This is a genomic window from Aliiglaciecola sp. (assembly GCF_039982535.1).
Classification (GTDB): Bacteria; Pseudomonadota; Gammaproteobacteria; order Enterobacterales; family Alteromonadaceae; genus Aliiglaciecola.
This window is the reverse complement of record NZ_JBDWYG010000031.1, coordinates 57,672-142,146: the sequence shown is the minus strand read 5'-3', so window position 1 is coordinate 142,146 and position 84,475 is coordinate 57,672. Positions and strand designations below refer to the sequence as shown.

At 40.4% G+C, this 84,475-nt stretch carries 77 protein-coding genes and 4 tRNA genes (1 of these 81 running past the window's edge); 43 read left to right on the top strand and 38 right to left on the bottom strand.

Annotation, left to right across the window (positions count from 1 at the left end; translation table 11 throughout):
* From ABJV04_RS07275 to ABJV04_RS07255, 5 genes are all read left to right on the top strand, one after another.
* Nucleotides 1-1,181 (top strand): YdbH domain-containing protein (locus ABJV04_RS07275; RefSeq protein WP_348490698.1); only part of this gene is annotated, 1,181 nt, incomplete at its 5' end.
* A gap of 14 nt (nucleotides 1,182-1,195) precedes the next feature.
* Complete coding sequence (locus tag ABJV04_RS07270) at nucleotides 1,196-1,357, top strand: YnbE family lipoprotein (protein ID WP_348490706.1); 162 nt, start codon at nucleotides 1,196-1,198, stop codon at nucleotides 1,355-1,357.
* A gap of 9 nt (nucleotides 1,358-1,366) precedes the next feature.
* The gene (locus tag ABJV04_RS07265) at nucleotides 1,367-1,684 is read left to right on the top strand and encodes a YdbL family protein (RefSeq protein ID WP_348490697.1); all 318 of its coding nucleotides are present in this window, start codon (nucleotides 1,367-1,369) and stop codon (nucleotides 1,682-1,684) included.
* Between the two features lie 100 nt (nucleotides 1,685-1,784).
* On the top strand, nucleotides 1,785-2,375 hold the full coding sequence (locus ABJV04_RS07260) for a hypothetical protein (RefSeq protein ID WP_348490695.1): 591 nt from the start codon (nucleotides 1,785-1,787) through the stop codon (nucleotides 2,373-2,375).
* 215 nt (nucleotides 2,376-2,590) lie between these two features.
* Nucleotides 2,591-5,308 (top strand): cation-transporting P-type ATPase, encoded by a 2,718-nt coding sequence (locus ABJV04_RS07255; protein WP_348490694.1) that lies wholly within the window; start codon nucleotides 2,591-2,593, stop codon nucleotides 5,306-5,308.
* A 99-nt stretch (nucleotides 5,309-5,407) separates the two neighbouring features.
* Here the strand turns inward: ABJV04_RS07255 and ABJV04_RS07250 are convergent, their stop codons facing one another.
* The 6 genes from ABJV04_RS07250 to ABJV04_RS07225 all read right to left on the bottom strand — a co-directional run bounded on the left by ABJV04_RS07250 (nucleotide 5,408) and on the right by ABJV04_RS07225 (nucleotide 15,164).
* On the bottom strand, nucleotides 5,408-6,361 hold the full coding sequence (locus ABJV04_RS07250; RefSeq protein ID WP_348490692.1) for a universal stress protein: 954 nt from the start codon (nucleotides 6,359-6,361) through the stop codon (nucleotides 5,408-5,410).
* The gene (locus ABJV04_RS07245) at nucleotides 6,348-8,066 is read right to left on the bottom strand and encodes a cation:proton antiporter (protein ID WP_348490690.1); all 1,719 of its coding nucleotides are present in this window, start codon (nucleotides 8,064-8,066) and stop codon (nucleotides 6,348-6,350) included. Before ABJV04_RS07245 ends, ABJV04_RS07250 begins: the two co-directional genes overlap by 14 nt.
* A 278-nt stretch (nucleotides 8,067-8,344) precedes the next feature.
* Nucleotides 8,345-10,087 (bottom strand): potassium/proton antiporter, encoded by a 1,743-nt coding sequence (locus ABJV04_RS07240; RefSeq protein ID WP_348490689.1) that lies wholly within the window; start codon nucleotides 10,085-10,087, stop codon nucleotides 8,345-8,347.
* Nucleotides 10,088-10,239: 152 nt separating this feature from the next.
* Nucleotides 10,240-11,364 carry an ABC transporter permease gene (locus ABJV04_RS07235; protein ID WP_348490687.1) on the bottom strand — a complete coding sequence of 375 codons (1,125 nt, stop codon included), beginning with the start codon at nucleotides 11,362-11,364 and terminating at the stop codon, nucleotides 10,240-10,242.
* Nucleotides 11,365-11,367: 3 nt separating this feature from the next.
* Nucleotides 11,368-14,139, bottom strand: a complete 2,772-nt coding sequence (rbbA, locus tag ABJV04_RS07230; RefSeq protein WP_348490685.1) for a ribosome-associated ATPase/putative transporter RbbA — start codon at nucleotides 14,137-14,139, stop codon at nucleotides 11,368-11,370.
* A complete protein-coding gene (locus ABJV04_RS07225; protein ID WP_348490683.1) occupies nucleotides 14,139-15,164 on the bottom strand; it encodes an HlyD family efflux transporter periplasmic adaptor subunit in 1,026 nt (341 codons plus the stop codon). The genes rbbA and ABJV04_RS07225 overlap by 1 nt, the downstream gene beginning before the upstream one ends.
* A 611-nt stretch (nucleotides 15,165-15,775) precedes the next feature.
* Between ABJV04_RS07225 and ABJV04_RS07220 the strand changes: the two genes are divergently transcribed.
* Nucleotides 15,776-16,303, top strand: coding sequence for a GNAT family N-acetyltransferase (locus ABJV04_RS07220; protein WP_348490681.1), 528 nt, complete (start codon nucleotides 15,776-15,778; stop codon nucleotides 16,301-16,303).
* Between the two features lie 141 nt (nucleotides 16,304-16,444).
* Here the strand turns inward: ABJV04_RS07220 and glgC are convergent, their stop codons facing one another.
* The 4 genes from glgC to ABJV04_RS07200 form a co-directional block, all read right to left on the bottom strand.
* Nucleotides 16,445-17,752 carry a glucose-1-phosphate adenylyltransferase gene (gene glgC, locus ABJV04_RS07215; protein ID WP_348490680.1) on the bottom strand — a complete coding sequence of 436 codons (1,308 nt, stop codon included), beginning with the start codon at nucleotides 17,750-17,752 and terminating at the stop codon, nucleotides 16,445-16,447.
* Nucleotides 17,753-18,361: 609 nt separating this feature from the next.
* Nucleotides 18,362-18,970 carry a response regulator gene (locus tag ABJV04_RS07210; RefSeq protein WP_348490678.1) on the bottom strand — a complete coding sequence of 203 codons (609 nt, stop codon included), beginning with the start codon at nucleotides 18,968-18,970 and terminating at the stop codon, nucleotides 18,362-18,364.
* Nucleotides 18,963-21,377 (bottom strand): PAS domain S-box protein, encoded by a 2,415-nt coding sequence (locus ABJV04_RS07205; RefSeq protein ID WP_348490676.1) that lies wholly within the window; start codon nucleotides 21,375-21,377, stop codon nucleotides 18,963-18,965. Before ABJV04_RS07205 ends, ABJV04_RS07210 begins: the two co-directional genes overlap by 8 nt.
* Before the next feature lie 244 nt (nucleotides 21,378-21,621).
* Complete coding sequence (locus ABJV04_RS07200) at nucleotides 21,622-22,035, bottom strand: hypothetical protein (protein ID WP_348490675.1); 414 nt, start codon at nucleotides 22,033-22,035, stop codon at nucleotides 21,622-21,624.
* Nucleotides 22,036-22,326: 291 nt separating this feature from the next.
* Between ABJV04_RS07200 and ABJV04_RS07195 the strand changes: the two genes are divergently transcribed.
* The 3 genes from ABJV04_RS07195 (at nucleotide 22,327) to bfr (ABJV04_RS07185) (ending at nucleotide 24,986) form a co-directional block, all read left to right on the top strand.
* Entirely contained in the window at nucleotides 22,327-23,901 is a 1,575-nt protein-coding gene (locus ABJV04_RS07195; protein WP_348490674.1) for a cation:proton antiporter family protein, read from the top strand.
* Between the two features lie 137 nt (nucleotides 23,902-24,038).
* A complete protein-coding gene (gene bfr / locus ABJV04_RS07190) occupies nucleotides 24,039-24,515 on the top strand; it encodes a bacterioferritin (RefSeq protein ID WP_348490672.1) in 477 nt (158 codons plus the stop codon).
* Between the two features lie 3 nt (nucleotides 24,516-24,518).
* Nucleotides 24,519-24,986 (top strand): bacterioferritin, encoded by a 468-nt coding sequence (gene bfr, locus ABJV04_RS07185; protein WP_348490671.1) that lies wholly within the window; start codon nucleotides 24,519-24,521, stop codon nucleotides 24,984-24,986.
* An 11-nt stretch (nucleotides 24,987-24,997) separates the two neighbouring features.
* Here the strand turns inward: bfr (ABJV04_RS07185) and ABJV04_RS07180 are convergent, their stop codons facing one another.
* Entirely contained in the window at nucleotides 24,998-25,321 is a 324-nt protein-coding gene (locus tag ABJV04_RS07180) for a hypothetical protein (protein ID WP_348490669.1), read from the bottom strand.
* A 434-nt stretch (nucleotides 25,322-25,755) separates the two neighbouring features.
* Between ABJV04_RS07180 and ccoN the strand changes: the two genes are divergently transcribed.
* From ccoN to ABJV04_RS07120, 12 genes are all read left to right on the top strand, one after another.
* Nucleotides 25,756-27,201, top strand: a complete 1,446-nt coding sequence (gene ccoN, locus ABJV04_RS07175; RefSeq protein WP_348490668.1) for a cytochrome-c oxidase, cbb3-type subunit I — start codon at nucleotides 25,756-25,758, stop codon at nucleotides 27,199-27,201.
* An 11-nt stretch (nucleotides 27,202-27,212) separates the two neighbouring features.
* Nucleotides 27,213-27,818 carry a cytochrome-c oxidase, cbb3-type subunit II gene (ccoO, locus tag ABJV04_RS07170; RefSeq protein ID WP_348490666.1) on the top strand — a complete coding sequence of 202 codons (606 nt, stop codon included), beginning with the start codon at nucleotides 27,213-27,215 and terminating at the stop codon, nucleotides 27,816-27,818.
* Between the two features lies 1 nt (nucleotide 27,819).
* Complete coding sequence (locus ABJV04_RS07165; protein ID WP_348490664.1) at nucleotides 27,820-28,005, top strand: CcoQ/FixQ family Cbb3-type cytochrome c oxidase assembly chaperone; 186 nt, start codon at nucleotides 27,820-27,822, stop codon at nucleotides 28,003-28,005.
* Nucleotides 27,998-28,978, top strand: coding sequence for a cytochrome-c oxidase, cbb3-type subunit III (ccoP, locus tag ABJV04_RS07160; RefSeq protein ID WP_348490663.1), 981 nt, complete (start codon nucleotides 27,998-28,000; stop codon nucleotides 28,976-28,978). The genes ABJV04_RS07165 and ccoP overlap by 8 nt, the downstream gene beginning before the upstream one ends.
* A gap of 70 nt (nucleotides 28,979-29,048) precedes the next feature.
* The gene (locus ABJV04_RS07155; RefSeq protein WP_348490661.1) at nucleotides 29,049-29,540 is read left to right on the top strand and encodes a FixH family protein; all 492 of its coding nucleotides are present in this window, start codon (nucleotides 29,049-29,051) and stop codon (nucleotides 29,538-29,540) included.
* Entirely contained in the window at nucleotides 29,540-31,927 is a 2,388-nt protein-coding gene (locus ABJV04_RS07150) for a heavy metal translocating P-type ATPase (protein ID WP_348490660.1), read from the top strand. Before ABJV04_RS07155 ends, ABJV04_RS07150 begins: the two co-directional genes overlap by 1 nt.
* Nucleotides 31,928-31,939: 12 nt before the next feature.
* The gene (gene ccoS, locus ABJV04_RS07145; RefSeq protein ID WP_348490658.1) at nucleotides 31,940-32,125 is read left to right on the top strand and encodes a cbb3-type cytochrome oxidase assembly protein CcoS; all 186 of its coding nucleotides are present in this window, start codon (nucleotides 31,940-31,942) and stop codon (nucleotides 32,123-32,125) included.
* Entirely contained in the window at nucleotides 32,122-32,787 is a 666-nt protein-coding gene (locus tag ABJV04_RS07140) for a sulfite exporter TauE/SafE family protein (RefSeq protein WP_348490657.1), read from the top strand. Before ccoS ends, ABJV04_RS07140 begins: the two co-directional genes overlap by 4 nt.
* A 25-nt stretch (nucleotides 32,788-32,812) precedes the next feature.
* Entirely contained in the window at nucleotides 32,813-33,550 is a 738-nt protein-coding gene (gene fnr / locus ABJV04_RS07135; RefSeq protein WP_348490655.1) for a fumarate/nitrate reduction transcriptional regulator Fnr, read from the top strand.
* Between the two features lie 113 nt (nucleotides 33,551-33,663).
* On the top strand, nucleotides 33,664-34,596 hold the full coding sequence (gene uspE, locus ABJV04_RS07130; protein WP_348490653.1) for a universal stress protein UspE: 933 nt from the start codon (nucleotides 33,664-33,666) through the stop codon (nucleotides 34,594-34,596).
* Nucleotides 34,597-34,731: 135 nt separating this feature from the next.
* A complete protein-coding gene (gene ttcA, locus ABJV04_RS07125) occupies nucleotides 34,732-35,619 on the top strand; it encodes a tRNA 2-thiocytidine(32) synthetase TtcA (protein ID WP_348490704.1) in 888 nt (295 codons plus the stop codon).
* Between the two features lie 15 nt (nucleotides 35,620-35,634).
* Entirely contained in the window at nucleotides 35,635-36,696 is a 1,062-nt protein-coding gene (locus ABJV04_RS07120) for a patatin-like phospholipase family protein (RefSeq protein WP_348490651.1), read from the top strand.
* 10 nt (nucleotides 36,697-36,706) lie between these two features.
* Here ABJV04_RS07120 and ABJV04_RS07115 read toward each other — a convergent pair whose 3' ends face one another.
* From ABJV04_RS07115 to cobB, 5 genes are read right to left on the bottom strand one after another with little or no spacing between them, the layout of a single operon-like run.
* Nucleotides 36,707-37,336 carry a DUF2987 domain-containing protein gene (locus tag ABJV04_RS07115; protein WP_348490649.1) on the bottom strand — a complete coding sequence of 210 codons (630 nt, stop codon included), beginning with the start codon at nucleotides 37,334-37,336 and terminating at the stop codon, nucleotides 36,707-36,709.
* Nucleotides 37,333-38,142, bottom strand: coding sequence for a glucosaminidase domain-containing protein (locus ABJV04_RS07110; RefSeq protein WP_348490647.1), 810 nt, complete (start codon nucleotides 38,140-38,142; stop codon nucleotides 37,333-37,335). The genes ABJV04_RS07115 and ABJV04_RS07110 overlap by 4 nt, the downstream gene beginning before the upstream one ends.
* Nucleotides 38,135-38,893: a hypothetical protein gene (locus tag ABJV04_RS07105; RefSeq protein ID WP_348490646.1), complete on the bottom strand. Its 759-nt coding sequence runs from the start codon at nucleotides 38,891-38,893 to the stop codon at nucleotides 38,135-38,137. The genes ABJV04_RS07110 and ABJV04_RS07105 overlap by 8 nt, the downstream gene beginning before the upstream one ends.
* Before the next feature lie 19 nt (nucleotides 38,894-38,912).
* Nucleotides 38,913-39,569 carry a LysE family translocator gene (locus ABJV04_RS07100; protein ID WP_348490644.1) on the bottom strand — a complete coding sequence of 219 codons (657 nt, stop codon included), beginning with the start codon at nucleotides 39,567-39,569 and terminating at the stop codon, nucleotides 38,913-38,915.
* Nucleotides 39,569-40,288 carry a Sir2 family NAD+-dependent deacetylase gene (cobB, locus tag ABJV04_RS07095; RefSeq protein ID WP_348490643.1) on the bottom strand — a complete coding sequence of 240 codons (720 nt, stop codon included), beginning with the start codon at nucleotides 40,286-40,288 and terminating at the stop codon, nucleotides 39,569-39,571. The genes ABJV04_RS07100 and cobB overlap by 1 nt, the downstream gene beginning before the upstream one ends.
* A gap of 23 nt (nucleotides 40,289-40,311) precedes the next feature.
* On the opposite strand from cobB, the gene ABJV04_RS07090 reads away from it, so the two are divergent.
* The 6 genes from ABJV04_RS07090 to ABJV04_RS07065 all read left to right on the top strand — a co-directional run bounded on the left by ABJV04_RS07090 (nucleotide 40,312) and on the right by ABJV04_RS07065 (nucleotide 47,393).
* Nucleotides 40,312-41,202 (top strand): MurR/RpiR family transcriptional regulator, encoded by an 891-nt coding sequence (locus tag ABJV04_RS07090; RefSeq protein ID WP_348490641.1) that lies wholly within the window; start codon nucleotides 40,312-40,314, stop codon nucleotides 41,200-41,202.
* Nucleotides 41,203-41,285: 83 nt separating this feature from the next.
* Nucleotides 41,286-42,470, top strand: a complete 1,185-nt coding sequence (locus ABJV04_RS07085) for an amidase (protein WP_348490639.1) — start codon at nucleotides 41,286-41,288, stop codon at nucleotides 42,468-42,470.
* Entirely contained in the window at nucleotides 42,470-44,065 is a 1,596-nt protein-coding gene (locus ABJV04_RS07080; protein ID WP_348490638.1) for a gamma-glutamyltransferase, read from the top strand. The genes ABJV04_RS07085 and ABJV04_RS07080 overlap by 1 nt, the downstream gene beginning before the upstream one ends.
* A 19-nt stretch (nucleotides 44,066-44,084) precedes the next feature.
* The gene (locus ABJV04_RS07075; protein WP_348490636.1) at nucleotides 44,085-44,906 is read left to right on the top strand and encodes a sulfite exporter TauE/SafE family protein; all 822 of its coding nucleotides are present in this window, start codon (nucleotides 44,085-44,087) and stop codon (nucleotides 44,904-44,906) included.
* A gap of 8 nt (nucleotides 44,907-44,914) precedes the next feature.
* Nucleotides 44,915-46,138, top strand: coding sequence for an alanine--glyoxylate aminotransferase family protein (locus ABJV04_RS07070; protein ID WP_348490634.1), 1,224 nt, complete (start codon nucleotides 44,915-44,917; stop codon nucleotides 46,136-46,138).
* 1 nt (nucleotide 46,139) lies between these two features.
* Entirely contained in the window at nucleotides 46,140-47,393 is a 1,254-nt protein-coding gene (locus ABJV04_RS07065; protein WP_348490633.1) for an allantoate amidohydrolase, read from the top strand.
* Nucleotides 47,394-47,425: 32 nt separating this feature from the next.
* Here ABJV04_RS07065 and ABJV04_RS07060 read toward each other — a convergent pair whose 3' ends face one another.
* Nucleotides 47,426-48,286, bottom strand: a complete 861-nt coding sequence (locus ABJV04_RS07060) for a sulfurtransferase (RefSeq protein ID WP_348490631.1) — start codon at nucleotides 48,284-48,286, stop codon at nucleotides 47,426-47,428.
* Nucleotides 48,276-48,593: an antibiotic biosynthesis monooxygenase gene (locus ABJV04_RS07055; protein ID WP_348490630.1), complete on the bottom strand. Its 318-nt coding sequence runs from the start codon at nucleotides 48,591-48,593 to the stop codon at nucleotides 48,276-48,278. Before ABJV04_RS07055 ends, ABJV04_RS07060 begins: the two co-directional genes overlap by 11 nt.
* A 142-nt stretch (nucleotides 48,594-48,735) precedes the next feature.
* On the opposite strand from ABJV04_RS07055, the gene ABJV04_RS07050 reads away from it, so the two are divergent.
* Nucleotides 48,736-49,251: a cupin domain-containing protein gene (locus ABJV04_RS07050; RefSeq protein ID WP_348490628.1), complete on the top strand. Its 516-nt coding sequence runs from the start codon at nucleotides 48,736-48,738 to the stop codon at nucleotides 49,249-49,251.
* Between the two features lie 86 nt (nucleotides 49,252-49,337).
* Here the strand turns inward: ABJV04_RS07050 and ABJV04_RS07045 are convergent, their stop codons facing one another.
* From ABJV04_RS07045 to ABJV04_RS07035, 3 genes are read right to left on the bottom strand one after another with little or no spacing between them, the layout of a single operon-like run.
* Nucleotides 49,338-50,333 (bottom strand): adenosine deaminase, encoded by a 996-nt coding sequence (locus ABJV04_RS07045; protein WP_348490627.1) that lies wholly within the window; start codon nucleotides 50,331-50,333, stop codon nucleotides 49,338-49,340.
* A 20-nt stretch (nucleotides 50,334-50,353) separates the two neighbouring features.
* Nucleotides 50,354-51,259: an allantoinase PuuE gene (gene puuE / locus ABJV04_RS07040; RefSeq protein ID WP_348490625.1), complete on the bottom strand. Its 906-nt coding sequence runs from the start codon at nucleotides 51,257-51,259 to the stop codon at nucleotides 50,354-50,356.
* Nucleotides 51,260-51,272: 13 nt separating this feature from the next.
* The gene (locus ABJV04_RS07035; RefSeq protein ID WP_348490623.1) at nucleotides 51,273-51,917 is read right to left on the bottom strand and encodes a TetR family transcriptional regulator C-terminal domain-containing protein; all 645 of its coding nucleotides are present in this window, start codon (nucleotides 51,915-51,917) and stop codon (nucleotides 51,273-51,275) included.
* A 284-nt stretch (nucleotides 51,918-52,201) separates the two neighbouring features.
* On the opposite strand from ABJV04_RS07035, the gene xdhA reads away from it, so the two are divergent.
* Genes xdhA through ABJV04_RS07000 form a run of 7 tightly spaced genes read left to right on the top strand, consistent with a single transcriptional unit; the run spans nucleotide 52,202 to nucleotide 60,252 of the window.
* Entirely contained in the window at nucleotides 52,202-53,641 is a 1,440-nt protein-coding gene (gene xdhA / locus ABJV04_RS07030) for a xanthine dehydrogenase small subunit (RefSeq protein WP_348490622.1), read from the top strand.
* A complete protein-coding gene (xdhB, locus tag ABJV04_RS07025; protein WP_348490620.1) occupies nucleotides 53,634-56,018 on the top strand; it encodes a xanthine dehydrogenase molybdopterin binding subunit in 2,385 nt (794 codons plus the stop codon). Before xdhA ends, xdhB begins: the two co-directional genes overlap by 8 nt.
* Entirely contained in the window at nucleotides 56,012-56,866 is an 855-nt protein-coding gene (xdhC, locus tag ABJV04_RS07020) for a xanthine dehydrogenase accessory protein XdhC (protein ID WP_348490619.1), read from the top strand. The genes xdhB and xdhC overlap by 7 nt, the downstream gene beginning before the upstream one ends.
* The gene (gene uraD, locus ABJV04_RS07015) at nucleotides 56,863-57,369 is read left to right on the top strand and encodes a 2-oxo-4-hydroxy-4-carboxy-5-ureidoimidazoline decarboxylase (protein ID WP_348490617.1); all 507 of its coding nucleotides are present in this window, start codon (nucleotides 56,863-56,865) and stop codon (nucleotides 57,367-57,369) included. Before xdhC ends, uraD begins: the two co-directional genes overlap by 4 nt.
* 15 nt (nucleotides 57,370-57,384) lie before the next feature.
* Entirely contained in the window at nucleotides 57,385-57,708 is a 324-nt protein-coding gene (uraH, locus tag ABJV04_RS07010; protein ID WP_348490615.1) for a hydroxyisourate hydrolase, read from the top strand.
* Nucleotides 57,709-57,714: 6 nt separating this feature from the next.
* On the top strand, nucleotides 57,715-59,043 hold the full coding sequence (gene guaD, locus ABJV04_RS07005) for a guanine deaminase (RefSeq protein WP_348490614.1): 1,329 nt from the start codon (nucleotides 57,715-57,717) through the stop codon (nucleotides 59,041-59,043).
* Nucleotides 59,044-60,252, top strand: a complete 1,209-nt coding sequence (locus tag ABJV04_RS07000; protein ID WP_348490612.1) for a urate hydroxylase PuuD — start codon at nucleotides 59,044-59,046, stop codon at nucleotides 60,250-60,252.
* Between the two features lie 9 nt (nucleotides 60,253-60,261).
* Here ABJV04_RS07000 and hutG read toward each other — a convergent pair whose 3' ends face one another.
* Both hutG and hutI read right to left on the bottom strand, forming a co-directional pair.
* Nucleotides 60,262-61,242 (bottom strand): formimidoylglutamase, encoded by a 981-nt coding sequence (gene hutG, locus ABJV04_RS06995; protein ID WP_348490611.1) that lies wholly within the window; start codon nucleotides 61,240-61,242, stop codon nucleotides 60,262-60,264.
* Entirely contained in the window at nucleotides 61,235-62,446 is a 1,212-nt protein-coding gene (gene hutI, locus ABJV04_RS06990) for an imidazolonepropionase (protein ID WP_348490609.1), read from the bottom strand. The genes hutG and hutI overlap by 8 nt, the downstream gene beginning before the upstream one ends.
* Nucleotides 62,447-62,544: 98 nt before the next feature.
* Between hutI and hutC the strand changes: the two genes are divergently transcribed.
* Genes hutC through hutH form a run of 3 tightly spaced genes read left to right on the top strand, consistent with a single transcriptional unit; the run spans nucleotide 62,545 to nucleotide 66,476 of the window.
* The gene (gene hutC / locus ABJV04_RS06985) at nucleotides 62,545-63,255 is read left to right on the top strand and encodes a histidine utilization repressor (RefSeq protein WP_348490608.1); all 711 of its coding nucleotides are present in this window, start codon (nucleotides 62,545-62,547) and stop codon (nucleotides 63,253-63,255) included.
* Nucleotides 63,256-63,283: 28 nt separating this feature from the next.
* The gene (gene hutU / locus ABJV04_RS06980) at nucleotides 63,284-64,963 is read left to right on the top strand and encodes a urocanate hydratase (protein ID WP_348490606.1); all 1,680 of its coding nucleotides are present in this window, start codon (nucleotides 63,284-63,286) and stop codon (nucleotides 64,961-64,963) included.
* Nucleotides 64,956-66,476 carry a histidine ammonia-lyase gene (hutH, locus tag ABJV04_RS06975; RefSeq protein ID WP_348490604.1) on the top strand — a complete coding sequence of 507 codons (1,521 nt, stop codon included), beginning with the start codon at nucleotides 64,956-64,958 and terminating at the stop codon, nucleotides 66,474-66,476. The genes hutU and hutH overlap by 8 nt, the downstream gene beginning before the upstream one ends.
* Before the next feature lie 116 nt (nucleotides 66,477-66,592).
* Here hutH and ABJV04_RS06970 read toward each other — a convergent pair whose 3' ends face one another.
* The 11 genes from ABJV04_RS06970 to ABJV04_RS06920 form a co-directional block, all read right to left on the bottom strand.
* Entirely contained in the window at nucleotides 66,593-67,507 is a 915-nt protein-coding gene (locus ABJV04_RS06970) for a choice-of-anchor L domain-containing protein (RefSeq protein WP_348490602.1), read from the bottom strand.
* A gap of 288 nt (nucleotides 67,508-67,795) precedes the next feature.
* Entirely contained in the window at nucleotides 67,796-68,176 is a 381-nt protein-coding gene (locus tag ABJV04_RS06965; RefSeq protein ID WP_348490601.1) for a VOC family protein, read from the bottom strand.
* A 115-nt stretch (nucleotides 68,177-68,291) separates the two neighbouring features.
* On the bottom strand, nucleotides 68,292-71,552 hold the full coding sequence (locus tag ABJV04_RS06960; protein ID WP_348490599.1) for a glycoside hydrolase family 15 protein: 3,261 nt from the start codon (nucleotides 71,550-71,552) through the stop codon (nucleotides 68,292-68,294).
* Nucleotides 71,553-71,991: 439 nt separating this feature from the next.
* The gene (locus ABJV04_RS06955; protein ID WP_348490597.1) at nucleotides 71,992-72,888 is read right to left on the bottom strand and encodes a YihY/virulence factor BrkB family protein; all 897 of its coding nucleotides are present in this window, start codon (nucleotides 72,886-72,888) and stop codon (nucleotides 71,992-71,994) included.
* 576 nt (nucleotides 72,889-73,464) lie between these two features.
* Nucleotides 73,465-73,551 (bottom strand) — tRNA-Leu (locus tag ABJV04_RS06950).
* Nucleotides 73,552-73,618: 67 nt separating this feature from the next.
* Nucleotides 73,619-73,692: transfer RNA gene (locus tag ABJV04_RS06945), tRNA-Cys, on the bottom strand.
* Between the two features lie 4 nt (nucleotides 73,693-73,696).
* A tRNA-Gly gene (locus ABJV04_RS06940) sits at nucleotides 73,697-73,772 on the bottom strand.
* Nucleotides 73,773-73,934: 162 nt separating this feature from the next.
* Nucleotides 73,935-74,516 carry a CDP-diacylglycerol--glycerol-3-phosphate 3-phosphatidyltransferase gene (pgsA, locus tag ABJV04_RS06935; protein ID WP_348490595.1) on the bottom strand — a complete coding sequence of 194 codons (582 nt, stop codon included), beginning with the start codon at nucleotides 74,514-74,516 and terminating at the stop codon, nucleotides 73,935-73,937.
* Nucleotides 74,517-74,594: 78 nt separating this feature from the next.
* Complete coding sequence (gene uvrC / locus ABJV04_RS06930; RefSeq protein ID WP_348490594.1) at nucleotides 74,595-76,424, bottom strand: excinuclease ABC subunit UvrC; 1,830 nt, start codon at nucleotides 76,422-76,424, stop codon at nucleotides 74,595-74,597.
* A gap of 9 nt (nucleotides 76,425-76,433) precedes the next feature.
* Nucleotides 76,434-77,078 (bottom strand): UvrY/SirA/GacA family response regulator transcription factor, encoded by a 645-nt coding sequence (gene uvrY / locus ABJV04_RS06925; protein ID WP_348490592.1) that lies wholly within the window; start codon nucleotides 77,076-77,078, stop codon nucleotides 76,434-76,436.
* Nucleotides 77,079-77,523: 445 nt separating this feature from the next.
* A tRNA-Ser gene (locus ABJV04_RS06920) sits at nucleotides 77,524-77,615 on the bottom strand.
* Between the two features lie 306 nt (nucleotides 77,616-77,921).
* On the opposite strand from ABJV04_RS06920, the gene ABJV04_RS06915 reads away from it, so the two are divergent.
* From ABJV04_RS06915 to ABJV04_RS06895, 5 genes are all read left to right on the top strand, one after another.
* Entirely contained in the window at nucleotides 77,922-78,599 is a 678-nt protein-coding gene (locus ABJV04_RS06915) for a Bax inhibitor-1/YccA family protein (protein WP_348490590.1), read from the top strand.
* 89 nt (nucleotides 78,600-78,688) lie between these two features.
* Nucleotides 78,689-79,081 carry a sulfurtransferase complex subunit TusD gene (tusD, locus tag ABJV04_RS06910; RefSeq protein ID WP_348490588.1) on the top strand — a complete coding sequence of 131 codons (393 nt, stop codon included), beginning with the start codon at nucleotides 78,689-78,691 and terminating at the stop codon, nucleotides 79,079-79,081.
* Entirely contained in the window at nucleotides 79,078-79,437 is a 360-nt protein-coding gene (gene tusC / locus ABJV04_RS06905; protein WP_348490587.1) for a sulfurtransferase complex subunit TusC, read from the top strand. The genes tusD and tusC overlap by 4 nt, the downstream gene beginning before the upstream one ends.
* Entirely contained in the window at nucleotides 79,434-79,721 is a 288-nt protein-coding gene (gene tusB, locus ABJV04_RS06900) for a sulfurtransferase complex subunit TusB (RefSeq protein ID WP_348490585.1), read from the top strand. Before tusC ends, tusB begins: the two co-directional genes overlap by 4 nt.
* An 8-nt stretch (nucleotides 79,722-79,729) precedes the next feature.
* Entirely contained in the window at nucleotides 79,730-80,068 is a 339-nt protein-coding gene (locus tag ABJV04_RS06895; RefSeq protein WP_348490583.1) for a TusE/DsrC/DsvC family sulfur relay protein, read from the top strand.
* Between the two features lie 29 nt (nucleotides 80,069-80,097).
* Here ABJV04_RS06895 and ABJV04_RS06890 read toward each other — a convergent pair whose 3' ends face one another.
* The 4 genes from ABJV04_RS06890 to ABJV04_RS06875 all read right to left on the bottom strand — a co-directional run.
* Nucleotides 80,098-82,113, bottom strand: coding sequence for a DUF4157 domain-containing protein (locus tag ABJV04_RS06890; RefSeq protein WP_348490581.1), 2,016 nt, complete (start codon nucleotides 82,111-82,113; stop codon nucleotides 80,098-80,100).
* 308 nt (nucleotides 82,114-82,421) lie between these two features.
* On the bottom strand, nucleotides 82,422-83,717 hold the full coding sequence (serS, locus tag ABJV04_RS06885; protein ID WP_348490579.1) for a serine--tRNA ligase: 1,296 nt from the start codon (nucleotides 83,715-83,717) through the stop codon (nucleotides 82,422-82,424).
* A 10-nt stretch (nucleotides 83,718-83,727) separates the two neighbouring features.
* Nucleotides 83,728-84,111: a fluoride efflux transporter CrcB gene (gene crcB / locus ABJV04_RS06880; RefSeq protein ID WP_348490577.1), complete on the bottom strand. Its 384-nt coding sequence runs from the start codon at nucleotides 84,109-84,111 to the stop codon at nucleotides 83,728-83,730.
* A gap of 12 nt (nucleotides 84,112-84,123) precedes the next feature.
* Nucleotides 84,124-84,475: the end of a replication-associated recombination protein A gene (locus ABJV04_RS06875; RefSeq protein WP_348490576.1), read on the bottom strand. Its footprint extends 956 nt past the window's final position; the window shows 352 of its 1,308 coding nt (coding positions 957-1,308); its start codon lies off the right edge, out of view; the stop codon is at nucleotides 84,124-84,126.

The window sequence follows — 84,475 nt, the reverse complement described above, 5'->3', positions numbered from 1 at the left end:
GTGACACTATCGAGCAATTAAGGGTGAATTTTACAACTGCTCTGCAAGATATCAAATATGATGACTTTGCAGCAAAATCATTGGCGAGCAATTTCACTGTTTTGCTGGACGACAAGCAAACAATCAGTGGCACTGGCAAGTCAAAACTTCTGGGCATCAGCAGTGATATAATTAACCTCAACAATATCGATGTCAAACACGATATAAATGGCCAAATAGAGCCTTACCAACTCACCGGAAACCACGAAATTACCCTGCCCTCAGGTTTGTTAGCCAATCTATTTCATGATGCCCAAAGCCTATCGCTATTGGTGCCCGAACAGTCTGTCACTTACCTTAATTCTTTGCTGCAACAAATTCTTCCTGAGTTAAATTTACTCACTGGCGATTTGACGCTAGATTTCGATAAAAATGATAGTAACAACGACTTCAACGGTGACTTAACTATTACCGGTTTAAGTGGAGAATACCAAGATTATCAAATCATTAATGCTCAAATGGGTGCTCCCTTTATACTTGATTCATCTGGAATTCAGCTTGACCATGGCAAGATTACGGTTGAAGAAATTAATGTAGGTGTGCCGATGACACAAATTGAAGCAAACATATCTATGCTAGATAGTGTGCCTAAATTGGACTTTGCTGAAGCTCGAATTATCGGCGGACGGGTAACCCTTGCTGATTTTTGGTTAGATAATCGCAAACAACTACTCAAACTTGATATTAACGATTTGGATTTAAAGCAACTTGTTGAGTTGCAAAACCAAGAAGGAATAGAGGTTAGCGGCGAGATATCCGGCGATCTACCCATTTATTGGGATTCAGGCTTTAGTAATATTGAACAAGGCACACTGCTCAATGATGGCCCAGGTACACTCTTAATCAGCAATAACCAAGCATTCAATGCCATTAAAGAACAGCAGGATCAATTGGCCTTTTTAGAGAACGTCGAATTTAGTAAACTTTCCAGTGAAGTTTCTTTATCAGATGATGGTTGGTTGGATTTAAAAATTGGTATAAACGGGATTAATCCTGACAAACAACAGGAAATAAACTTTAATTATAGCCATAAAGAAAACATCTTCACTTTGTTTAAGTCAATGAGGATAACCAACTCAGTACAAAATTCCATAGAAAAACGTATTCAACAAAGATTATCAAATAAGGATAAGAATCTGTGAAAAAACTGCTCATAATGGTTCCTGCAATGTTTATTGTTGCTTGTACACACACAGTGCAAGTAGAAACCAAGGAACCCATAACCATCAATATCAACGTGAAAGTGGACCATGAAATACGGGTCAAAGTTGATAAAGAATTAGACGATATATTCAGTGACGACAGTGACTTATTTTAAGGAGTAAGAATGAAAATTTTACGTATAACAATGTTAAGTGCCCTGCTCTTTTGTAGCGCTGTATTTGCTCTTGAGCTAGGCGACGCGAAAAAAAGTGGTTTAGTTGGCGAACAAGACAATGGTTATTTAGGTGCGGTAGTAAAGCGCTCTGACGTTTTAGAATTGGTTGGCAAGGTCAACGTTAAACGCAAAGCTAGGTATATGGAACTGGCCAAAAAGAACAATATATCTTTAACTCAAGTGGAAAAATTAGCAGCGCAAAAGGCCTTCGAGAAAACGGCTAAAGGCTACTATGTTAAATACGACGGAGAATGGGTAAAGAAATAGGTTTTAAATGGGCTTTTGGCTGTCTAAACATCATTTGATAATCAAAAGCCTTAGTTAGCGCTGTTGAAGTAGTGAAATTATATACAACAGAGATATGGACATGGATGTATTAAAACGTCTCGAAGAAAAAAACAAACAACATCAGCGATTATTGAAGAACCAAAATAAATGGGTTCTACCATTATTTTTATTCAGTATATTAGCCTTTATCATTTATTTAGTAACTATTTGGTACGTTGCGGATTTGAGTAGTTCAAGGGATCCTGAACGTCTGCCGGAAATGACGCGCCATCTATGGTTGCTATCCATGATCTTAACCGTTGGCTTAGGATCACTTTTTGTGATTAAGAGTTTTACATCGACTCTTTGTGTGGAAACTATTGCTCAAAGAGTAAATGCTAGCTTAAATTATATTAAAGTAATCTCCATTGCCTTAAAGCAACTGCTACTTGGCTTAGGCTTAATTTATCTGGGTATTTGGCTTGATGATTTAATCACGGCTAACCGTTATGACATAGCACAATTTTTCAGATTCGGTTTCAGTCATCCTCCACTTTTATTGCAAATAATTACAACAGGAATAATCGTTCTTTGTGGAACTTTGCTAGTCGCATCTATTTTACTTAATTTTGTTTTACTCCCAAAAGTAATTAATCTTCAAGTAAGGAAGCTAAAACACAAAAGTGCCTAGCTATTTAGGCAACTCAATCCGAAACGTTAAGGTTGCTCCACAACTAAAAAATAATACGTACTATTACCAATATCGACTAAATTTTCGAACATCTATACTTCCTTATTTCGATTAAACAAAATCCCTACCTTGTACAACATGATTATCATTAATGCGCCCACATTTATTCTTTATCGTCTTTTCAATCATAGGGATTTACATCAAGGACAATAAGTATGGAAAATAGCGAGACTTCGAGTACTCAAGTGCCTTGGCACACCATTTCTACCCAAGAAACCATTGCAAAACTTAACTCATCCGAGTTAGGCGTAACCACCTCGGATGCTAATAAACGCTATGAAAAACATGGACCTAACCGACTTCAACAAACTTCTTCTCGAAATCCTATACTTCGTTTTTTATCGCACTTCCACAATATATTAATTTATGTATTAATTGCCTCTGCAGTCATAACTAGCCTTCTAGAGCATTGGATAGATAGCGCCGTTATACTAACAGTGGTCATTGCCAATGCCATTATCGGTTTCATTCAAGAAGGTAAAGCTGAGCAGGCAATGAATGCAATTCGTCACATGTTAGCGCCACAAGCAAATGTTATTCGTGATGGTGAGCGCATAACCATTGATGGTGAAAAGTTAGTCCCTGGAGACATGGTGTTATTGGAAGCTGGTGATAAAGTCCCAGCAGATCTACGTATATTTAGTGCACATAATGCTTATGTGCAAGAAGCCATTTTAACTGGGGAGTCCGTTCCCGTTGAAAAAAACAGCCAAACAGTGGCAAATGATTCACCATTGGGTGACCGATCATGTATGGCGTTTTCGGGCACTCTAGTAACCAGTGGACAATGTAAAGGTTTAGTTGTTGCAACGGGCGCAGATACTGAAATAGGTCGAATTAGTGGATTATTGAGTAAAGTCGAAACCCTAACCACTCCCCTTGTTTCACAAATGGGCGTTTTTGCAAAATGGCTAACGGTGTTCATTTTAGTCGTAGCTGCGCTGTTAGTGGTATTTGGTACTTTTGTCGCAAATTACGAATTTACAGAAATGTTTATGGCGGTAGTTGGATTATCGGTTGCTGCTATACCCGAAGGTTTACCGGCGGTATTGACCATTACTCTCGCCATTGGTGTACAAGCAATGGCGCGACGAAACGCGATTGTTCGGCGGCTACCCGCAATTGAAACCTTAGGTTCAGTTTCAGTTATTTGCACCGATAAGACTGGCACCTTAACACGTAATGAAATGATGGTAGCTTCTATCCTTACCAATGAGCACTTATTCAGCCTAACAGGAAACGGCTACGAACCAAAAGGCACATTGAAGTTAGGTGAAGATAGCGTCACGCCAGATAAACATACAATGTTAGCTGAAATCGCCCGTGCCTCTGCCTTGTGTAACGATGCTGCCCTTCGCCATGATAAAGATAAATGGATTGTAGAAGGCGATCCTATGGAAGGCGCTTTATTGGCCTTTGCCGGTAAAATGGACTTAGATATACATCAAGAAAAGGCATTATGGACACGCACCGATGCCATTCCTTTTGATGCAAAACATCGATTTATGGCCACCTTGAACCATGATCATCAACAACATGGTGTAGCTTTCATTAAAGGTGCGCCAGAACAAATTTTAGCCATGTGTGAAAATCAACGGGCCGCAGACGGTTCAACAGAGCCACTAAATACAAACTACTGGAACCAACAATCTGAAGCCATTGCAGGCTTAGGCCAGCGGGTTTTAGCATTTGCAATTCGAACTCTTCCGCCAGAGCATACAGTACTAGAGCACCAAGATATCAAGGGTACAATTACCTTGTTGGGTTTAGTGGGCATGATTGATCCTCCTCGCCAAGAAGCGATTGAAGCGGTAGCCCAATGTCATCAAGCCGGTATCAAAGTTAAAATGATCACCGGAGATCATACTAAAACTGCAGCAGCCATTGGTAAACAAATTGGATTGGAAAATGTGGCAAAAGTACTAACTGGTGCAGATTTGGATCAGTTAGATGATATCGCTTTACGTCAAGCCGTGTTGGAGTGTGACATTTTCGCTCGAACCAGTCCTGAACATAAACTACGTTTAGTCATGGCGCTGCAATCTCATGGTTTAACTGTTGCCATGACCGGTGACGGAGTCAATGATGCGCCAGCGTTAAAACGTGCAGACGCCGGCATCGCCATGGGACAAAAAGGCAGTGAAGCCGCAAAAGAATCAGCAGATCTGGTTTTAGCTGATGACAACTTTTCATCCATCGTTGCTGCTGTTGCTGAAGGCCGAACGGTATACGACAACCTTAAAAAAGTGATTAGTTGGACATTGCCCACCAATGCTGGCGAAGCCATGACAATTATCGTCGCCCTATTAATGGGTATGACATTGCCTGTTACTCCCATACAAATATTGTGGATCAATCTGGTTACTGCCATCACCCTAGGTGTTGTTTTAGCATTTGAGCCTACAGAAGACGATACTATGTTGCGCCCTCCTAGAAACCGTCAAGAACCACTGCTTAATGGCAGTTTAATATGGCATGTTTTATTCGTTTCAGTGTTATTTTTGTGTGGTGTTTTTGGTATTTATCACTATGCAATTGAAAAAGGCTATTCAATTGAATTGGCTCGTACCATCGCGTTAAATACCCTTGTCGTCATGGAAATTTTCCATTTGTTCTTTATTCGAAATATTTATGGAACATCGTTAACCTGGAAAGGGATCCGCGGCACTAAATTTGTATGGTTAGTGATATTGGCCATTACTTTGGCGCAATTTTCAATTACTTATTTATCACCACTGCAAGCCGTTTTTGATACTGAGTCTATTCCGTTTCTTGATGGTGTCATCATTTTTGCTGTAGGCGTAGCATTGTTTACCATTATAGAGATAGAAAAACAGCTAAGACTGGCATTAAAGAAAACCGTTAGACATTAGCGCTAACCAAATTCTCTTTACTATTTTTATGTTTACAGTAAAGAAAATTGATTAGCTGATAAAGTCATCAATAGTTCCTTTTAGGCTTTGTATAACTCCTCAAGACACAGGAGATACAAAGCCTTTGGGTTTAATGGCAAGAACGGAACTTTGTAGCTGATAAAGAATTGTCTCTGCGGTATTACCAATTACAAGCCCTGCAATTCCAGTTCTTGCTACAGTCCCCATCACAACTAAATCTGCGCCTATGCTTTTAGCAATCTTAGGTAATTCTTGGCCTGGATCTCCGCGACTGATGTGAGAACGGATCGATAGAAAATTAAAAGACTCTTCGCCTAAGTTTTCCTTTAATTCATTGAAAACACTTTCCATCTTAACTTTTCTATTTTGATACTCTGATTCATACAACTCTCGCTCAACTTTTTCCGGTTGTTCAACCCATAAACTGATAAAACCGGCATCGGGTACTTCATAAGCATTAACGATGTGTAAAGTCGCAAACTCAGACAGAGATAAAGAGCTAGCGAGGTCGATTATTGTATCATTTAGCTCTTCATTGCAGCTTTCGTCATCCTCTACGTCAAAATCTATGGCGGCCATTACGTGTTTATATTCTGATAATTCATCTTTTTTCATCAAAAATACCGGACAAGGACAGTTACGAAGTAATTGCATATCGTCACTGCCTATAAGACGTTCTAGCCAACTAACCTTGTCCGCTTCTTTAATCACCAAATCAAAATTTTCCGCTAAAACTGCGCGGATACTTTCCAAGTAACGTTTACCGACTCTTACTTGGGTTTTGATTTGTAAGTCTTTATCCAATGAGTCAACTAATTGTAATAAATGTTGTTGTTCACCTTTGAGTATGTCTTGTTCTATCTTTTTCTTATCGATTTTTGCATTTTTAGGAATCGATAACTTCGGTATAACATACAATAGGGTCAAGTCAGCTTGATTATTTTTTGCTAGAGAAACTGCTCGCATTAATGCAGCTGAAGGTTCATTAATGTGATTGCTCATTACGTATAGAAAGTTCTTAAACCTTTTCATATTGAGTGTCTCCTATTACATTTTCATTTGATTGAACGTTTAAACCATCAAGCAAAAAGTTGGCGGTTCGATCTGCGGTATCTTGAAAGGGTTCTAAAACCAGATCAAAGCCAAGTAATGCTAGTTCTTCGGTATCTTCACTATTATGAGAAACGGCTCCCAGCTTTCCCGTAAAGCCAGCAGCATGTATTAATTGCGCTACTGTTTTGCGAATATCTTCAGATGATAAGCCGATGTGATGATGAGGAATGGTAGACAACAACCATTTTGTATTTTTAAGGGGTAATTCAAGAATAAATTCTGCATCTGTGGCATCGCCATATTCAGTATTAAGCCCTAGATAATTCCAACGTTTTATTGCTGAGGGGTTAAAATCCACCCCCAAAACATTTATGCCCTTTTGCTTTAGACGCAACGCAATAGCAGTGCCTAATCGCCCTAACCCAAATATGATCACTGGATAATTGTCGTTACCTTTATTATTGGAGGTTTTTTCGCGGGGAGCTCCAGGTCGCTCAAACCAACTAATCAGGGGTTCAAACAAAGCATAAAGTTGATGTGAATATGTGATCATATAGGTTGAAGCAGCGATAGTGACTATACCGACTAACGTAACCAAGCCTAAAATGTCGTTAGTTACATGACCTAAACTGATCCCCATCGCTATAAAAATCAGTGAGAATTCGCTTATTTGCGCCACGGTTAAACCAGCCAGAAATCCTGTTCTTTTACGATAGCCCAACATTCCCATAATCAGCATAACGATTAGCGGGTTTCCAATAAGTACAAATACTGAAAATATCATTGCTCCTTGGAAGTGAGAACCCAGCAAGGTTAAATCTAAAGAAGCGCCTAGGGCTACGAAAAAGAATAACAATAAAAAATCACGTAATGGCGCTAATCTGGCGGCGATACTCTCACGATAAGGCGTAGAGGCTAATGAAACACCGGCTAATAGCCCCCCGACTTCCATCCCTAAACCGACTATATCACCTATAGCTGCAAATAATGCGGCTTGGGCAATGGCATATATCACCAATAACTCCGGTACTTTAGCTAACATTTCAGTTAGTGGATTGGCAATATAGCGGACAAACACGATAACGAAGCCCACTAATCCGATACCTGAAATAGAGACCTGCCAAACCGATGATTCGCCACCATGTCCAGAACCGATCCCTATGGCGGCCAGAACGATCATAGCAAGCACCACAACTAGATCTTGAACTATCAAAAACCCCAAAGCTATTTGTCCATGGAGCGAGTCTATTTCGCGCTTGTCGGATAACAATTTAACGATGATGATGGTAGAGGAAAATGTCAGGGCTACAGCAACATAAACGCTGGTCAAATGCTCTAAACCAATGGCAATACCAATGTAATAACCAACGAATGAGGTAAATGCCACTTGTCCGAGGCCCGTTAATACCGACACTCCGCCAATGGATTTAATTAATTTAACGTCTAGTTTGATACCGACCAAAAACAGTAAAATGGCGATACCCAATTCGGATAAGAGGGTGATTTGTTCTTGAGAATGAACGATATCTAAAACTGAAGGGCCAGCGACCAAACCCACGGCAATGAAACTAACGATAAGGGGTTGTCGTAAGAGTAAACCGATAAAACCTAACAACGCAGCCAACACTAAAATAGCAGCAATTTCTGCAAACGATGACCCAGAAATAATATCAAATATGTTCACTACAGCTTCCCTATTTCGTTTAGCTCTATTGATTGAGCAATCGATATTTATCCTGCTAATTCATTTATTAATTACAACATCAGTGTTCAATATCGATACATTAATAAACGTAAATATCCCCTATTCTACTAATCGAAAACCTAAAACCAGATGCTTCACTTTTATCAGGCAATGTATTCTTGCAATAGATGCCTAAACTAACCTTAATGCCAATACACTTAGCTTAGTCAATAAACCCAATATTTTAACCATCCGTTGCGGTCTTAGGTTTATCTTCATTAACTTTTTTCATTACCTGATGATAACTTTAAACCCACAGAGACGATGTGATCTCCATCAACTTCTCGAACGATTAACTTCACTTCACCTAGTTTTACATGGTCACCCACTACGGGTTTACCGTGAAAATGATTAATTAAGTAACGCTCAATAGTAATACCTTCACTAGATGAGGAAACTTCGAATCCATAAAGTTGGGCGATATCGGTCAATCGTGCTTCTGGGTTTAATACAAACTCACCAAAAAACCGATCAGATTCTAAAAATGGGGAATGTGCAGCTGATGCGAAGAACCGCCCGAAAGCCGATCTTGCACTGCTAGTAGCTAGGATCATCACTTGATCATCGCTTAATAACTTTTCCTGCTCATCCACATCGGCAAGTATGCCTCTGCGTATTACGCCAACTACTTGGCTTCCCTCTGTAGATGGCAACTGACGAATGGTTGACTCAGCAGCGCGACTACCTGATAGCACCGGATAAATCAGTAGTTCTTTGTCTTGTTCATGTTTAATTTTTAATTGTAGATACTCTGGTTCCTTAGCACTTGGTGGTAATTCAATTTGCAACCATCTTGCCAGCGGTGCCATGGTCCAGCCTTGTAGTACTAAAGAAATCAAAACAACGAAAAATACTAATTCAAAATAGGTTTGTGTATGTTCCAGCCCAGCTAATGAAGGGAACAAAGCCAAGATGATAGGAACTGCACCACGTAAACCACACCAACTTATGAAAGTTTGTTCTCGCCATGGAAAATGAAATGGAAGTAACGATATTAAGACGGCAAGAGGTCTGGCTATAAAGATAAGCACAACTGCGATAGCAATGGCAGGAATGATAATAGGTACTAAGTTACTTGGGGTAACCAATAACCCTAGCATTAAAAACATGCCTATTTGGCTTAACCAGGCTATTCCATCATGGAAACGGTGAATATCATTACTGTAAGGGATTGACGTATTGCCAATCATCACACCGGTGATAAAAATGGCGAGGAAACCACTGCCATCCCAAAGAGTTGTAAGACCAAATAGACTTATCCCGCCAGCTAAGGCTAATAGTGGATAAAGAGAAACCGGTAACGGTACCCGTCTTAATAATTGAGAAAGAACATAACCGCCAGCAAAACCAATGGCTAACCCCAAACCCATTTGTCTAAAAAGCTCGCTAAAAATTGTCCAACCTTGATTGCCTTCGCCACTGAGTTGAAGAATTTGCACTAACGTAATGGTTAAAAATATCGCCATGGGATCGTTTGATCCTGACTCAATTTCCAGTGTAGCCCCGGTCCGTTCTTTTAGTTCTAAGCCTGCATTTCGCAGTAAGCCAAACACCGCCGCCGCATCGGTTGAACCGACTATTGCACCAATCAACAGTCCTTCTTGCCAGGGTAAACCTAAAATAACATGCGCTGCGTAACCGGTAATACCCGCTGTAATCAATACTCCCACAGTAGCTAAAGACAACGCGGGTTTTAAACTGACTCGAAAAGTATCTCTGCGGGTACCCAAGCCTCCATCAAAAATAATAATCGCCAAAGCCACATTACCAAACAAGAATGCTAGGCTAAAATCATCGAACTTTACGCCTCCTATACCTTGCTCACCAGCCAGCATACCTAATAATAAAAAGACGAGGAGAATTGGAGCGCCAATACGACGAGTTAAAACAGTCGCAATAACACAAAGCAATGAGAGAATAGCTGCAACAAAAATATTTTGGTAAATTATATCTATGGTCATAAGATTCCTAAGTAGGCCAAACTTCAGATAAAGACGGTTTGTAAATAATACTTCCTAGACTAAATTTACTAAAATTCGCTATCACTTACATAGTTTTTAATATCAGTGCTCCTTTTTAAAAACTGCTTTTATACTTATAAATACATTGACGACTAATGTTCAGTGGCAATACTTCTGCGAAATAATGCTAGGCTTGAAATGAAAAATACGGAGCCTAAACCAACAATAAATAGTAGTTGTGGCCAAACAATGAATAAGTCAGCCCCTCGGAAAACCACAGCTTGAGAAAACGCCATATAGTGACGAGATGGCAAAAGCATGGTGAAAGGTTGAATAATATCCGGTTGACTCTCAATCGGGGTTAGACCACCCGATAATAACATCATTGGAATTATTACAATCATTAAGAGTAACGCAAACTGCGCCATAGTTCGTGCAATAGTGCCAAGAAAAATACCGATCGCCGCTGCCGCAAACAAATAAATAGTGGTACCAGCTAACAATAACCAGCGCGAACCAACAATGGGAACATCTAATAAATTAGTGACAATCAACCACATGGAAAGAGAAAATGCGATTAGAATGATTAACCCATTAGCCCAAACTTTAGACATCGCTATTTGAAAAGAGTTGATGGGCATAACCAGTAAATGCTCGATAGTCCCGTGTTCCCTCTCTCTTAAAAGGGCCGCCCCTGTTAATATAATGGTGAGGATCGTAATCTGATTTAATAAACCATTAATTGCGCCAAACCACATGCCCGTGCCATTAGGATTAAAGGCTCGACGAGACACTAAGGTAACTGCATAGGATGTGTCTTCATCCGATCGGTTCACAAAATGATTAACTTCGTTGTTTACGATATTTTGAATGTAACTATTCCCTAAACTTGCTTGGGAGACGGCTGTTGCATCTACATCTATTTGTACTGTTGGTTGACGTTGATCACGCACATCTTTTTCAAAATTAGGTGGGATACTTACAACAAAAATAAAACGGTCATGATCCATGGCCTCATCGATCTCATCTGGATCAATTAATTCCGGCTCTTTGAAATACGGGGGATACAATGCACTAGCAATTCTCCTTGATAGCGCTGAATTGTCTTCATCAACAATTGCTACTGAAGCATTATTAACCGATTCACTAATTGCTGTAGATTGTAGATAAATATCAAGACTAAAGGAGTAAAAAACCAATCCTACAACCACCAAGTCTCTGATTACTGTACGTAACTCTTTGCTACCAAGATAAAATATATTTGACCATACTTTCATTTTTTAGGCCTCTTGCTTTTTTAATAACGCCGAAGCCATTAATACAAAAATAGGCCCAAATACCGCAAGAATTAACAGATCTTTACCCAGATCATTAAACCCTAGACCTTTAGTAAAGGCCGCAACACTCATATGCATATAATAGGTTGCAGGCCAAATCGAACCAATAAACTGTCCAAGCCCTTCTAATGTTGAGGTCGGTTGTATAATTCCTGAATATTGAATAGTCGGCATAACCGATAACACAGTAGTGGCAAAAATTGCTGCAACCTGAGTTTTAGTTATAGAAGAGATTAATAAGCCGAAACCGGTAGATGCACAGACATAAAACAACGCCCCTAAACTAAGGCCTAAAAAGCTGCCTTTTAATGGTACCTGTAATAGAAACACTACCATCATGGTTAAAATCAAAAAATTAATTAAGCCAATACAAACATAAGGAAGTTGTTTACCTACCAAGAACTCTAACGTGCTGGTGGGAGTAACATAGAAGTTTGTGATCGTCCCTATTTCTTTTTCCCTTGAAATACTTACAGCCATTAGAATTGCTGGGAACAATAATAATAACATGGCGGGTGTTTTCGGCCCTATGGAATAAATCGTTTCAAACGTAGGGTTGTACCGATATCGTGATTCCAAGGTAACATTATAATAAGCGTCTGCATCAATTCCGGCTTCCGTTGCCAGTACCGTCAGATATTTAATATGTCCACCAGAAACGTAGCCCTCAATGGTGCCTGCACGAGTCGTATTTGCCCCATCAATCCAAGCAGATACGCTAGGTGTTTCGCCTTTTTTAAGGTCTCGACCAAAACCTGGAGGGATCACTATTGCTAGGGTTATATCATTTGATTTTAATCGAGACTCTAGTTCTGTTTGTGTAAGTAACGGTTGTTTTTCAATAAAATATCGAGAACCTTGAAAGTTGCTAATATATTGACGACTTTGTGGCGTTTGATCATGATCAAGGACGGCAAATGTGAGATCTTCCACGTCAAGTGAAATGCCGTAAGCAATGACCACTAATAATATTGCACTTCCTAAAAATGCGAACGCCAATCGAATGGGATCACGGATCACTTGCTTGGTTTCTAGAAAGCTATAGGCAAACAATCTAAAAAGGCTAAACTTCTTAGGTATTACATGTTCATCTTGTTTGCTCGTTTCCGCAGAAGATGGCGCTATACTTAATTCAACGTCTTGTTGCTGATTATCGGTCTGGTTTTCACCAATTGCAGCTTGTATATATTCAATAAAAGCGTCTTCTAATGAGTCTGCCTTTTTTTCTGCCACTAAATTTTTAGGAGTGTCACAGACTAATACTTGTCCGGCATGCATCAATGAAATTCGGTCACATCGCATGGCTTCATTCATAAAGTGAGTTGAAATAAAAATCGTCACTTTATCTCGGCGAGACAATTCGATTAGCAATTCCCAAAAGCCGTCACGAGCAACTGGGTCAACCCCAGAGGTTGGCTCGTCTAATATTAAAATTTCAGGTTCATGGATGACGGCTACTGCTAAAGAAAGCCGCTGTCTAATACCAAGGGGCAATGATGATGCGTAGGAATGTTTAAACTCTTCTAGTGAAAAACGTTCCAGTAATGCCTCAATCCTATTTTTCATTTTGGCAACAGATAAATGGAATAATTTAGCGTGCAAAGTTAAATTTTCTAGCACACTCAATTCGCCATATAAGGAAAACCCTTGAGACATAAACCCTACTCGCTTGCGGGTTTCCAGGTCGGATGCATCAACCTCTTGACCAAAGAGTAAAGCTTTTCCTTCCGTTGTAGGTAAGAGTCCCGTTAGCATTTTCATGGTTGTCGTTTTACCGCAACCGTTGGAGCCTAAAAAGCCAAAGATTTCCCCCGCTTGAATATCGAAACTTACATTATTTACCGCCGTAAAATCGCCGAATTTACGAGTTAACCCTTCGGCAACGATGGCAGGAGTTGCTTTAGATTGCTCAAATGGAGGAATGACTAATTCTATGTCTTTTTGCTGAACATCTGTGGGTAACAGTTTTACAAATGCCGCTTCTAGATCATCAGTATTTGTTTTAGATTTTAATTCTTGTGGGCTACCAGTTTCTAGAATAACCCCGTTGTTCATAGCAACTAACCAATCAAAGCCCTCTGCTTCATCCATATAGGCGGTAGAAACAATAACTGTCATCGACGGTCTATCTTCGCGGATACTGGCGATGAGTTGCCAAAATTGACGCCTAGATAAAGGGTCAACGCCTGTGGTGGGTTCGTCTAGTATGAGTAGGTCTGGATTATGTATTAGCGCACAGCACAAACCTAACTTTTGTTTCATGCCTCCTGATAGTTTACCTGCAGGCCTTTTAAGAAATGCATTTAATCCAGTGGCAAGGGTTAGTTTTTTAATTCGACTATTACGCTCAGTGGCACTTAAATCAAATAACTTCCCGAAAAAATCCAAATTTTCTTCAATACTAAGCTCAGAATATAGGTTTTTACCTAGTCCCTGTGGCATAAAGGCTATGCGAGGTCCAACACGATTGCGATGCTCTTGAGAGCCCATATCTCCGCCTAAAACCTCAAGATTACCCTGCTGTAACTTCCGTGCCCCAGCAATTAAACTTAATAAGGTAGACTTCCCGACGCCATCGGGTCCAAGTAATCCAATGACTAAACCCGAGGGGATATCTAGCTCGATACCATCAAGGGCGACGGTCTTTTTATATACATGCCTAAGGTCCCGAATCGTAGCAACGGAAGACTTAGTGTCTGCCTTAGCATTATCCATCAGTTACTGCTTTTTTCTGTATGATTTTCAGTCGGTGGAAAGTTTTGCAACTCTTCAGGCCATTCAGACGGAGAATCATCGCCTTCAGGTGCTAGACGTATATAGGCCACACCACGCACGCCTGTTTTAACTTGTTCAATATGTTTTAACACCAACTCTTGAGGAATTTTTACTTTCACTCTAAACATCAATTTGTTTCTTTCATTCTGGGTTTCTACCTGTTTTGGAGTAAATTGCGACTCTGGAGAAACAAAACTTACTGAAGCTGGGATAGCGTAATCGATAATATCGAGTTTAACCCGAGCTTCTGCGCCAATGGCTACTCTATGTGCTTGATTAGAGGGTAAAAACACTTCCATATACACATCAGCTAAATTAATAATGGTTAATACTTTGCCACCACTTCCTAACACTTCACCTGGTTCTGCAAGGCGATATAGAACTCGACCGATAGTCGGTGATACTAAAGTGGCATCGTCTATTTGAGTTTCAATTTCATTAACGACGGCTTGTAATGCATCGACATTTCGCTGACGAGAAATTAGCATAGCGTCTGCGGCTTCAACTGATGCATCAGCAACCGCTAATGCACTTACTCGCGTATCATAAGTTTCTTTACTAACAGCAGATTTTTTAATCAAATCACTTGCTCTGTTTAACTCTTGTTTAGCTAATAGTTGTTGAGCTTTTGCCTGTGCAATGGAAGCATTTGCCGATGCAATTAGACTTTCGCCAGCAGCTACGTCAGCTTTTGCCCTCAATAATTGAGCTTCAAGTTGATCTGTATTAATTCGAGCTAAAGCCTGTTGGGGCTGCACTAAGTCTCCCTCTGAAGCAATAACCTCTTGCACACGACCAGCTATTTTTGTGGAAATATCAACTTGAACAGCCTCAATTCGTCCATTTCCCGATGCGAAATCGGAGGGTAAAGATGGTTGTTGGATAAAACTCCAAAGCAGCCAAAATCCTATCGCAACAATGACAACTAATATCGCAATAAAAGGTAATTTGTTACCTTGCTTCATTGTGTATCCTTAACGTTAATTTTTAATGTTTGTTTAAATATTTAAAGTGTTGTTTCAGAATTAGTTGTTCTGCCGTTAAACTAAATTCAATTTAACATCCGCAGCAATTTAGTCTTAAAACTGAAACCAGGTAATTTTTGTAAAGTTCGAATATAGTTGGGATAAATTTGGAAGCCTACATGTGTTAATAACCAAAATAATATTGTGTTGGCCGAAATATTTTGAGCAAAATTCAATATAATTAGATGAAGGAAATTTGAGGTAATTTCGTAATATTGAAGCCGAAAGCAATTTAAGAGTCATTTTTGGTTCTTCTACTATAATAATCTGAATTTTAATACTTGGTACATATTGAATAAATTCGCAATTCCTCTTACTAAAATGTGGAAACTACGTAGTGATACTACTCCAATCATTCTGCATCTTAAGTATCTAAATTAACTGTCCAAACTGGCTATTGGGTGATTAACGAAATTGAAAATCTGATTGATTTTAATTTTGGATTAAGTATTAACCACAATATAGCCAATACTTTCCCTTATTGCTGGAATGTTCATCTTTACTATACTTATCTTTTTGGCATCCGTTTTATCAATCAGAGAAAACACACCATGACAGTTAAACTAACTACGGATCATTCCTATTTAAAAATTGGCAAATTAAATGTCACTATTCGGCCAATATCAATTGAAGATAAGGATATCGAGGCTGAGTTTGTTAAAAATCTCTCCCCCGTAAGTAAACATAACCGTTTTATGGAAGGCATAAGAGAATTATCCCCTGCTATGTTAGACAAAATGTGTGACATTGATTTTGTCAATAATATGGCATACATCGCAACCATCGAAGAAGATGGAAAAGAGAAACAAATTGGGGTCTGTCGGTATGTCAAAACAGAACAAAACGATGCACGAGAAATGGCTATTACGGTAGCAGATGATTACCAAAACTTGGGAATAGGCACAGAGCTATTTAATCATTTATACGTGCATGCTAGAGCAAATTGCATTAACAAACTTTACTCAATTGATTTGCGAAGCAATACTAAAATGCATAGATTTGCTCAAAGTGTGGGAATGCAAATGGAAATCGACCCTGAAGATGATAATCAGGTTATTTATAGCATTACGCCCCGTTAGAACAGGGGGAGTGATTAAGAGCAATTAGGTAAATCGCATATCTGGTGATTTACCTATTTTCAAATTCTTGGTTTAATTAATACCTATACTCTTTTTTATTTTATTTACCATAATCAAGGTGCCCCATAGGCACCAAGCTTGTTATGCTCTCATCTTTTTATGTTCAATGCTTTGTGCATATATTTCTGCTTTTTGCAGTTCATTTAACATATCACTGGTGACCAAAACGACTTCCCCCGGACTAATTCTAAATCCTCTCGCTTGGTCTAAACGGTGGTCTAAACCAATCTCGAAATTGTCAGGTATTTTGCAGTTTTCATCAATAACAGCAGAATGAATTTTTACGTTTTTACCAATACTAACATTTGGAAGAATAACGGATTTTTCAACAAGGCTATTATTTTCAATAAGTACGTTAGAAAACAATAAAGACTGCTTAACTATTGCACCAGATATTATACATCCACCAGAAACGTTTGAATCTACTGCATAGCCACTTTGTGTTTTTTCATCAAAAATAAACTTTGCGGGAGGTGACTGCTTTTGATAGGTCCAAATCGGCCAGTCTTTATCATATAAATCTATATCAGGTGTTGCATTAACCAAATCCATGTTCGCACTCCAAAACGAATCTAGTGTCCCAACATCTCTCCAATAAGGCGCTACGTTTGGCTTTTCAGAGCGAAATAAAAACGCTTCGACATGATCATTTTTAATCGCATTAGGAATGATATCATGACCAAAATCGTGTTGAGATTGGGGATTTTTTGCATCCTCTATGAGTTTTTCAATTAAGAAATCAGTACTAAAAACATAATTTCCCATAGATGCTAATGTTGAACCTGGCTTATTTTTCATCACCCAAGGATTCAAAGGCTTTTCTTGAAATTCATTTATTCTATTGTTGTCACCAACCGACATAACGCCAAATTTACCTGCGGCTTCTTCTATGGGCATTTCAATACATGAAATAGTCATATCAGCTCCACTTTGGGCATGTTGCGCTAACATATCGCCGTAATCCATTTTGTATATGTGATCACCCGATAACACCACTATATACTTAGGTGAGTTTTCGCGAATAAAACCGATATTTTGATACAAAGCATCGGCCGTGCCGGCATACCAACTATTGGAGTACTGTTGTGAGGCTGGAAGTAGTTCGACATACTCTCCGAGTTCTCGATTCAAATGTCCCCACCCGCTAGCGAGATGCCGTAGAAGACTATAAGCCTTGTATTGAGTTAATACGCCTATTTTTCTAATTCCTGAGTTAACACAATTCGACAAAGGGAAGTCTATGATTCGGAATTTACCGCCAAATTGCACTGCGGGTTTTGCTTGGTGTTGAGTTAATTCACACAAACGAGTCCCTTTTCCCCCAGCTAGAACCAAAGCTAAGGTATCGCGGGTTAAATGACTTACATACCGACTATTTGAAATTACCATCTGCTTTCCTCTATTAATTAATAATTTAATTAACCCAACAGTCTTAGAAAAATTGGCTACACAATAAAAAGTGGCTCAATTGATAGCGTTACTTTTAAATGTGCTTATTTCGCTTTTATTGTTCTAGTTAATAACCTGTTTGTGGTCTATAAAAGTGGCGTTTATTGGCAATTAACCTTGCATCATGCCGATACAAATTAGTTTACGATTGGTATCAAATTTAGGTTATTGGAGGTTTCTCGTAATTAATTGTGGAAAACACTTATTGTTAAGTTTCAATATATATCGAGTGTTATTTTTACCGGGGATTTTGCATTTAAAAAGAGGGATTAAAAACTTTGTTTATATTTTCAGAAGGGTTTAAAACGTTAAGATTTGTATAAAAATCAGAAGGTTAATTGTATATTAAGAAAAAACAGAAGGACATAATTTGGGATTACCACAATCTAACTTTATAGATATTGTGGTAATCCCTAATACCGTAAAAAATATCTATTGGATAATATGTATGTGTGTAGACCCAGTTACACAGCAACTACCTGAAACATTAGTTTCAGTTCCTCTTTGGAGTTCATCGTATCCAACCATAGATGAACTCCATTTTTTTATCTATTGTTCAGACAGAATTTTAATTCTTACTAATTGTGCAAGGGTTTTAGCTCCGAGCTTTTCCATCACATGAGACCTATGAACCTCTACTGTGCGCTCACTAATGTTTAGCTCAGAAGCTATCATTTTATTCATTGCGCCTTCGGTCACTAAGTTAAACACTTCTCTTTCGCGGTTTGAAAGAAGACTTATTTTCTTCACTTCGTTTTGCTTGTTAAAAATACGCGCATTTTGTTTAGTATTTAATGCTAAAGCTTCATTTATTCGATCAATTAAATTTTGTTCATTAAAAGGTTTACGGATAAAGTCTATAGCGCCATTGCGCATTGCTTCTACTGCCATTGGAATGTCGCCGTGACCTGTAATAAAAATAATTGGCAGCATGCTATTCAATTCTTTTAACTTTAACTGTAATTCTAAACCACTCATTTTGGGCATTCTAATATCAAGAACGATGCATCCTTTCATTTCTTTATTAAACTGCTCTAAAAACTCATAACCATTGACGAAGGTTTTCGCTCTAAGACCAATGGATGCTAATAACATCTCCATACCGTCTCGAATCCCTTCGTCATCATCGATGATAAATACTGTTTGTTGATCAGTCATGAAATTTCCCTCCCGAAATAGGTAGCGTAAAATAAAAAGTGGTCCCGTATTGTTTATTATCTTTGAAGTTTAATTGTCCACCGTGTTCCTCAATAATTGATTTTGAAATGGACAAACCAATTCCCATTCCATTCTTTTTGGTGCTGCTAAAAGGCGTATAGAGTTCGTCTTTTAACTCTTGAGATAAACCACAACCAGTGTCTTCTATGGCTATCTGTAACGCCCTATTTGAAGTTTGCATGGCTTTAATTGTTAAAATGTTGCCATTTTTAAACTCTATCCCTTGCATTGATTCCATGGCATTACGTAATAAATTAAGGATAACTTGCTGAATTTGTACTCTATCAACGAATACTTCGACATTATCATCATTCATCTCCACTTGAATGATAATTTCGTGCAGGCGTGAAATAGGCTCTATTAACTTAATCACCTCTTCTATTAATATATTACTCTCTACCGCTTCTTTTTGGCTATCTCCCTTTTTAGTCATTCTTTGTACGCGTTCCAGTACGCTACCAGCGCGTAGGGATTGTTGAGTTAATTTATCGAGTAATTCAGGAAGCCTATCGAAATTACGTTTTTCACACATATTTTTAGCTGTAGCTGAAAACAACGCAATAGCCGTTAATGGTTGATTAATTTCATGTGCCACTGCAACCGCCATTTCACCTAAGGCATTTAATCGATCGAAGTGAGCTAATTGCTCCGTAAGACGTCGAGTTTTATCTTCCGATGCCAATTGTTGAGTGATGTCTCTAATTAACCCCACAAATACTCTGCCCTCAGGATTTACAATTTCACTGACCGACAAATGTATGGGAAACATTGATCCATCTTTACGCTTAGCAGTTAAAACTCGACCCGTACCAATAATATGGGTTTCATTTGTTTCAATGTATTTCGCAAGATATTGATCATGTTGTTCACTTTGTCGCGGCGGCATGAGTATCTTAACGTTTTTGTCTAAAACCTCTTGCAAAGGGTAGCCAAACATTTTTAATGCGGCTTTATTGAAACTTTTTATACTTCCTTTTTGATCTATTGTTATTACAGCTTCAACAACAGAATTAACAATAGCCTGAGCAAACGCATGACTATGTAGCAGATCTGCTTGGGCTTGTTTAATTGAAGTAATATCGGTAATAAACCCTTCAAATACAATTGTTTCATCGGAATTAGACAGGTCACTGAGTAATGCCTCTCCCCTTTCCCACACGTACTTAATATCATTGCTTTTAGTAATTATTCTGTATTCAAATTCAAAACGTTGCTTTTGTTTAACCGCTTCGTCGACGAGTTGTTCAATCCTTTGATAATCTTCAGGGTGAATGATTTTCCCCCAAATAACCTCTCCTTCCTCAAACTCTTGTTTGCGATATCCTGTTAACTCCTCACACTCTTCATTAACTAGGACAATAGGCCATCCCTCTGTATTTAGAGCACGGTAAGCCATGCCTGGCAGCATTTTTAAAAAGTGCTCATTCTTCTTACGATCATCCTCTAACGACTTTTCTCTTTTTCTAGAAAGTAAAACGGCATAAAACGCTATTGCTACAAATAGGCTTAGTAGTAAACCCAGCAGTGATAACACTTTGATCATGCGATAATGCTTTAGGGCTAGAAACTGATTAGTTGGCGCAATGGTAACCTGCCAATCTTGGTTTTGTAGTGTGAAGTTTGCGGTTTTACTCCAGGGGGTATCAATTAAATTAGCATCGAATTTTTCAGGAAAAATATTCTCGCCATTCACCGATATTAAAATTTGATGATCAAAAAGCAAATAAGACGGCAGTACTTCTTCAAAATAGTGGTTAAAAAGAATCACGCTGCCAATAAAACCTTCTAACTCTTTGGGGTTATTGTCATTGTTAAATACAGGTACATATATTCCGAAACCGGTTTTTCCATCTTCAGAAGTAATCGGAACTGTGATCATCGCGGTGCCGTTGTTTTTAGCTTCCATAGCAGCATTAAAGGAATCAGGGATTGAATTTAAATCAATATTCAAAGCTGTTTCATTGCCCATTAACGGTATAATTTTTCGTACATGGAATGAACTATCAATCCATCCGATGGCATGATACCCGCGTTGAGAGTCGTAAAGAGCCTTACCAAGCAGATTCCAATCTTGGTCTGTTAACCTATTTGAAATATGTGAAAGTTGTGCGAATTCTGTCAAAGTTAACATTCGCTTTTGCAGATCGTCCTCAAGCAATATTTTTATTTTATTAGAGGTGTTTTGGGTGACATTGTCGATGTAATTACGCTCTTGCGTTTCTACATACAAAACTAACAACGCGATAAGAATTGAGGTGATGACACCTGCGACAACGGAATAAATTAAAATAGCGATTTGCGGAGGGAGATTAAGTCGCCACTTGTTGATGTCTATTTTTTTTTCCATTTAATAGCTAGTCCATAGATAAATAGATAAGGGAAAAAATGTATTTAAACGCATCAACTCATAGGACAGAAGACACTTTATTGCATGTTGCTAAGCGCGCATTCACCTAAAAGCAACAAAACGTATAATTATTTTACCATGACAAAAATGCAAAGTTGTTATTTCATTTAAAAAATTAACGGTATCGATGGTAAGTTTATTCGAAAACTCAATGACGCCAAACACTAAATTGAGCTAATTATCATCATGGACAATTTTTTATTAGGTCATATTCAGGAACTTTTAACCCTAAGCTTTGTAGATAATTTAAACCATCTTCTGCATTTTCGAATCGTTTTGGTTTAAAAGAGCAATCGTCGAAAAAGGACATTAATTCCTCCCCTTGACTTGACGATTTTGTTATCCAACTTTCACCCACTTGATTTCTACGTTTTAACATCAGTTTACTTTTAAATGGAGATTCAAAGACTTCTTTGGGCATTGTCCACTGAGTCATGTCAACACATACACCCCAGTCACGGCTTCTTTTTCTACCTGCAATTAAAGACAATTCACTGATATAAGCAAGATCTGCTTGAATCGTCCATACACCTTTCAAAACGATATAAAGAATATCATCAATAGGAGTGATTTTAAAAAAAGCTCCATTATCACTCATTCATTTTCCCAAATTGGTAATCCATTAAGTTTATTCTTAATCGAAGTAGTGCATTAGTTTAACTTAATATTAACTCAAATAAATGTAAGTAATTGAAGTTTTGATAAAACTTCAATTTCAACAGACGATTTCACCTTAATTAAATTTATGCTTTAATAATCCTAAATGGAAGGTGAATATGGAAATCATTGAGCCAATTCTAAATTAGAACAATAAATCTATTTAACCCAGCTTTATCTCTAAGTATATTACTTAATCAAATCAAATTTTTAGATGTGACATTGGAGTATTATGGAATTCGCTTTTATCCTAGTAGCATTTTTGTGCGGTTTAACCATGAAAATCATAGGATTACCTCCACTAATTGGCTTTTTAATTGCTGGGTTTAGTTTAAATTTCATGGGTTACGAACCCAATGCATCCTTAGATACGCTAGCGAGTCTTGGCATTACTTTAATGCTATTCACCATTGGTCTTAAACTCAATATTAGGGACTTGATCAAATCTGAGGTATGGGCTGGAAGCACTTTACACATGTTTCTTTGGGTACTTATTGTTGCATCTTGTTTTGTTTTCCTAACGGCATTAGGCGTTGGTTATTTTGCCGATATAAATATTGTCACCGGCGCTCTAATTGCTTTTTCCCTTAGCTTCAGCAGCACCGTATGTATTGTTAAAATACTTGAAGAAAGTGGTGAAATCCGTACCAGGCATGGGAAAGTTGCCATTGGCATCTTAGTCATGCAAGATATTTTTGCGGTGATATTTTTAGTTATCGCCACAGGAAAAATTCCCTCTGTGTGGGCTATATTGTTGCTGCTGTTATTTTTAGCCAAACCCATTTGGTCGTTGTTATTAGATAAAGCCGGACACGGCGAGTTACTCCCACTGATGGGGTTTCTTATTGCCATTGGCGGCTATGAATTATTTGAGTTAGTGGGTCTCAAAGGAGATTTAGGGGCGCTAATTCTTGGTATGTTGCTGGCGAATCAAAGCAAAGCATCAGAATTATCTAAGTCGCTTATGAGCTTCAAAGATCTTTTCCTTATTGGCTTTTTTCTATCCATTGGCTTTACCGCGCTCCCTACCCTTGAAATGCTAGTAACAGCACTTTTACTATGTTGTCTCATTCCCCTTAAATTTGGTTTATTTTTCAGTATATTCACGCGCTTACGTCTACGCGCTAGAACCTCATATTTAGCCAGTTTAGTACTAGGAAATTACAGCGAGTTTGGGCTTATTGTAGTTGCCCTATTGGTAAATGAAAACTTAGTAGAAAAGCACTGGTTAGTTGTTTTGGCGTTAGCGGTATCCATATCATTCCTATTCACTGGTTTCGGTTACCGTTCATCTCATCAACAATACAATCGAATTAAACATAAACTAAAAAATTATGAACACCCCCAACGTCTTAAGGAAGATATTTATAACTTACCCACCAATGCTCGCGTTCTAATAATCGGTATGGGCCGTGTTGGTAAAGGCGCTTACAAAGCATTAGAGAGTGTTATGAAAGAACAGGTGTGGGGAATGGATGCTGATCCAAACAGAATACGTAAAATGCAAAAGTTAGATATGCAGGTATTTGTTGGCGACGGTGAAGACGTTGATTTTTGGGAGAACTTCGATTTACGTCAAACTGATATTGTCATGCTTGCTGTGCCGTCAGTGGAAGATATCAGTAATATTACCCAACAATTAAGAAATGCTAATTACCAAGGTACTGTTGCATCTATTGCCCGTTATGAAGATGAAATCGAGTTGCTGCAAAAAGCCGGCGCAGACAAAGTTTTCAACTTTTTTACAGAGGCAGGGAGCGGCTTTGCTGAGGAAAGCTTACAAATGTTATCTCTTTCTAACAAGTAGCTCTTATTAGCAAGTAATAACAGAATCAAAAATGATAACTATTACCATTGCCTATCCAATTGTTTTTAAAGGAAAAACTTACAAATCTTCAAATATTGGTCTATACTCGCCCTATTGTTTTTCGGGAGAATTTTAAGATGAAAGGTCAAGCAAATATACTTGCTGCTCTAAATGAAGTGTTAACGACAGAGTTAACCTCTATTAATCAATATTTTTTACATGCAAGAATGTATAAAAATTGGGGTTTAGATAAACTCAATTCAGTTTGTTATAAAAAGTCAATTAAAGACATGAAACAGGCCGATGAATTGATTGAACGAATCCTGTTTCTTGAAGGTTTGCCTAACTTACAGATGTTAGGAAAACTATATATCGGCGAAGATACTGTGGAAATGCTGGCATGCGATAGTAAGTTCCAATTAGAGCAGATCCCTAAATTAAAAAATGTCATTGCCCTTTGTGAATCAGAACAAGATTACGTATCCCGCGATTTATTAGAAGAAATCTTGGAATACGAAGAAGAACATTTAGATTGGTTGGAAACTCAAGAGTATCAAGTTTCAGCATTGGGATTAGAAAATTACTTGCAAACGCAAGTCGGTTCTGGAGATTAAAATATGAAAGGTAATCAAGTAATAATAGATTCGTTAAACGGTTTGTTAGCATATGAATTGGCAGCTATGGATCAGTATTTCATTCACTCTCAAATGTATGACGATTGGGGATTAACTAAACTATATGAACGTATAGCCCATGAATTTGACGATGAAAAAGGTCATGCCACTAAGTTAATCGAACGTATGCTGTTTTTAGAAGGCACTCCTGATATGACAGTTCGTTCAGGATTTAAAGTCGGTGCTGATGTACTAGAAATGTTAGAAAGCGATTTACGTGTCGAATACACTGTAACTGAAGAGTTGAAAAAAACTATTGCGTTGTGTGAGTCAGAAAAAGATTATGTGACCAGAGATATGCTTATGATTCTTTTAGAAGACACAGAAATGGATCATGCACATTGGTTGGAACAACAAATAGGCTTGATCAAACGACTGGGTCTAGCAAATTATTTACAATCTCAAATGTAACCACCACTTAGCTAAATTTGGGTTTGGAAGAATACAAATATTGTGTGTATTTTACCCGTTTGTATATCTTCCAGTTCAATGGTTAATTTCCATCTCATATTAGGTTCGCTGCAAGCACCAATGAACAATTGGGCATCGAGCAAAACGTGATTATTCTGTTTATCTATTCGACTCGACTCTAGAAACAGTGGGGTTTTCCCCATGTACATATTAGTGCCTTCTAACCAGCCTTTTCTAACCACATATTGAGTGTCGTAAGTTATTTCTATATTGAGCATTTCTTCAATCATTATTGGAAACTCAGAAAAGGCTATCTGCACAATAGAGTCATCCATTTGAATAACGCACGATTTCGATTCCAAATAACATAGATTATTAGATAGAATTGAGTCATTTTTATTATTCAGTGAATAAACCACGGAAAGAATCAAAATTACAACTATAATAGGAAAGATACGTTTAATCAGAGTCTTGTACCTATGAAATGAGCAAGTGTGGTGAATATTTGAAAGTTAGTTTGAATGATCACCTGTATAAAAACAAGAAATGCTGAAAATCTATTGATTAAGATCAACCTTATGGTGTTTATGCTATCTTTTTTATGGCAAAAACTTTATGATCGCGTCTTCAAAATCCAGGTTTTGAAAACGAATTCATAGACTTAGGTTAATGAAATGTAAAAACCGTGACAATAGTGTCACATACACATAACAAATCAAAAATAATTCGTTATTTTTGTCATAAATAATGATGTGGAAGATCCATTGATATGAGCGTAGCCAGCCAAGTACATCCGGAATACAACTATAAGGTCGTTAGGCAATTTGCCATAATGACTGTCGTATGGGGAATTATTGGAATGGCGGTAGGTGTGTTAATTGCAGCACAACTTTACTGGCCAGCCTTAAATTTTGACATTCCTTACCTCACCTTTTCACGATTGCGTCCTTTACATACCAATGCGGTTATATTTGCATTTGGGGGATGTGCTCTGTTTGCCACTTCATACTATGTAGTGCAACGAACATCGCAAGTTAGGATTTTTAGTGACAAGTTGGCGTCTTTTACATTTTGGGGATGGCAAGCTGTAATTGTTTCAGCTGCAATCACCTTACCTTTAGGGTTAACGACTAGTAAAGAGTACGCTGAGCTAGAATGGCCAATTGATATCTTAATCACCCTAGTCTGGGTGGCCTACATTATTAACTTCTTCGGTACAATTGTAGTACGCAAAGTGTCGCATATATATGTGGCAAACTGGTTCTTTGGAGCCTTCATGCTTACTGTTGCTGTATTACACATAGGTAACAGCATGGCAATCCCTGTTTCCTTGTTTAAATCCTATTCGATTTATGCTGGTGCCGTAGATGCAATGATGCAGTGGTGGTACGGCCATAACGCAGTAGGTTTCTTCTTAACCGCAGGTTTCTTGGGTATGATGTATTATTTCGTACCTAAACAAGCTGGCAGACCGGTTTATTCCTATCGTCTGTCAGTAGTCCATTTCTGGGCACTTACCTCTCTTTACATTTGGGCAGGTCCTCACCATTTGCATTACACAGCTTTGCCAGATTGGACACAGTCCCTAGGTATGGTTATGTCAATCATCCTATTCGTTCCTTCTTGGGGTGGCATGATTAACGGGATTATGACTTTATCTGGTGCATGGCATAAATTGCGTACCGACCCAATTTTACGATTCTTAATTGTTTCTCTTTCATTTTACGGCATGTCGACTTTCGAAGGCCCAATGATGGCAATTAAAACCGTTAATGCCCTTTCTCACTATACGGATTGGACAATTGGACACGTTCACTCAGGTGCTTTAGGTTGGGTGGCAATGGTGTCAATCGGTTCGATTTATCACCTTATCCCAGTCCTGTTTAATAAACCTGCTATGTACAGCATTAAGTGGGTAAACGTACATTTCTGGTTGGCCACTATTGGTGTAGTTCTTTACATCGTAGCCATGTGGATGTCAGGTGTATTACAAGGTTTGATGTGGCGCGCGGTGAACCCAGACGGCACACTAACTTATAGTTTTGTTGAATCATTACAAGCGTCTAAGCCTTTCTATTTTGTTCGCTTTATTGGTGGTGCATTCGTTGTTGCTGGCATGTTATTGATGGCTTACAACGTTTACAAAACTGTACGTACACCTAATGAAGAGTTTTCAAAAGATCCTGAAAACTCACCTCAACCTCAAGCAGCATAAGGAGATTTGAGATGAAAAACGTTCACGAGCTGGTTGAGAAGAATATTGGATTGATGGCGATATTTATTCTAATCGCCATTAGTTTCGGTGCCATGGTTGAAATCACACCATTAATGTTCCAACAACAAACAATGGAAAAAGTTGAAGGTCTTGAACCTTATACTGCCTTACAGATGGAAGGCCGAGATATTTATATTCGCGAAGGTTGTGTTGGTTGTCATAGCCAGATGATCCGTCCTTTTAGAGCTGAAACTGAACGCTACGGTCACTACTCGGTTGCAGGTGAGTCGGTTTGGGAACACCCATTCTTGTGGGGTTCAAAACGAACTGGACCTGATCTTGCGCGAGTTGGCGGTCGTTACAGTGATGATTGGCATCGTGTTCACCTACTGAATCCTAGAGACGTTGTTCCTGAATCAAATATGCCAGGGTTCCCTTGGTTAGCCGAAAATACTCTTGACGGCGATTTGATTGAGAAAAAACTGCGTGTCTTTAAAGACTTCGGCGTACCTTACAGCGAAGAAGAAATCGCAGGTGCGAAGGAAGCAGTAAAAGGTAAAACAGAGATGGAGGCCTTAATTGCCTATCTACAATCTCTAGGAACGGCGCTGAAATAGTATGGATTACGGTGCAGCGGGTAGCATATTTACAGTTGTGGTTTTTGTTTGCTTTATTGGCATAGTGGTTTGGGCTTTTAGTGGCCGCGCTAAAAAAAGATTCGATGAAGCAGAAAATTTGGTTTTTGATGATGAGCCAACCCAACAAACAGAAAAAAAAGAGCGGGAGTCTTCGATAAATGAGTAGCTTTTGGAGTATTTGGGTCTCAGTAATCTCATTGGGAACAATTCTAGGGTGTTACCTGATTTTACGTTGGTGTCTGTTAAACAAAACAGGCGTTGCAGAAGGTGACGATATGCATCATTCATTTGATGGTATTATCGAAATTAATAACCCATTACCTAAGTGGTGGACAATCATGTTCTATATGACCATGATTTGGGGAATATTATATTTATTACTTTACCCGGGTTTAGGGAATTGGAAAGGTTTGTTAGGTTGGAAAAGCTCTAACCAAAACGTACAAACACTACAAGAATCTAAAGACGCCGTATTGGCTTCTAGAGAAGAAGCTAAAACTGCCCTATTCGGTTTAGGTGGTGTTGGTGTTGAATACGACCGAGAACTTGAAAAAGCGGAAGAAAAATTTGCGCCTATTTTCAATCAATATGCTGAACAGCCTATTGAAGTTTTGGTTAACAACGAAGAAGCATTAAAAATTGGTCAGCGTTTGTTTATGCAAAACTGTTCCCAATGCCATGGTTCTGATGCTCGAGGCCAACGCGGCTTCCCTAACCTGACTGACCATGACTGGTTATACGGTGGCACACCAGAGAAGATAGTTGAAACCTTAACCCTTGGCCGTCAAGCAAACATGGCAGCATGGTTACCTTCATTTGGCGAAAAAGGTGTTGAAGAAGTTGTTGCTTATGCACTTAGCTTAAGTGGCCGTCAAGTTGACCCTGATTTAAAAGAAGCTGGTAAAGCACGCTTTGCAGTATGTTCTGCTTGTCACGGTCCTGACGGTAAAGGAAATCAAGCTCTTGGTGCTCCAAACTTAACGGATAATATTTGGCTATATGGTGGTAGCACCGATGTGGTTACAGAAACCGTTAATTATGGTCGTGCTGGTGTGATGCCTTCTTTCAAAAATACTTTGGGAGAAAAGAAAATACACCTTGTAGCGACCTATGTTTATAGTTTATCTAAAAACAAATAAACACTAAGTTCGTTCCTAATAAAGCCTCGTTTATCGAGGCTTTATTTTCTTAAATAAGAAGTAAATATTAATGAATCGCTCAGATAAAACACCTTGGTATAAACAATTTTGGCCTTGGTTTTTAATCACCATACCTGTTGTATCTATTTGCCTAAGTGTCACTATGTTAAACCTCGCCTTGAACACTGAAGATAGTTTAGTAATAGACGATTATTACAAAGAAGGGAAAGGCATTAATTTAGAGTTAACCAAGATACAAGAAGCAAAAGCTCAGGGAATCTCTACTGTCTTAACCATCACTGATAATCGGGTACAACTCGAGTTCTTATCTGGTAAACCAAATTCAGGAGAAGCGTTAAAACTTCATTTTTACCACGCGACTCTGCAAGATAAAGATTTTTCATTATTACTCACGCAAGATGCTAATGGAATTTACAAAGCGACTGCTGAGGAACCAATAAAAGGTAAATGGAAACTCACTCTTTCGCCTTTAGATGAGCAATGGAAAATAATGCAGGATAAAGGTTTACCCCAGAAAGCCCCTTTCAACTTTAACCCTTAATGGAAAATAATAATCCAAATAGCTGTTACCATTGTGGCCTTCCTATCCCCAAAGGAGAGGTTTTCTGGGCAGATATTTTAGGTAAGCCTCGCAAAATGTGTTGCCCAGGTTGCCAAGCTGTTGCTGAAGCAATTGTTGAAAATGGATTAGAAGATTATTACCGCTTCAGAACAGAGTTTGCCGATAAAGGCGACAAACAGTTAACAGAAACCCTTGATAGATTGAAGGCATACGATCACGAGGAAATTCAACAAGAATTTGTGGTCGATGACGGTAGTCAAAAGCAAATACAATTAACCATTGAAGGCATAAGTTGCGCTGCTTGTGGTTGGTTAATTGAAAGACAACTTTTAAAAACCCCTGGTATTAAACGCATCGCGGTGAATGTTTCTGCGCGAAGAGCTACGATAAATTGGATAGATTCGCAATTAAAGCTAAGTGAAATCATTTCACAACTTGAGTCAGTAGGCTATCACGCCCTTCCCTTTCAAGCGGACGAACACGAAGCTTCTTACCAAAAAGAAACCAAAAGCTATTTAAAACGTCTTGGATTAGCAGGCCTTATGAGTATGCAGGTCATGATGTTAGCCATCGGACTGTATTTTGGTATTTTTGGCTCAATAGAAGATACAACCAAAGAATTTCTCCACTGGGTGAGTTTTCTATTAACCACGCCTGTGGTGCTATATTCTGGCTTTACTTTTTATAAAAGTGCATTTAGTTCATTACGAATGAAATCTGTAAATATGGACTTTTCCGTTTCAATAGCCATTATCGGTACTTTTGTGGCTAGTGCTTGGGCAACAATTACCCATACCGGCGAAATTTATTTTGAATCAGTCTGTATGTTCATCTTTTTATTACTAATCAGCCGCTTTTTAGAACACCGTTCACGACACCAAGCCAGTCTTATATCTGCCAATATGTTTAAATACATTCCACTGACGGCCATTCAAATAGATAGTGATAACAAGCAAAACTCGGTGTTAGCAAAACACCTTAAACCAGGACAAAAAATACTAGTCCGCCCTGGTGAAACGTTTCCAGTCGATGGGGTGATAACATCTGGCGATGGAAACGTAGATGAGTCCATGTTGACGGGTGAGTCTGAGAAAATCAAAAAGAACATTGGTGACCATGTGTATGGCGGCACCATAAATCTGTCAGGCTCATTTGAAATAGAAGTTGAAAATGAACTTAAATTATCCTTAGTAAATAAAATACTACGGTTGCAAGAATTAGCCCTTGCCGATAAACCCAAGGCTGCAGTGTATGCTGATGTAGCCTCAAAATACTTTATTGTAATTGTTCTTGGAATTACTCTGATTAGTTATTTCGGTTGGTTAGCTTATCAACCAGATCGGGCATTTTGGGTGGCCATATCGATTTTAGTCGCCACCTGCCCTTGTGCATTAAGCTTAGCAACCCCCACGGCATTAACTAGCGCCATGGCAAAGTTAAACCAATATGGTTTGTTGGTAAAAAGAGCAAATATCATTGACGTCATGCCTGATGTCGATACGGTAATTTTTGATAAAACAGGTACCCTCACTAATGGTCACTTTAGTGTAAGTGAAGTTGAGCTATTTAATCATTCAGACGAAAATTTTGTATTCAACTTAGCGGCTGGCATCGAGCAGTATTCTAAACATCCAATCTCCCAAGCGTTTCAATCCAAAACGCCTCTAGAGGTTAATCACGTAGACACCATTGCTGGCAAAGGCTTGCAAGGTACCTATCAATCGCAAATTGTAAAGATTGGTAATCTAAGCATTTTAGATGATAAATTAAATTTGCCCGCAAACCCTGATGACTCTCGCGTGTATTTGCAATTAGGCAAACAATTAATCGCCGCATTTACGGTAAAAGATGTAGTCAAAAAAGACGCTAAACAGCTCGTCAATGACCTGAGTAGCAAACAATTAGTGATGTTAAGTGGTGACGCCGAAACAAGTGCTACCTCGGTTGCCAACGCCTTGGGAATTCCCAATGTGTATTTTAGGCAAACGCCTCAACAAAAACTCAATTACATCCAAAGTTTACAAGCTGATGGACATAAAGTGTTGATGATTGGAGATGGTATTAATGACGCGCCTGTATTAGCCGCTGCCGATGTATCTATTGCAGTAGGTGACGCTAGTGACATGGCGAAACGTTCAGCCGATATCATTTTATTAAATTCGAAATTAAGTAATGTAAAATTTGCTGTTAGTATGGCAATCAAGGTACGCCATAAAATTAAACAGAATATGGTCTGGGCTATAGGTTACAACGCACTTATTCTTCCTCTTGCAGTGGCTGGATATTTAAGCCCATGGATGGCCGTTATCGGTATGTCTTTAAGTTCAATCATTGTAGTAGCAAATTCAATTCGTCTGCTCCGTTAATAGGAAACTAAATTGAGTATTATTTATGTATTAATCCCCATCGCTATACTGCTCGTTTTGTTAGCTATCGGGATCTTTTTTTGGGCAGTTAAGTCAAATCAATTTGAAGATTTAGAACGTCAAGGTTACAACATTTTATTCGATGATGACGTAGACAAAAAAGCACCACAAAAAGCCCCTAAAACTGAAGAAGAATGAACGATATCAGCTGGTTCTCAGCGATTTTAATTGGTCTTGCAGGTAGTGTACATTGTGCAGGGATGTGCGGCGGTATTGTTACCTCGTTTACCTTTGCCTTGCCAAAAAATCAGTCACAATGGCCATTTTTAATCGCTTATAATACAGGACGTATTTTATCCTACAGTGTTGCTGGCGCTATCGCCGGACTTTTAGGGCAAGTTGTCACAACCCAATCTTTCATCAACCCACAAGTACTCACCCTGTTTGGTGGGGTATTTATGGTGTTACTGGGGCTTTATGTGGGTCAATGGTCAAAGTTGCTCACTAAAGTCGAAAAAGTCGGTGCTATTTTTTGGCGTAAAATCAGCCCGTTGTCAAAACGTTTTATTCCCTTTAAACACCCAATGTATGCCGTGCCCTATGGTGTGATTTGGGGTTGGCTGCCCTGCGGATTAGTATATTCAACATTAACCTGGAGTGTTTCCACTGGCAGCGCAGTACAAGGTGCGTTGACCATGTTTTGTTTTGGTTTAGGCACACTGCCTATTATGTTAGCAATGGGAGCTAGCGCCACTCAAATCAGAAGTTGGTTAACACAACCCTTGGTAAAACGTAGCGTTGCAGTTTTATTGTGCTTATTTGGCTTGATTTTATGTTACCAAGGGATTCATAATTGGTAACTAATGAATTAAGTGGAATTATCTAATGTCTGATTCGAACAAGTTCAGTATTCGCTGCCAAAATTGTAGTTTTAACCATCTTTGCATCCCCGTAGCCCTGAACCAAACAGAAATGGAAAGTTTAGATGAGATAATCGAGCGTAAACGTCCTTTGCATAAAAATGATCAGCTCACTATTCCAGGACAAAAATTCACCTCATTATTTGCGGTAAGAACAGGTTCATTTAAATCCTATATTACCTCCCCTGATGGAGAACAACAGATAACCGGGTTTCATTTTCCTGGTGATATAGTTGGTTTCGACGGACTCTTTTCAGAAAAGTACCAAAGTTACAACCAAGCCATGGAAACCTCTATGGTGTGTGAGTTGCCCTATGACAAGCTCGACACTATGAGCGAGCAACTTCCGACATTACGTAAAGAAATGCTTAAGATAATGAGCACGGAAATAAACCAAGACCATAGTATGATGATGCTCTTGAATAAACGTACTGCAGAGGAACGTCTTGCACATTTTTTGATTAATTTATCCGACCGCTTTCACTCTCGTGGTTTTTCTGAAACCGAGTTCAATTTAACCATGACGCGTAACGAAATAGGTAACCATTTAGGTCTTACCGTAGAAACCGTCAGCCGTTTATTAACCCGTTTTCAAAAAGAAAATATCATAAAAGTAGATGGCAAGTTTATCCAGATCCCCGATTTAGCCTCCCTTAGAGATAAGCTCGGTGAGCATGTTTTACAAAATAAAGCCTGCGGATAGGCCTTTCCTGTTAAGTTGATTTAGGTCAAAACAAATAATCGGTTAACTGGCAAAATAGCTAAAGTACCCATACACTTAAGATGAAAGTGTAAACCTTATAAGGGAGTTAACTAATGTCCATATTTAACAAAATACTAGCCGTTGTAGACCCGACCACCGATGATCAGAAAGCCTTTAAACGGGCTCTCTTGCTGGCACAAAAAACGGGGGCCAGTGTTACTGCCTTTCTATCCATTTACGATTTCTCTTATGAAATGACCACTATGTTGACCGTAGATGAACGCGAAACAATGCGCCAAGCTGTGGTAGATGATAAAACTGATTGGCTAGCCAATATCGTTGAGCCATTGGCAGCTAACTCTTCAATCTCTGTAGATATCAAAGTAGTTTGGCATAATCGTCCTTATGAAAGTGTCTTATTTGAGGTGATTGACCACAGTTATGACTTAATTGTAAAAGGCACTCACGAGCATGACACCTTGAAATCGGTTATTTTCACCCCTACCGATTGGCATATTTTGCGAAAGTCTCCCGTGCCTGTATTGCTAGTCAAAGAGCATGACTGGCCAAGCAATGGCAACATTTTAGCGGCTGTTGATGTTGGTAGCGAAGATGATGAGCACCATAGTTTAAATAAAATCATTACAAAAACCGCAGGGATGATGGCTGATTTATTAGAAGGTAAAGTTAACCTTGTTAACTCTTACCCTGGAACACCAGTGAATATCGCCATCGAAATTCCAGAATTTGATCCCGTTGGTTATACGGAATCAGTCAAACAGCATCATGCCAAATGTATGCTTGAACATGCACAGAAATTCAATATACCCCAAGAAAATCAGCACCTTAGTGAAGGTTTACCTGAAGACGTAATTCCATCGGTTGCTAAAACCATAGATGCAGAGTTAGTAGTGATTGGAACCGTAGGTCGAACAGGGATCACCGCTGCACTTATTGGTAATACCGCTGAACACACTATCGACTCTCTCAATTGTGATGTTTTAGCCATAAAACCTGAAGGTTTTGAGTGTCCACTCAAGCACTAGTAATACATTAGCAATATCAGAGCAGAAGTTTACCTAAAACATTTGAAATTAGAGTGTTTATGTCCTTTATGAGGACAGGTATAATCGGCGCTGATAGCAATGTTTTCTAGGAATATAATGAGTAAGATCGAGTCTCTGTCTGAGAGTAAAAAATACAGTTTCAATAAACTTCAAAAGCGCTTAAGACGAAATGTAGGTAAAGCAATCGCCGATTTCAACATGATCGAGGATGGCGATAAGGTGATGGTTTGCCTGTCTGGTGGTAAAGACAGTTACACTATGCTCGATATTTTGATGTTTCTAAAAAGAATTGCCCCTATAAAGTTTGAAATTATTGCGGTTAATTTAGATCAAAAACAACCTGGCTTCCCCGCGGATGTACTTCCAAGATACTTAGAAAATTTACAAGTACCTTATGAAATTGTCACCGAAGATACCTATTCCATCGTCAAAGATAAAATTCCAGAGGGTAAAACCACTTGTTCTCTTTGTTCAAGATTACGTAGAGGAATACTGTATAAAACGGCATCACGTTTGGGGGCGACAAAAATCGCTTTGGGCCATCACCGCGATGACATGCTCGAAACCTTATTTCTGAACATGTTTCATGGGGGACGCTTAAAATCTATGCCTCCAAAACTCGTCAGCGATGATGGTAAACAAATGGTTATACGACCATTAGCCTATTGCTCTGAAAAAGAAATAACCCAGTATTCCGAACTACTTGAATTTCCGATTATTCCCTGCAATTTGTGTGGCTCTCAAGAGAACTTGCAACGTAAAGTGATTAAAAACATGCTAACAGATTGGAATCAGCGTTTTCCGGGTAGAATAGAGAGTATGTTTAAAGCGATGCAAAATGTGGTTCCTTCCCATCTTGCTGACAATCAAATTTTCGACTTTAAAACTTTAGAAACACAACAAACACCGTTTGAAAACGGTGATATTGGATTTGATCAAGAAGACTTTTCATCCCCATCCATTAGTAATGATGACACCGTAAATATTATCAATATAAGTTAAGGATCACTTCAATAGATGAAAATTGGATTAGCGTTAGGAAGCGGAGCCGCTCGAGGCTGGGCGCATATCGGAATTATTCAAGCCTTAGAAGAGCTTGGCATTGAAGTAGATGTAGTGGCAGGTTGTTCAATAGGTGCTTACGTTGGAGCCGCTTATGCGAGTAATAAATTAGAACCTCTTGCACAATGGGCTAGTTCTTTATCTGAGTGGCAAGTACTTGGGCTTATGGGGGTTGGCTTTCGTAAAGGCGGACTTGCCAGTGGTATAAAAGTATTTAAAGCCCTTGAAGAGAATTTTTGTGAACGAGAGTTTGAACAATTATCCAAACCATTAGGTGTAGTAGCCACCGATTTATATAGTGGTAAAGAGGTTTCTTTTACTCAAGGTCCATTAGCCGAAGCGGTAAGAGCATCCTGTGCCATACCCGCTCTTTTTCCGCCAATTGCTTTTAAAGGAAGATGGTTAGTGGATGGTGCAGTGGTAAATCCTGTACCTGTAAATTTATGCCGTCAACTTGGAGCTGATTTCGTTTTTGCGGTCAATTTAAGTGCCGATTTTAGACCTGAAATTCAAGCTCAATATCAGTTGGAACATGAAAATAATCAGAAGCGAACCAATGATTTTTTCAATAAAAGTCACTCGTTTATGCAACGTATTTTTAGTGGTAGATTTAAAAAAGACAGCGAAATTGATGAAGAGGATCTTGAGTCCTTAGAAGATTTAGAGAATATGTCTTTGCATGAAAATGACGAATTGGAAAATGAAGACGTTTCCCCTTCGTTAGAAATTGATAAGGAAAACCCAGAAAATATAGAAACAGAGTTCACAACTAGCAAAATGAAATTAACCGACAACACCCCTAGCATGTTAGGCGTAATGTCGAACTCTCTTGATATTCTTCAAGCAAGAGTAACACGTTCTCGTTTAGCCGGAGATCCACCGGATATCCTCATCGAACCTCAACTAAGAGACTTCGGCATCATGGAGTTCCATCGTGCCGCTGAGCTAATTGAAGAGGGACGCCAGAGTGTGAAACGAGTCGCTGCGCAAATTAAATATCAATTACGTCTGGACTAAGTTTTTAGGTTTACTTTGTTATTGCTGTAATTCTGTACGGGGCCTCAGAAAAGCTCACCTGAGCGCCCTGCTCTAACCAATCCTCACTGACTACAACATGATGTTCATCTACGTATAATGCATCCGGTATCGAGTCTCTATCAATGTTATCGAAATAAAACTGTAACCCGCTAACTGAAGGCATTAGGAATGAAAGGAAACTTCCCATATCATCGAAAAATATAGCGTACTGTTGATACAAGTCTTGTAATTCTTGATGAGTGTAATGGGTTTTCAAATAACTGGGTTTTGTTTCCAATTGCACTGACATGTCACACTGATTACTATTTTCAACCAGTTCTAGTTTAACTAAAGCTTTAGCTTGATTTAAGGCTTTTTCGGTCGGTAATAAAAAACGATATTCTGGGGTAATGGTAACCGGAAGGGTTACTTTTTGAGTGACGATATTCGCACTTTGAATTTGGCACAAGCCACCGTTTCTAACATTTTTAAAACCAAATGCGAATTGTAATGCGGGCGTCTCTTCATTATCGATTTTTTTAAGATGGCTATAAAAGCTAGAATACTCAACAGACAGCGTATCAGCCAAAGCAGAACTACAAAAACTAACCAAAATAAAAATAAAGCTTAAAAATTTCATGCGGGTAAAAACTTCCTATTAAAACGTATCATTTGTATGAGCTCTTTAATGTACTCGTCACCGCGTTCGGAGTAATTTTTCAAGCCTTTTGCTAACTTTTCAGCGGTAATTTGTTGATTACTGTTACGTAATTTGGCTCGTATGTCGCGCAACTGAGTGTAAGCCTCGTGACGGTTAATATTTCGAAAATATGTACTTACAGCATGCTCTAAACTGGTAAATTTAGCCACTTCATGAACCGCCCCTTCATTGCGACGTTTAGGAACGAAGCCACAGCCCTCTCGAAAGCACCAAAGACCGAAGAAGTTAAAACCTTGCTTGGCAAATCTTGAGGTCCCCCAAGCCGACTCATTGGCGGCCTGCATAAGCACTAGTTCAGCGGGTATCACATCAATTTTAAGCAATAAACGACTTACTATTTCGGATAACTCTAGTTTAGGATCAACACGGTACTCCGTGATCAATGAGTCTAACCTTGTTTGTTGCAAAGAGTTAAAAGGCTGATTTTGTTCAATCACACTTTTAATTTCTTTGAGAAATGTCCGTTTTTCAATAATAACCCTATTGTGATGGCGTATTGCCGGCAGTAAGTAATTAAAAAATGCCTTTTTCCTAACCACCACTGGAGAAATTTGAGAAAAATTAGGCATTTTCTGTTCAGTGTATGGTGCAATATTTTGCTCATCAAAAGGATCTAACTTCTTTGGTGGGAACAGAAAAGGGTAACTTAATACTACTGCGCCAAACACCCAGATTACCAATAAATAGAGAATACGTCTGGGTGTTGGGAAGTCGAGGTTACGCATCAAATGTAGTGTCTCCGTCAGACCCATTTTGTTGGCTCTGGTAGTTAAAGTTATTGCTACTGCTGCCGTATCCAAAAAGTTCACAATACAGCAAACCATTAATATTATAATAGAAGGGTAAGAATAGTATCAAACCAATCCCAAACGAAAGAATTGAAAGCACTAACAACACTAAAAATACTGCGTATAAAATAGTGAATGGAAATAAGTAACGATTAACCATTTTAATGGAAAGTATCAGTGCTGCGATTGGCGTGAAGTTTTTATCCGCGACCAAAAGGACCGCAAAACTGGTTGCTATCATTAAATATAGGCCAGGCAAAATAAAAAGCGCCATACCTGCTTTGGTTACAATTAAAATAAATGCGGTGACTAAACAAATGGGAAGTGCTTGGCCTAGTTTGGAAAATAAAAACCTAACAGATGCCAATTCTTTTAAATGAGACCTCGCCCCTTGCAACATTAAAGCAGCAGTCATTGGCGCTAAAAGCAGTTGAATTATTAAGTCCAAGGTCATCAAATGGCCTTGAGTAAACTGCTCCATGGTCTGAATTCCATTGTATTTAATGTATATAAGCGCAACCACCATGCTTAGTACAAACACTACCAGCAGCATTTGTAGGAAGACTAAAATACTACTCATAGTATTTTCGAAGCCCTTGGCTAATATACTTTTCAAATCAAAGTTATATCCGCCATTAAGGTTTTGCTTAATCAGCTCCGAATGGCTTTTTTCATTAGGTTTAGACATCAATAATTCTTTTATTAATTTAAGTGGAAAAAACTAGGTTTACGGCCAGCACTATTAGTATCACTCCCATGAAACGATCAAATATATGACCATTTTTCTGTAACGATGAACGAATTTTCGTTCCACTCATTAGGTAGGATAAAAAACAAAACCAAACACCAGTGGCAAAGGCTAAATAAATACCATAGCTAACTTTAATTAGCATTGGAGTGTGCGGAGATACGGCTACAGCAAATACAGTCAAAAAAAACAAAGTTGCTTTAGGGTTCAATCCATTCGTCATTAAACCAATCAGAAATGACTTTTTATCGGATGTAAGTTGCGTTTTTACTGACTCAGCTTCCAATGATACACTATTTTCAAGGGAAATAGGTTTACTGCGGATCGCTCCCCACCCCAGATATAACAAGTACGCAGCAGCGACATAAGCAAATCCTTGAAATAACCAAGGCGTGGTTTTAATTAAGATGCCGATGCCTAACAATGAATAGGCCACGTGGATTAGAATCCCCACTCCAACGCCTACACTGGTAAACATAGCTGAACGCCTACCACTGCTGATACTTTGTTTTAAAACCACGGCAAAATCGGGACCAGGGCTGGCAACTGCGAAAAAATGTAATGTAGCAATTGCGGCAAACTCTAACCAATAAGGAGTAAAATCAGGTAAATTCATTATTTTATTAACGACTCAATATAATTGGGAATCACTTCTGTGGCTGGTCCATAATAACTTTCAGAAAAAGCGCTAAAACCGTTACTGGGTTCTAAATTTAGCTCTACACAGTGGGCTCCATGAAAACTAGCCTGCTCAACAAAACCGGCTGCAGGATACACATTTCCTGAGGTTCCTACAGAAATAAATAGATCTGCACTGCTTAAGGCTTGAGAAATTTCGTCCATATACAACGGCATTTCACCAAACCAAACGATATTAGGACGGACCATATTAGGTTTTTGACAACATTCGCATTGGCTATTTTGATCATAAGAATCAGTAGTCTTGTTCACTTTCAGACTACCTAAACAACGGTAACTGAGCAAGTCACCATGCATATGTAAAAGTCGCTTTGAACCAGCTCGTTCATGTAAATCATCAACATTTTGTGTGATCAAAAGAAAGTTGTCCTGCAAATATTCTTCTAATTTAGCTAACGCTAAATGCCCTTTATTAGGGACTATCTCTGGGGACTGCAACTGTGCTCTACGTTGATTATAAAACCGGTAAACTAATTCAGGATTACGGGCAAAGGCTTCAGGTGTAGCCACATCTTCTACCCGATGCTTTTCCCATAAACCATCGTTATCTCTAAAGGTTTTCAAACCCGATTCCGCAGAAATTCCGGCACCGGTTAATACCACCACTTTGCAAGATTTCGAGAAGCTTTCAATCATGAGTTGTCGTTAATTCCTTATTTATGAAACGTTTAAACTTTGTAGATGACGCGCTTTTAGTTACACTAGCTCTGGATTTACTCATTATCGTGGAAAATGGTTTGCCAAAATCTAAATTTGTAAAACTAATCTCTCAATCTTACCAGCAGCTGTCTCCCAATGGGCGCAAAATTGCAAATTATCTGCAACAAAACCCCACCGACGTTTTAACGTTATCAGTTGCTGAGATTGCCCAAATCACCTTAACTTCAAAAGCAACCGTTAGCCGATTCTTTCGTCAACTTGGCTATGACAACCTGCAACAAGTTAAGGAGCAAATGCGTAATGCTCGCAATGCTGGTGTGCCTTTAGGCGCAGCCCATAAAAACAATGATTATATTACTCAGGAATTAGACCGAATAAAACAAACTTGGGATAATGTTAAGTCTGAAGATATAAACCAATTAGTTGAGTCAATCACACAGGCTTCTAGAATTACCTTAATCGGTTTTCGAAATAGTTATCCCGTGGCTATGCATTTTCGACAGCAACTTCTACAAATTCGCGGTAAAGTCAGGTTACTCCCCCTACCCGGTCAAACATTGGGTGAAGAAATAGAGGATATCTCCGACGATGAATTAGTGATTATTATTGCCTTTCGTCGACGCCCTAAAATTGTAGAAAAACTAATTGAGTTAATTTCTAAAGAGCAACTTGTGTTAATGGCCGACCCTTCGGCACAAATATACAAAGAAAAAGTAGACCAATTGTTTATATGTCAACTTGGACAAGAACTGCCTTTAGACAGTTACTCTGCTCCTATGAGTGTGATTTCGGTGATCTGTAATCAAATCCTTAATTCTGAAATATACGCTAAACAGAATCGTATCGATGCAATATCAAAATTGTTCAATCAATTAGATGAATTAGAATAAAACTCGCATTTACCGATTTGTTTCTCTTGACTAATTGGTGAAACAGTTGTTTCATAGGGTTATGTTTAATTAAGATTGGTTTCATGAACTTCTCATTTCACTCGCCATTCGTACTACCCGTTAAATTAGATATAAACAAAACAACTAACCGCTCGAAATCTCAGCCCTTAAAAGGTTGGACTCTGGCTGTAAAAGATTTGTTTGATATTGACGGGATGCTCACAACTGCTGGAAACCCGGACTGGGCAGCAACACATCCGATAGCGACACAAACCTCGGAGACGGTCGCTCGCCTACTTGATGCAGGTGCTGAATTTGTAGGCAAAACCATTACTGATGAATTAGCCTACAGCCTAAATGGTCAAAACATTCATTATCCTGCTTTGATAAACTGTTTGGACAAAGATCGAATCAGTGGTGGCTCTTCAAGTGGAACGGTTGTAGCAGTCGGGCGCAATTTAGCACGGATTGGTCTGGGTACAGATACCGGTGGCTCTATTCGAGTTCCAGCCAGTTATAATAATTTGATCGGATTTAGACCTACCCATGGTTTAATCTCATTAAAAAATGTTGTGCCCCTTGCCCCTTCATTTGATACACCAGGCTGGATCACAAGAACAATTGAAGATGCCCTAGAAGTTGCCAAGTGTTTGATACCCAGTCAACAAACAGAAGACACACCCTTTAGTACACCTGTAGCGCTGACAGATCTCATTGAGTTTGCTCAACATAAGGTGGAAATTGAGCAATGGCTAAAAACAACTTTTCCAGTTGGCGTGTCGAAAAGCCAAACAATCAGTGCAGAAGATGTTGAAAAGGCAGCCAATGCATTTAGAGTGTTACAAGGACGAGAAATCTGGCAAACTCATGGTGAGTGGATAACAAATTCACAACCTACGTTTGCAGATGATATTCAACAACGCTTTGAATGGTGTGAAACCCTGACTAAAGATGACGAATTATTCGCCATTGAGCAGCAGCAAACTTTGCAAAATAAGGTTTCTGCACTTTTAACACAAGGCCAATATTTACTTTTACCGACAACTCCTGGTCCAGCGCCAAGAATTGATACCTCCGCATCAGAAATTGCAGAATATAGAAAAAAACTAATGCAATTTACCTGTATTGCCGGTTTAACAGGTTGTCCACAACTACATATGCCGCTATTTAAACAGCATAATACAGCCTATGGTTTATCTATTTTGGGCCCTAAAAATAGCGATTTATCGTTATTACGTTTAGGCCAAAAACTTATGGGAACTGCTTAATGAAACACAAAGTACAAAATATAGAACATACTTCTACCACAACAGGTTTTACTGCTCCCCATTACGCCGCAGCGCAAGCCGGTCAGCACATATTAGACACTGGTGGCACTGCCATTGAGGCAATGGTTGCCGCGGCAGCCTCTATCGCTGTGGTTTATCCCCATATGAATGGTTTAGGGGGAGATGGCTTCTGGATTATTAGTGAGCCAGGCAAAGCGCCTGTGGGTATTGATGCTAGTGGTTGCGCTGCTAATCTTGCCACATCAGAATTTTATCAAGACCTATCAGCAATCCCCTCTCGAGGAGGAAAAGCCGCCTTAACCATGGCCGGAGCCGTATCGGGCTGGCAAAAAGCTTTAGAAATTAGCCAACAGTGGCAGCCAAATAAACCATTAAACGAATTATTATCTACCGCTATTGGTCAAGCCGAATGGGGATTAGAAGTTACCCAAAGTTTAACCGATGCCAGTTTTAAAACTTTCGATGAATTACATGACAGCCCTCCTTTTGATCAGTTTTTGATCAAAGGAAAAGCCCTTAAAAAAGGCAAAATTGTTAAATTGCCGAAGTTGGCAAAAACCTTATCGCAACTCGCTGAGAAAGGCTTAGATGATTTTTACCGTGGTGGAATTGGTAAAAATTTAGCGGCTGACTTAACGGCAGCGGGTTCACCACTGCGTGAAAAAGACTTCGCAGACTATCAAGCAAAGATAGTTAAGCCTCTGAGTATCGACATTTCCGCTGGTAAACTATACAACCTTGGTGCGCCCACTCAAGGTGTTGCGTCTTTACTGATCTTGGCATTGTTCGACAAAGTAAAACATTTAGCTTCTGGTGAACATGAATATCCTCATTTATTAGTTGAATGTACTAAACAAGCATTTTTAATACGTAATCAATTTGTCACCGATGAAAGTCGATTGGAGCGCCCTTTAGAAGACATGCTTGATGATTCTATCGTCGATGCCCTTGCCGCAAAAATCAGCGCTGATAAAGCGCTAGATTGGCCTAACAAAGCAAAATTAGGTGATACGGTTTGGATGGGAGCTTGTGATAGCTCAGGCAGAATGGTGAGCTATATTCAGAGTTTATACTGGGAATTTGGTAGCGGTGTAGTCTCAGATTCTACAGGTATTGTTTGGAATAATCGCGGTACATCATTTAGCTTAGATGCCGATTCAAACCAATATTTACAGCCTGGATTAAAACCTTTTCATACTTTGAACCCAGCATTCGCAGAACTCAACGATGGACGACGCATTAGTTATGGCACTATGGGTGGCGAAGGGCAACCACAAACTCAGGGAGCTATTTTTAGTCGACATGTTTTCCAAAATATGCCCATGGACGAAGCCATTGAATCTCCTCGTTGGTTGTTAGGCCGTACTTGGGGTGATCAATCTCACAACTTAAAAATCGAAGCTGACATTGATAACCAGATCCTCGAATCCTTGCAGGCTAAAGGACATGATATTGCAGTTGTTCCCCCTAATAATGAAATGATGGGCCACGCAGGCATGATAGTACGTAAACCAGATGGCCAAGTCAGTGCAGCTACGGATCCACGTAGCGACGGCAAAGCATTCCCTTACTAAAAAAGAGAAGTAATAGTATATGGATTTAATTATCGAAAATTACCCAACCATATTGGCGCTAATGGCGACAGGTGTGTTTGCGGGTATTTTAGCCGGTTTACTCGGTGTGGGTGGTGGTATTGTCATCGTTCCCGTATTGTATTTTTTGTTTCAACACTTTGGTGTAGAACCAAGTTCAGCTATGTTAATTGCCACTGCCACGTCATTAGCAACCATTGTCCCTACATCCATTAGTTCGATACGTTCCCACCGCAAAAAAGGCAATGTGGATTTCGAATTATTAAAATTTTGGTGGATCTTTGTTTTATTAGGCGTACTTATTGGCAGCTTCTTGGTGACTATCGTTAATGGATACTGGTTAACCTTAATGTTTGCCATTATCGCCACATTAGCGGCATTAAATATGCTATTTAGAGCGTCTAAACCGCCTATTTTTAATCAGCTACCTGCACGCCCAGGTCAGAGTATTATCGCCAGTATCATCGGCATGCTTAGTTCTATGGTAGGCATTGGCGGTGGTACTTTATCAGTGCCTATTTTAACCGCGTTCAACTACCCGGCCCATAAAGCCGTAGGAACAGCTGCAGCCATTGGTCTGATCATTTCTTTACCAGGTGCCCTTACCATGTTGATTTTAGGTCAAACACCTGTAGATGCACCAATTTTCACGTATGGGTTGGTTAACTTAGTGGGCTTTATTTGTATCGTCCCTCTTACCGTACTGTTTGCCCCAGTCGGTGCCACACTTGGCGCTAAACTAGATGGTAATTTATTAAAAAGAGTGTTCGCTGTTGCCCTGTTAATAACTGGTGGCCGAATGCTTATTCAAGTTCTACTTTAAGGAGAATCATGTCTTTACTTAGTCCTCCACCTCGCCTTTTGATGGGGCCAGGTCCAATAAATTGTTATCCGCGGGTTCTCAATGCTATGTCGACTCAGTTAGTTGGCCAATATGATCCCGTTATGACCGGTTACATGAATGAAGTCATGTCATTATATCGAGGTGTGTTTAACACTGAAAATGACGCAACATTGTTAATCGATGGCACATCCAGAGCAGGCATTGAAGCCGTTTTAGTTTCCTGTATTGAACCTGGTGATGACGTACTTGTGCCTGTATTTGGTCGATTCGGACACTTATTGGCGGAAATAAGTGAACGGGCTGGAGCAAAAGTTCACACCATAGAAGCACCCTGGGGTGAAGTCTTCCAGCCAGAGCAAATAGAAGATGCGATTAAAAAGGTTCGTCCGAAAGTATTGGCTTTGGTGCAAGGAGATACGTCTACCACCATGCTCCAGCCGTTAGAAAATATTGGCGATATCTGCGAAAAATACGATGTTTTATTTTACAGCGATGCCACAGCTTCAATTGGTGGTAACCCGTTTAAAACCGATGAATGGAAATTAGATGCAGTTTCAGTGGGTTTACAAAAGTGTCTTGGTGGCCCCTCAGGCAGCGCACCTATTACCTTGAGTGAAAAATACGTTCAACGGGTAAGACAAAGACAACATGTTGAAGCAGGTATTCGCAGTGAACAGCACGCTGATGGTTTAGGCTTGCGTATACGCTCAAATTATTTCGACATTCCAATGATTTTAGATTATTGGGGTGAAGAACGTCTAAATCACCATACTGAAGCAACGTCTATGTTGTACGCAGCCCGTGAATGTGCCCTGCAACTATTAGACGAAGGTGTGGAAAACAGTATTCAGCGACACAAGTTACATGGTGATGCCATGCTTGCCGGTGTTAAAGGCTTGAACTTAAAACCCTTTGGCGATTTAAAACATAAAATGAATAATGTTGTGGGAGTTTATATTCCTGACAATGTTAATGGTGAACAGATTCGAGAACAATTGTTACACCAATACAATATCGAAATTGGCACTTCATTTGGCCCCCTACACGGAAAAATATGGCGAATCGGAACCATGGGCTATAACGCCAGAAAAGACACGGTTTTACACACATTACAAGCACTTGAAAACACATTGAGACGCGCTGGCCACCAGTTGCAGTCTGGTTTAGCCACTGATATGGCCTTTGATGTTTACGCAAAACAGGAGAACTAAAATGTTTACTTCCTATGTTCAAACTGTCCTCCAACGCTGTGATGAATTAGCGATGATCAGCCAAAGCCCCGATTACATAGATCGTCGCTATTTGACAAATGAACATAAACTCGCGAATAAATTAGTGGCGTCTTGGATGGAACAAGCCAAGATGCGCACATGGCAAGATGAAGCCGGTAATCAATGGGGGTGTTATCAAAGCCCTTACGAAAATGCTGAAACCTTGGTTATTGGTAGTCATTTAGATACCGTTCCCAACAGTGGTAAATACGATGGAATTTTAGGGGTACTTTTACCCTTGGGGTTAATGCAATGGTTCGCAGATAATTCCATCGATTTACCTTTTAATCTTGAGATCGTAGGTTTTGCCGATGAAGAAGGCACTCGTTTCGGAACTACCCTATTAGGCAGTAGAGCCGTTGCAGGCACTTGGTTAGACCGTTGGGCAGGTTTGTTAGATAAAAATGAAGTAACCGTTGCCGCCGCACTCAGAGAGTTTGGGCTAAACATCAATAATATCCATAATGCCAGTAGAGCTGAAAGTAACATAATGGGGTTTGTTGAAGTACACATTGAGCAAGGTCCTGTTTTAGAAAGTCAGCATTTACCGGTGGGGATCGTCAGCGGAATAGCCGGTGCCAAACGTTATAAAATTGATATTGAAGGTCACGCTGGACACGCCGGGACTGTCCCTATGGCATTACGTCAAGATGCTATAGCTGGAGCAGCTGAAATGATTTTGGCTATAGAGCAAGCTGCCATTGAACATGAAGTTGTAGCCACTGTTGGCCAGATTCAATCGCAAACAAATGCTGTAAACGTTATAAGTGGTAACGCTACTATTAGTTTAGATGTACGTAGCTTAGATAATGATAAACGTGACCAGTGCATCGAACAGATCAAACAAAAACTGGCGCATATTGCACAAATGCGTGGGCTTAAAGTGGCTGAACATTTAACTCACGAAGCCGATGCGACACTTTGCCACCCTGAGATCATGGCGCAACTCGAAACGGCTTGCGAAATGAATAACATTAAACCGTTTGTATTAAGTTCAGGTGCTGGGCATGACGCAATGGCAATGGCTGATCTTTGTCCTACAGGAATGTTGTTTGTAAGATGTGCTAAAGGAATTAGTCATAACCCTGCGGAGTCCGTTAACTTCGAAGATGTTAGAGATAGCCTGTTGGTATTAAAATCCTATGTGGAACAATTAGCAAAGCAATATGGTGAAAGTAGCGAGCTTGTGGCCTAGAGCGCACTAATTTCACCGCAAATTATACAAAATTATTCAATTGGACATGTGGGATCAGCCCCCCACTCACTCCAAGAGCCATCATACACAGCCCAGTTTTCAATCCCAATTTGATAAGCCGCCAAGGCCAAAATACAAGCGGTTACACCAGAACCACAGGAGAACCGAAGCTGGGGATCTACACTATTGTGGCTAGCCACAAACGGTTTAAAAAGCTGCTCAATAGCAGCGGTATCAATGAATTTACCGTCATTTAGCAATTGCGCATAATGCAAATTTTGTGAAGCCGGTATATGCCCGCTTCTCACCCCTTTTCTAGGTTCAGCTTCAGTGCCATTAAACCTAGCCGCACTTCGCGCATCTATTACAACACAATTAGGATTATGCAAATTTTCTAAAATTTGGTTTTTATCCACCAATAACTCTGGGGTAAACTTGACCTTATATTGGGATTTTTCGGTATTTTTAACTAACTCAGACTCGACCTCAAATCCGTTATCGATCCAAGCTTGCAGACCACCATCTAGTACCAACACATTTTGGTGTCCCATGGTTTTCAACATCCACCAAACCCTTGGCGCACTAAAACTGCCTTGGTCATCATAAATAACCAACGTAGTATCATTGCTGATCCCCAGGTTAGACATTTCCTTAGCAAAGAGAGTTGGTGAAGGCAGTGAGTGAGGAAGACCCGTATTTTTATCAACAAAGACATTGTCGAAATCGAATAATATTGAATTAGGTAAATAACAATTTTCAGTTTGTTTACTGACGTAATTCACCGGAAAGTCCACGACAGTATACAAAACTTGTACTGACCCTTGGGTTAATAACTCTTGTAATTGCCTAGGGTTAATAAAGGCTTTATGGGTTTTGAGTTGATTAGAATTCATAGTCTCTCTCTACTTTGGCTATTCTTACTGAATAAGCTTGGTACCACTTCTGTTTACCTAGTTGCTGGGCAACTAAATGTTGTTGTTGATTTTTCCACACCTTAATTGATTCAAGGTCACGCCAGTAGGAAACCGTAATGCCAAGTTCCTGTCGTGCCGACTCTATGCCTAAGTAACCATCTATTTGCTGAGCTAATTCAAGCATCCTGTTTGCAGTTTCAGCATAATTATCATCTATTTTGCTAGCAACAGAAGTAAAAATAACAGCGTAATATGGTGGCTTAGGTGTTTGCGCTATTTGCGTCATTCTTGCACTCCTTGATATAGTGACTTACCTAATTAGTCTACTAAACCGCATATCAATGAAGTTATCAATATATCATCTCGCTGCAAGCTTTTTAGTCTTAAACTTGAGTGCTTGTTCAAGTCAAAGTCATCTGGAAATCAATATGACAGAGCAAAACCCAACAATTAAGCAATTGGTGGACACCTTAAACTTAGAACCCCATGTGGAGGGAGGTTACTTCAAACAAACCTTTAAAGCTGACGGTCAACCTTCTGTCAATACACCTAAGGGCTCTAGAGTAACAATGACCTCAATATACTATTTGTTAAGCGCAGATAGTCCCATAGGCCACTTCCATCGGAATACCTCAGATATCATGCATTATTTCCATGCCGGTGATCCAATAACCTATTATCTCATTCACCCTGACGGTACTTTAGAAACCAAAGTGCTAGGGCCAGATGTACTGGCCGGGCATGAATATCAATTTGTTGTAAAAGGTGGAGTTTGGAAAGCCTCTACAATCTCCCAAGAAGGCAAAAATGGCTATGGTCTGATTGGTGAAGCGGTAGCACCAGGCTTTGAATACACCGACATGGAGTTGGCAAATAGGCAGGCATTAATGGAAGCCTTTCCTCAGCATCAGGAATTGATTCAAGGTTTAACTCGCGAACATTAGGGTTAACCAGTTCACAGCAAACGATAGTCAGAGCTTAATGAAAGAAAGTAATAAATAACTGGCTTCAAATAGATAAGCTTAGCAAGCTAAACGAGCTTATCTATCTGTGCTATCCAGTGAGCTTTTTGCTGTTCACTCAGAAAACTGCCAGTGAAGCCGTTTTTGACCAACGTTACTAATTGTGATTGATTCAAGTTGAGGGCCTGCTGCAAGGCTTCAAAATTTTCATTTAGATAGCCGCCAAAATAGCTAGGATCATCTGAATTGACCGTAACTAAAATATCCTTAGCCAGAAGGTCGAGGATATTATGCTCTTTCATATCATCGAATACGCATAGTTTTGTATTCGACAAAGGACACACAGTTAACGGCATTTGCGTCTCGGCCAGTGTTTGCAACAGTTTAGGATCACCCACACATCTAACCCCATGATCGACTCTATCGACTTTTAATAATTTTAAGGCTTGCCAAATATAATCCGCGGGGCCTTCTTCTCCCGCATGAGCCACACAAGCTAACCCTAAAGACTTGGCTTGTTCAAACACCCTAACAAATTTTTCGGGAGGATTACCTAGCTCAGAGCTGTCTAATCCCACGGCTTCAATGTGCTGCAAATAGGGTTTAGCTGCTGCTAACGTATCGATGGCTTCTTGTTCTGTTAAATGACGCAAAAAAGACATAATTAACAAACTAGATTGCCCCCATTGTTGGGCAGCATCGTCCATCGCCCTAACAAAACCCGGCATAAAGGTTGCGAAGGGAATCCCTCTATCCGTATGGGTTTGCGGATCGAACATCATTTCCGTATGCACAATATTTTGTTCTTTGCACTTGAGTAAGTAACGCCACATTAACTGATAAAAATCGTCTTCATCAACCAAAACAGACGCACCTAAATAATACAGGTCTAAAAAGCTTTGCAGATCCTCAAAGTTATAAGCGGCATGGATTTCGTCAATACTTTTATATGGTAAGTCAACATGGTGTTTTTTACTTAACTCAAGTAATAAATCGGGCTCCAAGGTTCCCTCAATGTGAAGGTGCAATTCCGTTTTCGGTAATTGTTGAATTAAGTTGTTCATAGTGACTCTTGTTATCTTTGTTATTTTTTGAGTGGAAAATTTGTCAACCAATGTTGCGCTATCTGCTCTCTTGTACACAGCCAAACATTGTCAAAGCTTTGTACATATTCAATAAAACGACGTAACGCTGCTAATCGTGCTGGACGACCTATAATTCTGCAATGGAGACCGATAGACAACATTTTCGGGCTTTCTTCCCCTTCTAAATATAAGGTATCAAATGCGTCTTTCAAATATTGATAAAACATCTCGCCATTATTAAACCCCTGTGGCGTAGCGAAGCGCATATCATTGGTATCTAAAGTATAGGGCACCATCAAAATAGGTTTGCTGTAATGATGGTCATAATAGGGTAAATCATCAGCATAAGTGTCTGCGCAATACATGATGTCATCACGTTCGGCAATTAATTTAAGGGTATTGGGGCTGGTTCTACCCGTATACCAACCGCTAGGAGCAGTGCCAGTAATCTTCTCATGCAAATTCAGGGATGCATCAATTAATTTGCGTTCTTTTTCAATGGGCATATCTTGGTAATCTATCCAACGCATGGCATGACTGGCAATTTCCCAATTAGACGCTAACATTGCTTCTACTGCTTCTGGATTACGCTGCAAGGCCATGGTCACACCAAAAACAGTTACCGGAACTTTGAGCTCATTAAGCAATCGGTAAATACGCCAAAAACCCGCTCGGCTGCCATATTCGTACAAGGTTTCCATACTTTGATGTCGATCTGCATAGGCTTTAGCCCCTATGATTTCAGACAGAAATATTTCCGAAAACTCGTCGCCATGCAATACGCAGTTTTCACCACCCTCTTCATAATTTAGAACGAATTGAATGGCAATTTTTGCCTTATTGGGCCACTTCGGGTGAGGTGGAAATTGGCCATAACCTTTCAGATCACGAGGATAAGACTGCATAGTGGTTGTCCTTTTATCGATATTGTTCAGGTATGTCTAAACTACAACCTTTCAAAATTAAATTGATAATAGATTTAGTCGCATCTTCAAATTCAGCCCGATCCATTTCTTTACCTTGTAAATGGGTGATTTGAGCGGAAAAATCAGCATAATGTTGACAACATGCCCAGATGTTATAAAGCAAATAATGGGCACTAGAAAATTGAATTTGACCTTGATCTATCCAATGTTGAATAACCTCAACCCTTCCCTTCATCCAAGCAGCATGTTGCTCTTTATAGAAGCCATACAAGTTAGGAGCGCCATTAATGATCTCTAAAGCGAATATGCGAGAGGCTTCTGGCCTTACTAAAGAAAACTCCATTTTATCTGTTATATAACGGGCTAACACTTCAGCAGGATCATCATCTTTAGTGGCCTCATCAAATACGGAGTTCCATAATTCTAAAATTTGTTGTAAAACTGCTAGATATAAATTTTCTTTACTCTTAAAGTAATATAATACATTCGTCTTGGGTAATTGAGCCCTGTCAGCGACTTGCTGGATTCGAGTGCCTTTAAAACCATGTTTTGCGAACTCATGTTCAGCTGCATTTAATATTAATTGTTTATTTGCCGCGCCGATTCGGCCTTCTTTATTGGTTTTATTATCTGTCATGGTCCATTATTTCTGTAATTGAAGGTTGAAGCCTGTGAGGGCGTACGTCTATCATCCTGTTAACAATGTATCATTAGTTCTTGGCATTTCTAAGTCGCCATGCAAACTATTTTAAATATAATTTATCATTTAACTTTAATATAAGTTGACCAATTGGTCAGGTTTTATATTATAGGCATAGTAACAATCAATCAAAACAAAATTTCGCAATATTAGTTTGTTCAAATAATCTAGAACATTGATATTTAAATAATGATCAACCAATACGATAGTCGGGAAAAACTATGGTTCAATTTTTACTTAACAATGTGAAGACTGATATTGATTCAGTGGAAACAGATCTAACGGTTTTAGACTATCTTCGTGAACATCAAGATTTGTGTGGGACGAAAGAGGGATGCGCATCGGGCGATTGTGGTGCTTGTACCGTGGTGTTAGCGCAATTAAACGAGCAACAAGACGGTATCGAATACAAGTCTATTAATAGCTGTGTGACTTTCACCAGTGCATTGCAAGGCAAGCAACTTATTACAGTGGAACATTTGGCGGATGGAAAAAATTTGCATCCAGTGCAATCTGCCATGGAGAACCAACATGCTTCCCAATGTGGTTTTTGTACCCCAGGTTTTGTGATGTCGCTTTTTGCGATGTATCATCAAAATAAATCGGCGACTCGACACAATGTAGAAATGGCCTTGTCAGGCAATTTATGTCGTTGCACCGGGTACCGCCCCATCATCGATGCCGCGCTTTCAAGTTGTGATAATAAAACAGCAGACAAGTTCGATGAATCAGAATCTCAAACCATAGAAAGTTTAAAATCCATTAAAAACAATAATGCTGGTTTAGCAGGACTATTTGTGCCGACGTCACGCCAAGCATTGGCCAAACTAGTGGCAGCTTATCCCCAAGCCCGTTATGTGGCTGGCAGCACTGATCTCGCATTGGAAGTAACCCAACAACTGAAAAGCCTTGATTGTTTGATCGATCTTAAATCTGTGCCTGAATTAAACCAATTAACCGTCACAGATACTCATTTGCAGATAGGTGCAGCGTTACCCTTTAACCAAATTGAGCCCGTCTTATTGGAAGACTTTCCATCCTTAAGCGAATTATTATGGCGATTTGCGTCGGTTCCGATTCGTAACCAAGCCACTTTAGGTGGAAATGTAGCGAATGCCTCTCCCATTGGTGATATGCCGCCAGTGTTATTGGCATTAAATGCAACAATTGCAGTAGACAATGGCAACGCGACAAGGCAAATCCCTGCGCGATCATTTTTCCTTGATTATCGTAAAACCGCATTACAAAAAGGGGAATGGATCGATTCGATTCACCTCCCCTTATTGCCAACAAACGCCATATTAAAGGCCTATAAAGTGTCGAAACGCATGGAAGATGATATTTCCGCCGTCTGTGCGGTGTTCCATCTAACCATCCAAGATAACATAATTGAGAGCGTATCGACCGGCTTCGGCGGCGTTGCTGCAACACCCGTTAGTGCCAATCAATTTGAACAAGGCTTACTTGGTGCAACTTGGGATTCGGCTGACACGTTAGAATTAGGTAAACAACTATTACAAAATGCTTTCAAGCCAATGGATGACGTTCGCGCTTCGGCAGAATATCGCACAGATTTAGTGGTAAATTTATGGCATCGTTTTTGGTTGGAAAACACCCAGCAAAGCAAGCTAATTGAAACTCGGGTGGTAACTCATGCGTAAACTCATTGATTTGGAATTAGATAATAGCCCCAGCGGAAAAATTGGTACATCAAGTAAACATGATAGTGCTAAACGCCATGTCACCGGCAGTGCCATTTACGTTGATGATAAAAACCTGCCAGCGAATACCTTACATGCGGCCATAGGAACCAGCAAAGTAGCCTGTGGAACTATCCAAAAATTCGACTTATCAAAAGTGAAGTCGAGCCCCGGTGTGGTGGATGTTATAACGGTAGATGATATTCCCGGTCATACCGACATAGGCCCAGTTTTTAAAGGTGATCCCATACTCACCAAAGATAAAGTAAGCTTTAACGGACAAGCTATTTTTGCTGTATTAGCCACCTCAACCCGCTTAGCTAGACAAGCGGTACTAAATGCTGAAATTACCTATAAGCAATCGCCAGCAACCTTAAACACTGATGAATCTCACCAACAGCAAGACTTTGTGCGCCCTGCCCATACCATGCAACAAACATTGTCTGCAAAACTTGAAGCGCAAGATCTTCATCAGATCACCTCCTGTTTAGATGTGGGCGGACAAGAACATTTGTACTTAGAAGGTCAAGTGTCTGTAGCAGTGCCACAAGAAGAAGATCGCATGATGATCTATACCTCTAGCCAGCATCCAAGTGAAGTACAGAAGTTGGTTGCCGAGGTGTTGGATGTGTCTATTAATAAAGTAACCGTTGATATGCGTCGCATGGGCGGTGGTTTTGGCGGCAAAGAAACCCAAGCTGCACAATGGGCGTGTATTGCAGCCGTTTTGGCATCACGGCAATCGGTACCGGTTAAAATCCGCTTACCGCGAATGCTTGATATGCAAGTAACAGGTAAGCGCCACCCTTTTACCAATAAATACAAGGTGAACTTTAATCAAGATGGATTAATTCAATCCAGTGAGTTTGAAATAAATGGCGATTGTGGTCACTCCCCCGATTTATCCGATGCCATAGTGGATCGCGCCATGTTCCACGTAGACAACGGCTATCACCTAGGTGAGACAGAAGTGGTGGGACATAGATGTAGAACCAATAAAGTCTCACACACAGCGTTTAGAGGTTTTGGTGGCCCCCAAGGGATGATTGTTGCAGAAGATATGCTGGATAAAATTGCTCGGCATACAAACCTAGATCCGCTAACCGCCAGAAAACGCAACTTTTATCAGAACGTAGGGGTTGAGCATACCCATTACGGAATGCCAATTGGTCAAAACGTCTTACCTGACTTAATTGAAAAATTGGAAAAAAGTAGTGATTACTGGCAACGTAGAAAACAGATTCAGGAATTTAATCAGTCCAGCCCTATTATTAAAAAAGGTTTGGCCTTAACACCGGTAAAATTTGGTATCTCATTTACCGCTAAACACCTCAATCAAGCGGGTGCACTGCTACACATATACACAGACGGCAGTATTCAAATAAACCATGGCGGCACCGAAATGGGCCAAGGTTTACATACCAAAGTGGGTCAAATTGTGGCCAATGAATTTGGTTTGCCCATTGATAAAATAGAAGTGACGGCCACACGTACCGACAAAGTGCCTAATACCTCACCTACTGCGGCATCCAGCGGTACCGATATGAATGGTAAAGCGGCTCAAAATGCCTGTATTGAAATTAAACAAAGGTTAGCTGAGTTGATGGTTGACCTTTTCAATAAACAATCAGCTCAACAAAAGACCACTGAGACCCCGCAAACAGTTGGTGTCGAAGATGTAAAATTTATCGATCAGCAGGTTTGTTTGCATGATTTCACGCTGCCCTTTGGGGAATTAATCCAAACCGCATATTTTGAGCGTATTTCCCTTTCCACTACAGGTTTCTACCAAACCCCAAAAATTCACTATGATCGTGAAACCGGTAAAGGGCGACCTTTTTTCTACTTTGCCTACGGTGCATCATGCAGCGAAGTGCTAATTGATACTCTCACTGGTGAAATGCGAGTTGAGCGTGTTGATATTCTTCACGATGTGGGTAACAGTCTTAACCCTGCCATCGATATTGGTCAAATTGAAGGTGGATTTATTCAAGGTATGGGATGGTTAACCACGGAAGAATTATTGTGGGATAAAAGCGGAAAATTGATCAGTAATAATCCGGCAACCTATAAGATCCCAGCCATAGGTGATACTCCTAGAGAGTTCAATGTTGACCTATACCCACATGCCAATACTGAGAATACCATTTATAACTCTAAGGCCGTGGGTGAACCGCCGTTAATGTTAGCCATATCCGTTTGGTGTGCAATTAAAGATGCGATTTCTAGCCTATCTGACTATGCATTAGATCCCGATTTAGATACCCCAGCGACCCCTGAGAAAATTCTCAAGGCGTGTCAAAGTATGACAATTTCACAAGGTGCTAAATCATGCTGAAAAACCAGTGGTTTGATGGAGTAATGCATTGTGAAAATACCGCTAAAGCCTATGTAGTGCTAACGGTAATGGGCTCTGTGGGGTCAACCCCTCGCCCCCAAGGCACCAAAATGGTGGTCACTGAAGATCGTATTTTTGACACCATCGGTGGCGGACAACTGGAACATTTATCGATTCAAAAAGCCCGGGAATTACTGACCAATAAAACTCAAAACCAACACGTAGAATACTTCCCCCTAGGCGCTAAATTAGCCCAATGTTGTGGCGGTGCAACCCATGTTTTGTTTGAGGTATTTTGCCAACACGTCAATCAATTGATGATTTTTGGTGCAGGTCATGTAGCACAAGCATTAGTACCGATAATTTCTCAGCTTCCGTTGAGTATTATCTGGGTAGATTCACGACAAGAAATGTTTGATCAAGTGGATAAATCACAAATGCAGTTGCCGGCAAATGTAACTACCATAATTGCTGATGATTGCACTGATGCGTTTTCTGAATACGCCTCCAATTTTGTATTGGTGATGACTCATGATCATCAACTGGATTATGACTTGGTTCATACAGCAATACAGATTGAGAATGTTGATTATTTAGGTTTAATCGGTTCGCAAACCAAAGCCAAACGCTTTCAAACACGCTTAACTAACCATGGAATAAGCGAACACATGCTGGAAAAATTAGTTTGCCCAATTGGCATGACCGACATTCCAGGAAAGCGCCCCATTGAAGTTGCGGTGTCCGTTGCTGGACAACTTATTAATTTACTCAATAAACACCAATCAAACGTAACTCAAAATAGCCAAGCGGCATGGTTACAAACCAAGGAAATTGCGAAATTATTATGAGCTTAGATGAACTCAATGCGTTATCAGAAACCGAGGCTTACCAATGGTTTAAAAGTTGTTGTGAATCTACAACTTGGTCAACTTTCATGGCGCAATCTCGTCCTTTCACGTCCCTTGAACAGATAAAAAAAATCGCAACCGATAAATGGCCATCGTTAACCGAAGATGATTATTTAGAAGCATTTAAAGCCCACCCTATGATTGGTGATATTAAAACCTTAGAAGCTAAATATGCCAATACATCTGGCTTAGCAGAACAAGAACAAGCCAGTGCCATAGGCGCAGATCCTAAAGTATTACAGGAGCTTCACCGTCTCAATCACCTGTACCTTGAAAAAAACCATTTTATTTTCATTATTTGTGCCACTGGGCAAAGTGCCGAAGCCATGTTGACAGCAATTAAAGAGCGCATTCATAACGATACTAAAACTGAAATTGCATTAGCCGCACAACAACAATTAAAAATCGCTTTAATAAGAATAGACAAAGGCCTAACCGCCTGAACAGAGAATCAATTTATGAATAGCTTATCTAGTCACGTACTCGACACAGCAGCAGGAAAACCAGTGGCCAACTTAGCATTACAACTGACCACTCCTGATGGCACAATTGTTCACGCTCAAACCGATAATGATGGTCGTTGTAATCAATGGGACAACACGCAGTTTGTTGCCGGAAACTATCAACTGCGCTTTTCCGTTGAAGCCTATTTAGTCGCCAAACACGGCGAAAGTTTCTACCCTTTTGTGGATGTCAATTTTACCTTGCCTGAAGATGGGGGTCACTATCATGTGCCTTTGCTGATCTCCCCGTACGGTTTTAGTAGTTACCGAGGCAGTTAATCGCATATGAGTTCAGACTTACAAGTATTTCGCAGTAGTATTCTCCACTTCCCAGTAACTACGGACTCTCCAGACGAGGGTTATGCGTATTTTAAAGATGGATATTTGGTTACGCGTAACGATAAAATAGCAGCCATTGGGGAATATTCAGCGTTACCTGAGGAATATTCGGCATTACCTATTACTGATTATCAAGGTAAGTTGTTGTTACCCGGCTTCATTGATAGCCATTTACATTTCCCACAAACCGAAATGATAGCCAGTTACGGTGAACAGTTACTGCAGTGGTTGCAAAACTTCACGTTTCCCACTGAAACCAAGTTTCAAAACCACGATTATGCCCACGCCATGGCAGAATTATTTTTAACTCAGTTATTTTGCAACGGCACCACCACAGCCATGGTGTACTCCAGTGTCCATAAACAAGCCACAGATGCACTTTTTAGTGCGGCAACGGCTCATTCAATGGCGTTAATTGCTGGTAAAGTCTGTATGGACCGAAATTGTCCTGAAGACTTGCAAGACTGTCCTACTTCAGCACAACAAGACAGCGCTGAATTAATTGACAAATGGCACAACAAAAATCGCACTAAGTATGCATTAACCCCAAGATTTGCACCAACCAGTACTGAAGGTCAATTGGCCGCTTTGGGTGAATTAGCGCAACAATACGACGATGTATATATTCAAACCCATTTATCTGAAAATACCCATGAAATTGCTTGGGTCAAAGAGCTTTATCCGCAACATCAACACTATTTAGATGTATACGATCATCATCATTTAGTCAGAAAAGGCAGCGTATTTGGACATTGTATTCATTTGCAGCAAGAGGAATGGGATTTACTTACCCAAACAGAAGCTACCATTGCATTCTGTCCGTCTTCAAACTTATTTTTAGGCAGTGGTTTATTTAACCTCGACAAAGCTAGGCAATCATCGGTGAACGTGGCGTTAGCCACCGACGTGGGTGCTGGAACTTCGTTTAATATGCTCAGAACCTTAGGGGATGCGTATAAAATTTGTCAGCTTAATCATTGTAAACTTTCGGCATTAAGTGGCCTGTATATGATGACCCAAGGAACCGCCGCTGCCCTAGATTTAGATCACAGTATTGGAAATTTAAACCCAGGTAGCCACGCTGATTTTGTGGTGTTAGATCCTAAATTTAGCCAACTGAGTGAAATAAGAACAGATTCGTTACTTTCAGAAGGCACTGTCGAGCTGCCCTCTGATGTTTTGTTTGCTTTGAGTATGTTAGCAGATGAACGCACAACTGAAGCCACTTATATCGCTGGCAAAGCGGTATTTAAACAACCCACTAGGAGCAATTAAATGGTTTGGATGGACTGGGTATCACTGTTTATACGATGGTTTCACGTTATCGCAGGCGTTGCGTGGATTGGCGCTTCCTTTTATTTTATTTGGCTGGATAATAACTTACAAGCGCCACCAGATTGGAAAAAGGATAAAGGTATTAAAGGCGACCTTTGGGCAGTACATGGTGGTGGTTTTTACGAGGTGGCCAAATATCAATATGGCCCTGAGAAAATGCCTGAAACCTTGCACTGGTTTAAATGGGAAGCCTACACCACCTGGATAAGTGGCTTCAGTTTACTCATCCTTGTCTATTATTTTGGTGCCTCTGCATTTTTAATCGACCCCAATGTGATGGAATTAACTGAAACCCAAGCCATATTAATGGGACTAGGTTTAATATTTGGTGGCATGCTAATTTACGAAGTGGCTTGTCGTAGCCCTTTGGCAAAAAATCCGATGGTTTTTGCGGTCTTTCTACTACTGCTGTTAACCCTTGCTGCTTGGTTGGCTACTCAATGGTTTAGCGGCCGTGGAGCTTATATCCATGTGGGTGCGCTCATTGGGACCATTATGGTTGCCAATGTATTTTTGCAAATTATGCCTTCACAAAGAGCTATGGTTGATGCCGTGAAGAACAAACAAGCGGTTGATCCTAGTTGGGGAGAAAAAGCTAAGTTACGTTCAGTACACAACAATTACCTCACCCTACCGATCCTGTTTATCATGATCAGCAATCACTATCCTATGACCTATTTGCATCAGCATAACTGGTTAGTGTTAATCGCGCTTTGTGTGGTATCGGCTTGGATTAGACACTTTTTTAATTTAAAACATCTAGGTGTGGTTAAGCCGTCAATCTTGATCAGCGGTGCTGTGGCTATGTTGGCAATTGCTATTTGGGTGTCAGCACCGAATCTGCTTACCACCCAAGCAAATAACACAGACGAAGCAAAAAAAGAAATTGCGCTGGTGACTCAACAGCAAGTAAAAGAGGTATTAAATAAACATTGTTTATCTTGTCATTCAACTAGCCCCACCGATGAGATGTTCCCTTCACCTCCCCTAGGGTTGGTGATGGATGATTGGAAAGATGTTGAAAACAAGTTGAGTGTTATTTATCAACGGGTATTTGTAACACGTGACATGCCATTTTTAAATAAAACCAAAATGACCGATGCAGAGCGTCAGTTAGTAGCAGACTGGTATTTACAAAATTTAAATTAAACGATGCTTCTAAACGTTTGTTAAGTCGTCACTCTTGGCTTTTGCATCAACGGATTCAAATAGAATACGAGCCGCTAATTTAGCGGTTCGAGAATCCATATCAAATTTTGGATTCAGTTCTGCAATATCCATCAAGCGCCAGTTAAAATTCAAATCAGCCTGTTGAGCACTCAACCAACGCATAATTGAAATGACAAAAGTGACGGGAATTCCTAAAACACTAGGTGCACTTACACCAGGTGCTAATGCCGCAGGAAAAGCGTCCAAACAAACCGTCACATAAACTTCGTCTACCGCGTTTAACATAGGTATTAATAGTTCTTTGGCCCGCGCTATATCGGCAAGTTGCTGGCAGTCCTCATCCAATAAATATCCCACTTTTAGACTATTGGCGCAGTCAAACAACACTTGTGTATTGGCCGCTTTAGCTATTCCTAAACAAATATAATGAAATGCTTCATTATGCTGACGGCAAGTATCTGCAATTTGGTAAAATGGTGTGCCGGAGCTTGGATCTGGTGTTGGTTTACGCAGATCAAAGTGTGCATCAAAATTTATAATGCCTATTTTCTTGTTATTTTTCGCCTGAAGATAATTGCGTAAGCCAGTATAACTGGCCTGTGCAATTTCATGCCCGCCGCCCAAGCCAATAACGAAGCCAGACGAATTCAATGCACCATTAATTTGCTGGGCATACTTATGTTGTGCTGCTGCAAGGTTGGTTTTTGCCTCAACATTGCCTAAATCTTTAATTGATTGCTCTAAATGCCATGCCAAACTGCAAAGGCTGGCGCGAATGGCGTTTGGCCCCTCTTTGGCCCCTACTCTGCCTTTATTCATTGCCACACCAAGATCACTGTTGAACCCTAGTAGTGCGATATCGGTTTGCGCTGTGGTTTGCTCAATCACCTGATGCCAACGAAGGCTTTTACTGCCAGTGTCGCTGTCAATTCGTCCAGTCCAATTAAACGATGAGTTTTGACTAAACAAGTTTGCCTCCAAACCATCGATTGAGGGGTTTATATTGATTGATCCCATACACAAGTTGGGCTGGATGGGAGATATCCCATAAGCATAAGTCTGCTCGACAACCTGCTTTGATTTGCCCTCTATCATCTAACCCTAGCGCTTTAGCAGCATGTATTGTAATGCCTTTTAAGGCTTCTTCTGGGGTCAACTCAAATAACACACAGGCCATATTGGCACAGGTAAGTATGGAGGCAATGGGTGAACTGCCAGGGTTTAAATCGGTGGCCACAGCCATAGGTACTTGCTGAGCTCTTAGCGCTTCAATCGGCGGCTTTTGGGATTCTTTTAAAAAATAGAAAGCACCAGGAAGTAACACCGCCACCGTATTGGATTGTTTAAGGTAAATAACATCTTCAGAAGTGAGGTATTCAATATGATCAACTGACAAAGCGTGATAGTCACAGGCTAATTTCGCGCCTTTTAAGTCACTAAGTTGTTCAACATGGGCTTTCACATTGAGGCCAAGCCCCTTTGCTGTCTTGAAGACTCGTTCACATTGGGCGGGTGAAAAACCGATGCTTTCACAAAATACATCCACACTATCCGCTAGGTTTAGTTCACTGACCTTAGGCATTACTTCATAACAAACGAAGTCAATATACCCCTCGGGATCGCCAGCGTATTCAATCGGTAAGGCATGGGCACCTAAATAAGTTGTTCGTATATTAATCGGTAATTCAGTGCCTAAGGTTTTCGCCACTTGCAGCATTTTGATTTCAGTGTCTAAATCTAAGCCGTATCCAGATTTCACTTCTAAGGTGGTTACACCTTCATGGATTAATGCAGTGGCTCTTGCGGTTGCCGAGGCTAACAAAGCTTCAGGGGAGGCTTTTCGTGTCGCATTAACGGTACTTTTTATGCCGCCACCTTGCTCAGCAATTTGTTGATAACTCTGGCCATTGAGGCGCATTTCAAATTCATTGGCACGATCACCGGCGTATACCAGATGGGTATGGCAATCCACAAAACCAGGTAATAACCAGTTTCCACCACCGTCGAATTTAGCTAATGGAGTAACCTCACAATTGTCCATCTCTCCAACATAGATAATGCTGCCATTATCGATTGCTACACAGCCATTCTCTATGGTCCCGTAGGGCTCGGAACCATCTAGCATAGTGGCAATTTGAACGTTGTAAATCAGGTAATCGCATTGCTTCGGCATAAGATCACTTTAGGGCCATTAAATGAATAGTTAGTGTACTTGCAGCAACTTGTATATACAAGTAAGATACATAAAATTTACAAATAAATAACACTGGTATGGCCGCACATTTTATTAAAATCAAGTCCCATTTATTAGCGCGAATTGAAGATGGAAGCATGCAGCATGGGGATAAAGTTCCATCGGAAAATAAGCTGGCTGAACAATTTAATGTTAGCCGGATGACGGCAAGACGGGCGCTAACCGACTTAGTCAACGAAGGGATTTTGTTACGCTCACAGGGCTTAGGTACCTTTGTGAGCGATCAGCGTCCCATGAGTTCCATGTTAGAAATTAACAGTATTGACGATGAAGTCTTAGCCCGTGGTCATAGTTACGCCAATAAGGTCATTTGCCAAAACCAAATACACGCCACTGCACATCAGGCCAATTCCTTAGGCTTAGCTATAGATGATCCCGTTTACCATACGCAAATAATCCACTTGGAAAATAACATCCCTATTCAACTGGAAGACCGTTTAGTTAACCCCAAATATGCCCCTGACTATATAGCTCAGGATTTTAATAAGATTACAGCTAATCGTTATCTCAATAAGGTAGCGCCTTTAACCGAAGCAGAGCATGTCATAGAGGCTTTATTGCCTGCAGAAGATATTGCCCAGGCCTTATCCGTTAATACACAACAGCCTTGTTTACTGATTTCTCGCCGTACTTTTTCAGCCAAAGGCATTGTTAGTTTTGCCAACCTTTATCATCCGGGTAATCGTTACCGATTAGGTGGTCATTTAGATTTCCCTGCGTCTACATAGACGTCATTCAAATAAGAGACTCTCAACTATGAACAATCGATATTCAAAACGAGTTGTAAAAGCCCCAACGGGCAGTCAAATCAGCGCTAAAAGTTGGTTAACGGAAGCGCCCATGCGCATGTTAATGAACAACCTAGATCCAGAGGTTGCTGAACATCCCCATGAACTTGTGGTTTACGGTGGTATTGGACGCGCAGCACGAGATTGGCCATGTTTTGACAAAATAATTGAAGTACTGCAACGCTTAAACGATGACGAAACACTGCTTGTACAAAGTGGCAAACCCGTTGGGGTATTCCCCACCCACAAACATGCTCCTAGGGTATTAATAGCAAACTCGAACTTGGTACCTCGTTGGGCAACTTGGGAGCATTTCAATGAGTTGGATAGACAGGGGCTGATGATGTACGGGCAAATGACCGCTGGTTCTTGGATCTACATTGGTTCACAAGGCATAGTGCAAGGTACATACGAAACCTTTGTGAGTATTGCTAAAACCCACTTTAATGGTCAAGCAGCGGGTAAATGGATATTAACAGGTGGTCTAGGTGGAATGGGCGGCGCTCAACCTCTGGCGGCAACCATGGCGGGTTTTTCAATGCTCGCGGTGGAAGTTGATGAAAGCCGTATCGATTTTCGACTAAAAACCGGCTATTTGGATAAAAAAGCCACGGATCTTGCCCATGCACTAACACTGCTTCAACAAGCAAAACAGGATGGCGAAGCCATTTCCATCGGATTGTTAGGTAATGCAGCCGATGTATTTAGTGACATTGCTAATTCTAATATGATTCCTGATGTGGTCACCGATCAAACCAGTGCCCATGATCCCCTTAATGGTTATTTACCGCAGAACTGGACCCTTGAACAAGCTGCTGAAATGCGAAAACAAGATGAAAAACGCGTGGTGATAGCTGCTAAAAAGTCCATGGCGGTACAAGTAGAGGCAATGCTTGCATTACAAGCTAAAGGGGCTGCAACCTTAGATTATGGTAATAATATTCGGCAAATGGCATTGGAAACCGGGGTCAAAAATGCCTTCGATTTCCCCGGTTTTGTGCCCGCTTATATTCGCCCACTATTTTGCCAAGGGATAGGACCGTTTCGCTGGGTAGCACTCTCTGGTGATCCCGAAGATATTTACAAAACCGATGCCAAAGTAAAAGAGCTGATCAGCGATGATCCCCACCTCCATCAATGGCTAGATATGGCCAAACAACGCATTCAGTTTCAAGGGTTACCGGCAAGAATATGCTGGGTAGGTTTAGGGCAAAGACAAAAACTTGGATTAGCATTTAATCAAATGGTGCGTTCAGGTGCACTATCTGCCCCCATTGTTATTGGTCGAGATCATTTAGACTCAGGCTCGGTCGCCTCCCCTAACCGCGAAACAGAAAGCATGTTAGATGGTTCTGATGCGGTATCCGATTGGCCGTTACTTAATGCAATGTTAAACACCGCAAGCGGCGCAACTTGGGTAAGCCTGCATCACGGCGGTGGAGTTGGCATGGGATTTAGTCAACATTCAGGTGTGGTTATTGTCTGTGACGGCACAACAGAAGCTGATGAGCGTATAACAAGGGTACTTCACAATGATCCGGCCACCGGTGTAATGCGTCATGCTGATGCAGGATATGACATTGCCATCCAATGCGCGAAACAAAAACAACTCGACTTACCTATGTTAGAAGGCATTGAACATGACTAAGATCGTCTTAAAACCCGGCCAAGTTAATCTTCAACAACTGGCTAAAATTCATCGCCAACCGGTGCAATTAGCACTAGATGAATCGGCGATTGAACAAATTAATAGAGCAGAAAAAACTGTCTTAGATACGATTGCCACTGGTAAAACAGTCTATGGAATCAACACCGGATTTGGCTTGCTTGCTAACACCAAAATCCCACAACATGAACTAGAGGCCTTACAACGCAGTATTGTTTTATCCCATGCAGCAGGGACTGGTAATTTTATGCCAGACAATACTGTTCGATTAATGATGTTTTTGAAAATAAACTCATTAGCAAGAGGCTACTCTGGTATTCGATTACGTGTTATTGATGCCCTGATCACACTCTTTAATGCACAAGTGTATCCTGCTATTCCTGAAAAGGGATCCGTTGGAGCCTCTGGTGATTTAGCTCCCTTAGCGCACATGAGTGCGGTGTTATTAGGTGAAGGGGAAGCCTTCTATCAAGGGCAAAAGTATCCCGCAGCCGAAGCATTAAAAATTGCCAACCTCTCTAAAGTTGCACTTGCGCCAAAAGAAGGATTAGCACTTTTAAACGGAACTCAAGCCTCAACGGCCTTTGCCTTACAAGGTTTGTTTTATGCCGAAAACGCATTAAACAGTGCCATTGCCATCGGCAGTTTAAGCGTGGAAGCCGCGTTGGGCTCGAGAGTGCCTTTTGATGAACGTATTCATTTAGTCCGTGGCCATCAAGCACAAATAGATGTTGCTGAGGCCTACAGACAACTATTAGCCTCTTCCAGCATTGGGGATTCCCATCAAGGGTGCAGTAAAGTACAAGACCCCTACTCTTTGCGCTGTCAGCCTCAGGTAATGGGTGCCTGTTTAGGGCAAATACGATTTGCCGCTCAAACCCTGCTAATTGAAGCCAACGGCGTATCAGACAACCCACTGGTTTTTTCAGATAGCGGAGATATTTTATCTGGTGGAAATTTTCATGCAGAGACCGTCGCCATGACCGCTGACATGTTAGCCATTGCGTTATGTGAAATTGGTTCTTTGGCTGAACGCAGAATGGCGCTACTTATTGACAGTAATCTTAGCGGCTTACCGCCATTTTTAGTTGAAAATGGTGGGGTTAACTCAGGTTTTATGATTGCACAGGTTACCTGCGCCGCCTTAGCCAGTGAAAACAAAACCTACGCTCACCCAGCATCCATCGATTCTTTGCCCACCTCGGCAAATCAAGAAGATCATGTTTCCATGGCTACATTTGCTGCCCGTCGATTAAGAGACATCTTTGATAATGTGGCAGGAATATTAGCCATTGAGTGGCTTGCAGCAAGCCAAGGCGTGGACTTTAGAGCACCTTTAACTACCAGTACCCAACTAGAACAAGTAAAACACTTACTGCGTACAAAAGTGCCCTTTTATGACAAAGATAGGTATTTTTCACCGGATATTGAAGATGCAAAAACTCTCATTCGCAGTCACGCACTTTCAGATCTCGTCCAATTAAAACTTCTCTGAAACGGCGATCTTAGTTAATGACCATTGGGACAATATAAGCTTTAACTGCAAAAGTGAGATTGCAGACAAAAAAAAGACCAAGTTAAACCTGGTCTTTTTTATTCTCACAAATCCACTTAGCTACGACGTCTCAACCGCATCATTAAACCTAGTCCACTTAGCAATAAAAAAGCACCTAGAGGTTCATCGACGTTGGTAGTCGGTGGATTATTCACTCCGCCGTCGTTGTCTGTATAAATACCAGTTAGGTTACTTAAAAACACGCCACTATCAAAAATGCTGTCTGACGTATCTGCGATAGCAATTTTAAGGGTATGCTGAGTTAAACTTTCATCAACCAGACCGATTAAATTTAAGTTCTGACTAAATCCATCATACTCAATATCGAATAATCCTGTTGTATTATCCAAAAAGTTACTCGCATTAGCTCCTTCAACAAACGACACTAAACTTGAATCAGGAAAAAACGCATAGTTGGTTCCATCGACAAATACACCGAACACATCAGTGACTCCCTGATCTGGAAACTCATCACTACCGAATATGAAATCAAGAGATATAGCGTTAAAACCTGCGCCCAACATGAAATCAAATTCTATAAAATTGACATCATTGGTTATTGATGATGGCGCACCCGCGTCATTTAAAATTGCGCTTAAGTCTGCATCACCTCCGGTTCCTGGAGTGAAAGGGTCAAAACTTGTATCAGTGTTAATACTAGGTATGTTCGCTGTACCACTGGTTAATACTGCACCTTCTCCCATACTAACAGTAGAAGAGCCATCAGTAATATTAACACCGGAAAAAATACCAGACTGGGCAGAGTTGCTATTGATACCATCACCAATTGCCCCTACAAAGGTTTCACTACCAGCAATTACACTTACACCACCACCGGAAACAACCAAAGAACTGGTAATATCAGAGATAGCGTCATCGCCAGTTTCAATTAAATCCAGTCCTAACAATCCTGCGTTAGCACTAAAAGAGGTGACGAAGAATAGCGAAATGCCGAGGTTTTTTATTTTCATTAGATTAATCCTTATCAAATGTAAACATGTTTTATCTTAAAACCCAATGATACCTCTACTCCTTGAGTTTTGTTCATTTTAAGAGCATGCATAACAGAGGCCAAAATATTTACCTTTGTAAAAACAAAAACATAAAAACAAGCTGGTTGCTTAAAGGAGTAGATGTGTAAATTTATTTGACAGAAAATTGTGACGGAAAAAACTGAATTAGAGGTATAAGGAAAAGATAACAAGTTAAAAATTTATGCCTGCCTTATTCGGCAGACATAAATATAAATAATGTAACGCTTAGCCCATGCGCTTCAAAGCACAGAGTTTATTTCCAGCTGGATCTTTCAAATAAGCTAAATACATGTCACCTGAAGGAGATTTGCGGATCCCAGGAGGATCTTCACAGTCAGTACCACCATTTGCCAAACCAGCAGCATGCCAAGCATCCCCTTGCTCTGGACTATCTACTGAAAAACCAATAGTACTGCCATTACCATGACTAGCAGGCTCACCATTAATTGGTTTAGTAATTGCGAAAATACCAGTATCAGTTATATAAAAACAGCGACCTTTAGGGTCAATGACACCAGGTTTGCAACCTAACTCAGCGAAAGTAGCATCATAAAACGCTTTCGATTCTTCGATACTATTTGCGCCTAACATAATGTGACTAAACATATCTTAACTCCGTTAAAACTTATTTTGAATGAATAGATTAACGTGAAAAACTGCAATAATCTATTGTTTATCAAAGGTTAAATAGTTATTAATAACTATTAACATCGTTAATTCATTATTTTTTAGTTGCCTCGGTATCCTGATGAATAAGTTCTTCTTCAACATCACCACCTGGGCCCGAGTCGTCATTAGCACTCGGACGAACAGTTAGCAACATACTCAATGCAGATACAATAAATGCCGTGGTTTGTTGTGGTGAGATGGTGTAAAAATACTCCCACGCCTGACTTTTATAGTCGGAGTAACGGTTAGCTCGGTCTGGGAATTTGTCAAGATACGCTAAATTAACGGCATGACCGATTGCAGCATCAACAATAATGGGTTCATCAATTTTCAAACTTGGGTTTTGTTCAAAAAAGCTGGCCATTGCGTTTAAAGACTCGATGGTTAATTGACGATACTCAGCGGCATGAATATTGTTCAACATATGTTCTGTTATTAACGCAAATGCAGTCTCCCCTGGAGTCATATCGCTGAGCACTACACCACTATCAATGCGGTTTCTACGATCCATCTTATTACCAATCACTAATCCTGTAGTGTGATGCAGTATGCGCCAAATTTGCTTATTAAATGATGCTGAACGACGGTCAATAATTCCTTGATGTTGTCGCCAAACCAGCCAGCCATCTTTAGGCGGAGAAAGTTGCTCTAAGCCTAAATCTTGCTGCCAATTTAGTTTTTCTGAGATACCTTTGGCATGCAATTTTTCCATTTTCATAGGCAGATCAGAAAGAGATTGGTAATCTTCTAGCACCGCTTCCAAACGTTCTTGAATTACCGATGGTGCCATTGCCATGAGCTTTTCATAAGCTTCATCAGTCGCTAGATTTTCAGAGCGCGCTATTTGGCTAGTCAACAAAATAATTAGGTAACTGACTCGAATGGTCATTAATTCTCTGAATAACTCAGGTCGAGCTTTTATTAATAGCCCAAGACAAAGTAAAACCTCTTGGGTTAAAATCTGATCACGCACATCATCACGGCAGTAGTGATGAATTTTTTTCATTAACGCTTCATCCGTTAATGGCCTAGATATTAAAGACTCATCAGTATAAGAGCGTCCCACTTGAATATTCTTTTGTGCAACCAAAATGGCGCTAACGACTAATCCAAGATCGCCATCCACTTTTTCTAATAAACCAGCAGCATGTCGTAGCACTGACCATAAGCGTAAACGCCCTGCTTCACTGTATACCTCTTCTAAGGCATCAGTTAATCGGTAACAACTGTCACTGTAGGTAATTGTAGAATTTAACCCCTGAAGTTTAACCAATACCGATAGCAACTCCACTTGTTCAAACAAGTTATCTGAGGCCGCTAATCGGTCTGCTAACAATTGAGTGTCGGTGATAAAAGATATTTCTAGTTCTTCGCCTTGGGTTAGAGGCGCATTGGAATTACTAGAGATTAACGTGGTTCTAAATGGCGTTGTACTAACGGAAATTTCTTCCGGCAATTCATAACCATTCAAATCTACAAATCGCTCGATAGCCGCTGTTGGGATGAGCTGCGCCATTTTACCCAACTTCACTGGAATATCATTGACATAACCAGAGTCTATATTTTTAATTAATTCAAAAAACGAGGTTCTATCGGCATCTAACATTTGATGAGTTAGCATAACAGTGACCGTCGGTCTGCCACTTTCTGTCCAATTTCGATGCAAATAACTCAATTCACTTTTAAATCGTCGCACTAAAAAGTCGATGTCATAACTTAAAAAGAAAGCTTGCTGGATAAACGACGGTGTTAAGCACACAAATCGTGATTTTCCTAAAGCATAAACCCGACTAGTGGTTAAACTTTTAGGGATCCTAAAAGAACGCCCCGTTAGTCCCAATGAAGAATTTGCCCCCACCTGTGAATACATATTGGCGATATCTTCAGGTCGACACACCTTAACAGGAGAAATGTCACTGATTGTTTCGGTTATTAAACCACTACCTGCTAATTCAGATTGAAGCGCTTCGTCTTCTGCTAAAAACACCAGTTGGACAACTGGCTTTTTACTAGGTTTAACATGACGACGTCCGATGGGATCCAAATCTCCAGGACGCAATAAACCATCTTCTAACATCGCTCCTAACAAAAACAGACTCTGAGCCCACACTAGGGGGACATTCTCATTTGGTAAGCGGTCTTGTGAATGTGGGTTTTCGCGCTCTTTTTCAATTGACTCTAAAGGAACATAGTACAATTCAGGAAGTAATAAATGACCATCTTGCTCCACCATTACTGAGTCTAAACGATTTCGATAGTGTTCCACTTGTTCGCGATCGTCGCGGAAAATGGCGTCTAAATACAAATACGCATAAAATAAAGGCCATTCTGATTCTATATTTTCAAACTGCTTTAATTCCTGCTCTTCGTAATGTAAACGCTCTTCATCTTCTAAAACCGTTTGATGCCCATCACGTAGAAAACGTTTTAAACCATAACGGCCCTCAAGCTTATTAATAATTTTGCTTCGAACTTTATCACTGAGGGTTTGACTCGGTGCCGCAAAAGCAGGAAAACCAACCACGCTCAGCAAAGCGGCGTCAATTTCTTTGGTAATTGACTCACGGGGTAACATTTCACTCAAGGTAATGTTGGCTTGGGCAATATTATCTGGCACTACGTGAATGACCGAGCTTTGTGAACCTTTAGCACCGTACAGATTGAAACCTGACAGCGCTTCTAACGCCGCTTTGGCCATTCCTAACGAGCTGGCATTTAACTCCACGTGGCCACTATTGGATTTCGCTCCTCGCTCCCAGATACCAAAATCTGGAGTCCGATAGGCTCGTTCAATATAAAAGACTAGGTTTTGGACAAAGTCGACTTCTTCATCGCTCCAAATGAGCTCTAAACCCGACGCAATCATTTGCGTGAGGGTTAATAAAAAGACAGATGTGGCATCAATTTGCAAATGCCCCCACTCATGGTCAGCAACAACGTTATCGCCGGTGGCAGTATCGTATTTTGCGTGTAAAGAATCTTTTGGACTGCGACTTTTCTTAAAAGCTTCAACTTTCGATGACTGACTCATCATTGAACGCAATAAACCGCGCATTAATTTGACTGTGCGCTGCTGAAGTTCAAACCCTCGACCACCATCATCATCTAGCTGACGATAGGCTAAAGCAAGACCCCAAACGGCTAAAATACTATAAACGTTGTCTCGCACCCAGGCATCTTGATAATTGCCATGGTTTGTTATTGCGGTGCTTGCTGGCAGTAGTCCAGATATTGGGTGTTGCTTGTCTATTATGACGGCTTTAATTTGTTGATAATATTTATCTAGGTTCGCCCTTAGATGAATGTCTTGCATAATCGTTCCTACCACTGTGGATAATAGATGCTGAAAAATGGGCATCTTGAAAATAGTTAATCACTGTACGTTGCTTATATGATCGATAAATTACCACTGTGATCTCAAAAGTGGATTGTAAACCAAGTAATTAATTAGATAATAATCACTATCACAAGGTCTAACCTAGCTATAAAAACCAGCAAAGTTCAGGCCAAATTTATTTGCTGTTGCTTTCAAGCCCCATAAGTTCCTAGTTAGACTCTACAAACATACGGAAACTAACGGGTGTTTTATCTAACATTATAATTCTATAAACAATTTTTCTAAATCGATTAAGTAAACCATAATATCACCATCAAATAAACCAGAAAGCTAGTTAAAATAAGTCAATGTGATGGGATCTTTGCTCGAATTAAGTGCAAGTTAATGAATGACCTATTACCTGAATATATTTTTATTAGGATAAAATACGCTTATCTACCCGCACAGCCGTATTACGTGGCACAATTTCCTTGCCCCTTGCTAACAAATGAACACGCGTAAATGCGGCACCATACAACAATATTAATGATGAGTAATAAACCCACAGTAAAATGATTACCACGGAACCAGCAGCACCATACGCAGACGCCGTAGCAGTGTATGCTAGGTATGCAGCAATTCCATACCGTCCTAAAGAGAACAAGACGGCTGTGACCATGGCACCAACCATCACGTCTTTCCAACTGAGCTTAACGTCGGGTAACACTTTAAAAATGGTGGCAAATAGCAATGCAATCATCCCTAAAGAAACTATAAATTCAGCACTGCCAAGTAACAGTTCTACGAAGGGTAAAAACTCAGCGGTAAAATTAAGCACAGCTCGCAATGCAACGCCTAAAAGAAGGGATGTAAGTAAAACAAAACCGATTGACAGTACGACCATTAATGAAAACAAACGCTTTTTAGCGAGTAAAAATAAGCCATTACGATCAGGACTTGCTGTTACCCCCCAAATCGAATTTAAAGAATACTGCATTTGACCGAATACGGTAGTTGCACCGAGCATCAACGCACCAACGCCAAGCAAAGTAGGTAAAATTCCAGATGCTTCAATTCGAGATTGGCTTACGGTACGTTCGACCACTTCAGCTGCCTCTTTGCCCATAATGTCTGCAAATTGAGCCACAATTTGACCTTGAGCAGCATCTTCGCCTAACACTACGCCGATAACGGTGACCGCAATAATAACGATTGGCGCTAAAGAAAATAACGTGTAAAAAGCCAAAGCACCGGCATAGCTAAACGCATTTTCATCCAACCACAACTTGGCGGTATCCCGTAATATATTTTTCCAATAGTGCACAAAGTGCATCGCAGCAATTCTCCGTAGCTAAACTCAATAGGCTAACCCAACTAAAATGCCGGAGTAACTATTGTCAATGAGGTAGTGTTTAAAGCAAAGCAGAGTAAAACACATCCCCCCGCTATGCAACAGAGATTAGAATCCGCCCGCCTGTAGCATGGCCTTTAGGCCATGAAATCAATATCCACGTTCCGTAGCATGGCCTTTAGGCCATGGACACAAACCTGCCACCCACAGCCTTGAACTAACAACCGCGGGGCTAAAGCCACCGCCTACAATACAAATTTGGCTGTAGCCTGGCCTTTAGGCCATAAAATCAATATCCATGTTCCGTAGCATGGCCTTTAGGCCATGGACACAAACCTGCCACCCACAGCCTTGAATTAACTACCGCGGGGCTAAAGGCCACCACCTACAATAAAAATTTCGCTGTAGCTTGGCCTTTAGGCCATGGAATCGATATCTATGTTCCGTAGCATGGTCTTTAGGCCATGACGAAGAGCAGAGGTCAAATAGAAATAATAATATGGATTAAACATCTCTGAGATAGAGAATAGATGTAGTACAGAATTCTTTTAGAAAGAATGGTGCCCGGGGCCGGACTTGAACCGGCACGATCTTACGATCGAGGGATTTTAAATCCCTTGTGTCTACCAATTTCACCACCCGGGCATCGGATGAACTCACATAACCTGTGAGAGGGTCTTGCATTACCTCATAAGTTTATGAGGAGGCTTTATGGAGGCGGAACCCGGAGTCGAACCGAGATCCACGGATTTGCAATCCGCTGCATAGCCATTCTGCCATTCCGCCAATTTGGAGCGGGAAACGAGACTCGAACTCGCGACCCCGACCTTGGCAAGGTCGTGCTCTACCAACTGAGCTATTCCCGCATTTAACTGTTTTCAAATCTTTTCAGTTAATTACATTTGGCTCTCGCTAAATGATGGCGTGCATTTTACATTCACAGAGATAACTGTCAACAACAAAAATGATGATTTTGTACTGTTTGCACGAAAAATGACTTAAACGCCTCAATTTCGAGCAAACCGCGTTTATTTTGTACTAGCTTGATCCCTAGAGGTTAAACTTTTCCATGCTGCCACTGTATAAGAAATCATCGACCAAGTAGATAATATGGTAGAAATATACAATAAGACATATCCCAACTTCACCCAATAGATGGGGAATCCCATAAAATAATCCATTTCCGACAGCAAACCGATTAAAGCAAGCATTTGTGCCATTGTCTTTGCTTTACCAATAAATGATACCGCAACAACATCGCGCTTGCCCTGTTGGCCCATCCATTCTCGCAAAGCAGAAATATAAACTTCCCGTGACATAAGCAAAATTGCTGGAACAGTAATCCACACAGTGTTGTAACTATGGGTAATCATTATTAAAGCAGCGGCAACGATTAATTTATCAGCCACAGGATCGAGAAATGCGCCAAATGCAGAGGACTGTTTTAATTTACGTGCTAAATAACCATCAAACCAATCGGTTAAGGCTGCAAACCAAAATATAAATGCGCCTGCCTGTCTCGCCCACTCCCAATCAAGAAAGTACACCACCACAAAAACAGGAATGAGTACCACTCTTAACATGGTAATGATATTTGGAATTGTCCACATACTTCTTTCTAACCTTTACTTGTTTTTGCAATCTTTGAAAATTGATTGTCTTTGAATTTTGGTCGTTTTTGAAATTGCTTAAGAATGCAGATGCTCATAAATAATATCTGCAAGCTCTTCACTAATTCCAGGAACTCGGGATATTTCGTCTCGGCTAGCTTTTAAGACACCGTGGATCCCCCCCATATACTTCAATAAACTCTGGCGCCGCTTAGCGCCGACTCCAGGTACTGACTCTAATACTGAAGTCCGCTTGGCTTTTTGACGCTGTTGTCGGTGACCGGTAATAGCAAAACGGTGGGACTCATCTCGTATATGCTGAATCAAATGTAATGCTGGGGAATCGGCTGACAGAGGTATAGTATCATGATTCCCAGCAAGAATAAGTGTCTCTAGTCCAGGTTTTCGACTGGTTCCTTTAGCAACGCCGATCAACAAAGGCTTTTTAGCCGCCTTCCAATTTTCAAAGTGCCCTTCTGCCTGAGCCAACTGTCCTTTGCCACCATCAATAAAAACAATATCTGGAATTTTAGATTCATCAGTAGGTTGTTTATAACGTCGACTTAAGGCTTGAGCCATAGCGGCATAGTCATCGCCAGGTGTAATGCCCTCAATATTATAACGACGATAGTCTGTTTTAAATGGCCCGTCACGATTGAACACTACACAAGATGCAACCGTTTGCTGACCAGATGTATGACTAATATCAAAACACTCCATACGCTGAATCGGTTGTTCAAATTCCAATACTTTTTCCAATTCTAAATATCGCGCGAAAACCGATTTCTGCTGGTTTTGTTTCGCTTCTAGGGCATTCTCCGCATTGGTGATGGCTAGCTGTAAATACCGTTTCTTTTCGTCTCTGGCACCTTTATAAAACTTTACTTTGTAACCAGCTTCGGCACTTAACAGCTCGGTTATTGCCTCTTCATCTTCTAAACCCATAGGCATAACGATTTGTTTTGGTATGGTTTTATTGCCAGCTAAATAAAACTGAAGAACAAAGGATTGGAGAATTTCCATTTCAGTGGTTTGACTAGGTACCTTGGGGAAAAAGCTTTTACTGCCTAATAATTTATTATCTCGAATAAACAATCCTTGGATACTGGCGATGCCATTTCGATAAACAAAACCGAGCACATCCATTTCTTGTTCATTACCACTGACCCATTGTTGTTCTTGTACTTTATTCAAAGCACTAATTTGGTCACGATAACGGCCTGCTGACTCAAACCGTAATTCACTGCTAGCTTGTTCCATTTTTGCAACTAAACTTTCAATTACTTGTTGGTTTTTTCCTTTTAAGAACAAAGTAGCAAGTTTTATTTGTTCGTTATATTCCTCATCAGAGACTAAACCTTCCACGCATGGTCCTGCGCAGCGTTTCAATTGATATTGCAAACACGGACGGCTTCTAGCCCGATAATAACTGTCTTCACACTGACGAATAGGAAAAAGCTTTTGCATGGTTCTGAGGCTTTCTCGCACGGCCCAAGCACTAGGATAAGGGCCAAAATAACTTCCTTTTGCCTTTTTAGCGCCACGGTGGAGCGTTAAACGGGGATGTTTATGTTCAGATAGAAAAATGAAAGGATATGATTTGTCATCTCTTAACACCACGTTGTAACGAGGTTTGTATTTTTTGATGAAGTTATTTTCTAGAATAAAGGCTTCTGTTTCACTGTGGACAACAGTCACATCCATATCAGCTATTTGCCTGACAAGAGACTGTGTTTTAATGCTATCTACGTTGGTTCGAAAATAACTAGATACACGTTTTTTTAAGTTTTTGGCTTTGCCAACGTAAATAACCTCGTTTTTGTCATTATACATCCGGTAAACACCGGGTTTAGACGTGAGATTTTTTAAAAAGCCTTTGTGATCAAAAGGAATTGCTTTTTCTGTCATACCGTTTGATTACAATTGATTAGTATCGATTAAATTATGACGCAGAGCTAAATGGGTTAATTCCACATCTGACCCAACTTTTAATTTTTCGAACATACGGTATCGGTAAGTGTTAACCGTCTTAGCGCTGATATTCAGTTTATTGGCAATATCTGGCACTCTACTTCCCTTGGTTAACATTATAGTTATCTCTAATTCTCGACGAGATAACTGTTCAAACGGATTGACTTCATTAAGATTTAATTGACCAATAGCAATTTGCTGCGCTATTTCAGGGGCAATATAATGTTGACCAGAAGATACCTTACGTATAGCGATGACCATTTCTTGGGGATCTGTGCCTTTGGTGATGTAACCATAAGCCCCTAATTGCATCACCCGAGCAGGAATAGGGTTTTCAGTGTGCACCGATACCACTATAACTTTTGAATCTTGCGCATAATGAATGATTTGTTTAGTCGCTTCTAAACCACCAATGCCTGGCATATTCATATCCATTAGCACGATGTCTGGCGGAGAATTTCGACAAAACTTAATCGCTTCTTCACCATTATTAACTTCACCAACAACCTTAAAGTCATCTACATCTTCAAGAATACGTCGGATACCAGTTCTCACCAGTTCGTGATCATCGACTAAAAGCAGTTTTATCAAGGTTTACCTCAAAATCAATCAACATCATTAAATTCATTAGACTTCGTTACCAACATTTTGCTGATTAAATGCATATTAAAGCAATTAGACTGTAACGAAATTCTGACTAAATCCTAAAATCCTTTTTGAGGAAACATGTATGAAACAATTATAGCGGGATTAAAAATAACCTGTATAGGGTTAATTTGAAGTTTACCTATGAAAACTGCTAGAAAAGGGTAATAAATCAACACTAAATGACGATTATTCACGGCCCCCACCAACAATGCTGTAGCATGGCCTTTAGGCCATTGTCACAAACCTATCAACCAAACCTTTGAATTGACCACCACGGCGCTAAAGCCATCGCCTACAATGCTGTAGCATGGCCTTCAGGCCATGGACACAAACTTTTCTTCGAGGTATAAACGCAAAAAACCCGCAACATGTGCGGGTTTTTCTAATGTGGCGGATAGCGAGGGATTCGAACCCCCGGTACGTTTGACCGTACGTCTGATTTCAAGTCAGGTGCATTAAACCGAGCTCTGCCAGCTATCCGAATTGTCTACTTCAATATTAGTCTAAATCATGTCACTTTTTAAGTAAAATGTTTCAGCGCTTTCGAAGTGGGGCGAATATTAATGGCCTTTTTGCTGCTTGTAAAGGGTAATACGCAAATTTTTATTCAAGTGCTCTTTCTTTGTCCAATTTGGTCGCTATTTCAACGATATATGGCTTGTTACAAAGAGTTAATACGATAACACTTGAAAAAGTGAACCAAACACCATACAAATACACTAATTAAACAATACTCAAGCATTTTGCTTAGTCACTCACTTTTATAAGCCTATTGGAGGTTATTTTATGGATCAAGATCGTTATGCTCATATAGACAGGGTTGGCTCACGCCCGTCAGTATTGGAGACCAATAAGGTTCTTCGCAATACTTACATGCTACTGGCAATGACATTGGCCTTTAGTGCAGTGTGTGCTGGCGCGGCAATGGCGATGGGCCTAAGCCAAGGTGCAGCAATGATGATGAGTCTAGCTGCGTTAGTTATGATATTTTTCTTAAATAAAGTAGCAAACAGCTCGAAAGGAATTTTGTTTGTTTTTGCTTTTACTGGATTATTAGGTGGCTCTTTAGGGCCAATGCTTAATTACTACTTGGCTTTCCCAGGTGGTGCAGCACTTGTTATGCAAGCTTTAGGTACCACTGCGTTGGTATTCTTTGGATTGTCAGCATATGTATTAACTACCAAAAAAGACTTTTCTTTTATGGGCGGTTTTTTGATGGTCGGCTTAATTGTTGCGATTGTAGCGAGTCTTGCTAACATCTTCTTAGCGATTCCGGTACTTAGTTTAGCCATTAGCGCAGCTATCGTATTCATTATGTCTGGTCTGATTTTGTTTGATACAAGTCGTATTGTGAATGGTGGCGAAACCAATTATATTCGCGCTACTGTTTCAATGTATTTAAACATCTATAACTTGTTCACCTCTATTTTACACCTACTTGGTGCATTTGGCGGCGACGATTAATATTTTTTGATATGCTAAAACACCTCAGCATTTGCTGGGGTGTTTTTTTATGTGGCATTCGATTGCCACCAGAACCACGGAATCATGATTTGGCTAGTTTCTGCATAATAGTGACCTCTTCCCCACTTGAATCTCAAGGTTGTTACAGCGCCTACCGTTTTACTCAAGCCGCCTTAGAAGCTGGCCACAGCATAACAGGTGTGTTCTTTTATCAGTCAGGAGTGGAGCTTGCCAATTCGTTTCAAACCATGCTCTCTGATGAATTGGCTATGTATCCCAAATGGTGTGAAATAGCACAAAAGTATGCATTTCCTTTACAGGTATGTGTGACTGCAGCTAATCGTCGTGGCATTCTAAGCGAGCAAGATGCCATACAGAACGACACCCCTAACCTATTTAACCTTAATGCGCCTTTCGAGTCTGTGGGCATTGGAGAGCTGGTAAGCATGCTCAATGAGAGTGACAGGAGTATTCAATTTTGAAGTCACTGGCAATCATTAATCAATCTGGCCCCATAACAAACAATGCTGGCCAAGAGTCTGTGGATTTAGTGCTCGCATCCGCTAGTTTTGGCCAAGGTGTCAGTGTGTTTTTTGTGGATGACGGTGTTTTTCAGTTGCTTAACACCCAAAAACCAGATGAACTAGAACACAAGCATTTTGCCAAAAGCTTTGGTGCTTTCGAATTTTACGATGTTGAAAATATATTTGTGTGCAAAGAAAGTTTACAAAAACGGGGGCTTGAAAAAGCTCAATTAAATGTAAGTTGTCAGCTATTAACCCAAACAGAGTTAAATGCGCAACTTCAAAAATCTGATAATATAATTACACTATCATGATCTTACATAAATTTTCAGTCAGCCCTTTTTCACAATCGAACCTAATCAGTGCGTTATCTCGTATTGATCCTAACGACGGCATACTGTTGATGGAAGATGCGGTCTACGGATTAAATTCAGCGCTTATTTTCGAGCCCATTATACAACGAACTAAAAATGTCTATGCCTTGCAGCCAGACTGCGTTGCTAGGGGCATAAGCTGTTCAGAACAAGCAATTACTCAAATTGATTATGATGGCTTTGTCGCCTTATCACTTGAGTACGATAAAGTCATATCTTGGTAACAGAATAAATGGAACATTTCATCGAATTTAACAATAAAAAAATAGCCACAGATAAAATGGGATACCTGTTATCTGTAGAAGACTGGGAGCCTGAACTTGCGGAGGTTATTGCTGCCGGTGAAAATATAGAACTGGATGAAAACCGCTGGCAAGTGGTTAACTTTGTTCGAAACTTTTATTTAGAATTTAATACCAGCCCTGCCATTCGAGCCTTGGTGAAAGCCATGGCCAACGAATACGGCCCAGAAAAAGGCAATAGCCGCTACTTACAACGTTTATTTCCTAAAGGCCCAGCTAAACAGGCAACTAAGATTGCAGGCTTACCAAAACCGGCAAAATGTCTGTAGTAGGTTAATTAGGTAACTGTCTAGCAATGTTAGCTGACGGGATAAAAAGTCAGCTGACCAGAGTCTGAGAGGCAAAAACCACGAGATTCCTCCCAAGTGACATAAACTGGGGCAGTTCTGCGCCCGCCCAGTGTGTCATGCCAGACACGCGTCAAAATTCGTGCCCCGGTATTATATACCGCTCCGCGACCTTGCCCAGGTTCTAAATCTAGGTCATCGTGAATAACCCAAACTGCATGAACTATTCCGCGCAATCCTGAACCGCTGCTGTCACGGCAGTAACTAAACTGTAATTGTGCGGTGGGAAAACAATGACCTATTAACCAAGTCCCCGTAGTGAAATAGTCTGACGGATCAAAGTAGTTTCCGCCGTATGCAATGGCTTTTTTAGGTCGAAAGAAGGTGCTACGAATTCCGGCGCGGTTATTAAATCTATAGCTAAGTAATTGCCGCATCAGTTGATGCCAAGCCCGGCGAGTGCCTTTATTTTCGCGCACTCGGCGAAGCGCTTCTCCAGTCACGAGAATTTCACCGCCGTTGGGATCGAGGGCGATTAGGGCGGCGGCCCAAGCACCTTCAGCTGGCGTAGAATGTGTTGCTGTCGAAGCGTTGGGGTGGGTTATGCTTCGAGTTAATGCCGCGGGTTCGCAACTAGGGCAATCTTCATTTGCCTCTTGTCGGCTCTGCTCAAGGGGAGCTTGGCTGTAACGGACCGTGACAGGTACGGGCCCAGAGGCATCGCGAATGCGCTCTAATAAACGCCGATTGTCGCTATCCTTGATAAGACCGATACATCCCGCCGTGCCATTATTGTTGGCGTCTTGGTGTAAATAGAAACCGCCCCCTCTCCTGAGAATCACCCTGTGCTGATAAGTGAGTAAAGTGGGATGCAAAATGACTCTATAATGGCCCCAACTTGATTGGCTAAAGTTGTGTGTACTACTGGACTGTACTTCAGATGGAATAACGTAGTATTCACCCTCTGGTATTGGGCCTAGGTTAAGTTGATCCTGGTAAAGTGGGTCAGTATAGTCAATCCCCCTAGCATTGCGCGCATGGGATTGCAGACCTGAAACCGCTGGTGCTGAAAAGCCAGGGTTGCCAACAACACTTACTTGCGCACCATTGAAGGTGATACTCCGTAAATCAGAGTCTCCCGCAGCACCAAACACCGATTCTTCAGTAATGCGTTCGGCCAGATGTCTGCCTCTACTAATCAGCGGGTTTGCACTATTATAAAGACTCCGTGCTGCGTTGGTGGCAAGTCTTCCGCCAGGGACTTCTTTCTCCACCCAATCAACGCCTGCATTAAAAACATAACGTCCGATTTGCCAAGCGCCTCTTGCGGAGGACCCAGTGTCTTGTCGTTGCAATAGGTTGCCCTGTCCACTTTGCTGCAGCACATGAGTCGCTTCGTGTGCCATTAAACCCAAATCGTTTTGACTTTGACCTGCGCCCAAAAAAATGTTGTTGTGATACGTAAATGCAAGGGCATGAATATCTTTCGCGGCCCGTTGAGATTGGCTGTTGTTGTGAACCCGCACACTTGAAAGATCTGCGCCCAAAACCGGCTCTATTTTATTGCGTACTTCCTGGGATAAGTGACTGCCAATACCTGGGCTGTTTACCGCACTTTGCACATTGGCAGAGGGAGCGACGTTGCCAAGTGTATCTGCTTTGCGTTGCAGGTTTTCTTCTTCGCTTTCACAAGCCTCACATTTTCGTTGTAGGCTTTCCTCATCTTCGCTTTTTAGTTTTTTCTGAAGGCTGTTGGTGGTTGCGCTGCTTATGGTTGGACTCGAGCTATTTTGTTTACCAACGACTGCATTGGCTACGGCATCCGCTTGTTGTTCGAAAATGTCGTTCGCAGCCCCCACGGTTATTTTTTTTCGTTGCACTCCCCTAGGTGCAGTACGATCTACATTTAAAGCCAATTTGCACCATAGAGGGTTGGCTTTTGTCGCTGCGGGTGCCGGGTGCGATTTACTATTCTCCGCAGCCACAGGTTGCGCAGATGATTGTTTTTGCAGCGATTTATAACCCATTATCATTGCTTCTCTGTGTAAATTGAAAAATTATTTATTGGAGAAAAATAACACCCTAACTTACAGGTAAATAATGAGAGTAGACCACATACTTGATTTATTCAAATGGGTCTATTTATTGGGATGAAAATCATTATATTGTCGGTTTGAACAGGCCAATAGATAAGAAAGTTAGGATTTGGCGAGCATCCCTGCGGTATTACTACTGGCCAAATGGAATAAAAAAAGGATGCAGCATAAATCATGCTGCATCCTTTAAGATTAGAAATAAACCGAGATAGTTATCGTCGATTTAATAGCTATTGATTTTAGCTAGCTTTGATCACTTCTAAACCATTCATATAAGGAACTAACACTTTAGGAACGGTGACAGAACCATCTTGCTGCTGATAATTCTCAAGAATCGCCACTAACGTACGTCCTACTGCCAAACCTGAGCCATTTAAGGTGTGCAGTAACTCTGGTTTATTGGTTTCAGGGTTACGATACCTGGCTTGCATTCTGCGTGCTTGGAAGTCCAACATATTCGAACAAGATGAAATTTCACGGTAGGTGTTCTGCGCCGGTAACCACACTTCCAAATCGTAGGTTTTACATGATCCGAAGCCCATATCGCCAGTACACAACAACATTTTGCGATAAGGTAACTCTAGCAATTGCAGTACTTTTTCAGCATGTCCGGTTAACTCTTCCAATGCATCAAAAGAATCTTCCCCTTTGACCAACTGAACCATTTCAACTTTATCGAACTGGTGATTACGAATTAGGCCTTTTGTATCTCTACCATAGGATCCGGCTTCACTACGAAAACATGGTGTATGCGCGGTTAATTTAATTGGTAAATCAGCTGCACTGTATATTTCATCACGAGCGGTATTCGTCAAAGGTACTTCTGCGGTTGGGATCAACGATAACCCCTGCCCCTCTTCAGTTGCTGGCATTGTGTGAAACGCGTCTTCTTTGAACTTTGGAAATTGGCCGGTTCCGAACATACTGGCTTCATTCACCAAGTAGGGAACGTACATCTCAGTGTAACCATGCTCAGAGGTGTGCAAATCCAACATAAACTGCGTAATTGCACGGTTTAAACGGGCAATTTGACCGCGCATAACAACAAAGCGAGAACCCGACAGTTTGACACCGGTTTCAAAGTCTAGGCCTTTTGCCAACTTTTCTGCAACGTCTACGTGATCACTCACCTCGAAATCAAACTCTCTAGGTGTACCCCAGCGACTGACTTCCACATTTTGATCTTCATTAACACCAACGGGAACTGAATCGTCAGGAAGGTTTGGAATGCCTTGAGACCAAGCAGCAATTTCCTCTAATAACTCAGCTAATTCAGATTTTGCGGCATCAAGTTCATCACCTAATTTACCCACCTCTGCTAATAGAGGCGCAATATCTTCACCAGATGCTTTCGCTTTACCAATGGACTTAGAACGAACATTACGTTCATTTTGCAATTCTTGGGTATGCATTTGCAACGATTTACGACGTTCTTCTAATGCATTAAATGCGTCAACATCAAGGGTAAAACCACGGCGTTTTAGTTTTTCCGCAGTTTCGTTTATATCATTACGTAAGTATTTTGGATCTAACATCTGTTAATTATTAACCTTTAACCAATTGCGTTCCTAACCATGCTGCGAATAGACAACAGGTTATATTTAAAACGATATTTAGGATTCCTTTCAACCAAAGCCCTTGTTGCAGAAGCAACAAAGTATCCACAGAGAACGTTGAGAAGGTAGTAAAAGCACCGAGTAAACCGATACCAATTGCAGTTCGCCATACAACTATTTCTATTTGCCCGTGTTCAATCAGAGCGTATACCAAGCCAAGAAAAAACGAACCAACTACATTGACCAGCAGTGTACCAAAAGGAAAGCCTTTACCAAACCATTGCAGCATCATTTGTGAAAGAAAAAAGCGCATGCACGCACCAACTGCTCCACCTGCAGCGATGTAACCATAAATAGCGATACTGTGCGTCATTAATTACCCTTTTTACTGTTTACCATCTAAATCTTTGAGAAAGCGTAATTTAGCCTTAATTTTAGTCTCAAGTCCACGCTCAACTGGTTGATAATATTCAGTATCCTGCATTTCTTCAGGTAGATAGGTTTCACCCGCTGCATAACCATGGGGTTCATTATGGGCATATCGATAATCTTTTCCATATCCCAAGTCGGCCATTATCTTAGTAGGCGCGTTTCGTAAATGTGCCGGAACAGGATAATCGGGTTTATCTTTCACATCCGCCATAGCGGCTTTAAATGCTGTGTACACTGCGTTACTTTTTGCCGCACAAGCACAATAAATAGTCGCCTGAGCAATGGCTCGCTCACCTTCGGCTGCT

Coding starts and splice junctions, on each gene's coding strand:
- ABJV04_RS07035 (WP_348490623.1), bottom strand. CDS start 51,917: ATGACAGATAATAAAACCAATAAAGAAGGCCGAATCGGCGCGGCAAAT.
- puuE (WP_348490625.1), bottom strand. CDS start 51,259: ATGCAGTCTTATCCTCGTGATCTGAAAGGTTATGGCCAATTTCCACCT.
- ABJV04_RS07065 (WP_348490633.1), top strand. CDS start 46,140: ATGTTTACTTCCTATGTTCAAACTGTCCTCCAACGCTGTGATGAATTA.
- ABJV04_RS07110 (WP_348490647.1), bottom strand. CDS start 38,142: ATGCGTAACCTCGACTTCCCAACACCCAGACGTATTCTCTATTTATTG.
- ABJV04_RS06970 (WP_348490602.1), bottom strand. CDS start 67,507: ATGAAAATAAAAAACCTCGGCATTTCGCTATTCTTCGTCACCTCTTTT.
- ABJV04_RS06895 (WP_348490583.1), top strand. CDS start 79,730: ATGGAACATTTCATCGAATTTAACAATAAAAAAATAGCCACAGATAAA.
- ABJV04_RS07090 (WP_348490641.1), top strand. CDS start 40,312: ATGAAACGTTTAAACTTTGTAGATGACGCGCTTTTAGTTACACTAGCT.
- ABJV04_RS07200 (WP_348490675.1), bottom strand. CDS start 22,035: ATGAGTGATAATGGAGCTTTTTTTAAAATCACTCCTATTGATGATATT.
- cobB (WP_348490643.1), bottom strand. CDS start 40,288: ATGATTGAAAGCTTCTCGAAATCTTGCAAAGTGGTGGTATTAACCGGT.
- ABJV04_RS07165 (WP_348490664.1), top strand. CDS start 27,820: ATGGATTACGGTGCAGCGGGTAGCATATTTACAGTTGTGGTTTTTGTT.
- crcB (WP_348490577.1), bottom strand. CDS start 84,111: ATGACGCACAGTATCGCTATTTATGGTTACATCGCTGCAGGTGGAGCA.
- ABJV04_RS07075 (WP_348490636.1), top strand. CDS start 44,085: ATGGATTTAATTATCGAAAATTACCCAACCATATTGGCGCTAATGGCG.
- ABJV04_RS07195 (WP_348490674.1), top strand. CDS start 22,327: ATGGAATTCGCTTTTATCCTAGTAGCATTTTTGTGCGGTTTAACCATG.
- ABJV04_RS07255 (WP_348490694.1), top strand. CDS start 2,591: ATGGAAAATAGCGAGACTTCGAGTACTCAAGTGCCTTGGCACACCATT.
- fnr (WP_348490655.1), top strand. CDS start 32,813: ATGTCTGATTCGAACAAGTTCAGTATTCGCTGCCAAAATTGTAGTTTT.
- hutU (WP_348490606.1), top strand. CDS start 63,284: ATGAACAATCGATATTCAAAACGAGTTGTAAAAGCCCCAACGGGCAGT.
- ABJV04_RS07000 (WP_348490612.1), top strand. CDS start 59,044: ATGGTTTGGATGGACTGGGTATCACTGTTTATACGATGGTTTCACGTT.
- ABJV04_RS06890 (WP_348490581.1), bottom strand. CDS start 82,113: ATGGGTTATAAATCGCTGCAAAAACAATCATCTGCGCAACCTGTGGCT.
- ABJV04_RS07240 (WP_348490689.1), bottom strand. CDS start 10,087: ATGACCATAGATATAATTTACCAAAATATTTTTGTTGCAGCTATTCTC.
- hutC (WP_348490608.1), top strand. CDS start 62,545: ATGGCCGCACATTTTATTAAAATCAAGTCCCATTTATTAGCGCGAATT.
- tusB (WP_348490585.1), top strand. CDS start 79,434: ATGATCTTACATAAATTTTCAGTCAGCCCTTTTTCACAATCGAACCTA.
- xdhB (WP_348490620.1), top strand. CDS start 53,634: ATGCGTAAACTCATTGATTTGGAATTAGATAATAGCCCCAGCGGAAAA.
- ABJV04_RS07150 (WP_348490660.1), top strand. CDS start 29,540: ATGGAAAATAATAATCCAAATAGCTGTTACCATTGTGGCCTTCCTATC.
- ABJV04_RS06915 (WP_348490590.1), top strand. CDS start 77,922: ATGGATCAAGATCGTTATGCTCATATAGACAGGGTTGGCTCACGCCCG.
- ABJV04_RS07055 (WP_348490630.1), bottom strand. CDS start 48,593: ATGACGCAAATAGCGCAAACACCTAAGCCACCATATTACGCTGTTATT.
- ABJV04_RS07265 (WP_348490697.1), top strand. CDS start 1,367: ATGAAAATTTTACGTATAACAATGTTAAGTGCCCTGCTCTTTTGTAGC.
- uraH (WP_348490615.1), top strand. CDS start 57,385: ATGAATAGCTTATCTAGTCACGTACTCGACACAGCAGCAGGAAAACCA.
- ABJV04_RS07105 (WP_348490646.1), bottom strand. CDS start 38,893: ATGTCTAAACCTAATGAAAAAAGCCATTCGGAGCTGATTAAGCAAAAC.
- ABJV04_RS07205 (WP_348490676.1), bottom strand. CDS start 21,377: ATGGAAAAAAAAATAGACATCAACAAGTGGCGACTTAATCTCCCTCCG.
- rbbA (WP_348490685.1), bottom strand. CDS start 14,139: ATGGATAATGCTAAGGCAGACACTAAGTCTTCCGTTGCTACGATTCGG.
- ccoO (WP_348490666.1), top strand. CDS start 27,213: ATGAAAAACGTTCACGAGCTGGTTGAGAAGAATATTGGATTGATGGCG.
- ABJV04_RS07060 (WP_348490631.1), bottom strand. CDS start 48,286: ATGAATTCTAATCAACTCAAAACCCATAAAGCCTTTATTAACCCTAGG.
- ABJV04_RS07100 (WP_348490644.1), bottom strand. CDS start 39,569: ATGAATTTACCTGATTTTACTCCTTATTGGTTAGAGTTTGCCGCAATT.
- ABJV04_RS07120 (WP_348490651.1), top strand. CDS start 35,635: ATGAAAATTGGATTAGCGTTAGGAAGCGGAGCCGCTCGAGGCTGGGCG.
- pgsA (WP_348490595.1), bottom strand. CDS start 74,516: ATGTGGACAATTCCAAATATCATTACCATGTTAAGAGTGGTACTCATT.
- ABJV04_RS07225 (WP_348490683.1), bottom strand. CDS start 15,164: ATGAAGCAAGGTAACAAATTACCTTTTATTGCGATATTAGTTGTCATT.
- ABJV04_RS06955 (WP_348490597.1), bottom strand. CDS start 72,888: ATGCACTTTGTGCACTATTGGAAAAATATATTACGGGATACCGCCAAG.
- bfr (WP_348490671.1), top strand. CDS start 24,519: ATGAAAGGTAATCAAGTAATAATAGATTCGTTAAACGGTTTGTTAGCA.
- ABJV04_RS07155 (WP_348490661.1), top strand. CDS start 29,049: ATGAATCGCTCAGATAAAACACCTTGGTATAAACAATTTTGGCCTTGG.
- ABJV04_RS06965 (WP_348490601.1), bottom strand. CDS start 68,176: ATGTTTAGTCACATTATGTTAGGCGCAAATAGTATCGAAGAATCGAAA.
- hutI (WP_348490609.1), bottom strand. CDS start 62,446: ATGCCGAAGCAATGCGATTACCTGATTTACAACGTTCAAATTGCCACT.
- ABJV04_RS06960 (WP_348490599.1), bottom strand. CDS start 71,552: ATGCAAGACATTCATCTAAGGGCGAACCTAGATAAATATTATCAACAA.
- uraD (WP_348490617.1), top strand. CDS start 56,863: ATGAGCTTAGATGAACTCAATGCGTTATCAGAAACCGAGGCTTACCAA.
- ABJV04_RS07080 (WP_348490638.1), top strand. CDS start 42,470: ATGAAACACAAAGTACAAAATATAGAACATACTTCTACCACAACAGGT.
- glgC (WP_348490680.1), bottom strand. CDS start 17,752: ATGGTAATTTCAAATAGTCGGTATGTAAGTCATTTAACCCGCGATACC.
- ABJV04_RS07250 (WP_348490692.1), bottom strand. CDS start 6,361: ATGAAAAGGTTTAAGAACTTTCTATACGTAATGAGCAATCACATTAAT.
- ccoN (WP_348490668.1), top strand. CDS start 25,756: ATGAGCGTAGCCAGCCAAGTACATCCGGAATACAACTATAAGGTCGTT.
- ABJV04_RS07235 (WP_348490687.1), bottom strand. CDS start 11,364: ATGAAAGTATGGTCAAATATATTTTATCTTGGTAGCAAAGAGTTACGT.
- ABJV04_RS07210 (WP_348490678.1), bottom strand. CDS start 18,970: ATGACTGATCAACAAACAGTATTTATCATCGATGATGACGAAGGGATT.
- ccoP (WP_348490663.1), top strand. CDS start 27,998: ATGAGTAGCTTTTGGAGTATTTGGGTCTCAGTAATCTCATTGGGAACA.
- ABJV04_RS07050 (WP_348490628.1), top strand. CDS start 48,736: ATGACAGAGCAAAACCCAACAATTAAGCAATTGGTGGACACCTTAAAC.
- serS (WP_348490579.1), bottom strand. CDS start 83,717: ATGTTAGATCCAAAATACTTACGTAATGATATAAACGAAACTGCGGAA.
- uvrC (WP_348490594.1), bottom strand. CDS start 76,424: ATGACAGAAAAAGCAATTCCTTTTGATCACAAAGGCTTTTTAAAAAAT.
- xdhA (WP_348490622.1), top strand. CDS start 52,202: ATGGTTCAATTTTTACTTAACAATGTGAAGACTGATATTGATTCAGTG.
- ABJV04_RS07070 (WP_348490634.1), top strand. CDS start 44,915: ATGTCTTTACTTAGTCCTCCACCTCGCCTTTTGATGGGGCCAGGTCCA.
- ABJV04_RS07260 (WP_348490695.1), top strand. CDS start 1,785: ATGGATGTATTAAAACGTCTCGAAGAAAAAAACAAACAACATCAGCGA.
- bfr (WP_348490672.1), top strand. CDS start 24,039: ATGAAAGGTCAAGCAAATATACTTGCTGCTCTAAATGAAGTGTTAACG.
- ABJV04_RS07180 (WP_348490669.1), bottom strand. CDS start 25,321: ATGGATGACTCTATTGTGCAGATAGCCTTTTCTGAGTTTCCAATAATG.
- guaD (WP_348490614.1), top strand. CDS start 57,715: ATGAGTTCAGACTTACAAGTATTTCGCAGTAGTATTCTCCACTTCCCA.
- ABJV04_RS07045 (WP_348490627.1), bottom strand. CDS start 50,333: ATGAACAACTTAATTCAACAATTACCGAAAACGGAATTGCACCTTCAC.
- ABJV04_RS07140 (WP_348490657.1), top strand. CDS start 32,122: ATGAACGATATCAGCTGGTTCTCAGCGATTTTAATTGGTCTTGCAGGT.
- ABJV04_RS07085 (WP_348490639.1), top strand. CDS start 41,286: ATGAACTTCTCATTTCACTCGCCATTCGTACTACCCGTTAAATTAGAT.
- ABJV04_RS07115 (WP_348490649.1), bottom strand. CDS start 37,336: ATGAAATTTTTAAGCTTTATTTTTATTTTGGTTAGTTTTTGTAGTTCT.
- uspE (WP_348490653.1), top strand. CDS start 33,664: ATGTCCATATTTAACAAAATACTAGCCGTTGTAGACCCGACCACCGAT.
- hutH (WP_348490604.1), top strand. CDS start 64,956: ATGACTAAGATCGTCTTAAAACCCGGCCAAGTTAATCTTCAACAACTG.
- ABJV04_RS07270 (WP_348490706.1), top strand. CDS start 1,196: ATGGTTCCTGCAATGTTTATTGTTGCTTGTACACACACAGTGCAAGTA.
- xdhC (WP_348490619.1), top strand. CDS start 56,012: ATGCTGAAAAACCAGTGGTTTGATGGAGTAATGCATTGTGAAAATACC.
- ABJV04_RS07220 (WP_348490681.1), top strand. CDS start 15,776: ATGACAGTTAAACTAACTACGGATCATTCCTATTTAAAAATTGGCAAA.